The sequence below is a fragment of the Streptomyces sp. NPDC094147 genome, from assembly GCF_044764265.1.
In the GTDB taxonomy this organism is placed as follows: domain Bacteria; phylum Actinomycetota; class Actinomycetes; order Streptomycetales; family Streptomycetaceae; genus Streptomyces.
The window spans coordinates 54,832-170,174 of sequence record NZ_JBIWHT010000010.1 but is presented as its reverse complement, the minus strand read 5'-3'; the positions used below and the strand labels follow the sequence as shown (position 1 = coordinate 170,174).

Here is a 115,343-nt window from a genome sequence, read left to right as displayed (position 1 = left end):
CGCGGAGCTTGGCGAGCTGCTCCTGCCGCTCGCGCTCCAGGCGCTCCTCCTCCGCCTTGCGCGCGGCCTCTTCTTCGGCGCGCTTCCTGGCCTCTTCCTCGGCCTTCTTGCGCGCCTCCTCCTGGGCCCTGACCTCGGACTCGGAGAGCGGCAGCATCTGGTCGAGCCGGTGGCGTACGACCGTGGTGACCGCTTCCGGCTCCTGGCCCGCGTCGACCACCAGGTAACGCGAAGGGTCGGCGGCGGCCAGGGTGAGGAACCCGGACCTGACCCGCCCGTGGAACTCCGGCGGCTCCGACTCCAGCCGGTCCGGCGCCTCGGTGAACCGCTCCCGGGCCGTCTCGGGCGAAACATCGAGCAGAACGGTCAGATTCGGTACGAGTCCGCCAGTTGCCCACCGGTTGATTCGGGCAATTTCGGTCGGGGAGAGATCACGACCGGCACCCTGATAGGCCACCGAGGAGTCGATGTAGCGGTCCGAGATGACGATCGCGCCGCGCTCCAGGGCGGGGCGTACCAAGGAGTCGACGTGCTCGGCACGGTCGGCGGCGTACAGCAGCGCCTCCGCCCGGTTGGACAGACCGGCGGACGACACGTCGAGCAGGATCGACCGCAGCCGCTTGCCCATGGGCGTCGCACCGGGCTCGCGCGTCACCACGACCTCGTGGCCCTTGGCCCTGATCCACTGGGCGAGCGCCTCCGCCTGGGTGGACTTGCCCGCCCCGTCGCCGCCCTCCAGCGCGATGAAGAAGCCGGTCGCGGCAGGCGCCTGCGCCGGATCGGCACCGCGCAGCGCGTCGGCCAGATCGCGCCGCAGCGGAACGCCCTGGCGGTCGTCGGCCTTGGCGAGCACCACGGCGGCCAGGGGCAGCAGCAGCGCGCCCACCAGCATCAAGGTGAATCCGGCGCCGCCGTGCGCGAAGACGAACGCGCCCGACTCGACCCGGTGGCTGCCTATGGCCGCGGCGAGCAGCGGCGCGACGATGGCGCCGAGCCCCATCGAGACCCGTACGACCGCCTGGAGGTGCTCGGCGGTGCGGGCCCTGCGGTACTCCTCAGTCTCCTGGTCGATCAGTACGTGCCCGGTGTTGGCCGCGACACCGGCGGCGACACCCCCGACCAGCGCGATCAGCAGCACGGTCGCCAGGTCGGGCACCAGGCCCATGGCGAGCAGCGCGACGCCGGTGACGGCGATGGCGAGCGAGAGCAGGCGCCGCCGGGAGAGCACCGGAAGGATCTTGGCGGCGGCGCGGATGCCGAGCACCGTGCCGCCGGTCAGCGCGAGGATCAGCAGCGCGAAGGCGGCCGGACCGCCGCCCAGGTCCACGGCGTGCAGCACGGCGACGGCCGCGGCGGTCGCGATCGCCCCGGCGACCGAGGCGCAGGCGAGCACGAGCAGCGGAATCGCGCCGGTACGTCCCTTGTCGGGGCCGTTGCCGGTGCTGGGCCTGCGCAGCCCCTCCAGCGGCGAACGGGCCCGCGGCGTCTGCGTGTGAGGCAGTTCGAGCAGGGCGACCACGGAGATGGAGGCGGCGAAGAGGCCGGCCGCGAGGTACGAGCCGAGCGCGGCCTGGTGCAGCTTGAACCAGTCGACGCCCGTCCCGAGCAGATTGCTGACGAGCGCGGCGACGAGCAGGGCGACGGCGCCCAGCGGGATCGCCACGAAGGTGGTGCGCAGCGAGAGCGTGCGCAGCGCGCCCAGGTGGTCCGGCAACGGCCGCACGGCCGCGCCCTCCAGGGGCGGTGCGGGCAGCAGCGCGGGCGCCGCGCTCTCCTTGGCGACGGTCCAGAACCGTTCGGCGACGCCGGAGAGGAATGCGGTGATCAGGATGAGGAGCAACGCGTTGGCCGGGGTCCAGTCGATCCACAGCGGGGCGACGATCAAGAGCGCGGCCCGTATGCCGTCGGCGCCGACCATCGTCCAGCGCCGGTCGAGCGGGCCGCCCGGCGAGGTGAGCGCGGAGACCGGGCCGAGCAGCGCGGCGCCGAAGAGCACCGTCGCGAACACCCGGGCGCCGAGCACCGCGGCGATCGCGAACGCGGCCCCCCGGTATCCGCCCCCGAAGGACTGCTGCTCCAGCGCGGCCTGCAACGCCAGCAGCAGCGTGACGAGCACGGCGAGCGCGTCGCCGATCCCGCCGACGAGCTGCGCGCTCCACAACCTCCGCAGTGGGGGGATGCGCAGCAGGGCACGCACGGCACGCTCGCGTGAGTCTGCGGCCAGGGCGTCGGAGCTGGGGCTCACGACCGTGGGGGTCCCCCGTGCTCCGTCAGAGCTTGGGTGATGCTCGGCTCCTCGCGTCATCCGCCCAGCCTATCCGGAGCGAACGGGTCCCCGCGGGGGTGCCCGAACATATGGACGGACAGAACCGCCCGCAATCCACCGGGACTCCACCGCGGCGGGGGTCCGCGCGGGGCCGAACTCGCCAGAGCTCCCTTTCCGACCGGGCCCGCACCGAGGGAGCCGATGCGACGGGCCTGGACCGAATCCCGGCCCCAATACGCCTTTGTCGTCGCCGGGCGGCCCAAACACGGACGGGGGCCGAGGGCACAGCCCCCGGCCCCCGTCCGCATACGGGCCTACTCCGAAGCCGCCGTCTTCTTGGCGGCCGTCTTCTTCGCCGGGGCCTTCTTCGCCGCCGTCGTCTTGGACGCCGCGGTCTTCTTCGCCGCCGCCGTCTTCTTGGCGGGCGCCTTCTTCGCGGTGGCGGCCTTCTTGGCGGGCGCCTTCTTGGCAGGGGCCTTCTTCGCCGTCTTCTTGGCCGGGCCCTTCGCCCGCTTCTCGGCGAGCAGCTCGAAGCCCCGCTCCGGCGTGATCTCCTCCACGCTGTCGCCGGTCCTGAGCGTCGCGTTGGTCTCGCCGTCGGTGACGTACGGACCGAAGCGCCCGTCCTTCACCACGACCGGCTTCTCGCTGACCGGGTCGACGCCGAGCTCCTTGAGCGGCGGCTTGGCGGCCGCGCGGCCCCGCTGCTTGGGCTGGGCGTAGATCGCGAGGGCCTCCTCCAGCGTGATGGAGAAGAGCTGGTCCTCGGTCTCCAGGGAGCGCGAGTCCGTGCCCTTCTTCAGGTACGGCCCGTAGCGCCCGTTCTGCGCGGTGATCTCGACGCCCTCGGCGTCCGCGCCGACCACGCGCGGCAGCGACATGAGCTTCAGCGCGTCGTCCAGCGTCACCGTGTCGAGGGACATCGACTTGAAGAGCGAGGCGGTGCGCGGCTTGACCGCGTTCTTGCCGGTCTTCGGCGTGCCCTCGGGCAGGATCTCGGTGACGTACGGCCCGTAGCGCCCGTCCCTGGCGATGATCTGGTTGCCGCTCGCCGGGTCCGCGCCCAGCTCGAAGTCGCCGCTCGGCTTGGCGAGCAGTTCCTCCGCGTACTCGACGGTCAGCTCGTCGGGAGCCAGGTCGTCAGGGACGTCCGCGCGCTGGTGGCTCTCGGAGTCCTTCTCGCCGCGCTCCACATAGGGGCCGTAGCGTCCGACGCGGAGCACGATCCCTTCGCCGACGGGGAACGAGGAGATCTCGCGGGCGTCGATCGCGCCGAGGTCCGTGACGAGCTCCTTGAGCCCGCCCAGGTGGTCCCCGTCGCCGTTTCCGGCGGCCGAGGCGGAGCCGCCCGTCGTGGAGTCGCCCTCACCGAAGTAGAAGCGCTTCAGCCACGGCACCGACTGGGCCTCGCCCCGCGCGATGCGGTCGAGGTCGTCCTCCATCTTGGCGGTGAAGTCGTAGTCGACAAGCCGTCCGAAGTGCTTCTCCAGGAGGTTGACCACGGCGAAGCTCAGGAACGACGGGACGAGCGCCGTGCCCTTCTTGAACACATAGCCGCGGTCCAGGATGGTCCCGATGATCGAGGCGTACGTCGAAGGACGCCCGATCTCGCGCTCTTCCAGCTCCTTGACCAGCGAGGCCTCGGTGTAGCGGGCCGGCGGCTTGGTCGCGTGGCCGTCCACCGAGATCTCCTCGGACGACAGCGCGTCGCCCTCGGCGACCTGCGGCAGCCTGCGCTCGCGGTCGTCGAGCTCGGCGTTCGGGTCGTCCGCGCCCTCGACGTACGCCTTCATGAAGCCGTGGAAGGTGATCGTCTTGCCGGACGCGGTGAACTCGGCCTCCCGGCCGTCGCTCGCCCGCCCCGCGATCTTCACGGTCACCGAGTTGCCGACCGCGTCCTTCATCTGGGAGGCGACGGTCCGCTTCCAGATCAGCTCGTAGAGCCGGAACTGGTCGCCGGTCAGACCGGTCTCGGCCGGGGTGCGGAAACGATCACCCGAAGGGCGGATCGCCTCGTGCGCCTCCTGCGCGTTCTTGACCTTCCCGGCGTACGTACGCGGCTTGTCGGGCAGGTAGTCGGCGCCGTACAGCTGCGTCACCTGGGCCCGCGCGGCCGCGACGGCCGTGTCGGACAGCGTCGTGGAGTCCGTACGCATGTAGGTGATGAAGCCGTTCTCGTACAGCTTCTGGGCGACCTGCATGGTCGCCTTCGCACCGAAGCCCAGCTTGCGCGAGGCCTCCTGCTGGAGCGTCGTCGTACGGAACGGGGCGTACGGCGAGCGGCGGTACGGCTTGGACTCCACCGAGCGCACGGCGAAGGAGGACTCGGCGAGCGCGGCGGCCAGGGCCCGCGCGTTCGCCTCGTCCAGGTGCAGGACGTCACTCTTGAGTTGTCCGTCGGGGCCGAAGTCGCGGCCCTGCGCCACGCGCCGGCCGTCGACCGTGTTGAGCCGTGCCACCAGCGTGGACGGGTCAGAGGCGTCGCCCGCCCGCCCGGTGGAGAACGTCCCGGTCAGGTCCCAGTACTCAGCAGAACGAAACGCGATGCGCTCGCGTTCCCGCTCCACGACGAGCCGGGTGGCGACGGACTGGACGCGCCCGGCGGACAGCCGCGGCATGACCTTCTTCCACAGCACCGGCGAGACCTCGTAGCCGTAGAGGCGGTCGAGGATGCGGCGGGTCTCCTGGGCGTCGACCATGCGCTGGTTGAGCTCGCGCGGGTTGGCGACGGCGTCCCGGATGGCGTCCTTGGTGATCTCGTGGAAGACCATCCGGTGGACCGGGACCTTGGGCTTCAGGACTTCCTGGAGGTGCCACGCGATGGCTTCGCCCTCGCGGTCCTCATCGGTGGCGAGGAAGAGTTCGTCGGACTCGGCAAGGAGCTCCTTGAGCTTCCTGACCTGGGCCTTCTTGTCGGCGTTGACGACGTAGATCGGCTGGAAGTCGTGCTCGACGTCCACACCGAGGCGGCGCACCTCGCCGGTGTACTTCTCGGGCACCTCGGCGGCGCCGTTCGGCAGGTCGCGGATGTGCCCGACGCTCGCCTCGACGACATAACCGGGGCCGAGGTAGCCCTTGATCGTCTTCGCCTTGGCAGGAGACTCGACGATGACGAGTCGGCGGCCGCCCTTTGCGGTCTCGCTGGTCGGGGACAACTTCGCTCTTCTCTCCGGTCGGCACTCGGGTGTCAGTACGTGACGCTGCGGAGTGTGACGGTACAACCCGCCCCCGTGTCAAACAGCAAAAGCCCGCAGCGGCCACTCGAACGGTAACCCGACTTACCGCGATCCTGCCGCCCGGACCGTCCCGGAGCCTTCCGAAAAGCGTTTCGTCCCCTTTCGGGCTAGATCTGGGCGAAGCACCACAGGCCGAGCAGCAGGAACCCGGCGCCGAAGACGCTCGCGAGCACCGCGGAGGCGACCGGTCCGGCCCCGTGCGCGACCGGCGTGCGGCGCCGCACGCAGGACGCCGTCCACAGCAGCAGAGCGCCCCCGAACAGCACGAACACCGCTCCCGCGAAGATGGCCGGCTCCGTCTCGGTCCCACCCATTGCGTTCATGCGCGGGAGTCTGGCCACCGTGGCGCACCCCGGGGCAGAGCCGGGGCCGCATCCCGGGGAACTCCGGGTGAACGGTCACCCGATCATGCACATTTCAGCCAGATCCCCTCCTCTTGCCCCGTGAGCGCGTCCGGCGTCACATCACATCGAGCGTGGCCCGCCGCCTGCTGCCGCGCTCGAACACGGCGAGCAGCCCCACGGCCAGCAGCGCGTACCCCGCGCCGACCGCGAACTCCGCCCCGACCCGGCCCCAGGCGAGGCCGCCGCCGCCCGCGAGCAGACGGGCCGCGTCCGCCGCATGCGTCAGCGGCAGTACGTCACCCGCCGTACGCATCCAGCCGGGCAGCGACGGCCGGGGCACGTTCGCTCCGGTGAGCAGCAGGAGCGCGGAACTCGCCACGTTCGATACGAGGAACACGTCCCGGAAGCGCAGGCCGAGGGCGCCGAGCGCGAGGCCGAAGGCCGAGCAGGCGACGGCGGCCGCGACCAGCACCAGGGCGAGCCCCGGCAGTGCGCCGACGGGCAGGCTCAGACCGAGCACCAGGCACGCGGCGGTGAGCGTGAAGGCGCTGACGACCAGGCCGTTGAGGACGTACGGCAGGGCGCGGCCGAACCAGAGGGGCGCGCGGTGACGCGGCGACAGCAGCACGGCGCCGAGCGTGCCGTACCGCCGTTCGTTCGCGACGGCCATCGTGCCGCCGTACACGCATGCGGTGGAGGATGCGAGGACGGCGTTTCCCACAAGATAGAAACGGTCGTCGGCCACGCCGAGTTCCCGTCCGAGGAAGACGAAGAAGAGGAGTTGGAGGACCGGTCCGACCAGGAGCGTCCCGATGAACATGGGCGGGGTGGTCCAGTTGAACAGGGCCCGGTACGAGATCGCGCCGCCGACGACGACCAGCCGCCCGGCACGGATGAGTTGACGCATGTCGGTGGTCTCCTAGGCGAGTGCGAGCGTGGCGGCGGCGCGGGCGCGGTGTTCGACCCGGCCGAGGACGGCGACCGCGAGCAGCGCGTAGGCCGCGCCGAGGGCGAGCGCGAGCCCCATCGGGGTCAGCACGTCACCGCCGGAGGTGGCGGCGTGCACGGCCCGCGAGCCCCAAGTGGTGGGCAGCGCCCAGGAGATGGGGCGGGTCCACCCAGGCAGGACGGTGACCGGAACCAGCATTCCGGAGAGCAGCCACACCGGCGCGTCCAGCGGATTCGCGAGGGCGTTGGCATTGCGCAGCAGGACGAAGGTGGCCGCGAGCAGCAGCCCCATCATGCCGAGCGCCAGCACGCACACCGGCACGGCGACGAGGAAGAGCACCGGGTGCGCGAAGTCCAGCGGTACCCCGAACAGGAGCCGGCCCCAGAGCACGGTCGCCGCCATCGAGTACGTGCCGACGACCGCGGTGGCCAGGGTGATCGGCAGCAGGACCAGCGGCAGCCGGGTCGGCGAGACGACCAGCATCTCCAGCGTGCCGAGCCAGCGCTGGTTCTGCACCGCGCCACCCGAGCCGAACAGGACCGATGACCAGATGCCCATGAGACCGGCGCCGACCGAGGCCGTGAGCAGCCGGTCCGGGTCGCCGGCCGCGCGAAACAGATAGACGGCGAGCGTGGCGTAGACGAGCGGCACGAGCACCGCGAAGGTGATTTCGAGGGGCGACCGGGACATGTACGTGACATGCGTGCGCACCCCGACCCGGACCAGCCGCAGCGCCCGCCTCATGCGCCGGTCTCCTCGGCGGGCGCGGAAACGGCATCGGAGCCGCTGGCCTCCACGATCGCGACATAGGCGTCCTCCAGGGTCGGTTCGCGGGCGCCGACCCGCCCCACCCGGATGCCGTCGAGCCCGGCGAGCACCTGTCCGTGCAGGTCGGCGCCCCGGTCGGTCTGCACGGTGAGGCTCTGCGCGGCGCCGCGCTCCTCGGCCGCGACCCCGCGCACGCCGGGCAGGCGCCGCAGCCGTTCGAGAGCGGCTTCGTCGGCCCCGTACGCCTCGATTTCGAGGATGTCGCGTTCCTGGACACGGGACTTGAGCTCCTCGGGGGTGCCGAGCGCCCGGATGGTGCCGCCGGCGATGACCGCGATCCGGTCGCACAGTTCGTCGGCCTCGGCCATGTAGTGCGTGGTGAGGACCACGGTCGTGCCGCCGGCCCGCAGGTCGGCGACGGTGCGCCGCAGATCGCGCGCGGCGACCGGGTCGACGCCGATCGACGGCTCGTCGAGGAAGAGCACATCGGGCCTGTGCAGCAGTCCGCGCGCGATGTGCAGCCGCTGGCGCATGCCGCGCGAGTAGCCCTCGACCCGCTCGCGCTCGCGGCCCAAAAGCCCGACCAGTTCGAGGAGTTCGGCGATCCGCGCCTTCTGCTCACGCGGCTCGACGGCGTACAGCTCGGCGAAGTAGCGCAGGTTGTCGAGGGCGGACAGCCGCTCGTACAGGCCCCGGTCGCCGCCGAAGACGTAGCCGATGCGACGGCGTACGGCGACGGGCTCGCGCGCCACGTCGTGGCCGAGGACGCGGGCCGTGCCGGAGGTCGGCAGGAGCAGGGTGTTGAGCATCTTGATGGTGGTGGTCTTGCCCGCGCCGTTGGGCCCGAGCAGCCCGAAGAGCTCTCCCCGCCCGACGTCGAAACCGATCCCGCGCACCGCCTCGGTCACCACCCGGCGGGGCCGCAGCCAGCCGGTCCGCGAGGTGTAGGTGCGGCGCAGTTCCCGTACTTCGATCGCTGTCATGCCCGCGACGCTAGGAGCCCGCGCGGGCCGGGGCCATCGATTCGGGACGCCCCGAATCCTCGGACCGCCCGCCGTTCCCGGCGGTCCGGGGGGCCGGGCTCAGCCGACCGCCCGCAGCACGTCCCGCCCCGACAGCAGCGCCAGGAGCGACCGGCCGGTGTCCGTGAGCTGGTAGTAGACGCTGCGGCCCACCCGGTGCCGGGTCACCACCTCCGCCTCCGCCAGCACCGACAGATGTTCCGAGACGGTGCTCGGGGCGAGCGAGAGCCGGTCCGCGAGCCCGGCCGTGGTCAGCGGGCCGCCCAACTGCCGCAGGACGGCGGCCCGTCCGCGCCCGAGCAGCAGGCCGAGCCGGTCGTCGCCCTCCGCCTTCTCCGGTTTCTCCCGCAGCGCTCCCGCGCCCCTCGCCTGGAAGGAGACGGTGAGCACCTCGGGATGGTCCGTCGAGTACAGCCGGCAGCCCTCGGCGAAGACCAGCGGCACCAGGACCAGCCGCCGCTCGCCCGCCGCGTACTCGGCGTCGATGTGCTTGGTCAGCTCCAGCACCGGCGGCGTCCACTTGGCGCGCGACTCAAGCCCGGCGAACAGCGCGTCCACCCCCGCGGTCGCGAACGTCCGCGCCCTGACCAGGACTTCGTCCTCGACGAGCCGTCGCATCGTCGGCCACAGCTCGGCCAGCGCACCGTCCCAGTAGGCCTGGTAGGCATCCGCGAGCGCAGCGCACGCCGCCCGCGGATCCTCCCGGTAGGGGCGTACGAGCGGATGGTCCTCCAGGCCCGGATAGTGCTCGGCGAGCTGCTGCCGCACGACCTCCGGCGCGGTCTCCCGCACCACGGTCAGCTCCTCCTCGACCGACGTCGTGCCGAAGGGCATCGGCAGGACGAAGTCGGGGAAGTTGAAAGGGCCGTTGAGGAGCCGGCGCAGCGGTTCGACCCGCTCGTCCTGGCTGAGCACCTCGCGGGCCCGCACCGCCCACTCCTGGTACGGCCATGACGGCCTGCGGTGCTCGGCCAGCAGATGCAGGCTGCAGAAGGCGTCCCAGAGGGGGCTGACGGTTATTCGCGTCGACCCCAGCGCCGCCTCGTCCAGCTCGATCCTGATCACTTGTCCCCCTCCCCCGTCTCCCTCACGGGACTACTCCCCCACCGGCTCCAGGAAGCCCTGCTCCACCAGGAGGCGGATGGCCTCCGGGGTGCGGTCCCGCAGCCGGACCGGGTCCTCGTCGATCAGCTGCGCGATGGCGTCCAGGATCCGTCCGGCCGTCAACTGCCCGTCGCAGACGCCCGCGAACCCGGCGCCCACGGTGTCCACCTTCGTGGCCCGGCGCATGCCCCGGTTCTGCCGCAGCACCACGTGCTCCGGGTCCTCGGCGCCCGGCAGCCCCACCTGCTCCTGCACCACCTCGTCGGCGAGGCGGAACCGGTCGGCGAGCAGTGCCGCGTCGTCGTGGCGGCGCAGATAGTCCTGCCGCTCGAAGTGCGCCCGCACGGCGTCGCCCAACGGCTGCTCGACCGGGTGCGGCCACTCCTCGGCCACGATGGACGGCTGCTCGCTGTCCGTGCGCCGCAGGGTGATCCAGCCGAAGCCGACCGCCTTGGTCTTGCGCGCCTCGAACTCGTCCAGCCATGCCTCGTAGCGCTCCGCGTACCGGGCCGGGTCGCCGCGGTGGTCACCGGCGTCGCGCAGCCACAGCTCGGCGTACTGCGTGATGTCCTGGACCTCGCGCTGCACGATCCAGGCGTCACAGCCGCGCGGCACCCAGGAGCGCAGCCTGTCCTGCCACTCCTCGCCCTCGATGTGCTGCCAGTTGGCCAGGAACTGGGCGTATCCGCCGGGGTTGAGCCGCTCCCCCGCCTGCTGAACGAGCGTGCGGCACAGGTCGTCCCCGCCCATCGCGCCGTCCCGGTAGGTCAGCCGGGCGCCGGGCGAGATCACGAACGGCGGGTTGGACACGATCAGGTCGTACGTCTCGGTGCCCACCGGCTCGTACAGCGAGCCCGTCTTCAGCTCGGCCTCGGGCGCGCCGGACAGGGCCAGCGTGAGCCGGGTGAAGTCGAGGGCGCGCGGGTTCAGGTCGGTGGCGGTGACCCGTGTCGCGTGCTGGGCGGCGTGCAGTGCCTGGATGCCGGAGCCGGTGCCGAGGTCGAGGGCCGAGCCGACAGGCGTACGGACCGTGAGGCCGGCCAGGGTCGTGGAGGCGCCGCCGACACCGAGCACCATCGCCTCGTCGCGGCCGCTCGCCCCGCCCGCGCCGCCGACCGCGCAGCCCAGGTCGGAGACGATGAACCAGTCCTGCCCCTCGGGTCCGCCGTAGGGCCGCACGTCCACCGTGGCCCGCACCTCGTCGCCGGAGCGGACCACCCAGCCGTCCGCGAGCGCCTCCTCCAGCGGCAGGGCCGCACGGGCGCTCTCGTACGGAACCGGCTGCTGGAGCAGGAACAGCCGCACCAGCGTGTCGAGCGGCGCCTGCCCGCGGGTGGCGCGCAGTGCGGGGACGGTCTCGCTGCGGGCCAGCGCGGCGTACGCGGGCGCGCCGAGCAGGTCGAGCAGGCCGTCGGCGGTGAAGGCGGCGGCGAGCAGGGCGTCGCGCAGGCGGGCTGCGTGACCGGGCGCGGGAAGACTGGTCGTACTCACCCGGCCATTGTGGCCGCTGCCACTGACATTCACCCCATCACGGCCGCGGCCCGGACCCCGCTCGGGGGTCCGGGCCGCGGTCGCGGGCGCGTACGGGCTACGGCTTGCTGCTCTGCGAGGCCGAGGGCGACGCGGAGCCGGAGGGCGAGGCCGACTGGGACGGCGCGGCCGACTTGGCGGGCGGTGCGCCCGCGCCCGACGCCGAGGGCGCGGGAGCGGACGGCGTCTGCTTCTGGCAGCCGGGCTGCTTCTGCATGGCCTTGCCGACGTCGCCGGACTCAAGCTTCTTCAAGGAGGCGTCTCCCGTCGAGCTGATCTTCCCGAGCTCGGTCGCGATGTCCTCCAGGCCCTTGGCGAAGGCAGCCTGGTCGCCCGCGTTGAGCGCGTCGACCTTCTTCTTGAGGTTCGCGTACGCCACGGAGGAGGAGTTCAGCTCCTTGACGGCCTCCTGCTGGGTGGTGGCGCCGTCCTTGACCGGCGGTGCCCCCGCCTTGTCGACGGCCGCGCCCAGCTCCTTGTAGGCGTCCGAGATCTGCTGGAAGGCGGTCGAGTCGGTCTTCTGCACATCGGCCGGCTTGCTGTCGTCCTTCGTCTGCGCCTGAATGGCGGCGTTGGCGTCAGTGATCTTCTTGAACTGGGGCTGGGCCGTGTTGCAGAAGGTCTTCGCCCAGTCGTCGACCTTCTTGTTGGAGTCGTCGCTGCAGCCCGACAACGTCAGCATCAGTACCGCACCGCCGGACAGTGCGGCTGCAAGCTTCTTGTTCACCGGTTTGGTCCCTTCCAAGGCTCTCGGCCCCGGAACATACACGCCAAGTGGGCGACAAACGCTTGCCGTCCGTGTGATCTGCCCCCTATTGCAGCCATTTGCACCAAGCAGAACGGGCGGACGGTGTGTCAAACCACACCGTCCGCCCGCCCTTTGTGCGACTTCCGGCTACGAAACCACCGCCGGGTCCGGTGACTTCGCGACCCGCTCGTTGCTGCCGTCGTCACCCACGGCCACGCTGCGCCGCTTCGACACGTACACCGCGCCGATGATGACGAGGGCGGCGAGCGCCGCCACGATCCCTCGAACGGCTGGGTTTGCGGCCTCGCCGTAACTGAACTTGACGATGGCCGGTGCGATCAGGAGCGCCACCAGGTTCATCACCTTGAGCAGCGGGTTGATCGCGGGTCCCGCGGTGTCCTTGAAGGGGTCGCCGACGGTGTCGCCGATGACGGTGGCGGCGTGCGCCTCGCTGCCCTTGCCGCCGTAGTGGCCGTCCTCGACCAGCTTCTTGGCGTTGTCCCAGGCGCCGCCCGAGTTGGCGAGGAAGACCGCCATCAGGGTGCCGGTGCCGATCGCGCCCGCCAGGTACGAGCCGAGCGCGCCGACGCCGAGGGTGAAGCCGACCGCGATGGGGGCGAGCACCGCGAGCAGACCGGGGGTGGCCAGCTCGCGCAACGCGTCCTTGGTGCAGATGTCGACGACTCGCCCGTACTCCGGCTGCTCGGTGTAGTCCATGATCCCGGGGTGCTCGCGGAACTGCCGCCGCACCTCGAAGACCACGGATCCGGCCGACCGGGACACCGCGTTGATCGCGAGCCCCGAGAAGAGGAAGACGACCGCCGCGCCCAGCATCAGCCCGACCAGGTTGTTGGGCTGTGAGATGTCCATGCTCAAGGTCAGCTCGCCGGCCTTGGCGTGGACGTCGCTGACGGCCGTGCCGATGGCGTCCTTGAACGAACCGTAGAGCGCCGAGGCCGCCAGCACGGCGGTGGCGATCGCGATGCCCTTGGTGATGGCCTTGGTGGTGTTGCCCACCGCGTCCAGGTCGGTGAGCACCTGGGCGCCGGCGCCCTGGACGTCGCCGGACATCTCCGCGATGCCCTGGGCGTTGTCGGAGACCGGCCCGAAGGTGTCCATGGCGACGATCACGCCGACCGTGGTGAGCAGACCGGTGCCGGCCAGCGCCACCGCGAACAGCGCGAGCATGACCGAGGTGCCGCCGAGCAGGAAGGCCCCGTACACGCCGAGACCGATCAACAGGGCGGTGTAGACGGCCGATTCGAGACCGATGGAGATACCGGCCAGGACGACGGTGGCAGGTCCCGTGAGCGAGGACTTGCCGATGTCCCTGACGGGGCGCCGGGTGGTCTCGGTGAAGTACCCCGTCAACTGCTGGATCAGCGCCGCCAGGACGATGCCGATGGCCACGGCGACGAGCGCCAGGACCCGCGGGTCGCCGTTGTGATTCTTGATCACGTCGTCCGTCACGCCGTTCAACTTGGCGTACGTGGACGGCAGGTAGACGAAGACCGCGATGGCCACCAGGACGAGTGAGATCACCGCGGAGATGAAGAATCCTCGGTTGATCGCCGACATTCCGCTGCGGTCGGCGCGCCGCGGGGCGACCGCGAAGATGCCGATCATCGCGGTGACCACGCCGATCGCCGGGACGATCAGCGGGAAGGCGAGGCCCGAGTCGCCGAACGCCGCCTTGCCGAGGATCAGCGCCGCGACCAGGGTCACGGCGTACGACTCGAACAGGTCGGCCGCCATGCCGGCGCAGTCGCCGACGTTGTCGCCCACGTTGTCCGCGATGGTGGCGGCGTTGCGCGGGTCGTCCTCGGGGATGCCCTGCTCGACCTTGCCGACCAGGTCGGCGCCGACGTCGGCGGCCTTGGTGAAGATGCCGCCGCCGACACGCATGAACATGGCGATCAGCGCGGCGCCGAGGCCGAAGCCCTCCAGCACCTTGGGTGCGTCGGCCGCGTACACGAGCACGACGCAGGAGGCGCCGAGCAGGCCGAGGCCCACCGTGAACATGCCGACCACGCCGCCGGTGCGGAAAGCGATCTTCATGGCCTTGTGGGAAACCGAGGTGAGATCTTTTTCGGGTTCGCCTTCCGCGGGAGTTGCCTCTCGGGCGGCGGCCGCGACGCGCACATTCGCGCGCACGGCGAGACGCATGCCGATGTATCCCGTCGTCGCCGAGAAGGCGGCGCCGATCAGGAAGAACACCGAACGTCCCACGCGCTGCGACCAGTTGTCGGACGGCAGCAGGAACAGCAGGAAGAACACCACGACGGCGAAGATGCCGAGGGTGCGCAACTGCCGGGTCAGATAGGCATTTGCGCCTTCCTGCACGGCGGCCGCGATCTTCTTCATCGAATCGGTGCCCTCGCCGGCCGCGAGGACCTGGCGCACCAGCAGTTGCGCCACGATCAGGGCCGCCAGCGCGACAGCCGCGATGACGATCACGATCAGCCGGTTGCCGTCGGTCAGGACCGCGGCCGCGAGAGATGTGGGGTGGTCGAGTTCCGTTGGGTTGAAGAGCCCCGCCATTCGTCCTCCTTGACGCTCAGAGCTCAAGATGTGGACGGATTGTAGGGAGCGGAACACGATCAAAACAGGGCGCCGCAAATGGAATTGACCTTGACTGGCTCACCAGAGAGAGATCCGGTCACGAAAATGTCCCCGAAAGCGGTAACGGGGCAAAAGCATTGACGCTTGATCAACGATCTACCGACGGGGGCCGGAATCTGGATCTAGGAATGAAAAAAGGCCCTGCTCAGCAGGGCCAGTCCTCGTATCGAAAAGAAGTGGATCAGGGAAGCACCGTGGCCGGTGTGGTCGGCCAGCTCATCCGGATGACACCGCCGGACTCACCGGAGCTGACCTCCACATCGTCCACAAGCCCACTGATGACAGCGAGGCCCATTTCGTCCTCCCCGCCGTCGTCGAGCTCCTCGCCGGGCACCGAGCCGCGCGCACCCGGCACCACCGCGCCGGAACCTCCCGAGCCCGGCACCTCGTCGCCGACCTCGATGGAGAACGACTTCTCCTCCTCGGTCAGCACGACACGCACGGGGGCGTCGACGCCGTGCGAGCGGTGCAGCCCGACAGCGCGGCTGCACGCCTCGCCGACGGCGAGTCTGACCTCGTCGAGCACTGCCTCGTCGACCCCGGCCCGGCGCGCCACGGCGGCGGCCACCAGACGGGCCGTCCTGACATGCTCGGGCTGGGCACTGAAACGGAGTTCAACGGTGGCCATGGCGATCCCCCTCGAACGTACGGGCGTACCTCTCAGGGGCCCCGGGCCAACGTGCCACCCGGTGCCCCTGTCCTTCCTCCGGAGCCGTCCGCGGACGGCCGCCGTCAGTCGGTCGCGTTGACGGCCTCGTCGACCGAGCCGTGGATCGGGAACACCTTGGTGAGCCCAGTGATCCGGAAGATCTTCAAAATTCGCTCCTGATTGCAGACCAGGCGCAGCGAGCCCTCGTGCGCGCGCACGCGCTTGAGCCCGCCCACGAGCACGCCGAGGCCGGTGGAGTCGAGGAAGTCCACGCCCTCCATGTCGACAACCAGGTGGTAGCTGCCGTCGTTCACCAACTCGACCAACTGCTCGCGCAGCTTGGGCGCGGTATACACATCAATCTCGCCACCGACCTCGACGACCGTACGGTCGCCACCAGGGCCGGACACATTGCGAGTCGACAGGGACAGGTCCACGGATCCTCCAGCACCTTGCTATCGAGCGGCCGCCCCCTGAGTCTCCCCGGCGGAGCCAGAGAACGGATCGCCAGCCGCGATGGCATTCAATCACTTACCAGCAGCCATGCACGACGCCTTGGGACCATTGTCCGCTACGCCAGTGACACACTCGGTGCCGATGGCCAGGAATCACCGCCCCAGAACACCCGCCGACAGCACGGGTGAACGACCCGACCCCGGCACGGTCCTCGACCGGCTCGCCGCAGGGGCGGGCCGGGCTGCGCGCATCACTCATACGGAGCACTTGCCCCCGCGCGAGGGCCGTCATGCCGTCTGGCCGCACCTCATCCGCCCGGAAGTGATCAACGCCATTCAGGACGCCGGCGTCGAGCACCCCTGGGCCCACCAGGCCACCGCCGCCGAGCACGCCCTGAACGGCGAGTCGGTGGTGATCGCCACCGGCACCGCGTCCGGCAAGTCGCTGGCCTACCTGGCGCCGGTCCTCAGTACCCTCCTGGACGGCTCCCAGGCCCTGAACGGGCGCGGCGCGACCGCCCTCTACCTCGCCCCGACCAAGGCCCTGGCCGCCGACCAGCGCCGCTCGGTGAAGGCGCTCGCGGCCCCGCTGGGCAACGCGATCCGGCCCGCCGTGTACGACGGCGACACCCCGGTCGAGGAACGCGAGTGGGTGCGCCAGTACGCGAACTACGTCCTCACCAATCCGGACATGCTGCACCTGGGCATACTCCCCGGCCACCCCAGGTGGTCCTCCTTCCTGCGCGCCCTGCGCTATGTCGTCATCGACGAGTGCCACACCTACCGCGGCGTCTTCGGCTCCCACGTCGCCCAGGTGCTGCGCCGCCTGCGCCGCCTGTGCGCCCGCTACGGCGCCGACCCGGTCTTCCTGCTCGCCTCCGCCACCGCGGCCGAGCCGTCGGTCGCGGCGGGCCGCCTGACCGGCCTGCCCGTGGTCGAGGTCGCCGACGACGCCTCCCCGCGCGGCGAGCTGGTCTTCGCCCTGTGGGAGCCCCCGCTCACCGACCTGCCCGGCGAGAAGGGCGCCCCGGTCCGCCGCACCGCCATCGCCGAGACCGCCGACCTCCTCACCGACCTGACCGTGCAGGGGGTCCGCACGGTCGCCTTCGTACGTTCCCGGCGCGGCGCCGAACTCATCTCCGTCATCGCCCAGGAGCGCCTGTACGAGGTCGACCGCGCCCTCGCCCGCCGGGTCGCCGCCTACCGGGGCGGCTATCTGCCGGAGGAGCGCCGCGCCCTGGAACAGGCCCTGCACTCCGGCGAGCTCCTGGGCCTGGCCGCCACCACCGCCCTGGAGCTCGGCATCGACGTCTCGGGCCTGGACGCCGTACTGATCGCGGGCTACCCGGGCACCCGGGCCTCGCTGTGGCAGCAGGCGGGCCGGGCCGGGCGCTCGGGCCAGGGCGCCCTGGCCGTCCTGATCGCCCGCGACGACCCGCTGGACACCTACCTCGTCCACCACCCCGAGGCGCTGTTCCAGCAACCCGTCGAGTCCACCGTGCTCGACCCGGACAACCCGTACGTCCTGGCCCCCCATCTGTGCGCGGCGGCGGCCGAACACCCGCTCACCGAGGCCGACCTCGAACTGTTCGGCCCGGCGAGCCCGGGGCTCATGCCGCAGCTGGAGCAGGCCGGGCTGCTCCGGCGGCGCAGCAACGGATGGTTCTGGACCCGCCGCGAGCGTGCCGCCGACCTCACCGACATCCGGGGCGGTGGCGGCCGCCCGGTCCAGGTCGTCGAGGCCTCGACGGGTCGGCTGCTCGGCACGGTCGACGCGTCCGCCGCCCACACCACCGTCCACGCCGGCGCCGTCCACCTCCACCAGGGCCGTACGTACCTGGTGAAGCACCTGGACCTGGAGGATTCCGCCGCCCTGGTCGAGGAGGCCAGCCCGCCCTATTCGACCGTCGCCAGGGACACCACCTCCATCTCCGTCCTGGAAACCGACACCGAGATCCCCTGGGGAGCCGGGCGCCTGTGCTACGGCTCCGTCGAAGTCACCAACCAGGTCGTCTCCTTCCTGCGTCGCAAACTCATCACCGGCGAGGTGCTCGGCGAGACCAAGCTCGACCTGCCGCCCCGCACCCTGCGCACCCGGGCCGTGTGGTGGACGGTCACCGAGGACCAGCTGGACGCCGCCCGCATCAACCCGGAGATCCTCGGCGGCGCCCTGCACGCCGCCGAGCACGCCTCCATCGGGATGCTCCCGCTCTTCGCGACCTGCGACCGATGGGACATCGGCGGCGTCTCCGTCCCGCTGCACCCGGACACCCTGCTGCCGACGGTCTTCGTGTACGACGGCAACCCGGGCGGCGCCGGATTCGCCGAGCGCGCCTTCCACACCGCCGCGCGGTGGCTGACCGCGACCCGCGAGGCGATCGCGTCCTGCGAGTGCGAGGCCGGCTGCCCGTCCTGCATCCAGTCGCCCAAGTGCGGCAACGGCAACGACCCCCTGCACAAGCGGGGCGCCGTCCGCCTCCTCACGGAACTGCTGCGGGGAGCCCCGGAAGAGCCCGCGACGGCCCCGCCCGCGACCTGACCGAGGGTGCGTACGGGCCGAACCTCGCCCGTACCCGTACATCCGCGATCTCCCCGGCCACCGAACAGCGCACCAGCTCCGCGCCCTGGGCACGGACCACCTCGGCGGCCTTGGCGCAGGCGTCCGGCGCGCCCCACAGGGCCCGGTCGGCCGCCGCGAGCGCGGCCAGGTCGGCGGCCCCGCCGGCCCGGTGCCGGGCGGCCACCGCCTGCCCGAGACCGAGCACGGCGGCGAACACCGCGCACATCGTGGCGGCCGTCAGCGCCACCCACACCGTGGCGGAACCCCGGTCGGCGCCCCGTGAGCCCCTCACGGACGAGTCCACGAGACTTCCGCCCCACCGGTCCACGAGGCCCCTCACGAAGCGGTTGAGGCCCCTCACCCGGTTCACGAGGCCTCCCCCAGCGTGTCCTCCGCCAGCGCCGCCGCCTCGGCACTCAGCCTCAGCGCCAAGTGGTGCGGCCCCGGCGTGGCGGATTCGACCCGGACCCGCCACAGCTCCCCCGCCCGCCGCACCGTGACCGTGGCGCCGTTAGGCGCCGCCGACCGGGCCGCCGCCAGCACCACGGCCTCCGGCTCGGAGCGGGCCGCCGCGCGCGCCCCGGCCCTGGCCGCGTCCACACAGCGGATCTCCGCCGAGGCCGACATCAGGGCCCAGAGCAGCGCCAGCGCGAACCCGACCAGCGCCGGAATCGCCACGGCCGTCTCGGCCGTCACGAAACCCCGGTCACCGCGCCACCGCCGGCCGCGCTCAGAACTGGACATCGAGCGCCCTGGTGATCAGTTTGGTCAGCGCCGACACGACCCCGCCGCTGGTGACGACCTTGTACAGGATCGCCGCGAAGGCGCAGGCCGCGAGTGTGCCCACGGCGTACTCCGAGGTGGACATCCCGGCGTCGCCCCGCATCCGGCGCCGCAGCGCCGGACCCCAGAGCCGCATCCGCCGGTCCACTCCGGCCGCCCACTGATTCATGCCACCGTTCATTTCTTCCAACTCCCTTGAGTGATACGTAAGTTGATGGATGCCTGATGCGACTGAGGCGTAGGTTGATCGATGCGCCTGCTGATCGGTGCGCAGGTTGAGCGACCTGCCGGTGCACTGCCGTCGCGGGATGCGTCTTCGCTGCCCGTGCTCAGCGCTTGAGCAATCCGCCCGCCAGGCCGATCACCACCGGGGCGACGCCCGCCGCGAGGAAGGCGGGCAGGAAGCACAGACCCAGCGGGCCGGTGATCAGCACGCCCGCGCGTCTGGCCCGTGCCGAGGCGTCCCTGGCCCGTTCGGCCCGGCAGCGCTCGGCCACCCGGGCGACCGGCCCCGCCGCCGGAGCCCCCGAGGAGGCGGCCCGCTCCAGGCAGCGGGCCAGCTCGGCCGCGCCCGGTATCGTCCCCAACCTCCCCCAGGTGGCGGCCGGTTCACCGCCCATCCGCAGCTCCGCCGCGACCCGGCCCAGCCGCGCGCCGACCGGCCCCTCAAGGGAGGTCCCGACCGCCCCCGCCGCCTCGCGCGGCCCCGCCCCGGCCGCAAGGCACGCGGCCAACAGATCCGCAGCGAGCGGGAGTTCACGGGCGACCCCGCGCGCGTCTTCTCCGCCGCCTTGCGCTGGGCGCCGGCGGCCCCATTTCCAGGCCCCGTACGCCGCCGCCAAGCCGGCCAGCACTCCCCCGATGCCGCCGAACAGCACGTAGCAGGCGGCCAACGCCCCCAGTGGCGCCGCCCAGTTCTTCGCACGGGCCATCCGCGCGGGCTCCCACCGCCTGCGCGAGGGGCGGGCCGACGCCTCAAGGGCCAGCAGCGCGGCCATCCTGCGCCGCACCCCGCGCTCCTCCCGCCGGTGCGCGATCTCCAGAGCCGTCCACAAGGCGAGGGCGAGCACCCCCGCCACACCCCCCAGCCTGTGGACAACGTCCGGCGCGAACGGACTCATCGCCCCTCCCCGGCCCGTACGATCCGCGCCGCCCAGCACACCCCGGCGGTCTCCAGGACCGCGGCCACCACCAGGCATCCGAACCCGGCCGGGCTGTGCAGCAGCACGCGCAGCGGGCCGGCGCCCATCGCCGTGCCGAGCACCAGCCCCAGGGCCGGCAGCAGCGCCAGCAGGAGCACGGTGGTGCGAGGCCCCGCCAACTCGGCCCGCAATGCGTCCTGTTGCTCCCGGTCGGCGCGCAGCGCGCTCTCCAGGCGCTCAAGGCCCGATGCGAGCCCCGCCCCTCCGTCCACCGCCACCTGCCAGCAGGCGGCCACCCCGGCGAGCCCCTCGGCGCCCGGCTCCCTGGCCGCCTCGCGCAGCGCCGCGGGCACATCGCCGCCGAACTTGGCGGCGGCCACCACCGGAGCCGCCGCCGCGCCCAGTGCCGCCGTGTCCCGGGCGGCCGCGGCCAGCGCCTGGCCGGGCTGGCGGCCCGCCCGCAGCTCTCCGGCCACCGCGGCACACCAGGCGATCACCTCATCGGCCCGCCGCGCCCTGGCCCGCTCGCGCTCCCGGGCCCGCAGCCGCCGCCCCACCAAGGGCACCGCCACCGCCCCGGCGACCAGTGGCAGCACCGACCTGCCCAGTACCGCGAGCCCCAGCGCCACCGGCAGGCACAGCCACTCCAGCCGCCACCGCGCCCGGTCCCGCGTCCCCGCAAGAAAACGTCCGAAAGGCGATGCCCTGAATGACGCCGTGAATGCGGCTCCCACCCCTGTCGCACGGGGAGCTCCACCGGCCGCCTCGGTGCCCGCTGCGACTCCCGCTCCCGCGAACATCAGCCGGGCCCGCCGCATCCCCTGGTCCTGCCCGGCCCACAGCCACGCGGCCACGCCCGCGCACATCGCCGCCCAGGCGGGCAGCCCCATCCGAAGATCTGTCACAACGCACCCCCGATCAGCGCCCGGAGCCGCTCCCAGCCCGAGTCGCACACAAATCCCGCCGCGCCCCACCGCAGCGCGGGCACCGTCACCACCAGTCCCGCCGCATCCCGCTCCAGGACGCGCACCTCCGCGATCCGGCGCCGCCCGGCCCGGTCCCGTACGAGGTGGACCACCACCGACAGCGCGGCCGCCAACTGGCTGTGCAGCGCGGCCCGGTCGAGCCCGGCCGCCGTCCCGAGGGCTTCGAGGCGGGCCGGAACGTCGGCGGCGGAATTGGCGTGAACCGTTCCGCAGCCGCCCTCGTGGCCCGTGTTCAAAGCACCGAGCAGATCGGTCACTTCGGCACCACGCACCTCACCCACGACCAGGCGGTCCGGTCGCATGCGCAGCGCCTGACGCACCAGGTCCCGCAGGGTCACAAGACCGGCGCCCTCCTGGTTGGCGGGCCGGGATTCGAGGCGTACGACATGCGGATGGTCGGGCCTCAACTCGGCCGAATCCTCGGCCAGTACGATCCGTTCGCCCGCCCCGACCAGGCCGAGCAGGGTCGACAGCAAGGTGGTCTTGCCGGTGCCGGTGCCGCCGCTCACCAGGAACGACACCCGGGCCCCGATCAGCGCCCGCAGCAGCTGTTCACCGTCGGGCGGCACCGTCCCCGCCGCGGTGAGCTCGGCCAGCGCGAACGCCCTCGGCCGCACCACCCGCAGCGAGAGGCAGGCCGAGCCGACGGCGACCGGCTCCAGGACTGCATGCATCCGGGTGCCGTCCGGCAGCCGGGCGTCCACCCATGGCCGGGCATCGTCCAGTCGGCGTCCCGCCACCGCGGCCAGCCGTTGGGCGAGGCGGCGCACCGCCGCCGGGTCGGCGAACCGGACCCCGGTCAGTTCGAGCCCGCCGCCCCGGTCCACCCAGACCCGGTCGGGCGCGGAGACCAGCACATCCGTCACCTCCGGATCGGCGAGCAGCGGTTCCAGCGGCCCGGTCCCCACCAGTTCGGACCGCAACTCCTCCGCTCCGCCCAGCACTTCGGCGTCCCCGAGCAGTCGGCCCTGGGCGCGCAGCGCCGCCGCGACCCTGGCCGGTGTGGGCTCGGCCCCGCTCTCCGCCAGACGCTGGCGGACCGCGTCGAGCAGCGGCGGTCCAGCGCCCCGCACCGGTAGCCCCCGAGGCCGCGCCCCACCAACGATCGAGGAAGGCGCGCCGGAGGAGGACGCACCCGAATCCCGCACCGCGGTCATGAGACCGCTCCCCCGGTGAGGCCGCCCGCCAGCGACTGGTCCCAGAAGGCCGCGCAGAATCGGGCCAGCGGCCCCCGGGTCGCCGTGCCCGGCGGTGACCCGCTCTCCTGGGCCTCCAACAGGCCCGGTTCCACCGGGAGTTCTCCCGCCAGGGGCAGACCCAGCGCGCTGGCCACCCACTGCTCGTCAAGGCCGGACGCGTACGGACCCCGTACCACCGCGCGGAGATCGCGCAGCACCATGCCGACCGACGACGCGACCCGGTTGGCCGCCGCGACCGCGCGCAGCTCGGCCGGGACCACCAGCAGACCCAGGTCCAGCTGGGCGAGCGCCTCGACCACGGCGTCGTCGATCCGGCGCGGGAGGTCCACGACGACCACCCCGCCCCGCCTGCGGGCCGCCGCGAGCACCGCGCGCATCGCCTCGCCCGGGACCACCACCGAGTCCCCACGATCCCAGCTCAGTACCCTCAACTGATGAAGCCGCGGCAGCGATTCCTCCAGGGCGCCTCCGGCGACCCGCCCTCGCGAAGCGGCGAAATCCGGCCATCGTCGGCCGTCGGACTGCTCCCCGCCGAGCAGCACATCGAGGCCACCGCCGAGCGGGTCGCCGTCGATCAGCATGGTGCGCTGCCCGGACCGGGCGGCGGTCACGGCGAGGGCGCAGGCCAGTGTCGACGCCCCGGCGCCGCCGCGCCCGCCGATCACGCCGACGGTCAGGGCGGGGCGCCCCACGCCTTCGGCGGCGTCCGCGATGCGATCCACGAGCCACGGTTCCGCGTCGGGCAGCCGCAGCACGTGATCCGCGCCGAGCTCGACCGCGGCCTGCCAGACTCCGGGATCGTCCTGATCCCGGCCCACCAGCAGCACCCCGCGCCTGCGCGCCGAGCCGAGCAGTCTGGGCGCGGCGTCGTCGCCGACCAGGATCAGCGGCGCGCTCTCCCAGCCGCCCCTGCGGTCGGGCACCCCGTGGCACACCTCGGGCTCGGCCCCGGCCGCGGCGCACAGCCGCAGCAGGTCGTCGAGCAGTTCCTCGTCCTCGGTCACGATCAGCGGTCCGCCGCGCCGCCCCTCGGCGCCTGACGGCCGGTCGGATGCCATGACTCCGTCCACGATTTCCGCCCCTCTCACTGCGATTCCCGTGTCCGCGTACTTCGCGAACTGGAATCACGGTGGAGGGAGACTCGAAATAATGTGGATCTTGATCAAAAGCTGTGGACAACTATCCCCGTTGTGAATATCCCGTTCACCTATACCAGTGACTTCCGGAGCGCAGCGCAACCACTACGCACAGTGACGAGTCGCGCCAGCCGGAGGGCACCGCGGGCGGGGCGGGAAGAGGGGGACGACGATCGGATCCAGGGGCCGAAAACGCGTCCGGACATGCGACGACCCCCGCCGGGGGGGAGAGCGGGGGTCGTCCCCACGGCCGACTCGGGGGGGGAGGAGTCGGACCGGGTTAGCACGGTCGCGAACGATCCGTGACTTCCATGGTGTACCCGAGAGCCTTCTCAGGCAAACCCACGCGCCCCAGCTTACGCCGAATGGTGGGCGCCTATGCTCGGGCCCGTGGAAAACCACTCGCTGCCGCGCACCGCCGCCTTCTTCGACTTGGACAAGACAGTCATTGCCAAGTCGTCGACGCTGACCTTCAGCAAGTCCTTCTATCAAGGAGGACTGATCAACCGCCGCGCCGTACTGCGCACCGCGTACGCGCAGTTCGTATTCCTCGCCGGCGGTGCCGACCACGACCAGATGGAGCGGATGCGCGAGTATCTGTCCGCGCTCTGCAAGGGCTGGAACGTCCAGCAGGTCAAGGAGATCGTCGCCGAGACCCTGCACGATCTGATCGACCCGATCATCTACGACGAGGCGGCCTCCCTCATCGAGGAGCACCACGCCGCGGGCCGCGACGTGGTCATCGTGTCGACCTCCGGCGCCGAGGTCGTCGAGCCGATCGGCGAACTGCTCGGCGCCGACCGGGTGGTGGCCACCAGGATGGTCGTCGGCGACGACGGCTGCTTCACGGGCGAGGTCGAGTACTACGCCTACGGGCCGACGAAGGCCGAGGCCGTCAAGGAGCTGGCCGCGTCCGAGGGGTACGACCTGGCGCGCTGCTACGCCTACAGCGACTCGGCGACCGACGTCCCGATGCTGGAGGCGGTCGGACACCCCCACGCCGTCAATCCGGACCGGGCCCTGCGACGCGAGGCGAACGCCAGAAAATGGCCGGTTCTCGTCTTCAGCCGACCGGTCCGCCTCAAGCAACGGCTGCCCGCCATCAAGATGCCGCCGCGCCCGGCACTGGTGGCCGCGGCGGCGGTCGGCGCGGCCGCTGCGACCGCCGGTCTCGTCTGGTACGCCAGTCGCCGCCGCGCCGCCACCTCGGCCTGAGGTGCCGAGGAAACGCCCCGGACGGATACGCCTGAAAACAGACGTCCGGTTTGGCCCTGTTTGAAGCTAAAAGTAAAGAACTGTGGTCAGGGGTTTCGCTTCCCGCCGGACGGGAGTAGAAAGGACTCAACGGCCCGCGAGACCTGGGACATCCGAGAGGATCACCTTCTACGCAATAAAGGCCCCACGGACCGAGCATGAAAATCGAGCACCCACGCGACGTCGACCCGTCGATTACGGGCCAGCCGCACCAGGTGAACGGGCAGAGAATCCCGGCCTGATGGGCAACATTCGAGGACGCTTGGTAACCCGGTGGACATGCCAGCGGCGGTATCGGACATCGATACCGCCGCAACCCTTTCCGGACAGGCAACCGCCATGACCCGCCGAGCGGGAGAAGCGCCTACGCGGCGCCCCGCTGGAGCGCCTCGCACACGGCGGTCGATTCGCGTACGCCCAGCTCAACCGCCTTGCCGCAGTGAGTGATCCAGGCCGCCATGCCCTCGGGCGTCCCCGAGACGTAGCCGTCGAGCGCCGCGGCGTAGGCCGCCCGCCCGAGCTCCGCATGGCCGACCTCGGCCGGGCAGATCGCCTTGGGGTCGAGCCCGCTGCCGATCAGCACGATCCGCTCGGCGGTCCGCGCGACGAGCCCGTTGTACGAGGCGAAGGGCCGCAGCGCGAGCAGCTCGCCGTGCACGATCGCGGCGGTCACCAGGGCGGGCGCGGAGCTGCCCGCGATGATCAGCTGGGAGAGGCCTTCGAGGCGGCCCGCCACCTCGTCCGCGTCCGGCAGCGGGAGCTCGATCAAGGGCTCGTCGACCCCTTCGCCACGCAGCCGCGGCCGGCCCACCGCGTCACCGGCATCCGCGGCCGCGACCAGGTGCAGCCGGGCGAGCACCCGCAGCGGCGACTGCCGCCAGATGGACAGCAGTTGACCCGCCTCGGCGGTCAGCCGCAGGGCGGCGCCGACCGTGCGTGCCTCGGGTTCGCTGCCGAAGTCGGTGCGCCGCCGCACCTCTTCCAGCGCCCAGTCTGCGCCGGACAGCGCGGAACTGCCGCGGGCCCCGCGCAGCGCCGCCTCCGAGGTGATCTCGTTGCTGCGGCGCCGCATCACGCGGTGCCCGTAAACCCGGTCCACGGCCTTGCGCACGGAGTCCACGGCGTCCGGGACGCCCGGCAGCCCGCCGAGGGCGACAAGAGGGTCAGCGGCGTTCGTACTCATAAGTAGGGAGGCTACGCGTCCGCAAGCCGCGCCCCACCTTCGAGTGGTCTTCTTCACTGACGGCGCACACTCAAAGCCACAGTGCGATTACCGTTGGTGAACATGAAGATCGCTTTCGTGGGGAAGGGCGGCAGCGGCAAGACCACGCTGTCCTCGCTCTTCATCCGCCACCTCACCGCCAACGAGGCCGCCGTCGTCGCGGTCGACGCAGACATCAACCAGCACCTCGGTGCCGCGCTCGGGCTCGACGAGGAGGAGGCCGCAGCGCTGCCCGCGATGGGCGCGCACCTCCCGCTCATCAAGGAGTACCTGCGCGGCACCAATCCGCGGATCTCCTCCACCGAGACGATGATCAAGACGACGCCGCCCGGCCAGGGCTCCCGGCTACTGCGGGTGCGCGAGGCGAACCCGGTGTACGAGGCGTGCGCGCGCCGGGTCGTCCTCGACGACGGGGACATCCGGCTGATGGCGACCGGCCCGTTCACCGAGTCCGACCTGGGGGTCGCCTGCTACCACTCCAAGGTCGGCGCGGTCGAGCTCTGCCTGAACCACCTGGTGGACGGTGCGGACGAGTACGTCGTCGTGGACATGACGGCGGGGTCGGACTCGTTCGCCTCGGGCATGTTCACGCGCTTCGACATGACCTTCCTGGTGGCCGAGCCGACCAGGAAGGGCGTCTCGGTGTACCGCCAGTACAAGGAGTACGCCCGGGACTATGGCGTCGCCCTCAAGGTCGTCGGCAACAAGGTGCAGGGCCAGGACGACGTGGACTTCCTGCGCGCGGAGGTCGGCGACGACCTCCTGGTCACGGTGGGCCACTCCGACTGGGTCCGCGCGATGGAGAAGGGCCGCCCGCCCCGCTTCGAGCTCCTGGAGGCCGACAACCGGCTCGCCCTGCAGGCGCTGCAGAACGCCGCGGACGACTCGTACGCCCACCGGGACTGGGCGCGCTACACGCGGCAGATGGTCCACTTCCACCTCAAGAACGCGGAGAGCTGGGGCAACGCGAAGACCGGGGCCGACCTGGCGGCGCAGGTCGACCCCGGGTTCATGCTGAGCGAGCAGCTGGCCGCCGAGGTCAGTGAGCCGCAGCCTGCTTGAGGCCGGGCTGGGGTGCCGCGGGCTTCAGCGGTGCGACCGGCTTGGCCGGGGCCGCGGGCTGGGCGGCCTCCAGGGCTGCCCAGCCCCCCTTCGGGGCCTCGCCCACCTTGAGCATTCCGAACTTGGCGAGCACGGCCGGGTCCTGGGCGTCGAGCCAGTCGGCGAGCTGGCGGAACGAGACGCAGTGGACGTCGCGCTTCCCGCACACCGCCTTGATGGTGTCCTCGATGGCGCGCATATAGGTGCCGCCGTTCCAGGACTCGAAGTGGTTGCCGATGATGAGCGGGGCGCGGTTGCCGTCGTAGGAGCGGTCGAAAGCCTGGATCAGGCCGTCGCGCATCTGGTTGCCCCAGTACTCGTGCTGATCGGCGTCACCGGTCATCGCGTTGGACTGGTTCATGTAGAAGTTGTAGTCCATGGACAGGGTCTGGAAGTCCCGGCCCGGGATGGGCACGAGCTGCATCGACAGGTCCCAGACGCCGTTGGGGTACTTCTTCGGCCACACCTGGTCGTTGACGCCACTGGTGTCATAGCGCCAGCCCAGCTCGCCCGCGGCCTTGACAAAGTTCTTCTGGCCCTCCAGACAGGGAGTGCGGGCGCCCACGAGCTCCTTGTCGTAGTCGAACGGGAGCGGCGCCTCCCCCTTCAGTCCCGAGTTCGTCTTCCAGTTCTTCACAAAGGACCTGGCCTGGGCGATCTCGCTCTTCCACTCGTCCACCGACCAGGTGCCGACGCCGCCGTCGGGACCGCAGTAGTGGCCGTTGAAGTGGGTGCCGATCTCGTTGCCCTCCTCCCACGCGGCACGCAGCTGGGTGACGGTGTCCTTGATTCCCTTGAGGTCGTTGAAACCGATGTCCGAGCGGCCCGGAAGGTGCTTCGGCGCGGTGTACAGGTTCGCCTTGTCCTCCGGGAGCATGTACACGCCGCTCAGGAAGTACGTCATGGTCGCGTTGTTCTCCTTGGCGACCTTCCGGAAGTGGGAGAAGAGCTGCTGGCTGTCCTCGCCGGCGCCGTCCCAGGAGAACACCACGAACTGCGGCGGCTGCTGCCCCGGTTTCAGCTTCGCGGGTTTGAGCAGGTGCGGCTGGAGCCCGGTGTACGCGGTGGAGCCGTCGCCGATGAGGTGTACGGCGCTCTTGGGGGCGGCGGGGCCCTGGCGCCCCGGGGCGCCAGGCTTGGTCTGGGCGGGGTCCGAGGAGCAGCCCGCGGCTCCGACGGCCAGCGCCGTGGCGATGACGCCGACAGCGATCCTCTTCGTGGCGTGCGTGGCGGCGATCATCCGCCCACCTCTTCCTTGCGGTTATGTGCGTTGAATGCCGTCACGGCGCCGCAAAAGTCGCACGCACGCTCAGGACCCGCGGTACGACAAGCCGAACGATAAGCTGATTATTCATCCTTGAGAGTGAATCATTGCCCTATTTGCCCTAAACGCGAAACATCTTCCTTTACTCTGCATTACGATTCATTTACCGAGTGTTGAGAATCCCGCCACTGCACTGCCGTGACCCACGGCCGCGACCCACGTTCCGCGACCGCGCTGCCCCGGAGGAGACGGGAAACATGCCTGCCTGCGTACCCAGTCGCACCCAGCCCCCAGCTCGCACACCCCGCCTTCGGCGACGCGGCACACCTCCCTCGGGAGGCGGCCCGAAGCGTCGCCGCTTCACGGTCCCCGGCGCCGACCTGTCGGCGTCCATCACCGTCTTCCTGCTCGCCGTCCCGATGTCGCTCGGCCTCGCCGTCGCCATCGACGCGCCGCTGGAAGCCGGCCTCATCGCCGCCGGTGTCGGCGGAATCGTCGCCGGGCTGCTCGGCGGCTCGCCCCTGCTCGTCAGCGGTCCGTCCGCCGGACTGACCGTGGTGTCGGCCGAGTTGATCCAGACCTACGGCTGGCGCACCACCTGTGCCATCACCGTGTGCGCGGGCCTGCTCCAAGTCGCCCTGGGTTCCCTGAAGACGGCGCGCTCCGCGCTGGCGGTCAGCCCCGCCATCGTGCACGGCACCCTCGCCGCCATCGGGGCCGCCATCGCCCTCGCCCAGCTGCACATCGTCCTCGGCGGTTCCCCGCAGACCTCCGCCGTCGACAACGCGCTTGCCCTGCCCGGCCAGTTGGCCAGGGTCGGCCCGGCCGCGCCCCTCATCGGCGCGCTGACCATCGCCGTACTACTGCTGTGGCCGCGCATCCCCGGGCGTACCGGAAGAGTGCTGCGCGGGGTCCCCGCCGCGCTCGCCTGTGTGGTGATCGCCACCGGGGCCGCCGCGCTCGCCGCGCCGCACATCGCCCGGGTCGAACTGCCCTCCTGGGACGCACACGTACTGCCCGAACTGCCGCACGGACCCCTGCTCGGGCTCGCCACCGCGGTGCTCACGGTGACGCTGGTCGCCAGCCTGGAGTCGCTGCTCTCCGCGGTCGCCGTGGACAAACTGGCCGCCGAACGGCCGGGGTCGGAGCACCCGCCGCGCGCCGACCTCGACCGTGAGCTGCGCGGTCAGGGCATCGCCAACGCCGTCTCCGGGCTGCTCGGCGGCATGCCCGTATCCGGCGGCGCGGTGCGCGGCAGCGCCAACGTGCGCGCGGACGCCACCGGTCGCGCCTCGACCGTGCTGCACGGCGTGTGGGTGCTGCTCGCCGCCGTGCTGCTCGTCTCCGCGCTGGAGTGGATCCCGCTGGCCGCGCTCGCCGCGCTGGTCATGATGGTCGGCATCCAGATGGTGAACTTCGCGCACATCCGCAACGTCCACAAGAACCGCGAATTCCTGGTTTACGTGGCGACCGTCGCCGGAGTGCTCGTCTTCGGCGTGCTCCAAGGCGTGGTCATCGGAATCGCGGTGGCCGTGGTCGTCGCGCTGCACCGGCTCGCCCGCACCCGGATCACCGCCCAGGAGGAGGCCGACGGCAGGTATCTGCTCCGCGTACGGGGGCAGTTGACGTTCCTCGCCGTGCCCCGGCTGACGCGGGCGCTGGCCCAGATGCCCCAAGGGGCCGAGGTCGTGGTCGAGTTGGACGGGTCGTTCATGGACCACGCCGCCTTCGAAGCGCTGCAGGGCTGGCAGGACGCGCACACCGCGCGCGGCGGCCTGATGCGGATCACCGGGCGGGCGGGGGCCGCTGGTGCCCCCGCGAAGCCGAGAGCTCAGGGGGAAGCCGCCGAGCCCGTCGCCGCGCACTCCTGCTGCCGGCCCTGGACGCCGTGGCGCAACCACCACTGCCAGGAGCAGCCGCCGCGGAGCGCACTCGGCCACCAACTGGCCAGCGGGCTCAGCTCGTTCCAGCGGAACACCGCCCCGCTGGTACGGGCCGAACTGGCGCGGCTCGCGCGCGAGGGCCAGCGTCCGCACCAGCTCTTCATCACCTGCGCGGACTCCCGCCTGGTCACCAGCATGATCACCTCCAGCGGGCCGGGCGATCTGTTCACGGTGCGCAACGTCGGCAACCTGGTGCCCCCGCCGGGTGCCGAGGGCGCGGACGACTCGGTGGCGGCGGCGATCGAGTACGCGGTGGAGGTGCTCCAGGTCGAGTCGATCACCGTCTGCGGGCACTCCGGCTGCGGTGCCATGCAGGCGCTGCTGAACAGCAGTCCGGGCGCGCCGATGACTCCGCTGCGCCGCTGGCTGCGGCACGGGATGCCGAGCCTGGAGCGGATGGCGAGCCGGCGGCACTCCTGGGCGCGGATCGCGGGTCGGCTGCCCGCCGACGCCGTGGAGCAGCTCTGCCTGACCAATGTCGTACAGCAGCTGGAGCATCTGCGGCGGCACGAATCGGTGGCGCGCGCGCTCGCCCAGGACAGCCTCGCCCTGCACGGCATGTACTTCCATGTCGGCGAGGCGCAGGCCTACTTGCTCGTCCCGGACGACGCGGCGGAGGTCTTCGAGGGGGTCGACGGCACCGCCCTGGAGGAATCGCCCGCCTGACCGGACGGCCGCCTCCTTGAGCCGCGTGTCCGAAAACGGCCGCCCGAACCGGCCGCGTCCCCAGCCCGTGAGAACGTATGGCCTCCCCTGCAACAGGGGAGGCCATACGCGCGCCACGCCGATGACCAGGAGTCTCTACAGGTCTAAACCAATTTCCTGGAGACTCTTGTCACCCGGGCCCTGGCCTGATGAGCTATGGCCTGGGACACATAGGCACATAGGACGCCCTGGGAAAGGGAGATGTCGTGAGCAACGAAAGCCTGGCCAACCTGCTCAAGGAGGAGCGGCGGTTCGCGCCGCCCGCCGAGCTGGCCGCGAACGCCAACGTGACGGCGGAGGCGTACGAGCGGGCCGAGGCGGACAGGCTGGGCTTCTGGGCCGAGCAGGCCCGGCGCCTGACCTGGGACACCGAGCCGACCGAGACCCTGGACTGGTCGAACCCGCCCTTCGCGAAGTGGTTCGCCGACGGCAAGCTGAACGTCGCGTACAACTGCGTCGACCGCCACGTCGAGGCCGGTAACGGCGACCGGGTCGCCATCCACTTCGAGGGCGAGCCCGGCGACAGCCGCGCCCTCACCTATGCCGAGCTCAAGGACGAGGTGTCAAGGGCCGCCAACGCCCTTACCGAGCTGGGTGTCCAGGCCGGTGACCGGGTCGCGGTGTATCTGCCGATGATCCCCGAGGCGGCCGTGGCGATGCTCGCCTGCGCCCGGATCGGCGCCGCGCACTCCGTGGTCTTCGGCGGCTTCTCGGCCGACGCCGTCGCCTCCCGCATCCAGGACGCCGACGCCAAACTGGTCATCACCGCCGACGGCGGCTACCGGCGCGGCAAGCCGTCCGCCCTGAAGCCCGCGATCGACGCGGCCGTCGCCAAGTGCCCCCAGGTCGAGCACGTGCTCGTGGTGCGCCGTACGGGCCAGGACACCGCGTTCAACGACACCCGCGATGTCTGGTGGGACGACATCGTCGCCCGGCAGTCGGCGGAGCACACGCCCACCGCCTTCGACGCCGAGCACCCGCTGTTCATCCTCTACACCTCGGGTACGACGGGTAAGCCCAAGGGCATCCTGCACACCTCCGGCGGCTACCTCACCCAGGCCGCGTACACCCACAACGCGGTGTTCGACCTGAAGCCGGAGAGCGACGTCTACTGGTGCACCGCCGACATCGGCTGGGTCACCGGGCACTCGTACATCGTCTACGGGCCGCTGGCCAACGGTGCGACCCAGGTCATGTACGAGGGCACCCCGGACACCCCGCACCAGGGGCGGTTCTGGGAGATCGTGCAGAAGTACGGCGTGACCATCCTCTACACCGCGCCGACCGCGATCCGTACGTTCATGAAGTGGGGCGACGACATCCCCGCCAAGTTCGACCTGTCGTCGCTGCGGGTCCTCGGCTCAGTCGGTGAGCCGATCAACCCCGAGGCGTGGATGTGGTACCGCAAGCACATCGGCGCCGACAAGTGCCCGATCGTGGACACCTGGTGGCAGACCGAGACCGGCGCGATGATGATCTCGCCGCTGCCCGGAGTCACCGAGACCAAGCCCGGTTCCGCCCAGCGCGCGCTGCCCGGAATCTCCGCCACCGTCGTGGACGACGAGGCGAACGAGGTGCCCGACGGCGGGGGCGGCTACTTGGTCCTCACCGAGCCGTGGCCCTCCATGCTGCGCACGATCTGGGGCGACGACCAGCGGTTCATCGACACCTACTGGTCCCGGTTCGAGGGCAAGTACTTCGCCGGCGACGGCGCCAAGAAGGACGACGACGGTGACATCTGGCTGCTCGGCCGGGTGGACGACGTGATGCTGGTGTCCGGCCACAACATCTCCACCACCGAGGTCGAGTCCGCGCTCGTCTCGCACCCGTCGGTCGCCGAGGCCGCCGTGGTCGGTGCGGCCGACGAGACGACCGGGCATGCGATCGTGGCCTTCGTGATCCTGCGCGGGAGCGCCGCCGAGTCCGACGGTCTGGTGGAGGAGCTGCGCGCCCACGTGGGCTCGGCGCTCGGCCCGATCGCCAAGCCGAAGCGGGTGCTGCCGGTGGCGGAGCTGCCCAAGACCCGCTCGGGCAAGATCATGCGCCGACTGCTCCGCGACGTCGCCGAGAACCGTGAACTGGGCGATGTCACGACGCTCACCGACTCCTCGGTGATGACCCTGATCCAGACCCAGCTGCCGACCGCCTCCAGCGAGGACTGAGCAGCGGGAGTACGCCGACGAGGGGCCCGGCCGGGGTTGCGGCCGGGCCCCTTTTCGCGCGCCTTATGTCCGCAATGCCCCTAAAGTGATGATCACCGGATCCACCCCGACGCACACCAGTTCGTAAAGTTAGGTAAAGTAAGGAAAGCGTCAACGATGCGACAAGAAAGTCAGGTGCGCCGGGAAGTCTGGTCGGCAACGTGCTGAGTCATGCCCGCCGAACCGACCGGAGGTCGCCCTCGTGGCCATACCCACCCCCAGCAACCGCAAGTTCCTCGGACGCCTCTCGCTCCCCGAGCGGAACTTCGTCGCGGACGCGCTGCGTGCCGAGACCGTCGGCGGTGTCCTGCTGCTCGTGGCCGCGATCATCGCCCTGATCTGGGCGAACACCTTCGGTTCCAGCTATGAGTCGGTCCGCGGCTTCCATCTGGGAATCAGCTCCCTCGGGCTCGACCTCTCCCTGCAGCACTGGGCGGCCGACGGGCTGCTCGCGATCTTCTTCTTTGTCGCAGGTATCGAGCTCAAACGTGAACTCGTCGCCGGAGAACTGCGCGACCCGAAGGCAGCGGCCCTGCCCGTGATCGCGGCCGTCTGCGGCATGGCCGTGCCCGCGCTCGTCTACACACTGGTGAACGTCGTCGGCAACGGCGCCCTTGACGGCTGGGCCGTACCGACCGCTACGGACATCGCGTTCGCGCTCGCCGTCCTCGCGGTGATCGGCACCTCCCTGCCGTCCGCGCTCCGCGCCTTCCTGCTCACCCTCGCCGTCGTCGACGACCTCTTCGCGATACTGATCATCGCCGTCTTCTTCACCAACAGCATCAACTTCGCCGCCCTCGGCGGAGCCGTCGTCGGCCTCGCCGTCTTCTGGCTGCTGCTCAGGAAGGGCGTGCGGGGCTGGTACGTCTACATCCCGCTCGCGCTCGTCATCTGGGGGCTGATGTACAACAGCGGCGTCCACGCCACCATCGCCGGTGTCGCGATGGGCCTGATGCTCCGCTGCCACCGCGCCGACGGCGAGGAGCACTCCCCCGGCGAGCACATCGAGCACCTGGTGCGCCCGGTGTCGGCCGGGCTCGCGGTGCCGCTGTTCGCGCTGTTCTCGGCCGGCGTCTCCATCAGCGGCGGCGCGATCGCCGATGTCTTCACCCGGCCCGAGACGCTCGGTGTGGTGCTCGGCCTGGTCGTCGGCAAGGCGCTCGGCATATTCGGCGGCACCTGGCTCGCCGCCCGCTTCACCAAGGCCGAGCTCAATGACGACCTGGCCTGGCCCGATGTCTTCGCCGTCGCCTCGCTCGCCGGCATCGGCTTCACGGTCTCGCTGCTCATCGGGGAACTCGCCTTCGCCGGCCAGAACAAGCTGGCCGACGAGGTCAAGGCCGCCGTCCTCATGGGCTCGCTGATAGCCGCCGTGCTGTCCTCCATCCTGCTCAAGATGCGCGTACGCAAGTACAAGGCGCTCGTCGAGGACGAGGAGCGGGACGACGACCAGGACGGCATCCCCGATGTGTACGAGATGGACAAGCCGGACTACCACCTGCGGATGGCCGCGATCTACGAGAACAAGGCGGCCGAGCACCGCAGGCTTGCCCAACTGGCGGGGGCGGGGCGCGACGACGGCGACAGTGCGACATGATCTGACCACGGCCCTGTTGGCCCTGTTGGACCCGTCGGTAACCGAGAAGAGAAGAGGGAGTCAGCGATGAGCGACCCCAGCCACAACGCCGGCAGCGCCGAGCGCAGCCTCGGCCAGCTGGTCGCCTCCGCGACCGCCGAGATGTCCGCGCTGGTGCACGACGAGATCGCGCTGGCCAAGGCCGAGCTGCGGCAGGACGTCAGGCGCGGGGCGATCGGTGGCCTCGCCATCAGTACGGCGGGCGTGTTCGTCCTGTTCTCCCTGCCGGTGCTGAGCTTCGCGGCGGCGTACGGAATCCACAATCTGGGGCTCGGGCTCGCCTGGTCGTTCCTGATCGTCGGCGGGGCGTTCCTGCTGCTCGCGACGGTGCTCGGGCTGCTTGCCGTGGCCAAGTTCAAGAAGGTCAAGCCGCCGGAGAAGTCCATCGCGTCCGCCAAGGCGACGGCCGCCACCCTCCAGGGCGTGAAGCCGCATCCGCGCCCGGCCACCCTCCAGGGGACGGTCACCGACGCCGCCCCCTCTGTGGCACGCTCGTCTGTATGACCGCACCCGATCCCGGAACCGGAAGCCCTGGCGGCACCGGCAGCCCCGTCCGCATCGATGGTCCCTGGACCCATAGGGACGTGGCGGCCAATGGTGCGCGCTTCCACATCGCCGAACTCGGCGACGGGCCACTGGTGTTGCTCCTGCACGGCTTTCCGCAGTTCTGGTGGACCTGGCGCCATCAGCTGACCGCGCTGGCCGACGCCGGGTTCCGTGCGGTCGCGATGGACCTGCGCGGCGTGGGCGGCAGCGACCGCACCCCGCGCGGGTACGACCCGGCCAACCTCGCGCTCGACATCACCGGGGTCGTCCGGTCGCTCGGCGAGCCCGACGCGGCCCTCGTCGGGCACGACCTGGGCGGCTATCTGGCGTGGACGGCGGCCGTGATGCGCCCCAAGCTGGTGCGCCGGCTCGTGGTGTCCTCGATGCCGCACCCCCGGCGCTGGCGCTCGGCGATGCTCGCCGACATGAAGCAGACCTCGGCCGGCTCCTACGTCTGGGGCTTCCAGCGGCCGTGGCTGCCCGAGCGTCAGCTGGTCGCGGACGAGGGCGCGTTGGTCGGCAGGCTCGTACGGGACTGGTCGGGCCCGCGCCAGCCCGAGGACGAGGCCGTGGAGACCTACCGGCGCGCCATGTGCATCCCCTCCACGGCGCACTGCTCGATCGAGCCGTACCGCTGGATGGTGCGGTCGATGGCGCGGCCCGACGGCATCCAGTTCAACCGGCGGATGAAGCGCCCGGTCCGGGTTCCGACGCTGCATCTGCACGGCTCCCTCGACCCGGTGATGCGGACCCGCAGTGCGGCGGGCTCCGGGGAGTACGTCGAAGCCCCCTACCGCTGGCGGCTGTTCGACGGTCTGGGCCACTTCCCGCACGAGGAGGACCCGGTGGCGTTCTCGACCGAGCTCGTCAACTGGCTGAAGGATCCCGAACCGGACCGCTGAGTTCCGGCGACGCCGCGGGAACTCTTGTCCTACGAACAGCCAAATGCCTGGCGCATAGGCCAATTGGCCCCCTCTGACGCGGTTACCGACCTTGGGCCCCGGGCACACGTCGGGGTATGGGCTGGACGCACGACTACGGTGACGCAGCACGCAACCGCCGAACGGCCGCAGGGCCGGTCTCCTACGAGAGGGGCGGCCCGCAGGGGCAGGGGCTGCAACACCCCTCCCCGGACTCCCAGGAGGTGGGCATTCCGCGCATCCTGCGGCGCCGGGCCCGCTGGGTCTCGGCCCGGCTGCGGCATACGCGTACCTAGTCGTACCCGGTGGCGCGTCCCGTGGTGTTTCCGGTCGGCTAGTCGGCTCTGAGGTAGGCGAGGCCGGGGTGCACGGCTCGGTAGCCGTCCAGGAGCCTTCGGGCGACCTGGACGGAGTCGACCAGCGGATGCAGGGCGAAGGCCTTCACCGCCGCCCGCGCCGACCCGCTCTCGACCGCCTCCAGGACACACCGCTCGACCGCCTTCACCGAGCTGACCAGGCCTGACTCATGGCCCGTCAGCTGTGAGACGGGCAGCGGGCGGGGCCCTGTGGCGTCGACGCGGCACGGAATCTCGATGACGGCCCGCTCGTCGAGCACGCGCAGCGAACCGCCGTTGCGCACGTTCAGGATGAGCGTCGCCGCCTCGTTCCTCGCGATCGCCCGCATCAGGGCGAGCGCGACGGTCTCGTACCCGCCGGACTCCAGGTCCTCCGCCGCGCGCTCACCGGCGCCCGCCACGTCCCGGTTCTTCGCCATGTACGTCGCCTCGCGCTCGGCTCTCGTACGGTCCCAGGCGGCCCACACCGAGGCGTCGGGCACCGTCTCCGCCGAGGCGTAGAAGCGTGCCTGCTGGTCCCTGAGGAAGGCGCCGCGGGTCTGCTCGGCCTGCCGGTAGGCGGCCACCGCCTCGCGGTTGAAGTAGTAGTAGTGCAGGTACTCGTTGGGCACGGAACCGAGCGAGCGCAGCCAGTCGGCGCCGAAGAGCTTGCCCTCCTCGAAGGAGGTCAGCAGTTCGTCGCCCTGCTCGAACAGTCGCGGCAGAACGTTCTCCTCGCCGTCGTACAGGCCGTGCAGCCAGCCCAGGTGGTTGAGGCCCACGTAGTCGAGGCGCACGGTCCCGTGGTCGGCGCCGACCACGTGCGCGACCCGGCGGGCCAGGCCCACCGGCGAGTCGCAGATGCCGATGACGCGGTCGCCGAGGTGCTCGGCCATCGCCTCGGTGACCAGGCCCGCCGGGTTGGTGAAGTTGATGACCCAGGCCTCGGGGGCGAGCGCCCGGACCCTGCGGGCGATCTCGACGGCGACCGGCACGGTCCGCAGTCCGTAGGCGATGCCGCCCGCACCGACCGTCTCCTGGCCGAGGACGCCCTCGGCGAGCGCGATCCGCTCGTCGGCGGCCCGGCCCTCCAGACCGCCGACCCGGATCGCGGAGAACACGAAGTCCGCGCCGCGCAGCGCCTCGTCGAGATCGGTGGTGGTACGCACCCGGGGGGCGTCCTCGATTCCGTACCCCTGGTCGGCGAGCACCCGGCCCATGGCGTGCAGCCGGGCCGCGTCCAGGTCGTACAGGACCACCTCGGTGACGCGGCCGGGCGCGTGGTCGCGCAGCAGGGCGCCGTACACCAGCGGGACGCGGAAGCCGCCGCCGCCGAGGATCGTCAGTCGCATCGGAGCCTTCTCGTCACGGAGTCATCAACGGGTCATAGGGCGCACTGCTGGCTGTCGACCTGCTGACTTGCGGTGCGGCCCTGCTGGATGTCGGCCTGGATCTCGCCGGCGGTCAGCGCGTATCCGGTGTCCGGATCGTCAAGCGACTTCGCGAAGACCACTCCGTACACCTTGCCCTCGGGGGTCAGGAGCGGGCCACCGGAGTTGCCGGGGCGGACCGTGGTGAACAGCGAGTAGACATCGCGGCGGACAGTGCCGCGGTGGTAGATGTCCGGGCCGTTGGCGCTGATCCGGCCGCGGATCCGGGCGGAGCGGACGTCGTACGGGTGGTCCTCGGGGAAGCCCGCGACGATCGCGCTGTTGGCGCTGTGGGCTTCGGCGGAGGTGAACTGGAGCGGGGGCGCCTTCAGGTCCGGCACGTCGAGCACCGCGATGTCGCGGCGCCAGTCGTAGAGCACGACCTTGGCGTCGTACGTGCGCCCCTGACCGCCTATCTGGATGGTCGGCTCGTCGACGCCGCCCACCACGTGCGCATTGGTCATGACGCGGCGGTCGGCGAAGACGAAGCCGGTGCCTTCGAGGCGCTTTCCGCAGCTCGGGGCCATGCCGACGACCTTGACGATGGACTTCTTGGCGGCGGCCGCGACCGGGCTGCCCACGAGCTTCGGGTCGGGCGCCTGGACGTCGGTGATCGACTCGTTCGAGAACGGGGTGAAGACCTGCGGGAAGCCGTTCTGCGCGAGCACCGAGGAGAAGTCGCTGAACCAGGTCGACGCCTGCTGGGGCATCACGTTGGAGACGCCGAGCAGGATCTTGGAGTTGCGGACCTCCTTGCCCAGGGTCGGCAGGGCGGTCCCGGCGAGCGCGGAACCGATCAGCCACGCCACGAGCAGCATGGCCACGACGTTCACCAGGGCGCCACCGGTGGCGTCCACGGCTCTCGCGGGCGACCAAGTGATGTACCGGCGCAGCTTGTTGCCCAGATGTGTGGTGAAGGCCTGGCCCACGGAGGCGCAGACGATCACTATGACGACCGCGACGACGGCTGCTGTCGTCGAGACCTGGGACTCATTGGTGATCTGGTCCCAGATGACCGGGAGCAGATACACGGCGATGAGGCCACCGCCGAGGAACCCGATCACCGACAGGATGCCGACGACGAAGCCCTGGCGGTAGCCGACGATCGCGAACCACACGGCGGCGACCAGCAACAGGATGTCCAGCACGTTCACGGGCCCCAGCCTGTCACGCGTGCCAGTCGAGCGGCACCTGCTTGGCTCGGTCCCACGGGCGCTCCCAGCCCGCGTAGTGCATGATCCGGTCGATCACACCGGCCGTAAAACCCCAGACGAGCGCCGATTCGACCAGGAATGCCGGACCTGTGTGGCCGCGCGGGTGGACCGCGGTCGCCCGGTTGGCCGGGTCCGTGAGATCCGCCACGGGCACCGTGAAGACGCGGGCCGTCTCGCCGCTGTCGACCGCCCGCACCGGCGTCGGCTCGCGCCACCAGCCGAGGACGGGCGTCACGACGAAGCCGCTCACCGGGATGTAGAGCCTGGGCAGCACGCCGAAGAGCTGGACGCCGGCCGGATCAAGGCCGGTCTCCTCCTCGGCCTCGCGCAGGGCGGCCCGCAGCGGTCCTGTGGTGCGCGGGTCGCCGTCCTCGGGGTCGAGGGCGCCGCCGGGGAAGGAGGGCTGACCGCCGTGCGAACGGAGCTGGCTCGCCCGCTCCATGAGGAGCAGCTCCGGGCCACGGGGGCCGTCGCCGAAAAGGATGAGCACGGCGGACTGCCGCCCGTCCCCGCTCTCCGGCGGCAGGAACCGGCTCATCTGCTCGGGCGCGACATCCTCGGCGGCCCGAGCGACGGGAGCCAGCCAATCGGGGAGGTCTTCGGTGGTGACGGCGGGGGGTGCTCCTTGGCTGCGGGCGGCGGGGGTGGCTTGGCTCATGGCGGGCGGCCGGGAGGCGCCAGGGGGCTGGGCGGCGCCGATGTGGCCGGGCACCTGGGCGGGGGTGGCTTGACCCGTGCCGGGAGGCTGGGCGGTGCCCGGGGCCTGGCTCGTGCCGGGGCGGCCTGGCACCTGGGCGCCGGCGGTTCGGCCCCTGCCGGGTGGTCGGGCGGCGCCAACCGCTTGGCCCGTGTCGGGGCGGCCAGCGGCTTGGGAGGGGGTCTCTATGCCGTTCGTGCCGTCGCCGGGCCGGGCCGGGCCTCCGGTTCGGCCCGCGCCCGGGGCGTGGCCTGAGCCGCCGACACGGCCGCCCAGGGCGCCGGTGTGGCCGCTCAGGGCGTTATGGCTCCCGGTGTGGCCTCCGGCGGGCTCTGTACGGCTGCTCGGGCCACCGGTGCGGCCCGGCGCGTCGATGCCGCCGAGGTCTCCGTCGTACGTCTCGCTCGCGTGCGTCATATGCACCCCCGTCGTTCATCGTCACAACGCCTGCGGTCGTCGCATTCGTTCCGGCCGGGCCGCAGCGTCCGTCTTCCGGGTGACGTCAGCCTGCTCCCAGTGGAGGCGCGGGCAGACCCGGGTAGTCCGGCGGCGGGCTCAGCCGCTGGCCCGGGAAACCGCCCTTCTCGTACTTCAGGAGCTTCCGCGCCTTCTCCGGGTCGGTCTCGCCCTCGCCGTACGAGGGGCAGAGCGGGGCGATGGGGCAGGCGCCGCAGGCGGGCTTGCGGGCGTGGCAGATGCGGCGGCCGTGGAAGACGACCCGGTGCGAGAGCATCGTCCAGTCGCTCTTGGGGAAGATCGCGCAGATCTCCGCCTCGACCTTCTCCGGGTCCTCCTGCTCGGTCCACTTGAAGCGGCGCACCAGCCTGCCGAAGTGGGTGTCGACAGTGATCCCCGGGACCCCAAAAGCATTACCAAGCACGACATTTGCTGTCTTGCGCCCAACTCCGGGCAACTTGACCAGATCCTCCAGACGACCCGGCACCTCGCCGCCGAACTCGTCCCTGACAGCCACGGCGATCCCCATGATCGACCTGGTCTTGGCCCGGAAGAACCCGGTGGGCCGGATGATCTGCTCGACCTCCTCGGGGTTCGCCGCGGCGAGATCCTCTGGGGTCGGGTACGCGGCGAACAGTGCGGGTGTCGTCTGGTTGACCCTCAGGTCCGTGGTCTGCGCGGACAGGACGGTCGCGAGGAGCAGCTCGAACGGATTGCGGAAGTCCAGTTCGGGATGGGCGTACGGATAGACCTCGGCGAGCTCGCGATTGATGCGGCGAGCCCGGCGGATCATCGCCAGACGGGACTCCGGCTTGGAGCCGGCGGCCTTGCCCTGGGGCCCGCCCTTGCCTTGGGGCCCGCCCGCACCCTGGGCGGTGATGCCCTTTGCCTGGGCGGTAGTGCCGCCCTGGACCTTGGTGCCGCCCTTGGCCCGAGCGCCGGGCGTCTCCTTCAGAGGCACCTCAACAGAGGCAGCGGCCTTCTTGGCGCCGGTCTTCTTGGCAGCAGCCTTCTTCACGACGGCGGTCTTCTTCTCAGCGGGCTTCACCGCGGCAGCCTCCCTGGTCGGCTTCACCGACGTATCGGCCCGTGTCGAGGAGGCGGCCTTCACGGCCCGCGCGGCTCTCTTCGCGGGTTCTTTCGGCTTGGACGCGGGCTGTTCGCCCACAGCGGAATCGTTCTCTGCGGACACTCTTCCAGCCCCCCTGGCCTGCGCTCTCACCGGCGAATTGGACACCCGGCCAGCCTAAAGCCCGGCACCGACATCCGCCCCGGCCACAGCGAATCAACGCCCCAATCGGCCCCCTGGCTCACGGTCCGGCACTCCAGTACGTCATCCTTGTGATTGATCGCACTGTTTAGACCGTCCGGCAAAATGGGGAGCACGCTCCCCTGATACCGGTCGACAAGGAGAGATTCGTGGACGACGTTCTGCGGCGCGCCCCGCTCTTCGCGGCGCTCGATGACGAGCAGGCCGCGGAGCTCCGCGCCTCGATGAGCGAGGTGACGCTCGCCCGCGGCGACGCCCTCTTCCACGAGGGCGACCCCGGCGACCGCCTGTACGTGGTCACCGAGGGCAAGGTAAAGCTGCACCGCACCTCACCCGACGGCCGCGAGAACATGCTGGCGGTCCTCGGCCCCGGCGAGCTCATCGGCGAGCTGTCCCTCTTCGACCCGGGCCCGCGCACCGCCACCGCGACCGCGCTGACCGAGGTCAAGCTGCTCGGCCTCGGCCACGGCGACCTTCAGCCCTGGCTGAACGCCCGCCCCGAGGTGGCCACCGCGCTGCTGCGCGCCGTCGCCCGCCGACTGCGCAAGACCAACGACCAGATGTCCGACCTGGTCTTCTCCGACGTGCCGGGCCGGGTCGCCCGCGCGCTCCTCGACCTGTCGCGCCGCTTCGGCGTGCAGTCCGAGGAGGGCATCCACGTCGTGCACGACCTCACGCAGGAAGAGCTGGCCCAGCTGGTCGGCGCCTCCCGCGAAACGGTCAACAAGGCACTGGCCGACTTCGCCCAGCGCGGCTGGCTGCGCCTGGAGGCCCGAGCGGTGATCCTGCTGGACGTGGAGCGGCTGGCGAAGCGCTCGCGCTGAGCGCCGTCGATCCGCACATCGCACGCCGTACGCCTGAGGGGCTGGTCTCACCCGAGACCAGCCCCTCGCGCGTGGGCGCGGAAGAAGCGGCCGGGAAGTGGCGGGGAACCGGCGGACGGCCGGGCTCTCGTGCGCCACCGCCCGGGGTGTGACGGGCAGTTGAGAAAAATTTCCCGGCCGGTCGGGAACCCCTCGGCGGGCCAGGCCGTTCTCGAAATGTACACCGAAGATCCCGGGCCGTGACCCGCCGCCGAAACACCTCACGGCCCACGGGGCCAAGTCCCAAGCCCCCGCGCCCGTACGAGAGTTGAGAGCCACCTCGCCCAACTCTCCTCTACGGACAGGCCAGTCAGCGCCGCGCCGAATCAAGTCGGCCGCGTCAGGCAAGGTGACAAGGCGTCAGATAAGGCCGTGCTCGCGCAGATACTCGAGCTGCGCTAGCACCGAAAGCTCGGCGGCCGGCCACAGCGACCGGTCAACGTCCGAGTAGACCAGGGCCACCACCTCCGCCGCCGTGATGTGGCCGTTCTCCACCGCCGTCTCCACCTGGGCTAGCCGGTGCGCGCGGTGGGCCAGATAGAACTCGACGGCGCCCTGGGCGTCGTCGAGCACCGGACCGTGCCCCGGCAGCACCGTGTGCACACCGTCGTCAACAGTCAGCGAACGCAGCCTGCGAAGGGAGTCGAGATAGTCGCCCAGGCGGCCGTCGGGATGAGCCACGACGGTCGTGCCGCGCCCGAGGACCGTGTCGCCCGTCAGGACGGCCCGGTCGGCGGGCAGATGGAAGCAGAGTGAGTCCGCGGTGTGGCCGGGGGTGGGCACCACCCTCAGCTCCAGGCCGCCGGTGGTGATGACATCGCCCGCCGCGAGGCCCTCGTCACCCAGGCGCAGGGCCGGATCCAGGGCGCGCACAGGGGTACCGGTCAGCTCGGCGAAGCGGGCCGCGCCCTCGGCGTGGTCGGGGTGCCCGTGGGTGAGCAGGGTGAGCGCGACCCGCTTGCCCGCCTGACCGGCCGTCGCGATGACGTGCTTGAGGTGCACGTCATCGAGCGGCCCCGGGTCGATGACGACGGCCAGGTCGGAATCGGGCTCGGCGACGATCCAGGTGTTGGTGCCGTCCAGGGTCATCGCGGAAGCGTTGGGTGCGAGGACATTGATCGCGCGGTCGGTGGCAGGGCCCGAAAGGACCCCGCCGCGCGGCTGCCCGGGAAGAGCGGAGGCATTACTCATACGGCACCTCCAGGGGTGGCGATGTCGGTGGTCACCGGAGCGGACCACACCGGCGCGGCCAGGGCCACCGGGGCGCGCCCCACAGGACCCGGCGAGGTGGGTCTGGGGCGACGGCGCCTCGCGAAGGCGCCCGTCGCAATGACGCCCCTCGTGAGGTCGCTCGTCGCGAAGTCACCCCACGCGAGGTCGGTCACCGCGAGGTCGGTGACGGTGCCGGCGGGACGGGTCATCAGGCGCCGCCCCCCGCCGGGATGTGTTTGGTGAACTCGTCGTGGCCCGGCCAGCTCAGGACGAGTTCACCGGACTCGGTCAGTCGGGCCCTGGCGAGGACCGGGGTCAGATCACGGTCGGCCGCGGCCGCGAGTGCCTCGGCGGCAGTGGCGTACGGAAGGAGATCACGCAGGGTGGAAACGGTCGGGGGCATCATCAGGAGCTCGCCCTTGTCGTAGCCGGCGGCGGCTTCGGCGGGGCGGATCCAGACGGTGCGGTCGGCCTCGGTCGAGGCGTTCCGGGTGACCTGGCCCACGGGGAGCGCTGCGACGAAGAACCAGGTGTCGTACCGCTTGGGCTCGAATTCGGGGGTGATCCAGCGAGCCCAGGCGCCGAGCAGATCGGAGCGGAGCACAAGGCCACGGCGGTCCAGGAACTCGGCGAAGCTCAGGTCGCGGGCGACCAGAGCCTGGCGGTCGGCCTCCCAGTCGTCGCCGGTGGTGTCGCCGACGACGGTGGCGGGGTCGGGGCCCGCGAGGAGGACGCCCGCCTCCTCGTAGGTCTCGCGGACCGCGGCGCAGACGATGGCCTGGGCGGAGGCGGGGTCCGTGCCGAGGCGTTCGGCCCAGGTCTCGCGGGTCGGGCCTGCCCAGCCGAGCTGGGCGTCCTCGGCATCGCGGGGGTCCACGCCGCCGCCCGGGTACGCGTACGCGCCTCCGGCGAAGGCCATGGAGGCGCGTCTGCGCAGCATGTGCACGGCGGGGCCGTCCGTGCCCGCCCCGTCCCGGAGCAGCATCACGGTGGCGGCCCGCCGCGGTGCCACCGCGGTGAGCTCACCGGCGGCGAGGGCGCGGATGCGGTCCGGCCACTCCGGCGGGTACCACTGACCATTGGGCATGGGCGGATGCTACGGGGTGACGTGTGGATGTTCGAGGGGGTGCGTGTAGGCGACATCTCTTTGTCACCCAGCGCCGGGCGGGCCCCACGAGGGCGGCGCATACTCCACGCCGCCCCCGGCCCCGCCGGGACAAGCCCCGCCGCCCAAGGGCCACAGGCGGACACGAGCCGTCACGAGCCCGCCCCAGGGCAAGGCACCCACCAACAACGCAGCAAACCGCCACGCAACGGGCACGACCCCCGAGTGTCCGGCCCCCGACCGAGTGCCCAGCACCCGCCGAGAGCAGCGAACCGCCACCAAAAGGCCCGCCCGACCAAAGGCCCGAGCCCGGCCGAAGGAACGAGCCCGACCGAGAACCCGGCCCCCGCCAGGAGCGGGCCCGAGCCCGACCGGGGGCCGGATACCCGCCGGCAGCGCAGCGCAGCGCCACCGTCAGCCCATCAACCGACAACCCACCAACCCGTCAGTCCTCGACGAGCTCCACCTGGATTTCGACCTCGACCGGGGCGTCCAGGGGCAGTACCGCGACGCCCACCGCGCTGCGGGCGTGGACGCCCTTGTCGCCGAGGACGGCGCCGAGGAGTTCGCTGGCTCCGTTGATGACGCCCGGCTGGCCGGTGAAGTCGGGGGCGGAGGCCACGAAGCCGACGACCTTCACGACGCGCGCGATGCGGTCCAGGTCGCCCACGACGGACTTGACCGCGGCGAGGGCGTTGAGGGCGCAGGTGGCGGCCAGTTCCTTGGCCTCCTCCGCGGTGACCTCGCCGCCGACCTTGCCGGTGACGGCCAGCTTGCCGTCCACCATCGGGAGCTGGCCGGCGGTGTACACGTACACCCCGGACCGCACGGCGGGCTGGTACGCGGCGAGCGGAGGGACGACCGACGGCAGGGTCAGGCCCAGTTCGGCGAGCTTGGCTTCGACGGCGCTCATGCCTGCTTCTCCCGCTTCAGGTAGGCCACCAGCTGCTCGGGGTTGTTCGGCCCGGGGACGACCTGGACCAGCTCCCAGCCGTCCTCGCCCCAGGTGTCCAGAATCTGCTTGGTCGCGTGCACGAGAAGGGGCACGGTCGCGTATTCCCACTTGGTCATGGGCCCGACTGTAGCCGCTGCCCGCCGCCGCCTCTCGCGGACGCCTTACGCGGACCACATGCGTAGGCCGCGGGCGGACTGGTTAGGCTCGAAGGTGTGAGCAGGCTCCAGGTCGTCAGCGGCAAGGGCGGTACCGGCAAGACCACGGTCGCCGCAGCACTCGCGCTCGCCCTCGCGACCGAGGGCAGGCGCACCCTCCTCGTCGAGGTCGAGGGCAGGCAGGGCATCGCGCAGCTCTTCGAGACGGAGGCCTTTCCGTACGAGGAGCGCAAGATCGCCGTCGCGCCCGGTGGCGGCGAGGTGTACGCGCTGGCCATCGACGCGGAACGCGCGCTGCTCGACTACCTCCAGATGTTCTACAAACTGGGCGGCGCGGGACGGGCGCTGAAGAAGCTCGGCGCCATCGACTTCGCCACCACCATCGCGCCCGGCGTCCGGGACGTACTCCTGACCGGCAAGGCCTGCGAGGCGGTGCGCCGCAAGAGCAAGCAGGGGGCGTACGCGTACGACTACGTCGTGATGGACGCGCCACCCACCGGGCGCATCACCCGTTTCCTGAACGTGAACGACGAGGTGGCCGGTCTCGCGAAGATCGGGCCGATACACAATCAGGCCCAGGCCGTCATGCGGGTCCTCAAGTCACCTGAGACCGCTGTGCACTTGGTGACACTGCTGGAAGAAATGCCCGTGCAGGAGACCGTCGACGGGATCGCCGAGCTGCGCGGCGCCGAGCTGCCGACGGGCAACGTCATCGTGAACATGGTCCGGCCGCACGTCCTTGACGAGGCGGCGGTGCGCGGGGTCACCGGCGACCGGCGCAAGGAGGTCGCCAAGACGCTGACGCGCGCCGGGGTGACCGGTTCGGCGAAGCTGGTGACGCCGCTCCTGGAGCAGGCCGCCGAGCACGCGGAGCGGGTGGAGCTGGAGCGTGAACAGCGGGCGCTGCTCGGTGAGTTGGGGCTGCCGACGTACGAACTGCCGCTGATCGGCGAGGGAATGGATCTGGCCGGGCTCTACCGCCTGGCCACGGAACTGCGCAAGCTCGGGGTGGGTGAGTGACTTTGGACGCGGCCGAGCCGCTGGCGATCGATCCGCTGCTGGACGATCCGGGTACCCGCATCATCGTGTGCTGCGGCTCGGGCGGGGTGGGCAAGACAACTACCGCTGCCGCACTGGGAGTTCGGGCCGCCGAGCGCGGCCGGAAGGTCGTGGTGCTCACCATCGACCCGGCCCGCAGGCTCGCCCAGTCCATGGGCATCGACTCGCTGGACAACACCCCGCGCCGGGTCAAGGGCGTGGAGGGCGCGGGCGAGCTGCACGCCATGATGCTCGACATGAAGCGGACCTTCGACGAGATCGTCGAGGCGCACGCGGATCCCGACCGGGCCAAGGCGATCCTGATGAACCCCTTCTACCAGTCCCTGTCGGCCGGCTTCGCGGGCACGCAGGAGTACATGGCGATGGAGAAGCTGGGGCAGCTGCGGGCCAGGGACGAGTGGGACCTGATCGTGGTCGACACTCCGCCGTCGCGTTCCGCGCTCGATTTCCTGGACGCGCCGAAGCGGCTCGGGTCCTTCCTCGACGGCAAGTTCATCAAGCTGCTCATGGCGCCCGCGAAGATGGGCGGCCGGGCGGGGATGAAGTTCCTCAATGTCGGCATGTCGATGATGACCGGCACCCTGGGCAAGCTGCTCGGCGGGCAACTGCTGCGTGACGTACAGACCTTCGTGGCGGCCATGGACACGATGTTCGGCGGATTCCGGACCCGGGCCGACGCGACCTACCGGCTCCTGCAGGCGCCGGGCACCGCGTTCCTCGTGGTGGCAGCGCCCGAGCGGGACGCGCTGCGCGAGGCCGCGTACTTCGTGGAGCGGCTGGCGGCCGACGACATGCCGCTGGCCGGGCTCGTACTCAACCGCGTGCACGGCAGCGCGGCCGCCCGGCTCTCGGCCGAGCGCGCTCTCGCGGCGGCGGAGAGCCTGGAGGAGCCGCCGGATGCGGCAGAGGCGCCCGATGCCCCGGACTTCATTGACACCCCGGACAGCAGGCTCACAGAAAATCTTGACGAACGTCGCATTGTGGATCAGGAGGCCGGGAAGGCTGGAGGTCGTGGCTCCAGCGATTCCTCTCCCGAAGCTGCCGAGTCACCGGGCGCCGAGGCTCCCGAGGCTGCCAACTCTCCCGGGAACTCCGGGAATTGTGAGGATTCGGTCGAGCGGCTGACCGCCGGACTGCTGCGCCTGCACGCCGAGCGGATGCAGGTGCTCTCCCGCGAACAGCGCACGCGCGACCGTTTCACCGCGCTTCACCCCGAGGTCGCGGTGGCCGAAGTGGCCGCCCTGCCCGGCGATGTGCACGACCTCGCGGGGCTCCGGACCATCGGGGACCGGCTCGCGGCCGGTGGTCATCCGGCCGGAGCTGCCTGAGCATGGTCCCGCGACCTCGTCAGCCCACCGCCGCGTACGCCTCTTCTCCGAAGGAATGCCGGTAGTCGTAGACGGCTTCCTCCTCCGCGCACACGGGCAGGATGCCCGTACTGCGCTCGTACTCGGTGCGCGCGGTCTCCAGGAGACGGCGCCAAGAGGTGACGGTGGGGCGCCTGCGCAGCAACGCGCGCCGCTCCCGCTCCGTCATCCCGCCCCACACGCCGAACTCGACGCGATTGTCGAGCGCGTCCGCCAGGCACTCGGTCCGCACCGGGCAACCGGTGCACACCGCCTTGGCCCTGTTCTGCGCTGCACCCTGTACAAACAGTTCGTCCGGATCGGTAGTGCGGCAGGCTGCCTGCGCACTCCAGTCGGTTACCCAGCCCATACCGGCGCCGTCCTCTCCCGAATCGAGGCTCCCCCACGGCGGCAGCGGCATATTCACCGCTGCCAGTTGAGGACGTTACGGAAGGTGGGCACAGCGCAACACCCCCGGCGTGCCCAATCTTGAATGGTCCGAACGGACTATGCGTACGCGGCAGATCACCCAACGGAGTGAGCCGACGACATACGTGATGAAGCCGAAATACCGGGACGCACCGGTCGAGTCAGAACGGACGCCCGATGACGCATGAGGCGCAATCGGACACCAACAGGGTTGATTCCCACCGGATTCGGGGACGGTGGAACACCTCTGCACACGGCCCAGGCCTTGATACGCAACCGCACAGCTGTGACAGTTGAGGGCAGCTTAGGCCAGAGCCTTGAGTCGTGTCCGGCGATTGAGAACGTAGGCTGCCCCCATGGCAAAGAAGCGTTCGGGCGCAGGCCTGACCGGGACCCAGCAGGCCGCCAAGTTCCTGGGCGTGAGCGTCCTTGCGGGAGCCGTGCTCGCGGGGATCGCCCTGCCGGCGGCCGGTGCGCTGGGGCTCGCGGCCAAGGGCACGGTCAACGGATTCGACGAGATCCCGGCCAATCTGAAGACCCCGCCGCTGAGCCAGCGCACCACGATCCTCGACGACAAGGGCGGCACGATCGCCCAGGTCTACTCGCGCGACCGCACCGTGGTGCCGCTCGCCGACATCTCCCCGTACATGCAGAAGGCGATCGTCGCGATCGAGGACTCGCGCTTCTACGAGCACGGCGCGATCGACCTCAAGGGCGTGCTGCGCGCGGTCAACAAGAACGCCACGAGCGGCGGCGTCGCCCAGGGCGCGTCCACCCTCACCCAGCAGTACGTGAAGAACGTCTTCGTCGAGGAGGCCGGCGACGACCCCGACAAGGTCGCCGAGGCCACCCAGCAGACGATCGGCCGCAAGGTCAAGGAGCTCAAGTACGCGATCCAGGTCGAGCAGGAGCTCGGCAAGAAGAAGATCCTGGAGAACTACCTCAACATCACGTTCTTCGGGCAGCAGGCGTACGGCATCGAGGCCGCCGCCAAGCGCTACTTCTCCAAGCCGGCCAAGGACCTGACGCTCGACGAGTCGGCGATGCTCGCCGGAATCGTGCAGTCGCCCAGCCGGTACGACCCCGTCAATGACGCCCAGGAAGCGAAGAAGCGCCGCAACACGGTGCTCCAGCGGATGGTCGACATGAAGGACATCTCGCAGGCCGAGGCCGATCAGGCCAAGGAAGCGCCGATCAAGCTGGACGTCAGCAAGCCGAAGAACGGCTGCATCACCGCCGTCGAGGGCGCGGGCTTCTTCTGCGACTACGTGCGCGAGGTGTTCCTGTCCGACCCGGTCTTCGGCAAGACGAAGGAGGAGCGGGCCAAGCTCTGGAACCGGGGCGGGCTCACCGTCCAGACGACGCTCGACCCGCAGGCGCAGAAGTCGACGCAGGAGTCGATCAAGAGCCACGTCTACCAGAAGGACAGCGTCGCGACGGCGGTCACGCTGGTCCAGCCCGGCACCGGCAAGGTCCTGGCGATGGGCCAGTCCAAGCCGTACGGCTTCGGGGACAACGAGACGCAGATCAACTTCTCGGTCAACCGGCAGATGGGCGGCTCCAATTACGGCTTCCCGGTCGGCTCGACCTTCAAGCCGTTCCTGGCCGCGGCCGCGATCGAGGGCGGCAAGCCGCCGACCCAGCAGTACCCGTCCCCGTACGACATGGACTACCCGGCGTCCGTCCAGACGTGCAGCGGCAAGCCGTGGGTGAACGACCCGAAGCACCCGGCGCACCTGGAGAACGAGAACGAGAACGAGGTCGGCCCGTTCGCGCTGAAGGACGCGATGGCCAAGTCGGTCAACACGTACTTCGTGCAGATGCTCGGCGACATCGGCATGTGCCCGGTCTCGCAGATGACGGACAAGCTGCACGTCCTCCAGGGCAACGGCGACAAGCTGCCCATGGTGCCCTCGGCGCTGACCCTCGGCTCCACCGGCATGTCGCCGCTGACGATGGCCTCCGCGTACGCCGCCTTCGCCAACCGGGGCACGTACTGCACCCCGATCGCCATCGAGTCCATCAAGAAGGTGGACGGCTCGTCGCTGCCGGTGCCGAAGACCTCCTGCTCGCAGGCGATGTCGCAGAACACCGCGGACAGCGTCAACACGCTGCTGCGCGGAGTGATCGACTCCGGTACCGGTCAGGAGGCCGGGCTCAAGGACCGCGACAACGCGGGCAAGACGGGTACCACCGACGCCCGCAAGAACGCCTGGTTCGTCGGCTACACCTCGAACCTGTCGGCCGCGGTCTGGGTCGGCAGCCCGTCGCAGCGCGTCGAGATGAACAACATCACCATCGGCGGCCAGTTCCAGGAGCAGGTGTACGGCGGCCAGGTCCCCGGACCCATCTGGCGCGACGCGATGACCGGCGCCCTGCAGGGCCAGAGCTCGGCGCCCTTCACCACCGTGAACATCCCCGACACGCAGAAGCCGGGCGGCCCCGGGCCCGGCGCGCCGGGCAACAACACCAACAACGACAAGAGCAAGAACAAGCGCAAGCCGAAGCCGGGCGGCGACAACAAGCCCCCGACCCCCGGCAACTCCCCGTTCCCCGGCATCTCCCTCCCACCGGACCTGATCGGCGGCACGAACGGCGGGTGGCCGCAGTAGCGGGGGCATGGGCCGCGGGCACGTAGGCCGTACCCATACGGGCTGCACCCACGCAGGCCGCAGGCACACGGACTGCACCCATACGGACCGTACCCACATGAAAGGGGCGCCCCGGGATTCGCTTCCCGGGGCGCCCCTCTTGCACAGGGCGTGCTTGTGCGGGGTCAGCCCGCCAGGAGCTTCTTCACGGCGGCGGCGACGCGGCCGCCGTCGGCGAGGCCCGCCACCTTCGGGTTCACGATCTTCATGACGGCGCCCATGGCGCGCGGCCCCTCGGCCCCGGCCGCCTTGGCCTCCTCGACGGCGGCGGCGACGATCGCCGCGAGCTCGTCGTCGGAGAGCTGCTTGGGCAGGTACGCGTCGAGGATCTCGCCCTCGGCCAGCTCGCGCGCCGCGGACTCGGCGCGACCGCCCTTCTCGAAGGCCTCGGCCGCCTCGCGGCGCTTCTTCGCCTCCTTGGCGATCACCTTGAGGACCTCGTCGTCGGAGAGCTCACGCGCGGTCGTGCCGGCGACCTCTTCCTTGGCGACGGCGGTGAGGGTCAGCCGGAGCGTGGACGAGCGCAGTTCGTCGCGCGCCTTCATGGCGGTGGTGAGGTCGTCCTTGAGTCGGGCCTTGAGCGTGGTCATGCGCCCAGTGTGTCAGGTGCACTGTCGTACCCGCCCACTGATTTCCTCCGCCGCCCCGGCGCCGCCGCCGGCACCGTCGCAGTCTGCGACGATGGTCGTATGCGCGCGCGATACGGAATTCCCCTGGGTGTCACGGCGATCGGGGCCGCCGGTCTCGCCTATGCGGCCGGGTTCGAAGCCAGGTCCTTCCGGCTGCGCCGGGTGACGGTGCCCGTTCTGCCGCCGGGGGCGGGCCCGCTGCGCGTGCTCCAGGTGTCGGACATCCACATGGTGAACGGCCAGCGCAAGAAGCGGGCGTGGCTGCAGTCGCTGGCCGGACTGCGTCCGGACTTCGTCGTCAACACCGGCGACAACCTCTCCGACCCGGAGGGCGTCCCCGAGGTGCTCGACGCGCTGGGGCCGCTGATGGAGTTCCCCGGCGTGTACGTCTTCGGCTCGAACGACTACTACGGCCCGAAGCTGCGCAACCCGGCCCGGTACCTGTTCGAGAAGGCCCAGGGCCGGCACGGGCTCAACGGCAACGCGCCGGTCGTCGGAGCCGTGCACAACCCGTGGGAAGAGCTGCGGGACGCGTTCGACTCGGCGGGCTGGGTGAACCTGAACAACACCCGGGGCCACCTGAAGCTGGACGGCATGGAGCTGGCCTTCACCGGCCTGGACGACCCGCACATCAAGCGGGACCGCTACGAGCGGGTGACCGGCGGTCCGGAGGCGGGAGCGGACTTCTCGATCGCCGTGGTGCACGCCCCGTACCTGCGTACGTTGGAGTCCTTCACGGCGGACGGCTACCCGCTGATCCTCGCCGGGCACACGCACGGCGGGCAGCTATGCATCCCGTTCTACGGCGCCCTGGTCACCAACTGCGACCTGGACACCGACCGGGTGAAGGGCCTCTCGACGCACGAGACCGACGGCCACCGCGCCTTCCTGCACGTCTCAGCGGGCTGCGGCACCAACCGCTACACCCCGTTCCGCTTCGCCTGCCCTCCGGAGGCGACACTGCTGACGCTGGTGGCGCGGGAGGGGTAAGCGGGGTCCCCGGGGCGAGCCTCGCGAAGGTTCCCCTGGGGGCGGGACCTCGCGGATCGCCGCTTGGCGGCCGTGCGCGCATGGTCGCGGGCGGCGCATGGGCGTGCTCGGATCGGCGGCGCTCGGATCGGCGGCGCCACCTACCGTGGGGGGGGACGTACGACCGACCTTCAGCCGGTCTGCCCGCTTTCGCCGGCGTCCTCAGCGGCGCACTGCGCATCGGTCTCGCCGTCTACGTCATGGCCCTGACGATCACCGGCCTGGACCGCATCCGCCCCTACCTGCGAGGCCCCGAAAACCGGATTTCGTCTCCGGCCGCCGGTGGGCTAAAGTAAACGACGTCGCCGCGACAAGCGGAGACAATCGGGGTGTAGCGCAGCTTGGCAGCGCGCTTCGTTCGGGACGAAGAGGTCGTGGGTTCAAATCCCGCCACCCCGACTTCGTAAGACCAGGACAGGCCCGGTGCTGAGAGATCAGTACCGGGCCTGATTTGCTTTGCGGCCCCGTTTGGGAGCCAACTGGGTGTGATCTTCGAGATCCGGCTCCCGGTGGCTCCCCGAGAAGCGGTCCTCTGCCTCCTCTCGGCGCGGGCGTACGCTTCACGCCTCGAATGAGTCATTGCACGGCTTGTGCCGAGCGGACCTGAGACGGTACGACGATCGCCATGCACCCTTGGTCTCCGTTAAATGACCGGCAGCTCGCGCTCCTCACCCGCGTCGGGGGCGGAACCGACCCCGTCACGTCGGACAGCCCCGAGCTCGCCGTCCCGGCTCGCGCGCTCAGGGACCGGGGCTTGGTGACCATGCCCAGGAAGAAGGGGAGATGGCAGGCGGAGATCACTGACGCGGGTCGCTTCTACCTGGAGCACGGTCATCACCCCGACCGTCCGGAGCCGGCTCCACGCAAGCCTCGCGCGGCGGCTGAAGCCGGGACGCCGGTTGCCGCTGGTCCGTCGCAGGATGCCGATCCCCCGACCGAGACGAAGCCCGCCCCGAAACAGGCCGTGAAGCCCCCGCGCCCGTCGCCGGCGGCCGTCGAGCCGGCGCTCATCGCGCAGGTGCAGGAGGCCGGACGATTCCTTCGGATCCCGGACCCCAGCAAGGCGGAACGGGCGCAGTATCGCAGGGCGTTCGACGCAGCGCGGCAGTGCGCTCCGGAGGCGTACCACCTGAAGTACAGCGGGCGGGCGAAGGGCGACTTCTTCCTCGGTCTGCTTCGGGTAACCGGTGAGGACGATACCGAGTGGAACCAGATCCGGCTGGCGCGAAGCCGTGTGATCACCGATGTCGAGGACGTGCTCGCCGCGGTCACCAAGGACCACAGCGCCTTCGAAATCTCCGAGGAGGTCCTGCCGAGGGTGCTCGCGCTGATCCGGCTGCTCGCCGAGCAGGCACGTGGGCGGTACAGCGAGATTGCAGTATCCAAGAAGCGCAGGCAGCCGAGGCCGCTGCTCACTGTCCACGGCAGGGCGTACGAGGTCGGCTTCCGTAAGCGGCAGAAGCAGGTCCGTTACGTCCCCAAGCAGCCGGGCCGGCGCACGTACGACTGGCAGCGGGTCACAACGCCCGCAGGGCTATTCCCCTCTGGCGGCATTACCGGCTCACCGGGCTGGTGGGCCCCAGAGCCCTCGCCGCATAACGCGGCTTCGAATCCGCCGCCTCCGTACCCCACGGCGCCCGCAACCAGCCTTTCGAACTGGCTCAGCAAGTCCTGATGGACCTCGGCTTGGTCGGACCTCGGCCACCACACTGCGAGCCATAGCCCGTGGTGAATCGAGCGATGGGCATTGAAGCGATGGGCATTGATCGGCCGCCGAGGCGGCAACGGGTCTGAAGGGCTCGGCTGGTCACGCCATCGTTGTCGGTTCCCGGAGGACGCCGGCCTTCGCTGAGATGTCGCGCAGGAGCGCGTCCCGCAGGGTGTGCAGCGTCGCGATCTTGGCGCCGAGGAGTCGCGCCGCGGCGTGCAGGGGATCGGCCATCGCGTGGAAATCGGTGCGCGTGAACCGGTCTGGCCAGGTGACCTCCAGGCGCTTGAGGGCGCCGGCCGAGATTTCCCGCCCGTTCTGGCCCTGCGCCAGCCGCGCGATGTCGCTGCTCCTGCTCCTGAGTTCGTGGAGCAGCCACCAACCGTCCTCGTCCTCACTAGGTCGTATGGCCACGACGCCTCTGAGCGGTGTTGCTGGTTGGCTCAGCACAACGATATGTGCACCGTCGGAACGGGTGCTCAGCAGCAAGGTGCCGGGAGGATGTGCCTCGCCGTCGTTCGCTGGACTGCTCAGACGGAACCTCTGGACATGGGGCACGGGTAGGTCGTAGAGATCTTTAGGAGCGACTACATCGGTGACGTCGGTGGTGGGTTCTGTGGGCAACGGGGGAAGCGAGCGTTCGGAACCTTTGCCCGTCTTCGACTTTGCGACTTTCGCGAGCGGTCGTGTCTCCCACGGCGGAATCGTCGCCGCCCAGTCGTCATGGAGGGCGTCGACCAGTTCCACCGCCTTGCGGGCGGTCTCCTGGTAGGAGGCGGTCATCTCCTCGATGAGGCCGAAGGCCCGGTGGTACGCATTGATGACGTCTGGCGGAGGCAGTGGAAACAGCATGCGGTGGAGGGTGTCGAGGCTGATGGTGGGCTCGACATGTGCCGTCACGTCCTCGTCGATGCGAGCCTTCGCCGTCGGTGTCTGTAGCCAGATACGCAGCCACCGCACTATGTGCGGCTCAGCGCGGATGATGCCGATTGACCTGGTCGCTGTACATCCCGCGTGCTCGGCGGTGACCAGTGCGGAATCGCCCACCCGTCGGACGAGTACGACGGCCAGGTCGCCCTCCTTGAGGATTGCCCGGCTGGGCCGGGATTCACCAGGCCGACACTCATTGGCCCTGGGCGAGAGGATCCTGCCGTTCTGGACGAACGTCGAGCTGACGACTCCTGCAGTCTGATCGGCAGCCGCGTCGTCGAGGAAACCGGAAGTGGTGTAGATGCGCCCGTGGATCCGCTCATGATTGATGGAGGTCGTCTGCCAATCCGCTTTACCCGAGGCGACCTGGTCGGCATTGGCTTCCATCAGATCTCCTCCAAGGCGTCCAGCAGTTGGAGCTCCAGGGCACGCATCTGCTCGAACTGATCGGTTAGTTCGAGCTTGAGCTGCTCGACGCGGCTCCGTGCGTCCCGCTCTGGTCCAGGAGGCTCCACGGCGTACGAGGTCGGCATCAGGCTGGACTCCCGGTCGGCGATCTCCTTGGTGGAGCAGCTTCGGGACCAGCCGACTGCGTCGTTGTACGGCGAGGCGGCAGCACCGTTCTCGGAGAGGCCACGCCAGGCCGCCAGGGTGGTCAGGACCGATGCCGTGTTCTTCTCGCCCAGCCTCCGCGCTCTCGAATTCGGGACCGGTTCGAAGGCTCGCCGCGCGTTGATGAAAAGCACCTGCTGGCGGCGGTTCTGGACACCCCAGCCGGGGCGCGCGCTCTTGTCCTTGTTGAGCACCCACAGACAGGCGGGGGCTTTGGAGTGACCGAACACGCGAGGTGGCAGAGCGATTACGCACTCGACGAGATCGTCACGCAGGAGGCGTTCGCGGAGCCTTCGGGTGACGGGCTGTCTGCTGTTGGCCACGCTGTCGGCCATCAGGAAGACGGCACGTCCGGCCGGAGCCAGCCCGTGCACGATGTGCTGAATCCACGCGGAGTTGGCGGACCCTCTGGACGGAGGCTCCTCCGGCCACCTGGGATCGACCGGGACCGGGGAAGGCGACCGGCGGACGCCCCGCTCCGTCTTGTCCTCCGGTGCCCAGTCGCGCTGGTTGAAGGGGAGGTTGGCCAGGATGATGTCGTGGGGCTCGGGTTCGGGCTCCGCGAGGCTGTCCCCGGGCGGGAAGACGTAAGCCGCGATCCCACGTACCGCGAAGTTCATGCGGGCCACCTGTGAGGTGTGGGCGTGCTGCTCCTTTCCCTGCAAGAACATGGTCGGGTCCAGCCCGACGCTTTCGCGGACGTAGCGGTGACTCTCGACGAGCAGTCCCCCTGAACCGCAGACCGGGTCCAGCACTCTGTGCCTGTCACGGGGGACGGCCGCACCGACCATGAGACGCGCCATGTCATCCGGCGTGAAGTAGTGGCTGCCCTCAGCCTGGTCCGCCGAGAGGTCACGGAGGCACTGGTCGAGCAGGGGCCCTACCCGCTGGATAGAACCGATGGCCTGAACGAGAGCGTGCAGGTGTCCTTCGGAACCAGAGGGCGGAACGGGCATCAGGCTCCTCGTGCCCGCGTCAGCGCCCTGTTCTTCGGTTGGGGGAAGCCAGTGGCTCAGACACTTGCTCACGGCAGCGCGGATTCCCGAGCCGCGCTCTGCCGGCTGCCCCATCAACCACGACCATGTCGGCACGACGGTGCCGGGCTCGGCGTGCGCCTTCCGGCTCAGGTACAGCAACCCGAGGACGAGGCGGGTCGCATCGTGAGCGTTCATCAGCCGCGAGAGATGCATGCGGTGTCGGCGCACCTTCGCGAGCACCTCGTCGAGCGAGGAGGCACTCTCGGCCTGCACATGTCCTCCAAGGGCACTCATGTCGCTCACGAGCCCACCACCCCCAGGGCCCCCATGACCACCATAAGGAGCGTCAGGGAGCCGGCGAAGGTCAATGCTCCAGTCTTGAAGGCCGCCGTGGGACGCCCTCCCTCGACGACGGTCACGACGCTGCCGACCAGAGCGGCGACAAGCGCCGCGAGGACCGCGATGATCACGTACATCAGCCTCAGCTGCACGACGTGGTTCCTTCCTGAGGTCGGGGGATCTCCCAGCGGACGAGTGAATCGGTGATCCCTGGCTTCAGGAAGGACGGTAGAAGACGTAGGCCACGCATCGCTGAGTGCACGCCGTTTGGGATTTTCTAAGGCGCGCGCCCGAAGCTCAAGCACTTTCATCAAGTGCACGTCGTTTGGGATTTGAGACAGCGAGTCGACGAGAGGGTGCGTCTGGGCCCCCAACTCACGACCCGAACGGGTAGGCGAAAAGCCTTGCCCCGGATCAGTGGACGCTCTGCACAAGGATTGCGCCCAGGGCACCTCGACGATGCCGTCCCATGACCACCACGGCGGCCTGGTGCGTGCTGGATCTCGGCCACCGCCTACGCCGTGTCAGCCTCCGTCGCATCCGTGATCTGAAGCAGCCGGGCCAGCTCTTCCCGCCCGCGCCTGATCAAATCGAACGCAACCCTCGGGTCCGTGTCCGGCGGCAGCGGGGTATCGGTGAAGACATCCGTAAGGGTGTACCGGCCGAGCAGCCACCGCTGCAGCGCCCGCCAGTCGGCACCCCGGTCAGTCGGTAAGCCGTCCACCCATGGCAATGCCTCGTACCGGGTGCCGTCGATGCCGTCGGCGTGGAGTAGCCCGGAGCGGCGCACGAGACACGGAAAGCAGACACCGCAGTTGGCGATGGGAGGGCCGCCGCTTCGGCGGGTTGGCGGCTTGCCGCAGCTCAACGTGGACTCCAGGTCGGATGGAGTGAGGCCCGCATCGCGTCCGGCCTTGCACACCTCGCCTTTCGTGAGCTGGGCCAAAGGGTTGACCACCTGCACCGTGCTCTCCGTGTCGCTCACGGCAGTTACCATGGCGTTCAGACTGGCCAGCGTCCGCGGGTGCACGGAGCGTGTGGAGCAAGCAGCCGAACGCGCCGGTGTCAGAGGCGGATTGATGGCAAGCTGGCCGTTCTCGGGGATGTGGACGGCGCCCACCCCGTGCGCAGTAGCGGCACGGATCGCGCCGGCCGCGTACAGCAGGCCACGCGTGCGGGAGGAGGTCTCCAGCCGTGCCCCCGAGCCGTCGCCCGCCGGGGTCTGGCTCATCGGTAACAGCAGCACTGGCCGTGCTCCGTCCAGTCGCTCGACGGCCTTGTACACCCGCTGCTGGAGACGCAGCAGGCCGATCTCGCGGAACATCACGAGCAGCAGCGGTCGGGAATCGTCGGCGAGCGAACGGGTGGCGGCCCAGCTGAGCGAATCCAGTCCACCGGAGAACAAGGCGACTTCCGAGGCGCGCGGGTCGTCCGGAGAGACCAGTGCCTCCTCGACGTAGTGACCGGTGAGAGGCCGGAAGTCCACATTCCATAGGTCCCCGGTGAGGACTTGGAGCAGCGCGGTGAGGTGGGTACGGACTTCTGCGCTTCCCCATCGCTCGTGTTCCGTTACAGGTACGGCGAGGCTGATACGACGGGTCCACCGGTCCCGTACTCCGGTCCGGCGTACGTACTTGTCGGCGATGAACGCAGCCCTGGCGATGCGGAACAGATCCTCGGCCCAGTCGGGGACGGGACCGGGCAGATGGTGCCGGCCAGTGATGCGGCGCTCCTTTTCCTGGAAGGCTTCCTCGCCGATTTCCGTCCAGCGGTCGCCACGAGGTCGGTCGCCCTGGGAGCCGCGCCACCATAGGAAGTCGTCGGAATCGGTCACGCCGCAGCTCCCTCCTCTCCGGTGATGTCCTCAGTGATCAGGCCAAGCACCTTTCCGACCGCCCGCGGTACCAACAACTCGGCGATCTTGGGCAGTGCAGCCGCCGGATCCTGCACAGCGCCCACCACCGACTGTGCGGTATCCACAGCCTGCGCAAGGTCCGTCGCTTCGGCGGACTCCTCACAGGGATTCGGCACCAGGTCCACCACTTTCTCCGCGACCCAGTCAGCGATCCTGCTTTCCGGATCGGTCGCGATGAGCACCGGGACCGCCAGCTTGACGTGCTCGGCGACAACAGACCTGAGGAACTCCCCCAGCATGTCTGCGAAGAACACCTGATAGAGGTCGCACAGGATGTCCCAGGTGAAGCCACCGCCGGCGGCGCCTCCGCCCATGGCGTCGTCCAGCTCGGGATGTCTGCTCCGGACATCGCGGACCGCCGCGGCCATCCCCCTGCGCACCGCGGCGTCGGCGAGTGTGCCGCCGTCCCCTCCGACCTCCGACACGAGACGTGCAACAAGCGCGTCCTCCGACTCCGCACCCTCTGTAGCCAGCGATCCCAGAGCCCCGGCGAGCCGTTCACCGGCCGCACAGGCCGTGTCATACAACCCGAAGGCCGATCGATCGGCACGGAGCGTCTCGTGCAGGGCGCTCAGGTGGTCCGCCGCGATCTCCTCCAGCCGCTGATCCGCGTTGCGCGAGTCATCCCGCCAGCGCGCCAGCCGCCTCCCAGCGGAGCTCCACCGATCGCCGTTCGGCCCCTTCCATCGCGTGGATGTCCCCACATCGCCCCCAACGATGGTGCTCCAACCTGCACTTCGTCCATGGCATCAGACCGGACGATCCCCAGGTAGGGCGGGACTCGGCCAAGGCCTCACGGACCAGCCAGGTGCTGAAACAGCCGGGGGCATCACTTCCCGTGACACCTACACCTAGAAGCGTGACCAGCCGTAGCGCTGAGTCACAGACATCACGCAGATCCCCGTTCAGGGCAGGTGCCGGGCTGGCAAGATTGCCCCTTGCGTCATATGCCCTGCTGTTCATGCCCTCTGCAGAGGGCTCGCTGACGGCGTATCAAATCAGCAACCTCCGACCGCCCGCACCAGACGACATCAGTCGCCTGAAGGCCGCTAGCGATCCGAGTCCGGTCGCAAGTTGTCATCCACCACACGGGCAGTCGGCATACGGGGCGGCCACGCCAGCATGGATTCCGCGGTCGTGCACAGGAACCCGGCGAGCGGAGGGTGAAGCCCATGGCCAAGCTCACGGAGGAGCAGAAGCGGCAACGAGCCGCCAAGCGTGCTCTGCGCTCGGCCCTCGAAGCCGAAGCGGATGACCGGCGGCGCCGCGAGCGGGATGAGCAGTGGGAGCGAGAAGGTACACGCCTCAGCTGGGCGGAGTACGTGGCTGGTGAGCCCTGCCGCGGATGCGGACTGCCCATGACGGATGAGCTGGGGAGCTGGCCACCCCTCCTGAAGTTGTCCGAGGCGGAGAAGCTCGAATACGAGGAAGCCAACCAGAAGTTCCGGGAGCGGCACGTCGACTGTCGGGACGCCCGGTGGACGGTCAGCGGTTCTCGGGTAACGCACTGCTGTTTCTGCTGCCCGCCACCGCCGATGGGGCCGAAGCAGGTGGAGAAGCTCGCCAGGCTGTTCGCTTCCTGGCCCTCATGGGAGGAACGCAAGAAGGACCTCGATAGTTGGGATCTCACTCTCCGTTGCGACCACGTGGTGCCTTGCATTCAGCATCGCGAGAACACCCGCGTCTCCGCCCGCGTCGTCGACTGCCCAGAGTGCGGAGAGCGTCGCGGCGTAGTGAGCAGTGAGCGGGTAGGGCCCGCGTACCGCCATGACGGGACCATCCGTGAGCGGGCGGCAGCTGATCGAGAGCGGCTCACCCGAGCACTGGCTGCCGCCGAGGCGAAACTGACCAGTCAGCAGAAGAACGCGGCGGCAACCCAACGCCGCATCGCCGAACTCCAGGAAGAGCTCGGCAGTGAGTCTTGATGAGACGAAGCGCAGGCGGCGATGCCAGATCATTTCCCGGCAACGCTTCCCATGGGGTACCGGCCGGGAAGCCTCGTGTATCGAGGCGTCAGGACTTGGCGGTCGAATCGCGGTCAGGCCAGTGCTTCGGCGGGGCGACGGCCGGGTCCGTGATCTGGAGGCGCTTCTGCCGGGTCGGGTCGATCGACGTCAGAGAGACGAGACGCTGGCCGTCAGCTGCTTCGAGTTCGGACAGGGCGTGAGGAAGGGCCGCGCAGACGGTGGCGATCGCCGTGCCCAGGCCCACCAGGCCACCATGCTTGTTGTTCTGGCGGTACTCGATGCGATGCAGGCCCGACTGCGCGATGGCCGCCACTTCGAGTGGCCGGCTGAGCTGCTTGGTGTCGTTGGTGATGACGACCTCGAAGCCGTCGGCCTTGGCCTTGGCGTACAGCTCGATGTCCTTCGTGCCCGTCCAGCCCTTGAGGTCGTGGACGTGGACGACTTCATGTGCCTTCAGCAGGATGCGCACGATCTCGGCCATGGGGCGGGGCACGTTCTCGTCGAGCAGCAGTTTCAAGCGACGACCTGCCGGGGCTCGCTGCTGCCATAGCTGTCGACGTACTCGCTGAAGTCGGCGGCGTCCCGGGCGGCCTCGGCCGTCACGCCTGGATAGAACTCACCGATCTGGTCCGGCGGGATGCCGTCTCTTACGAGGGCGGCGACATCTGACGCCGGGATCCTGGTGCCTTGGATGACCGGTTCTCCGCCGCGGACCGACTCGTCGACCGCGACGTGCTCACGGGGGGTGAGCAGAGCGGGAATGCTACGGCCGTCCTTGTAGAAGGGCGCGAGAACATCCACCATCTGGTGGATGACCACATTGCCCCCCTTGATCAGGTCTACGGCGTGGTCGGGTTCAGCCAGATAGATCGTGTCCGGGCCCGCGACGAGTTTGTACGAGGAGAGGTGCTCCCACTCGCCGAGGTCTTCTCGAAGCGTGTTCAGCGCACGGCGGATCTTCTGCAACGAAGCCTCTTCGCGCAGCTGCACACAGATGCGAAGTGCGACAACGTCGCGGAACGAGTAGAGGATCGGCCTCTCGCTGGAGATCTCGGGCACAAGCACGGCGCCCTTGGGCCCGGAGGCTCGGCGCCAGTGGGACAGCTGGCGCAGCGTCGCGCCGGAAAGAGCCGCGGCGAGTTTGGGTTCGTACGACACCGCGTGCCTCCTTCCGTCTTCCGCCCCCATCGATATCGGCCTGAACGTACCCCATTCTCCCGGAGGCCACTCAGCGCGGAAACCGAAGGGCCCATTCAGGGTGAGCCGGGGACGCCCCCGTACCGCACAGGCCGCTGCCACGGGATTGGCCACAGGCCGGCACACGTCCGTGGCATTTTCGGCCACTCACCGGCGGCGCCCGTATGCGCCGCGTAACCTCACGGGCATGGGGGCATCAGCATCCGGTGCAGGTCAGGACGCCGACGAGGAGGCGCGGCGGCGGCTGAACGCATACACGTACCTCAGCGCGCCCGAGCGGCTGGAGCACGTCGCGATCATGCGGGTCTTCTGCGGGACGCTGCTGGCGGATCTCGCCGTCCCGGACATCATGGCGAAACTGCGTCAGAGCGGTGGTTCCGCCGCGGGGCTCGACGCCGACACCCTCACGGTCCGACTGGAACAGCTGGTCCAGTGGGGAAACCTGCTCCGCAGCAGCCACACGGTGAACGCGTCCAGCATCAGCGAGTACCAGCGTTCCCGCTCGCGCTACCAGCTGTCGAAACTGGGCGAACGTATCCAGCGGGACGCCGACGGAGTCCTGGCCGAAGCCGACGCCGCCCGCGAGGTGAGCAACGAACTGCTGGCACTGGTCGAGCGCGGACTATGGGAGCTGGCCGACCTCGTGACCGCGCCGGGCGGCGTCGAGCCGCAGGACGGACTGGAGCGGATCAGCACACTGTTCGTGCAGTTCACCGAGTTCGCGGACTCCATACGCGACTTCTACGCCTACCTCGGCCAGGTGCTGTCCCGCTACGACCTGGACAGCGCCGAATACCAGGGCTTCAAGGAGCTGCTCCTGGACTACGTCGAGGCGATCACGGAGGACGTGGCGTTCCGCGCGCCCCGGATCTCGGCGGCGTTGGACACCCTGTGGCCGCATGTCCCGGCTCTGCTGGACCGACTGGACTCCCACGCCCACGGGCTCACCGGGCTCGCGGCGCAGGCGCAGGGCGAAAACCGCCCGGACGTCCGGATCCAGCGCAGCCGGGGCCGCGAATTCGCGGACTGGGAGGGCTTGCGCCGCTGGTTCAGCAACACCGACGGCCAGGGCAGCCAGGTCGACCAGCTACGCGACGCCACCCTGCGCGCGTTGCAGTCGCTGCTCGCCAACGCCAAGCGGATGCTGCGGTCGGCCACCGGGGAGATGTCCCGGCGCAAGGATCTGCTGCGGCTGGCCCGCTGGTTCGACGAAGCGGCGCCGCGGGACGCACACGACATCGCCGTCGCCGCGTTCGGGCTGTACGGCGCCCGCCATCTGGGCATACCTCCGGCCACCGACGAGGTGGTGCCCGCCTACACAAGCTGGTGGACCGGTCCGGTGGTCGAGGTGCCGGTTGCCCTGCGTGAAAGAGGCAGCCGAGCCCAGCGGGGCCGGGCCTCGGCAGTGGAGGACCACTCCGCGCAGAAGCAGCTGCTGAGGGAGGCAGCCCGTCAGCGGGCAGCGGCCAGAGCAGCGGCAGCCGACGAACTGCGCAGCGCGTCGGGCCGGTTCGCCGAGGTACGCCTCACGTCAGCGGCGCTCGGCCTGCTCCTGGAGCTGCTGGCCACAGCGCTCGGAAACGCACAGCTCAGCAGGCCCGTCAGCACGGACGGGGAGAGGACGGCGGGGTTCGACCTCGGCTCGGCCAGCAGCGAAGACGCCGAACTGCGTATACGCCTCACTGTGCGCCGGACGGCGGGCACGCGAACGGTACTGTACTCGGCCGACGGCGACCTGCTGCTTGACGACCTGGAGCTGGACGTCGGTCGCACCTCCGCCGCGGTCGACGGCGAAGCGGAGGCGAGCGTGTCATGACCCTCCCCTCGACTCACGACGTAGCCCTGGCAGCCGAGCGCCGCACCGCCGCCCGGTTGCTGCTCGCCCACCCGCTGATCGCGTCGGACGGCCCTCATGCCGACCTCTTCCCGCTGATCCGCAGGCACGCCGACTGGCTGGGCAAACGGTTCCAGCAGGTGCTCGGCTACCGCCTGCTGGTCGACAGCTCCTACGCCCGGCTGTTCAAGGCGGGGCTGGGGGCGGGTTCGGGTCATCGGCTGGAGCGCTCCACCGGCACCCCGTTCACCCCACACACGTACGCCTGCCTCGCGCTGGCGCTGTCCGTACTGGTGACCGCGCCCGAGCAGATGCTGCTGTCACACCTGGTCGCCGATGTCAGGGCTGCCGCAGCCGACGCCGGGATCGAGCTGGAGGAAACGGGCCGGGCGGCCGGGAAGCGGACACTGGTCGCTGCTCTGCGCCAGCTCGTCGACTGGGGCGTGCTCATCGAGACCGAGGGCCATGTGGCCGCGCTTGCGCAGGAGGCGGGCGGAGAAGCCCTGATCACGATAGATCGGGAGCTGGCACGCGTGGTCGTCGCCGGCCCGCTCTCCCAGGCACGGGACGGCGCCGACCTGGTCCGGCGGGCAGCGGACCCGGGCTTCGGCGGACCCCGCACCTACGTGCGCCGGATGCTCGTCGAGACACCCGTCGTCCACCTCGACGAGCTGACCGACGCCGAGCGCGACTGGCTGCGCACCCGCCAGCGCCGGGAGGCCCAGGCTTTCTCCGAACTCCTGGGACTGGAGATGGAGATCCGTGCCGAGGGCGTGGCGCTGGTGGACCCCGAGGAAGAGCTCACAGATCTGCACCTGCCGGGCACGGGGACCGTCGCACAGGCCGCGCTGCTGCTGGCGGAACGGCTCGTCGAACGGCTTCGGCCGCAGGAACCGGGGCATCCGGCGACCGGCGGGACACTCGTCATCGGGGTGGCCGTCCCGGACAGCCTGGTGGATGAGGTGCTGGCCGGGCTGATCGCCGAGTACGGGCAGCGCAGCAACTGGCAACGCGGCTACCTGGAGGACCTTGCCTCCCTGCGAGAGGCCGTACTGGACCTGCTGGTCCGCATGCGGCTGATGGCCCGCGCGGGCCGGCTGCGCGCCGAGGGCGAAGGACTGCCGGAGGGGTACGTCGAAGAGGCGTCGGAAAGACGCACGGTGACCGATGTCCATGGCGCACGGCCCGGCGGCGACGGCTGGGTGCTGCTGGCCGCAGCGGCCCGCTACGCCACCCACGTCACGGTGCGCCCGGCCACCGCGGCCGGCAAAGGCACGGACGTTCAAGAGGAGTTGCCGCTATGACCGCCGACGCGCGTGGCCTCGTTCCGCTGCCGCGTTCCGGCGCTGCAACATCCACCGGCGCGCGCTTCCGGCTGCATCGGGCGGGCATCCAGAACGTCTGGCAGTACGACGAGCAGGAGTTCTCCTTCGGCGACGGACGCCTGCTGCTGCGCGGCAAGAACGGCGCGGGCAAGTCCAAGGCCCTGGAGATGCTGCTCCCGTACCTTCTGGACGGCGACTCCCGGGCACTGGACGCGACAGTCACCGGCCGCACCACGCTCGCCTGGCTGATGCTGGACGGGTTCGAGCAGACCAACCGTCTCGGGTATCTGTGGGTGGAGTTCCGGGGCACGGCGGACGACGGCGGACACCGCCACCTGACGCTCGGTGCCGCCATCCGTGCCTCGAAGTCGACGCAGAAGGCGCTGCCGACGTTCTTCGTCACCTCGCTGCGGATCGGGGAGGACCTGCATCTGGTCGAGGCCGGTAAGCCGCTGCCGGTCGACCGGCTCAAGGAGATCGTCGGCTCCGACAACGCGACCGACCGTGCGGTCGAGCACCGCTCACGCGTGGCCCGGGAACTGTTCGGCATCACCGACGCGACGCGCTACCGCAACCTCACCCAGCTCCTCCACCGGCTGCGGCGCCCGACGGTCGGCGACCGGATCGAACACGGGGGCCTGGTCTCCATGTTGAGCGAGACCCTGCCGGGGCTCGACGAGGACGTGGTCGAGAAGGTGGCGCGCAACCTCCACGACCTCGACGCCGTACGGGACGAACTCGGCCGCCTGGAACGCACCGACGCGGCTTTGCGTACGTTCCTCACCAGTTACCGCGGCTACCTGGCTGGGGTCCTGCGCACCTCCGCCCAGAGAGTGGGCCACGAGCTGGGCATCCTCGCACAGCGGCGCCGGGCGGCCGGAGACGCCGCACAGCGGACGAGCGACCTGAGGACGCAGGAGGAGGAGTCGGAGGGCCGACTGGAGACCCTGTGCGAGGAGGAACAGGACGCCCGGACCGACCTGGCCGCCCTGCACGCCAGTCACGCCTACCGCAGTCTGCGCGAACTGTCGGAACGCCGCGGCACGGTGGAGGCGCTGCACACCGCCGCCGTGGCCGCGTTCACCACCCTGCGAAACGCCCACGACGCGGAGGAGGGCTCGGCGGAACGGCTGGCCGAAGATGTCGAACACCTCGGAAGCCGGCTGGCCGAGCTGGGAACCGAACACCGGGAGCTGCTGACGCAGGCGGAGAAGGCCGGGCTTCCCACCGGCCATCTCGGCGAGGCGGTGGCTCTGCCGCGCACGGTTCTCGCCCAGGCCACAGAGACCGAGCTGACGACTCCGGACGGGGAGACGCGCACCGTACGGCACAGGTCGGCGGTCCGCGTGGACACGGTCACGGCGCAGGAAGGGCTGCGGTCCTGGCAGAACCAGTTGAAGGGCGCCGAAGCGGTCGCGAGAAACCGGGCCCGGATGGTTCAAGAGGTGACCCGCCTCATCTCACGGGCCGACGAGACCCGCGCTGCGGCGGCTCAGGCCGATGCCGAGCGGGAACGGCTGGAGGGCGAGGCGGAAGAGGCCGCCGGCCATCTCGACGGCAGCCGTCAGAAGGTCGTCGAGGAAAGCGGCGCCTACTCCCGTCAAATCGCCGAGTGGGCGGCGCGCACGCGGACTGCGCTTGGTCCCGACTGCCCGTCACTGGACGCCGTCCACGCCACCGTCGGCCACGAGACCTCTACCGACGCGCCGTTCGCGGACCGCACACTGCCGCCCGACATCGACAGCCAGGCGTGGCGAACCGCTCAGGCCGCACTCGAACCGTACGGCGAGGAACTCACCGGACGCCGGGACGCCCTGGCACTCGGCGTCAACCGGCTCGGCGAGGAACTCGACCACCTGGCGGAGCAGAAGCGGGACTGGGAGCAACGTACCGACCCCGAGCCACCGGCCCCGCACCATCGCGCCGCCGCGAGGACGCCGGGCAGTGGAGCCCCTTTCTATCGGCTTGTGGCCTTCGCGGACGACGTGGCTCCGGCCGAACGGGCTGGCCTGGAAGGGGCATTGGAGGCGAGTGGAATCCTGGACGCGTGGGTGAGTGCGGACGGCGTCCTTCTCGATCCGCGCACCCGGGACACCCTTCTCCAGCCGGGTCCCGTGCTGTCCGACGGGCCGACTCTCGACTCGGCCCTGCGCCCAGCCCCTGAACCGGATTGCGGCGTCACCTCCGAACAGGTCAGGGGTCTCCTGGCCACCATCGCACTCGCATCGGCACAGGAGACCTCCGCGCTCAACGCGCTGTTCTACGACGGCAGTTGGCGTCTGGGCGCACTCAGCGGCCGTCACGACAAGGGCGACACCGAGTACGTGGGGGCCGCCGTACGCGCCGAGACTCGGCGACGCATTCTCGCCGAGTTGGAGGAGCGGATCGCGCATACGGAACAGCGACTGGCCGATGTCCGCGAAGAGCTCGCCGTAGCCGATGCCATGCGTCGGGCTCTCACGCTCGCGGAACGGGATTTTCCCAGGGCGCGGAACCTCGCGGACGCATGGAACAGGGCTGAATCAGCCGAGCGGACCCTGCGCGACCTGACCGCCAAGGCGACCCGGGCGGCGCGGCTGGCCGAGGAGACACGCGCTCTCGCGGTTTCGGCACGGACCGAGGCGGATGCCACTGCGACTGCCCACGACCTGCCCGGCGACCCCGCCTCTCTGGACCGTGTGCGCACCGCACTGGCCGGCCTGCTCAGTGGTATCGGGCATCTGCGCAGGGCCGTCAGCGGCACGGGCGAGCGGCTCGGTACGAACCAGGCCGATGCGGACCGGTACGGACGCGCCCGCGAGGATCGCCTGGCCGCGGAAGAGAGCTACCGGGTCCACCTCACCGGCCTGCGCACCGCCGAGCAGGACCTGCGTACCCGCGAGGAGGCGATCGGGTCTTCCGAGGAAGAGATCCTCTCCCGCGAGCAGGAGGCCAAGGAGCGCATCGCGAACGCTGTCCAAGCGCTCCCCGCAGTACAACGGGCTCGCGACGATTTCCACGATCTGCGCGTGCGCGCGGAGGAGGACGAGAAACGCCTGCGCGGGACCCTGGCGGACCAGGAAACGGCGGTCATCGACACCGGGAGCGCACTTCGCGGTGCTCTCGGCCGACCTGAGGTGATGCTCGGTGCCGGCCTCGACCGGGCCTCGCTGCCCGAGTACGTGTCGGACGATCCCGGCGCGGACGTGCGCAGCCGTCTGCGAGCGCTGCGGACCCTCGCCGACGCCGTGGAACAGGCCCTCGGCCGCCCGAAGGGCGAGGTGTCGGACAGCACCCTGCTCAACCGCCACACCGAGCTGCGCGACCAACTGGCCGGCGGATTCGACGCGCAGCTGGAGGAGCACGCCGGGATCAAGGTGTGCCGCCTGGTCGACGACCACGGGTCCCATGACGTCGCGGCCGTGGGCGAGCGGATCGCGGTCCAGGCGGCGGAGGCTCGGGGACGGCTCACCGAGCGCGAACGCGAAGTGTTCCAGCGGTTCCTGACCGGTGAGCTCGGCGACCACCTCTCGGCACAGGTCATCACCGCGGCGCACCTGGTCGCCGCTCTCAACGACACCCTGCGGACCGTGCGCACCTCCCACGGCCTCGGCGTCGAGCTGCTGTGGAAGCTGGACGAGGACGTGGACGCGGATGTGCGCGCGGCCGTCGAGCTGCTGCGCAGTCCGTCGAGCCTCAGGACTCGCGATCAGACCGAGCAGCTGCGCGAGGTGCTGCAACGCCGGATCGAGGACGCCCGCCGTGCCGACCCGTCAGCCGGTTACGCCGCCCATCTGCGGACCGCGCTGGACTACCGCGACTGGTTCCGTTTCCACACCTTCGTGGTCGAGGACGCGGCCCCGGGCCGCCGTCGGAAACTGACCGGCCGGACCGGTCTCAGCCAGGGCGAACAACGCGTGCTCTCCTACCTCGTGCTCTTCGCCGCGGCTGCCGCCCACTTCACCAGCCTCGCCGAGTCGGCACCGCACGCGCCGCGGCTGATCCTCCTGGACGACGCCTTCGCGAAGGTCGACGAACCCACCCATGGCCGACTGGGCCGTATCCTCGTCGACCTCGATCTCGACTTCGTCCTCACGAGCGAGCGGCTCATGGGCAACTGGCCCGAGGTTCCGTCCTTGCATATCTACGAGTGCCTCCGTGATCCCCACGTACGCGGGGTGGCCACCCTGCACTACACGTGGAACGGTCGGCACCGGCGTCTGGTGTCCGTATGAGCGGGCTGCCCGCCGCAACGCGCGAGTGGCTGACGGGGCCTGGACTCACCCGGCTCTGGCAGGGGGTACGTAAGCGCCTGGAGAGCAACGGCGTACAGGCCACGGGTTCGCTCCGGCTGACCGCGATGAACACCCGGGAACGCAACGACCTGTCTCTCCTGCTGGGCAAACCCCTCACAGGTGCCGCCGTGACCGTACGGCTCGACGTCCTCGACGCACGGCTCCGCGCTTCGGCTGTCGGACTCGGCCTCAGACAGACCCTGGAGGAACTCGGCCCGCCACTCACCGACCGCCGTGCCGCCCGCGCGGACGTGGCGGCACGGCGGGAGCAGGTGTGGTCGTCCCTTGCTTCGTCACTGGATGCCTCCCCGCTCGCCGACCAGGAGTGGCCCCGGCAGTGGTACGACCTGCTGCGCCGTGCCGGTGTTCCGAGAGGAGTGACGCCCGAAGCGGCGATATGGACACTCCAGCAGGCGGTCCAGGTCCTCACTGCTCTTCTCGGACCCGAAGGACCTGACCGCAACGGCACAAGCGGCCGAGGAGAACTCGCCGCCATGACGACCGGCTCCGCGCACGGCCTGGACGACGGCACCTGGCTCGCACGCCTCGTCCAACGAGGGGCCGCCCTCGCCCATGGCACCGAGTTCCCCGACGACGCGGCCGGCCGACGCGCTCTGTGGCGGCTGGTGTCCGTCACGCCGGACGAGGTCTCCAGCACGGTGCTCACCTACGGGCTACGACCCGACGGCGAGGGCTGGCGGGAGCGTGCTCTGCGGGAGCGAGCCGACCATCACGCCGAAGTGCACGTCACACCACGCGACCTGCACGACCTCCGGCTGCAGCTCCCCGCCGCAACGCTCATCCACATCTGTGAAAATCCGCGCGTGGTGGAAGCCGCGGCGGACGCGGCCTGTGCCCAGCCCCTGGTGTGCACCTCCGGCAGCGCCGCCACCGTGGTCATCACGCTTCTCGACACCCTCGCCGCCACGGGTTGCCGCTTCGCGTACCACGGCGACTTCGACTGGCCGGGGATCGCTCTGGCCAACCGGGTCATCCGCCGCTACGAAGCCCGGCCGTGGCGCATGGGCACCGCGGACTACGAGCACCTGGCTGCTCGCAGTCAGGCTGAGGGCATCCCTCAACTGGCGCTCGACGGCCAGCCGGTCGACGCGGACTGGGACCCGGATCTCGCCCCTGCCATGACCACCCTCGGCATCGCACTCCACGAGGAGGCCACTCTCGACCTCTTGGTGGCCGACCTGTCACGCCAGGCGTAGAGACGTCGGCACCATGCCGGACTCCGGGAGCCAACCTGCTCGGCAAACCCCCTCCAGACCGCCCAAGAGAACGATAGCGCTCTGCTCTCCGCGCGAGCCGAGCCCTGCTCCGGTGCCTAGGACAACCTGCTCGCCCGCATCTGCTCTGTACCCCGTATGTCCGTAACCGCCTCCACTGTCAGTCCCTTTCGGCATGATTGACGCCCACACCTGGTACACCACCGTGCCCGGGTGGGTCCGATCAGAGGCCAGGGGCGCGGTGTCGGAGATTGGAGTCCGATGACCGCGGCGGAACCACGTACGTCTCTCCCTTTCGATTTCCTGCGTACGGTCATCGCACAGGCATCCGACGACTCCCCGCCCACGCGCATGGCTGTCGAGGCGATACGCACGGCATCCCAGGGCACGGACCGGGACGGCCTGCTCATGACCCTGCTAACGGGGCCGCTCGCGCAGTCGGCGCCCGAGTGGCTGTTGGCTACGGCGGTGGAGAGCGATCTGAATCGTGAACCGCAGCCGTACATGACGACCGACCGCATGGAGTTGACCCGCGTCGCCTTGTCGCATCCCGCCTGCCCGGACGCATACAGGGCCCGGTTTTTGCGGGAGTGCACTGAGGCTCGACTTGGTCTGCTTGGCCGGAGAGAGGGTGGGGCAGCGCTCATCCGCGCCGTCGTTGCTGAGCTCCATCGCCGCTCGGCAACGGGCCTGACCATCTCCCCCGAGCTACTGACGGCTCCGACGCCCGCCCAGCTCGTACTCGGTGAACATGGCCTGCACGAGGACGTGTTCGTCGCAGCGCTCGACTGTCTCCCGTTCGGGCCGGACAAGCATGACGGCGAAGAAGACGTCGAGGCGTGGATGGAGCGCCACCGTGCCGCATCCGACGCTTGGGACAACATGTGGTCCGGCATCCTCCGGGCGCAGACGGAGCATCACCGCCCCCTGCTGGCCTGGTCCGCGCGGCACCCCGCCGCCGATCGCGTGGTGCGCAAGCACCTGCTGGGCTCCTTGCCGTGGCACGTCGAACCGGCCTTGTTGGAGGAAGTCGCCGCACACGACCTGGAGTACTTCGGGCGAGCGGTCCTCCTCACCCGGATCTCCCGGTCCTGCCGGGACGGGCTGACGCCCGCGCAGGCACGGGAGCGCTACGCCGACGAGCTGGCGGCCGCGTCCCAGGAGGAGCGGGACTACGTGGAGCGATTCCTCGACGAGGAGATGCAGTCCGGGTACCTCCAGACCATGGCCTTTCGCTCCGCTGTCGCCTGGGTGGAGCGCGCAGGCAGGCAAACCTGGCGGTTCCTCCTCAACCCCGGCGAGGCCCAGCGTCTCGGACGGCCCCGGGAATGGCTGGCGTCCGAAGAACTCGTCGCCGCCCTCGGCACCCGGTTCGCGACCATCTCCCTTACCGCCTTGAGCCTCTGGGAGCCGGACCCCGATTCACGCTATCCAGTCGTGCGTGATCTCGACTGGTTGCACGCACTCCTCGTACATCTCCCCGAAGTCCCGGACGAGGCGCGGCAGAAAGCACGTCTCGTGGTGCAGGACACCCGGCGGGCCCTGTCCGCCCGGTCCGGTGCGCACGGCTACTCCTCCTCCGGCCATTCCGCGCGGGAGGAGAACCGACGGGCCAAGGAACTGATCGCCACCATCATGCCGCTCGTCACTGATCCCGTCCCCGCCTTGCCGGGCCGACGCACGGCCTCCCTCGGCGACCCGCAAGGCATCGGTTTCAAGAAGCTGGCGGACGCCGACGAGAACGTTCTCGTCGCCTACCTCGACCGGCACACGGGCAACGACACGCTCGTCGAGGAGGCCCTGCTCTCCTTCGCCGCCCGGTCCTACCGGAAGTCCCTCACCTTCGACGACGTACTGGCCCGCCACTCCGCCCCACAGCAGACACTGCTCGATCTCACGCTGCACCTGCGGAGGCGCCTGGGCGGCGGACCAGACCTTCGTGGGAGCTGGGCCGAGATCATGCTGGCCCGGCCCGAGTGCCCTCCGGAGCTGCTCCGGCTGCTGCCTGCCTGGTCAGCGCTGAAGGCCCGCGGCCCGCGCTACGACACCACTCACCCCGCAGTCGCCGCCTACGTCACGGAGGCGCTCGGAGACAATGACGAGGCGTGGCAGCGGTTCGCAGCAAGCCCCATGTCGCACGCCGGCCCGGGCGCCTGGCATCGGCTCGGCGACCTCCTCGACGCGGCAGTCGACGGGACCGCGTGGCCGACGCCTCCGCCGGGACGATGACAGCAGCCATGTCGATCGGTCTCGGCCTCATGGGCATGATCCCCTAGTGCCTCGCCAAGTACATGGAGAACGTCAACGGCGGGGTCCGGACGAGTGGCTCCTCGGGAGCCATCTGGGAGCCGACCCGCTCCCCGAGCCCCTTCGAGGCCACCTGAGACCACGACATCCCGACGCCCTGACCAGCGCAAACGCCATCCACGCTGGCAAGATCAGCAACCGAACCTCATTCGGGACGAAGAGGTCGTGGGTTCAAATCCCGCCACCCCGACAGAGAAGTAGCAGATAGGGACCCATCTACTAGTTACTAGTAGGTGGGTCCCTATCTGCGTGTGTGACTAAACTGCGTGACTGCTGCCTCAGGGCCGGGGGCGTGCCGAGGTTCCTGTCCGTAGCGATGGCTCCGTGCTGGATCACCAGGTGGATCTGTTTCCCGTGGGCCTCCCCCAGCGGGATCCCGCGATCCGGCACAGGGGCGGGACGAAGGACGTCCGCGTCTGTCGAGTCGTCCGCTGGTGAGGATCAATGCCTGGATCGGCACCCGCAAGGCGAAACGGCCCTCCTCAGATCCGCATGTGGCCGAGTTGGCTCCTGACATGGCGCTTCTTGCGCCCGTCGCGACGCCGATCCGCCGGCTGGGGAGCGGCCCTGGGCCGGTTGTGTATCCGGTGGGTATCAGGGGGCGCTCCGTTCGTCATCGGATCGGTGTGCCGGGCCATGGCAGGCGGGGGTCTGCGGGGCGCTGCCATATCGTTTCTTTCGGGGGCGTCGGCTGCACATGAGCGCATACCGGGCCGATGCCTCGCCCGCCCCTTCCGAACAGGAGTGATCCGCCCGTGTCCTCGTCCGCCCCGGCTCCGGCATCCGCGCAGCCCGTTCGCGTGTTGCTGGTGGAGGACGACGACTTGATGCGGCGGTCCTTCGCCGTCGCTCTGGAGCGATACGGCTATGGGGTGGCGGTCGCGGCCGACGGGCTGACGGGGCTTGAGCTCTTTCGCGAGCAGAGCTTCGACCTGCTGATTCTGGATGTGATGCTGCCCGGTCTTGACGGGATCGGTCTGTGCCGACGCGTCCGGGAGACCAGCTTGGTGCCGGTCCTGATGATGTCCGCGCGCGGCGACGGGCTCGACGTCGTCGCCGGGCTGGAGGCCGGAGCGGACGACTACGTCGTCAAACCCGTCGACACCTACGTGCTCGTCGCACGCATCCGCTCCCTGTTGCGACGGGCGACCTACGCGCCCGCCCCAGAACCCGAGCGCGCCGCGGACGAAGGGCCGTCACGGTCCGAGGGGGCGCTGCTGGTTTTCGGGGACCTGGCGATCGACACCGCCGGCCTGGAGGTGTCCGTCTCCGGAAGCCCGGTGGCACTGACCCCGACCGAACTGAAACTGCTGTTGGAGTTCGCCGCGCACCCGGGCGTCGTCCTGGAGCGGCACACCCTGCTGCGCAACGTCTGGGAGTACGGCTGGGACGGCGACAGCCGGGTCGTGGACCTGTGCGTGCAGCGGCTGCGCGGCAAGCTGGGCCGGAACCGGATCGAGACGGTCCGCGGCTTCGGCTACAAGCTCAGGCGCTGAGGCCGGTGCGCCTGCTCCACCGGCTGAGGGCCGTCCGCCCGCTCCACCCGCCTCGGCCCGTACGCCCGCTCCACCCACCGCGTCCGGTGCGCCACCCGCTGCGGCCGGCCCGCGTGTCCCTGCGCTGGAAGATCGCCGCGCTGGCCGCGGCCACGGCTTGCCTGGTCGTGGCGGCGGTGGGCGTACTCGTACACCTCTGGACCGCGCGCGACATCCGCGACCGGGCCGAGGCACGGGCCCTCAACAGCGTGTACTCGGCCATGGAGACCTACCGGCGCACCGGAACGCTGGCGGACGGCGCCAAGCTCGATCCGGCCGCGCTGCCCGCCGCCCTGCGACACCCCGCCGACGGCGACCGCCATGCGGCCTACGACGGGCGCGTCGACGCGAATCTGGGTCCGAGCGTCTGGGCCGCCCAGCGGGTCGACGGCCCGGGGGGCCGGGTGCTGGCCGTCCAGATCAACATGAGCCCCGAGCTCTACGGGCTGCACCGGCTCGACATGAGCATGGCGGCCGCCTCGCTGGTCGCGCTCGCGGCGGCCGTGCCGCTGACGGTGTACGGGGCCGGGCTGCTCGGTCGCCGGCTGCGGCAGGTCTCCGAGACCGCGGGCCGGATCTCCGCCGGGGACCTCGACGCCCGGACCGGGCCCACCAAGGGCCGCGACGAGGTGGCCGACATCGCCGCCACCGTCGACCTCATGGCGGACAGTCTCGGCCGACGGCTGCGCACCGAGCGCCGGTTCACCGCGGACGTGGCACACGAGCTGCGCACCCCCGTCGGCGGTCTGCTGGCCGCCGCCGACCTGCTGCCGCCCGGCGAGACGGAGGATCTGCTCCGGGCCCGGGTGCGCGATCTGCGCGGCCTGGTCGAGGACCTCCTGGAGATCTCCCGCCTCGACGCCGGCGCCGAACAGCCGGTCCGCGCCCATGTGCCGCTCGGCGCCGTCGTCCGCGACGCCGTGGTGCGCACCGGCCTCGACACCGAGGTCAGTGAGGTCAGCGAGGTCAGTGAGGTCACCGGCGCAGAGGGCTCGGCGGCCGTGCCGCAGATCGTGGAGACCGATCCGCGCCGCCTCGAACGGATCGTCAGCAACCTCGTCGTCAACGCCCACCGGCACGGGGACACGCCGGTGCGGGTCACCGTCGAGGGCCGTACGGTCGTCGTGCGCGACCACGGCCCCGGGTTCCCCCCGGACCTGCTGCGGGACGGGCCGCGCCGCTTCCACACGGGCACGAAGGAGCGCGGCTCGGGCCACGGCCTGGGCCTGACCATCGCCCTGGGCCAGGCCCAGGTCCTCGGCGCCGAACTGCGCCTGGACAACGCCCCGGACGGCGGCGCCGTCGCCACGCTGCGGCTGCCGGGCTGATCAGGGCTGATCCGGCTGGATCGGACCTGATCTGGCCAGGTCAGGTCCGATCGAGCCAGGTCGGGTCTGATCCGGCGATCCAAGACGCACGCCCTGACCGCTCCACAAAGCACGCCCCCCCCCACCCCGCCCTACAGAACTGCTACACAGCAGAGCGGACGCCGATACACGGCGGCCCAGGGCCCGATACGTTCCCCGGACACCCTTCGACGTGCACCTTCCGATCCGAAGACCGCACCGAAGAGGAGTCCCCCGTGACCGCCGACCCCCTTGCCCCGCACACGCTGTACGCGACGAACGGGATCGCGGCCGCCACCACCGACCTGTCGAGGGTCTACGGCAGCGGTGACAGCCGTGTCGTCGCGCTGGACCGTGTCAGCATCGCCTTCCGGGAGGGCGAGTTCACCGCGATCATGGGGCCCTCCGGGTGCGGCAAGTCCACCCTGATGCACTGCGCCGCCGGGCTCGACTCGTTCAGCTCCGGCTCCGTCCGCATCGGCACCACCGAGCTCAGTACGCTCAACGACCGGCAGCTCACCCAGCTGCGCCGGGACCGGATCGGCTTCATCTTCCAGGCGTTCAACCTGCTGCCGACGCTGACCGCCCTTGAGAACATCACGCTGCCGCTGACCATCGCCGGACGCCGGCCCGACCAGCAGTGGCTGGACCGGGTCATCGCGATGGTGGGCCTGGCCGACCGGCTCGGCCACCGCCCGGCCCAGCTCTCCGGCGGGCAGCAGCAGCGCGTCGCGGTGGCCCGTGCCCTGGCCTCCCGGCCCGCGATCATCTTCGGCGACGAGCCCACCGGCAACCTCGACTCGCGCTCCGGTGCGGAGGTCCTCGGCTTCCTGCGCGACTCGGTACGCGAGCTGGGGCAGACCGTGGTCATGGTGACCCACGACCCCGTCGCCGCCGCCTACGCCGACCGCGTGGTCTTCCTCTCCGACGGTCGGCTGGTCGACGAGATGAGCCATCCCAGTGCGGACCGGGTGCTGGACCAGATGAAGGCCCTGGGCACCCGCTGACCCCGGGCCACTGGGGCTTGTCCCCCAGGCCCCCCTCTCCCCGGCCCTTGGCCTTCCCGCCTTCCCCGCCTCCCCGCCTTCCTTCACCGGACCCATGCCCCCGCACCCGGCACCGCTGGGGGCTCCGCCCCCAGACCCCCGCTCCTCAAACGCCGGAGGGGCTGGATTTTGCCCCCCTGTTCAGAGCCGGAGGGGCTGGATTCTGCCCCCCCTGTTCAGAGCCGGAGGGGCTGGATTTTCGGCCGTCCTCCCAACGCCGGAGGCGGCTGGATTTCGGCCCCGTCCTGCCGACACCAGTGGCGGCCTGATCTTCGGCCCCTTCCCTCCAACACCAGACGCAGCTGGACTCTCGGCCCCCGAACCTTCGGCCCCAGCGTTCAGAGCCAGAGGGCGGCCGGACTTCCGGTCCCAGCCGCCGAACCCCCGTCAGCGGAATTTTCGCCCCCGCGTTCAGAGGCCGAGGGGCTGAACCTTCGGCCCGTGAATCCTCGCCCCCCCGACTCCTCGCCACCGCCCCCGACCACCCAGGACTGAGACACCCCATGTTCAAAACCGCCCTGCGCAACGTGCTCGCGCACAAGGCGCGGCTGCTGATGACGGTGCTTGCCGTCATGCTCGGCGTCGCCTTCGTGGTCGGCACCCTCGTCTTCGGTGACTCGGCCGCCGCGGCCTACCGCGCCGCCGCGTCGAAGAACTTCGCCGACATCGCGGTCACCGTGGTCCCGAAGGACCCTCCGCCGGGGACCGCCGCGGACCGGCGCACCAGCGTGCTCGACGACGCGCTCGTGCGGAAGCTCGCCGATGTGCCCGGTGTCGGCGCCGTACGGCCGTCGGTCGACGGGTCGGCCGTCCTGAACGGGGCGGACGGCGCTCCGCTGCGGGCCGGCAAGGCGTGGGCGAACCTGGCCGGTGCGTACGTACCGGGCGAGGACGGCAAGGACAGCCGTTATCCGCTGGTCAAGGGCCACGCCCCGAAGAACGGCGACGAAATCGCGGTGGACAGCGGCACCGCCGCCGCCGGCCGCTTCGCCCTCGGCGACACGGTCACCCTGGCCACCGACGGGCCCGTCATGACCAAGCGGCTCGTCGGCATCGTCACCACCGACGACAGCCGGGTGACCGCGGGCGGCACCCTCGCCCTGTTCGACAAGGCGACCGCCCAGGACCTGTTCTCCTCCCCGGGCCACTACACCGGGATCGACGTGTCCGCCGCGCCCGGCACCGACCCGTTCAAGCTCTCCGGCCAGGTCGGCGCCCTGCTCCCGGCCGACCGGGCCGAGGCCGTCAGCGGCACCGCCCAGGCCAATCAGCAGGCCACCCTCGTCGACACCCTGACCCGGGGCTACACCAAGCTGCCGATGATCTTCGCCGGGGTCTCGCTGTTCATCGGCTCGTTCCTCGTCGTCAACACCTTCACCATGCTCGTGACGCGGCGCACCCGGGAGATCGCGCTGCTGCGCGCCATCGGTGCCGATCGCCGCCAAGTGGTCCGCTCCGTCCTCGCCGAAGCCCTCCTGATCGGCCTCGCCGCATCCGCGGCCGGGTTCCTGCTCGGACTCGGCATCGCCTCCGTACTGCCCGACATCCTGAGCACCGGTGCCGACGCGCTGCCCCGCGGCCCCCTGGTGATCGGCGCGCGCCCGGTCGTGGCGGCGCTCGTCGTGGGCGTGGGAGTCACCGTGCTCGCCGCGTGGCTGCCGTCCCGCAGGGCGGCGAGGGTCGCGCCCGTCGAGGCGATGCGCTCGGCCGAGCAGCCGCCGTCCGCCCACCGGTCCCGGATCCGGGGCGCGGTGGGGACGGCCCTGCTCGTCCTCGGCGTGGGATGGCTGGTGTCGGTCACCGGGGCCAAGGACGCCTCCGAGGAGAACCTGCAGAGCGCGATGCTCGGCTGCGGCATCCTCCTCGTCGCCGTGATCGTCCTCGCGCCGCTGCTCGCCGCCCCCGTGATCCGGCTGACCGGCCGTCTGACCGGCCGCTTCGGGATCACCGGCCGGCTCGCCCGGGAGAACGCCCTGCGCGACCCGCGGCGCACCGCGGCCACCGCCGCCACCCTGATCGTCAGCACGGCGATGGTCGCGGGGCTCGCCGTCCTCGGGAACTCCACCGGGCAGGCCCTCGACCACCAGGCCGCGGCCGGCCTCGGCGCCGACTACGTGATCGGCACCCGTACGCCCACGACCGGCATCGACGCGGCCGCCGTCCAGCGGGTGGCCGACACTCCCGGAGTGCGGACCGCGGCCGCCGTCGCGGACTCCAGCCTGTTCACCGGCGGCGGTGTCCGGCAGATCTCCGGGGTCGGCCCCGACACCGTGAACGCCGTCATGAAGCTCGACTTCACCAGCGGTTCCCCGGCGGACCTCGGGCCGGGCCGGATCGCCGTCTCCAGCACCCTCGCCCGGGAGCACGGCCTGAGCGCGGGCGGCAGGCTCAACGCCCGCATGGGCCTCGACCAGGACTTCAAGGAGTACACCGTCGTGGGCGTCTACAAGGACAGCCCCATCGCCCACGACGCGCTGGGCGACCGCGCCGAGGTGCAGCGCAGCGGCTTCAAGCCCGGCTCCGTCCAGCGGATCCTGGTCCGTACCGACGGCGGCGCGGCCTCCAAGAGCGCCGAGGACCGGCTGCGCACCGCCGTGGGCAACAACCCGCTGCTGAAGGTGCAGGACCGCAAGGAGCTCGTGGACGAGGCCGCCGGCACCCTGAGCAGCCTGCTCACGCTGATGTACGGGCTGCTCGCCATCGGCGTCGTGATCGCCTCGCTCGGCATCGTGAACACCCTGGCCATGTCGGTCGCGGAGCGCACCCGCGAGATCGGCGTACTGCGCGCCGTCGGAATGGACCGCGCCGGCATCCGGCGGATGATCCGCCTGGAATCGGTGACCGTCGCCGCGTTCGGCACGCTGCTCGGCCTGGCGGTCGGGCTGTTCGGTGCCTGGGCGGTCGGCGCGCTGGCCAACGGAGCGATGGCCCAGTACTCCCTGGCACTGCCCTGGGGGACGCTGCTCCTGGTGTGCCTGCTGTCCCTCACGATCGGCGCGGTCGCGGCCGCCGTCCCGGCCCGCCGGGCGGCCGCGCTGAGCCCGCTGGAAGCCGTCGCGCAGGCGTGACGCAGGGCTTGCGGCCCACCCCACAGCACTGCGCCCCAGGACCGAAAAGTTCATGTACGCCCGTTTGGTTCGGCACCGGTCCCTCCCCTGTTGGGACCGGTGCCGAACCATACGGTCGGCGTCGATCCGCGCCGTTGCGGCGCGGGTCGACGGGAGGCGGATCCGTGGTGATACGACGGCAGTCCGGTGGGACTGGCGCCACGGATCCCTCAAGCTCACGTGACGAGTCCTCGTCACCGAATCGCGACTCCGCGGACGCTTACCGAGAACATGCGGCATCATGAGCTGTCTCTCCGAGCGCTGAGCCGGCGGCCCTGTCCGGGCGACGCCCGGTTGATGCGCTACTGGGTCGAGATCCTGCCATCTGCGGCTCCCACCGGAGAGGCTCCGGAATCGGACCCAGGACTTAACCGCAGGTCAGCCATATAGGGTGAGTTTTCCGGTCCGGACGTCCAAGTGCGGGTGAGGTGAGGGGTGGAGACCTTGAGTTCCGACTCAGGGGCACGCACGGCCTTCGCGGAGCGTCTCGCGCTGCTGTACAAGGAGGCCGGCGACCCTCCTCTCAAGCGCGTGGCCGAGGCCGTCGTCCGGCTTCAGCGGGTCGACGAACGCGGGCGGCCGGTGCGGGTGTCCGCGCAGCGGATCAGCGACTGGCGACGGGCCAAGAACGTGCCGGCCCAGTTCGCCGCCCTCGCCGTGGTGCTGCACATCCTGATACCCGAGGCGCGCCGCGCGCGGCCCGCGCCCGTGTCCGCGGGTCTGTACGACCTGGTCCAGTGGCAGCGCCTGTGGGAGCGCGCGGTGGCCGATCCGGTCGGCGACCGCCCCGCGGCGGCCGCGGAGGAGAAGGACCGGCCCCCGGCCGAGGCCCCGGCCGTCGCCGGTGGGGTGTGCCCGTACCGGGGCCTGGCCTCCTACCGCCAGCAGGACGCCCGGTGGTTCTTCGGCCGGGAGCGGAGCACGGACGCGCTCGTCGCCCAGCTCCGCGCGGTGGAGGAGACGGGCGGCCTGGTCATGCTCGTGGGCGCCTCGGGGGCGGGAAAGTCCTCCCTCCTGAACGCCGGTCTGGTGCCCACGCTGCAGAACGGCGCGCTGGGCGAGGAGAGCGGCCGCACGAGGGCGGTGCTCCAGCTCGTGCCGGGCGCCGATCCCCTCCTGGAGCTGACCGGCCGGATCCCCGAGCTCGCACCCGTCGTGTCCGCCACGGCGGAACCCGGCACTCCGCGGTTCGGGCACGCCGTGCGGGAAGCCGTCTCGGCGTGGGCGCGGCGCGAGACGTCCTCCCCCGCCCCTGCGGTCGTCATCGTGGACCAGTTCGAGGAGACGTTCTCCCTCTGCTCCGACGAGGCGAGCAGGCGCACCTTCATCCAGGTCCTGCACGCCGCGTGCACGCCCGCCGACCCGCGAGAGCCGGCCCCCGTGCTCGTGGTCCTCGGGATACGCGCCGACTTCTACGAGCAGTGCCTCGCGCATCCGGAACTGGCCGACGCGCTGCAGCACCGGCACATGGTGCTCGGGCCGCTGACCACCGCGGAGCTGCGCGAAGCGGTGACCGGCCCGGCCAAGGCCGTGGGCATGGAACTCGAACCCGGCCTCGCGGAACTGATCGTCCGGGAAGTGAGCGCCGACGGCCCCGGTGGGACGCACAGCGCGGGGGCGCTGCCGCTCCTCTCGCACGCCCTGCTCGCCACCTGGCAGCGCCGGAAGGCGGGACGGCTGACGCTGGCCGGCTACCGCGCGGCGGGCGGCATCCAGGGGGCGGTGGCGGCGACCGCCGAGCGGGCCTGGTCGAGCCTCGACCCGGCGGCCCGCACGGCCGCGCGGCTGCTCCTGCTGAGGCTGGTCAGGCTGGGCGAGGACACCCAGGCCACCCGTCGGCGCGGGACGCGTCGCCAGCTGGCGGAGGAGTCGACGGACTCCGACAAGACGGAGGAATCGCTCGAAGCGCTGGTACGGGCCCGCTTGGTGACGCTCGACGCGGAGACCGTGGAGATCACCCACGAGGCGCTGCTCCACGCCTGGCCGCGCCTGCGCGACTGGATCGACGAGGACCGGACCGGCAACCTGCTGCGCCAGCGGCTCGAAGAGGACGGCAGGGCCTGGGAGGGATCGAACCGCGACACGTCACTGCTCTACCGGGGTTCCCGCCTCGAACAGGCCCACACCTGGGCCCAGTCCGCCGGTGACACCTTCCTGACCCGGGTCGCGGTGGAATTCCTGGCCGCCTCGGTCAAGCTGCGCAGACGCACGGTCTGGATCAGCCGCGCCGCGGTGTCGGCCCTGGTCGTCCTGGCGATGCTCGCCGTCGGCGCGGCGGTGGTCGCCTGGCAGCAGCGGGACGACGCCGTGTTCGAGCAGGTCGTCGCCGAAGCCGATCGCGTCCAGCACACGGACCCCTCGCTGTCCGCCCAACTCGCCCTGGTGGCACACCACTTGAGGCCGGACGACGAGGGCGCGAACAACCGGCTGATCTCGATCGTGAACGCGCCGCTGGCCACGCCGCTCCTCGGCCACACCGGCGCCGTCTACCTCACCTCGTTCAGCCCGAACGGGCGGATCCTGGCCACCGCCAGCTACGACCGGACCGTACGGCTGTGGGACGTGGCGGACCCGGCGCGCCCCAAGCCGCTGGGCGGCCCGCTCACCGGCCACACCAGCTGGGTGAGCACCGCGGTCTTCAGCCCGGACGGCCACACCCTGGCCAGCGCTTCGGACGACGGCACGGTCCGGCTGTGGGACGTACGCGATCCCAGCCGTCCGCAGCCGATCGGCAAGCCCCTGACCGGCGACGGCGGCACGGTCTACCTGGTCGCCTTCAGCCCGGACGGGCACACGCTGGCCACCGCCAACGAGGATCACACCGTCCGCCTGTGGGACGTGGCCGACCCGCACCGGCCGACCCCGCGCGGCGTCCTGACCGGCCACACCGCCGCCGTGCGCTGCGTGGCGTTCAGCCCCGACGGACGGACGCTGGCGGCGGGCGGCGACAACGGCCCCATCAGGCTGTGGGACATGACGGACCCGAACCATCCGGTGGGGATCGACACCGTGCTGACCGGCCACACGAGCACGGTGCACTCCGTGGCCTTCAGCCCCGACGGCCGCACGCTCGCCAGCGGCGGCTCGGACGACACCGTACGGCTCTGGAACGTGGCCGACCCACGGCACGCCGCCCAGCTCGGCTCGCCGCTCACCGGCCACACCGGCCCCATCTGGTCGGTGGCCTTCAACCCCGCCGGGACCATGCTGGCCGCCAGCAGCGCGGACAGCACGGCGATCCTGTGGAACGTCAGCGATCCGGCCTACCCGTCGCAGGTCGGCGAGCCGCTGGCGGGGAGCAGCGGCGAGATGTACGCCCTGGGCTTCAGCCCCGACGGCCGCACCCTCGCCACCGGGAGCGGCGACAGCAAGGTCCGCCTGTGGTCGATACCGACCTCGGACATGACCGGCCGGATCGGGGCGTTCCGCCCGGACGGCCGGGTGCTCGCCACGGCCGCGAGCGACGACCGGGTCCGGCTGTGGAACGTGGACACCCCCGGCCGGCCCGTGTCGCTGGGCGAGCCGTTCGTGCCCGGCGTCGGCGACCTGCGTGAGCTGGTGTTCTCCCCCGACGGCCACACACTCGCCGTGTTCATGGGGAGCCAGACGGTACAGCTGTGGAACGTCACCGATCCGGCCCGGCCCCTCTCGTACGGGGCGCCCGTCCCGCTGCGGACCCGGTTCTCGGGCCCCGACTCGCTGGCCTTCAGCCCGGACGGGCGCACCCTGGCCACCGCCTACGACGACCGCACCATCCAGCTGTGGGACGTCAGCAACCCGTCCCACCACGTTCCGCTGGGCGGGCCGCTCACCGGCCACAAGGGCTACGTCAACTCCCTCGTCTTCAGCCCGGACGGCCGCACGCTCGCCAGCGGCAGCGCGGACGCCACGGTCCGGCTGTGGAACGTGACCGACCCGGGGCACACCACCCAGCTCGGCGCGCCGCTCACCGGGCACCTCGGCCCCGTCAACGCGCTCGCCTACAGCCCGGACGGCCACACCCTGGCCAGCGGCAGCGACGACGACACCGTACGGCTCTGGAACATCACCGATCCCGCGAGGGCGACCCGGCTCGGCTCCCCTCTCACCGGCCACACCGAAGCGGTCGTGTCGCTGACGTTCAGCCAGGACGGCCGCACCCTGGCCAGCGGCGGCAACGACAACACGGTCCGGCTGTGGAACGTCACCGACCCGTCCGACGCCGCGCCCATCGGTCAGTCGATGAGCCCCAACGCCAAGACGGGAAACTTCCTGTCGTTCGGCCCCAGGAGCCACATGCTCGGGGTGTCGAGCGGCAGCGACACCGTCCGGCTCTGGAATCTGGACGCCGCCGAGGCCATCAGCCGCATCTGCTCCACCACCCGGGGTGTCCTGACGCCGGAGATATGGCACGAGAACCTGCCCCGCCTCTCGTACGCGCCTCCTTGCGATCAGTGACCGCCCGACGTGATCTCGATCACAACTCGTCATCACGGCCGAGCAGTTGACTCCCGTCGTACGGGCAGCGTTGTTAGTCTTGTCCACAAGCCCGATCGCTGGTGCATCCCCCGTCGCCAGCGGTCGGGCGCTTCCATGGGAAAGGTGGGACCGCCGTGTCCCGGCGCATCATCGTCCTCACCGCTGTCCACGGCCCTTCGGCCCGGTATCTGCCCGAGGCCTACGAGTCGCTCCGCACGCAGGAACTGCCCTCGGGGTGGGAGTGGCACTGGCTCATCCAGGAGGACGGCTTCACCCACGAGGTCGAGCCGTACGTCCCGGACGACAGGCGGGTGACCTTCCGGCAGGGGCGGCGAGGGGGCCCGGGAGTCGCCCGGACCATCGCGCTCGCGCGGGCCGACGGCGACTACGTGAAGGTCCTGGACGCCGACGACCGGCTCACCCCCGGCTGCCTCGCGCGCGACCTCGCCGCTCTCGAAGCGGACCGCACCATCGGCTGGACCACCTCCCGGGTGCTCGACTTGCTGCCCGACGGCTCCACCGCCGGCTTCGAGGGGGATCCGGAGGCCGGTCCGCTGGAGCGCGGTGCCGTACTCGCCTACTGGAAGGCGCACGATTTCCTCGCCCAGGTGCACCCGGCCACCCTCTTCGTCCGCCGCGACCTGCTCCTCGCGCTCGGCGGCTGGATGGCACTGCCCGCCTCGGAGGACACCGGCCTGCTGCTCGCGCTGAACGCCACCAGCCGCGGCTGGTTCACCGCGGAGCCCGGCCTCCTCTACCGCAAGTGGCCCGGCCAGGCGACCGGCCAGGCCGCCCACACCGACACCGCCGAGCGCGACGCGCGGATGGCCGTCGTGGAGGCGAGGGCGAGGGCGCTGGCCGGGTTCGGGTGGCAGTACCCGGTCAACGCAAAGGACTGACCGGCGCGTTCGAAGGGCTACGGAAGCGTCTCGGCGTCCGTCCGGGAGAACACCAGGTCGCTCTCGCCGACCACCGTAGTACGCATCCGGACGGGAACCTCGGGCGCGCTGCCGTACAAGGCCGCCGGATAGCTCTCCGGGGCGTAGTCGTTCGCCATCCGGTACGCGTGGAACCCGTGCGCCCGCATGGTGGACATCAACTCCTCGGCAGAGTCCCCCAGTTGGGCCATGCGCTCCGGGGTCACCTCGACCGTGATCTCCGCGTCGGGGCGGAGCCGGTCCAGGACCGGGGCCAGGCCCCGGACGACGCTGCCCTCCGCGCCCTCGACGTCGACCTTGATGACGCGGGCCCGGCCGATCTCCGCGGCGCTCAGCAGTTCGGCGAGCGGGCGGGCCTCGACCCGGAAGGTGGATTCCGCCGGACCGGCGTACGGGACGATGCTGTTCGCGCCCATGTTGCGGGAGCTGGCGAGGGTGAACGTCACCGTCTTGCGGGAGTCGGCGACGGCCTCGTTCACCGCGCGGATGTTGGTGCTGCGGTTCAGCCCGGCCTGGCGTACAAGTCGCCGGTGGAACACCGGAGATGCCTCGATGGCCACCACCCGGCCGCCGGCGCCCACGAGTCGCGACGCCAGGAGACTGTAGTAGCCGATGTTCGCTCCGACGTCGATGAAGGTGTCACCCGGCCGCAGCCGCCCCCGGAGCCAGCGGGACATGTGCGGCTCCCACACCCCGAACAGGTAGAGGTACCGCTGGATCAGGTCCTGGGTGTCCACCCCCATCCGCACCCCGGACCGAGTGCGCACGATCCGCCGCCGCGGGTGGTCACGGAGCCCGGGGTTGAGGTACTCGGCCACCAGCGAGGCCTTGCCGATCGCGCCGGGGGCGTGGCGGACGTACCAGCGTCCGAGCGTCATCAGCGCCTGTGACGTGTGGCTGTCCATCCGGCCGCCTCCTCGAAGGATCACAGGGGAACCGTAGCGCCGGGTCGGAGGAGGCCCGGCGCCACCCCCGCGTCAGGCTGCGGAGGTCGGCCTCCGGCCGGCGTCGAAGGGAAGGCCCAGCATGCGGATGGCGTTCCCGCGGAGCAGCTTGTAGACCACCTCGTCGGGCAGCCCCGCCACGTGGTCGGCGGCCACCTGCTTCGTGTGCGGCCAGGTGGAGTCGACATGGGGATAGTCCGTCTCGAAGGTGGCGTTGTCGACTCCCACCGTCTCGATCGCCTCGATGCCGTGCTTGTCGCGGAAGAAGCAGCAGAAGATCTGCCGGTAGTAGTACGTGGACGGCGGCTCGGGGATCAGGTCCTTCACCCCGCCCCAGGCGCGGTGCTCCTCCCACACGTCGTCGGCGCGCTCCAGGGCGTACGGGATCCAGCCCATCTGCCCTTCGCTGTAGGCGAGTTTGAGCCGGGGGAACTTCACCAGGACGCCACTGAACAGGAAGTCCATCATCGAGGCCATGGCGTTGTTGAAGCTCAGCGCCGCCTGGACGGCGGGCGGCGCGTCGGGTGAGGCGGCGGGCATCTGCGAGCTGCTGCCGATGTGCATGTTGACGACGGTGCCGGTCTCCTCGCACGCCGCGAAGAAGGGGTCCCAGTAGCCGGAGTGGATGGACGGCAGCCCGAGGTAGGTGGGGATCTCGGAGAAGGTCACCGCGCGCACCCCGCGGGCGGCGTTGCGCCTGATCTCCGCCACCGCCAACTCGACGTCCCACAGCGGGATCAGGCACAGCGGGATCAGCCGGCCCCCGCTGTCACCGCACCACTCCTCGACCATCCAGTCGTTGTACGCCCGCACGCAGGCGAGGCCCACCTCCTTGTCCTTGGCCTCGGCGAAGGTCTGGCCGCAGAACCGGGGAAAGGTCGGAAAGCAGAGGGAGGCCTCGACGTGGTTGAGGTCCATGTCGGCGAGGCGGGCCTTGGGGTCCCAGCAGCCGCGCCGCATCTGCTCACGGGTGATGCCGTCGAGGGTCATCTCGTCGCGCGAGAAGCCGACGGCGGCGATGATGCGCTTGTAGGGGAAGATCTCGTCCTCGTACCGCCACCAGTCGGTCTGCTGTCCGTCCGGGTCCGTGGTGAACCGGTACTTGCCCCCGATGTACTCCAGGTCACCGATACCCGCCGTGAAGGGCTGCGGGCCCCGGTCCCGGTACTTGCCCGGAAGCCACGTCCTGAAGAGGTGCGCGGGCTCGATCACGTGGTCGTCCACGCTGATCACCTTCGGGATGTCTTGCGAGCCGTCCTGACTGTCGAGCACGTCGTTGCCCCCTGCCGCTGGCTGGCCATCAACCAAATCTGACGATCCATCAGATTGAGCGTATGGGCAAGACCCCAGCGCGGCAAGCGGAGTTGGGCCGCCACCACCCCTTGCCAGACCGCGGACGATGGGCTGAACTGACGACTCGTCAGGTCAACTGCGGCTGCGGAGGCGTGCCATGCAGACACTCTGGCTCAGCGGGGCCGAATGGTTCGCGGTCCTCAGGATCGGCCTCGGTCTGTGGTGGCTGGAGAGCTGGCGCCACAAGGACAAGAAGACGTGGTTCGACGGCGGCGGGATCGCCTGGGCCGCCGGCATCGCGGACAAGCACCGCTGGCCCCTCGTGAAGCACGGCTTCGACCGGTTCGTGAAGCCGCGTCTGCGCCTGCACGCCTACGTCGTCGCCTATGCCGAACTGGCCCTGGGTCTGGGCCTGATCACCGGCTTCCTGACGCCGGTCGCCCTGGTCGGGGGCCTGCTGCTGAACCTGACGTACTTCGTGCTGATGATCCACGACTGGGCCGAGCAGGGGCAGAACCTCATGATGGCCCTGATCTCGGCGGTCGGACTGTTCGCGATGTGCTGGCAGGACTGGTCGCTGGACCACGCCCTGGGCCTGTTCCTCCGGTAGGCCGGGCGTCCGGCGTGAGCGCGACCGGACCGTGATCCGTGGGATCACATCGTGTTCCGTGAGATCGATGGGAGAGATGGATGGCAATGAGCGACTCCGACACGCCCCGGGACGGAACCCCTGAAGTCCCGGACCCGGCAGGGGAAGCCGCCGGCGCGGCGCTCAGGGAGGGGCACGCGGCACGGGCCCGGAGCGCCGCGACGCGAACGGCGGCCACCTGCCAGTACCTCGACGATGCGCGCAGCGGCCTGGTCGACAGGCATGCGGGCGGCACGGCGGCGGGGCCCGTACTGAAGGCCGATCAGGCCGTCCGTACGGCCGCTCAGGCGGTGGCGGCCTTCTCCGGCAGCGCTCCCGACCCCGCGGCGGACTCCCGCAGCGCGCGGAACGCCGCTGCCGCTGCCGCGCTGGCGGCGCAGACTGCCCAGCGCCACGACAACGCCGGCGCGGTCGCAGTCGCCGCGTACCGTGCCGCTCAGCAGGCCTCCCTGGCCGCCGGTGCGGCCTCCGCGATGGGGAACGCGGGGCGCGACGTGGCGTTGAACGCCGCCGCTGACGCGGCCGAGGCGGCCGCCGTCGCCGCCGCGGAGCGGGCGGGGTGGCTGAAGCCGGGCCACGACTACACCCCGTCCCGGTCCGACGACGAGTACACGCCGTCGATCGCCGACGTCATGCACCTGGAACACTGACCGCCCTCCCCCGGCGGGCTCACGCCAGGAGCCGGGTACCCCCTAGGGGGTACCCCCTAGTGCCGTGCTCGGGTCGGGTGGCGGCTGGTCCAGGCTTCCAGGTCGGGGCGGGTGGGGCGGGGGGACCTGGTCCAGCCCCAGGACGCGTACGCCGCCGCGGCCGCCGTGTTCGCCGGGTCGATCAGGGTGGTGATCAGGTCGGCGTCCACCCGTTCCAGGAGTCTCTGCTGGAGCCGGGTGGCGATGTTCGTGCGGCGCCGGGCGGGCAGCACCATCAGTTCCGCGAGCGCGAACACCCGGTCCCCTGACGCGAGTTCCTCGTCGCCGTCGGTCACGGCGCCCCGGTGGCCGTGCCACCACTCACCCTCTCGGCCCGGCGGGTAGCCGTAGACGCAGCCCAGCAGGGCCGGGTCACCCGCGATGATCATGTCGAAGCCGGGGCGCTGTACGTCCTCGGCGAAACGGCGCAGAAATCCCTCGCGGCCACGGGGATCCGCGCCGGGCACTCCTTCGTACGCCGCGACGTACAGGTCCGCCACCGACTCCCGCTGCTGCTCGGCCTGCCAACGCGACAGTCGTCGCATGAAAACCTCTGTCATCGCAACAGCGTGGCAGGTCAGAGCAGTTGACGGAACAGCTGGGGGGTCCCGGGCGCCCGGTCGCGCGGGCGCGGCGATCTTCCGGGGCGGTGCCCGCGCCCCGCACGGGCCCGGCCCGTTGACCTGAGCCGACCGACATCGCAGACTGACCGGTCATGACCGACGACCAGATGGTGACGCTCCGCGGCGAGCGGGAGCTCATCGCGCGGGCCGGACATCTGTTCGCGGGGGCGCGGCAGGAGTTCCTGGTCGCCGCCGCCGACCCGACGACCTGGTCGGCCGGGGTGCAATCCGCCTTCGCCGCCGGGCTGCGGCCCGCGACGGAGCCCGGCGGCCTCATGATGCGCAAGCTCTACACCCCGCACGCCCTCCCCGACGCGCGGGCCGAGCGGCGCCTGGCCAGGATGGCCGCGGGCGGGGCCCACATACGGATCTGCGCCGCGCCGCTCTCCCAGGAGACCATCGTGCTCGACCGGCGCGTCGCGATCCTGGCGGGGCCGCCGGCCGACGGGACGCGTACGTACACGGTGATCCGTTCGCCGGACGTCGTCGCGGGGGTCGGAGCGCTGATCCGCGCGGCCTGGGCGGCCTCGCCCGACCTCGACGACCACCTGCGGCGGCGCCCTCCCGAGCTGGGCGCGGAGGCGCGGCGGATCCTGCGGATGCTCGGCGCCGGGCACACCGACGAGTCGGCCGCACGCCGGCTCGGCATGTCCCTGCGGACGTACCGCAGACGGGTCGCCGAGCTGATGGAGGTGCTGGGTGCGACGTCCCGGTTCCAGGCGGGGGTACGGGCCCGGGAGTTGGAGGGGCATGGCGGTGCGGCCGCGCACATGCCCCTGAACGCCTCGGCGGGGTGATCAGGCCTTCGCGAGCGAGATCTCGGTGGACTTGATCAGCGCGACGACGGAGGCACCGGTGGTGAGCCCGAGGTCGGCGGCGGCGTCCTTGGTGATGGCGGCGGTCAGCGAACCGCCCCGCACGTCGAGCTTCACCCCGGCCATGGCGCCGCCGGTCGCCACCTCGGTGATGGTGCCGGGGATCTGGTTGCGGATGCTGAGCCCGTCGACGGCGCCGGTGGCCAGCGCCACCTCGGTCGACTTGACCAGCGCGCGCACCGCGCTGCCCTCCGTGATCCCCAGGTCCTTGACGGCGTCGAGGGTGATGGCGGCGGTGATCTCCTGGCCGCCGTCCAGACGCACCTTGACCGTGGCCATGACCTCGCCGGAGGCGATGGCCGTGACGGTGCCGGGGAGTTGGTTGCGGATGCTGAGGCTCTGGTTCTGGCCCTGACTCTGGCTCACGGGATGTTTGCTCCTATGGTGGGTGGCGTTTTGGATGGCTTCACGCACTAATGCCGTATTTGCGCTTCGCTTCGGACTGTAACCACCCCGGGGAGTCGGCGTCCGGGCACGCGCCGTGGCCGATCAGGGCTCTATCGGCAGGCCCGTGCAGTTCTCGGCGAGCCCGGCGGCCGCGTGTCGCGAACGGGTGATGCGGTCGAGCCGGGAGAGCTGGAGCCGGCGCCAGCCCGTCGCCTTCAGGCCGAACGTCGTCGGGACGGCGTGCTGGGTCAGGGTGCGGGCGGCCATCAGGGTGGCGCGGTGCCGGGCGGCGAGGGCCGCGAGGGAGTCGGCCGTCGCCGCCAGGTCCGCCGCGATCAGGTCGAGGGTGTCGGCGGCGACCAGCATCAGCGCCGTGTCCAGGATGTCCTGGCTGGTCGCACCCCGGTGCGCGAACTCCTCGTCGCCCGGGGAGGGTTCCGCCACCGCCCGCCTCAGGCCGGCCACCAGGGGGATCACCGGGTTGCCGCCCGCCCCGGCCCGCAGGGCCGGCGCCCGCACGTCGAAGCGCTCCGGACACGCCGCCTGCGTCACGGCCGACGCGGCCCGCTCCGGCGCCGCGCCGACCGCCGCCTCGGCCGCCGGCATCGCCCGCAGCACCGCCCGGTCGCCCGTCGCCGCCTCGGCCGGACTCCCCGCACTCACCGGCGTGAGCAGCCGACGTCCCCTGAACCCTGAGTAGCCTCAGGCGAAGTCAAGGAACACCGTCTCCCGCTCCCCCTGCAAGTGGATGTCGAACCGGAAGCTGCCCTCCCGTTCGGCCTCGCGCCGCGCAAGGAGCGTCTCCCCCCGCTCCCCCGCGACCGCCTTCAACTCGCCCTCCCCGCCCAGCCCTTCGACGTACGCCCGCGTGAAGAGGTGGCGCGTCAGGCCGCGCGCGAACAGGCACACCGCCAGGTAGGGCGCGGCCTGCGGCGGGGGCAGCGTGCGTACCGTCCAGTGGCCGTCCGCGCCCGTCGGGACCCGGCCGAAGCCCGTGAAGCCGATGCCGTCGCGGCCGAGGAAGCCGCCGGTGGCGGGGTCCCGGCGCCATGAGCCGGGGCGGCCCGCCGGCGAGCCGTCGGGCGCGGCCTGCCAGAACTCCAGGAGCGCGTCCGGCACCGGCTCGCCCCTCCCGTCGTACACGTACCCGTGCACCGTGATCGCCTCCGGGTGTCCGGCGGGGGCGATGTCACCGCCGCCGGGGAAGGGGAGGGCGTACCCGTAGAAGGGGCCGACGGTCTGCGAAGGGGTGGGCTCGGGCATCACGCCGTCACCTCCGGGTCGGGCAGCGTCGCGGCCGGGCCGTCGAGGACGATGTCCCAGCGGTAGCCCAACGACCAGTCCTGGACAGACAGTTCAGGGTCGTACGCCGCCACCAGGCGGTCCCGTGCCGCCTGCTCGCCGACCGCGTGCAGGATCGGGTCGTACGGAAGCAGCGGGTCGCCCGGGAAGTACATCTGGGTCACCAGGCGCTGGGTGAAGGCCGTGCCGAAGAGGGAGAAGTGGATGTGCGCCGGGCGCCACGCGTTCTCGTGGTTGCCCCAGGGGTAGGCGCCCGGCCGGACCGTCGTGAACGCGTACCTCCCCTCGGCGTCGGTCAGGCAGCGGCCCGCCCCGGTGAAGTGGGGGTCGAGCGGGGCGGCGTGCTGGTCGCGCCGGTGGGCGTAGCGGCCGGACGCGTTCGCCTGCCAGATCTCGACCAGCTGGCCACGGACCGGCCGCCCGGAGCGGTCCACCACGCGTCCCTCCACGGTGATCCGCTCGCCGTGCGGCGCGCCCGCGTGCTGGCGGGTCAGGTCCGCGTCGAGCGCCGTCACCTCGGTGACGCCGAAGACCGGGCCGTGCAGTTCGACCGCCTCCGGGTCGCCGCCCACGGCCACCGGCGCCCGCAGCGGCTCGCGGAACGCGCCGCTGCGGTACGGGCCGACCCGCTGCCCCGGGGGCGTCTCCTTCAGCACGCCGGTCTGTCGCTGGGCGAGTGTCATCGCTCTGCCACCTCTCCTGCTTGCATACGGATACGGACCGCCCATGCCCTTCACCAGGCGCCCTGGAACAGCCCAGTTGGCGAGGTCGCCGCCCGCCGAGACCTGCATCGCGCCGAGGATCGCGGTGTCGACATGGCCGCCCCGGATCATCCCGAACGACAGCGCGGAATCGAAGAACGCGGCGCCCGGCAGCACGGTCACCGTCTCCTTGCCCGCGTTGACGAGGTCCGGGTCCACCTCCGCCTCCAGGGGGTACGGTCCGACGCCGAGGATGCCGTTCTCCGAGTGGAGCACCACATCCACGCCCGGGGGCAGATGGCCCGGGACCAGGGTCGGCAGTCCGATGCCGAGGTTCGCACAGCTGCCGTCGGCGAGTTCGGCGGCCGCGCGCGCCGCCATCCCGTCCCGCGTCCAGCCCTTCATCGGCCCTCCTCCCGATCGCGTACGGTCCGCTTCTCCACTCCCTTTGCCGCGGCCTGCGGTGGAGTCAAGGGCACCACCCGCTGCACGAACACCCCCGGCACATGCACCGTGTCCGGATCCAACTCACCGGGTTCCACGAGGTGTTCGACCTCGGCGACCGTGATCCGTCCGGCCATCGCGGCCGGCGGATTGAAGTTGCGGGCCGCCCGGCGGAAGAGCAGATTGCCGTGCCGGTCGCCCTTCCAGGCCCGTACGAGCGCGAAGTCCGTGGTGATGCCGTGCTCCAGGACGTGCTCGCGGCCGCCGAACTCCCGCACCTCCTTGGGCGCCGACGCCACGGCCGCCTCGCCGTCGCCGCCGTACCGCAGCGGCAGCCCGCCGTCGGCGACCTGGGTGCCGGTGCCCGCCGGGGTGTAGAACGCGGGGATGCCGCAGCCGCCCGCCCGCAGCCGCTCGGCGAGGGGGCCCTGCGGGACCAGCTCCACCTCCAGTCCACCGCCCAGGTACTGGCGGGCGAACTCCTTGTTGTCGCCGATGTACGAGCCGGTCACGCGGGCGATCCGGCCGGCCGCGAGGAGGATGCCGAGACCGCCGCCGTCCACCCCGCAGTTGTTGGAGACCACGCTCCTCACACCCTGCCTGCCGGGTCTGCGGGGTCTACGGGGTCGCTGTCACGGGACTCGGTGGTGCGGAGCTCGGTGGTGCGGGATCCGCCGTCCTGGGGCTCACTGTTGCGGGGCTCGCCGCTTGTTCGTCAGATGAACTAAGGTTCATAGTTGCCCTCGTCCCGAGTGTGCGTTCAGCCGGTACGCGTGTCAACGCCCTGTGCGTCAACGCTCCGTCCCCGGAGGCCAGATGAGCACCGCCCCCGCCGAAGCCGTCGGCCCGCTGATGCGCGGGGTCGCCGTGCTGCGCGCGCTCAGCGACGCGGAGGGGCGGCTCAGTCTCGGCGAGCTGGTCCGGGCGACCGGGCTCGCCCGCTCCACCGTCGACCGGGTCGCCGCGACCCTGGCCCGCATGGGCTATCTGCGCCTGGACGGACCCACCGCGACGCTCGCCCCGCGCCTCATGGAGCTCGCCAACGCCTACCTGGGCGCCCTGCGGCTGCCCGCACCGCTCGGCCCGTACGCGGTCCAACTGGCCGAGGAACTCGACGAGTCGGTGTCGCTCGCGGTCCCCGACGGCGACGGCATCCGCTTCGTCCACCAGAGCACCCGGCACCGCGCGATGTCCCTCACCTTCCGCATCGGCGACCTGCTCCCCGCCGAACGCACCGCGCCGGGGCCGCTGTTCGCCGCGCACTGGACGTCGCAGCAGTGGCAGGACTGGCGTGATCTGCGCGCAGCCGATCCGGCCGGGGCCTGCTTTCCCGCCGTCCCGCCCGGCGCGGGCGCGGCCGGCGGTTTCGAGCGGCGGGCCGCCGAAGCCCGCGAGGCCGGGTGGGCGGTGGACGACCAGCTCATCGAGCCGGGGCTCATCGCGGTGGCCGTACCGGTGCGCGACCCGGCGGGCGCGGCGGTCTGCGCGGTGAGCGTGGTGAGCCACACCAGCCGGCACAGCGCGGCGTCCCTGCGGGCGACGGTACTGCCCCGGCTGCGCGAGGCCGCCGCCGCGATGGAGGCCGAGCTGCGCCGCGAGCACACCCCGGCGCCCGCGCCGCCCCGGGCGCTCGCGGCCTGGACCTCCGCGTCCAAGCAGGAGCTCGGCGCGGAGTTCGTGGAGTCGCTGGCCCGTGGGCTCACCGTGCTGACCGCGTTCGGCGCGGGCCGGGCCGAGCTCTCGCTCAGCGCCGTCGCCGAGGCCACCGGCCTGGCCCGCGCCACCGCCCGGCGCGCCCTGATCACCCTGGAGCATCTGGGCCTGGTCGCCACCCACGGCCGCGTCTTCCGCCTCACCCCGCGCGTTCTGTCGCTCGGCTGCCCCCCGCTGTCCCGTACGACGCTGTCCGACATCGCGGCGCCGCACCTGGCCGAGCTGGTCCGCACCCTGCACGACTCAGCCTCGCTCGCCGTGCTCGACGGAGACGCCATCCAGTACACGGCCCGGGTCGCCACCACCCGGATCATGAGCGTCAACATCACGCTGGGCACCCGCTTCCCCGCGTACGCCGCGTCGATGGGCCGGGTGCTGCTCGCCGATCTGCCCGCCGGGGAACGCGCGGCCCGGCTCGGCCGCACGGAGCTGCGGGCGCTCACCCCGCGCACGGTCACCTCCCCGGCCGCGCTGGCCGCCGTCCTGGACGGGGTGGCGGCTCAGGGGTACGCCCTGGTGGACGGGGAGTTGGAGGAGGGGCTGCGCTCGATCGCCGTGCCGGTACGGGGCCCTGGCGGGCGGGTGGTGGCTGCGGTGAACGTGGCCATGCATACGACTCGGCGCACGGTGGCGGAGTGCGTCTCCGAGGTGCTGCCCGTGCTGCGGGGTGCGGCTTCGGCCATCGAGGCGGACCTGCATGTCGTGGGCCGGTTCTGCCACACCCCGGTGTCATAACAGGCACCCACCCCGTCGGGGCCCCGTCTGGTCACCCCGGCTCCCCGAATATCCCTCTAATCGGTTAATTAGGGGGTTCACGGACATGTTCATGACTCCGTTCGGGGATACAGGGCTAGTCCACTGCCCTGCCTGTCCCTGACACACCGGAGTACGCCACGTGGAGAACACAGACACCGTGTGGAGCTGCCCTTTCGACTACGCCGAGGCCCTTGAGTTCGACCCGCAGCTCAGCCGGATCCTGGCGGACGAGCCCGTGGCACGGATCCGGATGGCGTACGGCGAGGACGAGGCCTGGCTGGTCACGCGGTACGAGGACGTGCGGACGGTGACCACCGACCGCCGGTTCAGCCGCAGCACCGTCCTCGGCCGGGACTTCCCCCGGATGACCCCCGAGCCCATCGTGCAGCCCGAGTCGATCAACCTCATGGACCCCCCGGCCAGCAGCCGGCTGCGCAGGCTCGTCGCCAAGAGCTTCGCCCCGCGCCACGTGGCGCGGATGCGCGAACGCACCCAGCTGGTGGTGGACGAAATGCTCGGGCAGATGGCCGCACACGGCTCGCCCGCCGACTTCGTGGAGCACGTCGCCGACCCGCTCCCCCTCGTCACGATCTGCGAGGTCCTCGCGATCCCGGCGGACGAGCGGGACTGGCTGCGCAGCCACGCGCTGACCATGACGAACATCGGTGCCGCCGGCCGGGAGGCCGCCGTACAAGCCAAGGCCGAACTGCGCGCCTACTTCACCGACCTCACCGCCGCCCGGCGGCGCGCTCCCGGCGACGACCTCATCTCCACCCTCGCCACCGCCCGGGACGGCGACGAGCTCCTGGACGACCAGGAGCTCGCGGTGATGGCGATGGTCCTGCTCATCACCGGCCAGGACACCACGACCTACGAGCTCGGGAACATCGCGTACACGCTCCTGACCAAGCCGGACGTCCTGGATGCCCTGCGTGCGCACCCCGACCGGTTCCCCTCCGTCCTGGACGAGCTGCTCCGCTTCATCCCGTTCCGCAAGGGCGTCGGCATCCCCCGCGTCGCCACCGAGGACGTCGAGCTGGGCGGGGTGCTCATCAAGGCCGGGGACATCGTCCACGTCTCGTACCTGACCGCCAACCGGGACACCCTCAAGTTCGACCGGCCCCACGAGGTCGATCTGGACCGGGGCGCGGTCGCGCACATGGCGTTCGGCTGGGGCGCCCACCACTGCCTCGGCGCCCCGCTCGCCCAGATGGAACTGGAGGTGGCGTTCACTTCCCTGCTCACCCGCTTCCCCGGACTGCGGCTCGCCGAGGACGCCGCCGAGGTGCCGTGGAACATCCACTCCATCTGGCGCCACCCGCTCGCGCTTCCGGTCGCCTGGTGACCAACCCACCGTCCACGAAGGGAAGTTCGATGGCCACCCTGTGCCGTCCGGCGGTCGCCGTGCCCGACCACGTCATCACCCAGGAGCAGACCCTGGAGCTCGCCCGCGAGACGCACGCCGGGCATCCGCAGCGCGACCTCGTGCTCAGACTGATCGAAAACACCGGCGTGCTGACCCGGCATCTCGTCCAGCCCATCGAAGAGACCCTGAGACACCCCGGCTTCGAGCGCCGCAACCGGGTGTACGAGGCCGAGGCGAAGGCCCGGGTGCCGGACGTGGTGCGCCGGGCGCTCGGGTACGCCGAGGTCGAGCCGGCCGACATCGACCTGATCGTCTACGTGTCGTGCACGGGCTTCATGATGCCCTCGCTCACCGCCTGGCTGATCAACACGATGGGCTTCGACTACGACACCAGACAGCTGCCCATCGCCCAGCTCGGCTGCGCGGCCGGCGGCGCCGCGATCAACCGCGCGCACGACTTCATCACCGCGTATCCGGGCTCGAACGTACTGATCGTGTCGTGCGAGTTCTGCTCGCTGCTCTACCAGCCCACCGACATCGGCGTGGGCTCGCTGCTCTCCAACGGCCTGTTCGGGGACGCCGTTTCGGCCACGGTGGTACGCGGCGAGGGCGGCACCGGCATGCGGATGGAGCGCAACGGCTCGCACCTGGTGCCGGACACCGAGGACTGGATCTCGTACGCCGTGCGCGAGACGGGCTTCCACTTCCAGCTCGACAAACGGGTGCCCGGCACCATGGAAATGCTCGCTCCCGCCCTCAAGTCCCTCGCCGCCGAGCACAATTGGGACGTCGGCCAGCTCGACTTCTACATCGTGCACGCGGGCGGGCCGCGCATCCTGGACGACCTGTGCCAGTTCCTCGGGCTCGGCCCGGAGATGTTCAGCTTCAGCCGCAACACCCTCACCGAACGCGGCAACATCGCGAGTTCGGTGGTGTTCGACGCCCTGTCCAGGCTCTTCGCCGAGGGCGGCATGGCCGACGGCGCGCGCGGCCTGATCGCCGGGTTCGGCCCCGGCATCACCGCGGAGATGGGCCTGGGCCGCTGGAGCGCCGGACTGCCGCTCAGCGCCGCCGCGGCCCGGGTCTGACCCCGTAGCCGGTACGGCTACTCGTTGACCAGCACGGGGATCGAGAGCACCGCGCTGGTCGGCGTGCCGGTCAGGCCCTTGGCCGGGACCGTGAAGTCGATGCCCCCGCCCTCGGCGGCCGGGGTGTGGCCGCCCTTGTGCGCGTCGTGGCCCTCCTCCGCGTACTGGAACGAGCCGGTGCCGAGCAGCTTGCCGTCGGCGTCGTAGTAGGCGGCGCGCAGCTCCAGCGCGATCAGTTCGCTGACGTCCGAGGTGACGGCGAGGTGCCCGGTGACGGCGGTCCCGCCGGTGAGCGCGCCGCCCGTGACCCGCACCCGGTCCGTGAACGGGCCCTGTTCCAGGCGGACTTCGCCCCGCGACAGCTTCTGGTACGCGGCGGGGGCGGCGGCGCGCCCGGGTGCGCCGAAGCTCACCGCGGGGACCGGGCCCGGCGCGTCGTCGGCCCGCTCGGCGCCACTTCCGCAGGCGGTGGCCAGGGCCAGGGCGAGGGCGGCCGGGGCGATGCGTCTCATGGGTGCGTACTCCTGCTCCTGCGTACGGAGGTGAACGGGGCCGGGGCGCTCGGCCCCCGGCCCCGGATCGGCGAGGCGGGTCAGCCGCGCGGGGACCGGCCGAACAGCGAGCCGTACATCTTCCCGTACAGGTCGGTGTTGAGCTGGCTGGCCGCGAAGCGGTCGGCGCCGGGGCCGTAGGCGAAGATCGGGACGTCCGCGCCGGTGTGGTTGCCGGACAGGTACGTCAGCCACAGGCTCGCCTCGGGGCTGCCGTCCTGGACGTTCTTCGGATCGTCCGGAGTGCGGAAGGTCGCCGGGCCGAAGTTCTTCGCGTCGCCCGCGCCCGCGCCGTTCACGATGCCGGTCGAGCGGGCCGGGTCCTTGGCGCCCGAAGTGCCGCGCGAGGGAAGGGAGTTGTTCGCCGGGTTGCCCGCGTCGGTGTTCGCCGGGGGCGCCGCCGCCTCGGCGTTGGTGTGGCCGCCCTTCTCGATGATGTTGAAGCCCGCGCACTCGTGGTCCGCGGTGACGACGACCAGGGTGTGGCCGTCCTTCTTCGCGAAGTCGGTGGCCGCCTCGACCGCGTCGTCGAACGCCTTGACCTCGGCGAGCGTCTGGGCGGCGTCGTTGGCGTGCGAGCGCTTGTCGATCTGGGCGCCCTCGATCTGGAGGAAGAAGCCCTTCCTGGAGCGGCCGTCGAGCAGGTCGATCGACTTCTTCGCCATCTCGGCGAGCGTCGGCTCCTGCTTCTGCGGGGCGTTCGCGGGCAGGCCCGCCTTGGCCTGCTCGACCGTCAGGTTGCCGCGGTTGAACAGGCCGACGACCTTCTTGCCGCGCGCCGCGTCGAGGTCCGCCTTGGTGGCGACCTGCTGCGAACTCGCCGTCTGGGCAGCCAACTTGGGGTCGCCGAACGAGCCGAGCACCTGGTAGCCCTGTGCCTGGAGCGCCTTCTGGTCGTCCGGCTCGAAGCGGGCGAGTCCGCCGCCGAGGATCACGTCGGCGGTGCCGTTGCGGGCGATCTGCTCGGCGATCGGGGTGATCAGCGTCTTGTCGGCGGGCGCCTTCTCGTACGTGCCGTCGGCGTTCTTCGGCAGGCAGGCCGCGTCCGAGTACGTCGGGCCCTGGCAGCCGCGGAGCAGCGCGTGGCTGAACTGGGCGGCGGGCGTGGCGTCGGTGACCTCGGCGGTCGACACGTTGCCGGTGGCGAAGCCGGCCGCCTTGGCCTGCTCCATCAGCGTGGCGCGCTTCTTCTCGTAACTGTCCACGCCGATCGCGGCGTTGTACGTCTTGACGCCCGAGGCCCAGGCGGTCGCGGCGCTCGCCGAGTCCGTCACCAGGGCGGGCCGGTCGCCGCCCTTCTCGACGGCGTACGTGGCGACCGCGCCGGTGTAGGGCAGGCGCTCCATGTTCAGCCTGCCCTGGGCGCCGTAGTAGCGCTCGCGGCCCGCGGTGACGTGGGTGCGGCCCATGCCGTCGCCGAGCAGGTAGATGACGTTGCGTATCTCGCGGCCGCCGTGACCCCCGTGCTGGGGTGCGGAGCCGGCGGTGACGGCCGTGCCCGCGACGACGGCACAGGCCGTCGCGAGCACCGCGAGCGCCTTCGTTGACATGTGTCTCATGGCGGCGAAGCTATGAGTCGGGTGTGAACGGACCGAGAGGTTCAAGCGACGGCAAAACGAACGCCTTTGCCTTTTACTTAACTTCTCCGGCCTTCTTCTTTACCCGACCCCCGCCTCGCTTTACCCGTAGTAGAGGTTCGACTTACCCGTAGGAGAGGTTCGAGCAGATGTTGTCGTCGGCCGAGCGGGCCTTGTCGGCGACCGACGAGGGGACCGCGGCGGGGGCGCTGGGCGCCGCGCTGCCGCCGCTCTGCTCGTACTGCGTACCCACGATGACGCTCAGGCCCGGCGTCTTCGACTTGCGCAGCAGCGCGCCGGGGAAGTGCGTGGCGAGCGTGTTGGCCTTGGCCTCGTCGTTCGCTCCGTACTCGATGACGGAGTGCGTGTAGTCCTGGGTGGCGGCGGTGGTGGCGCCGGTCACCGTGAAGCCCGCGGCCTTCAGCGAGTCGGCGACCTTGCCGGCGAGGCCCTTGGCGATGGTGCCGTTGTAGACGGCGACCGCGATTCCCTTGCCGTCGGCGGGAGTTGCGGCATCGGCCGAAGCGGACGGGCTCGGCGAGGACTTCGCGCCCTTCCCCCCGGCGTCCTGGCCGTCGACCGTGCGGTCCGCCTTCAGCGCGGCGAACAGCGCGTCCGCCTCCGGCTTGACGACCGCGACGCGCGCGCCCTCGTAGCGCCAGGGCATGGTCACGAACTTGGTGTTGTGCAGATCGATGTTCTTCATCGACATCGCGAACGAGATCAGCTTGTCGGCGGAGCCGAGGCCGGGGTCGACGGTCATCGACTTGGTGGCGGCGTTGGCGAGCGGCAGCAGGCTGGTCGGGTCGAGGCCGTTGCCCTTCACCTTCTTGATCAGGCTGCCGACGAAGGCCTGCTGGCGCTGGATGCGGCCTATGTCGGAGCCGTCGCCGATGCCGTGCCGGATGCGCACGTAGTCCAGGGCCTTCTGCCCGGACACCTCCTGCGGGCCCTTGGCGAAGATCATGCTGCCCTTGTGGTGGAGGTTGGGGTTGAGGTCGCCCTGGTAGACGTCGTTGGGGACGCAGACCTGGACGCCGCCGACGGCCTCCGTCATCTTCGCGAAGCCCGCGAAGTCCACGACCACCGTGTGGTCGACGCGCAGCCCGGTCAGCTTCTCGACGGTGTTCTGGGTGCACGCGGGGTTGCCCGCCACCGTCTCGCCCACTTCGAACGCCGAGTTGAACATCACATTGTGCTTGGTCGTGGTCCAGCTGCCGTTGGGCAGCTTGCACGGGGGTATGTCCACCAGGGAGTCGCGGGGTATGGAGACGGCGACGGCATGCTTCTGGTCGCTGTACACGTGCATCACGAACGCGGTGTCCGAGCGGCCGATGTCGCCCGTGCCGTGGCCGTACTGGGCGTTGTCGCCGGAGCGCGTGTCCGAGCCGATGACCAGGACGTTCGAGCCCTTGGTCGAGGCGGCGGGGCGGTCGGCGGAGACGCCGCCGTCGTCGAAGGTCTTGATGTTGCCGTTCAGCTGGAGGTAGATCCAGCCCCCGCCGGCGATGGCGAGAACCACGACCGAGAGCGCCGTGATCCCGACGATACGGGCACGGCTGCGATTGCTGCGGCGCCGTGGAGCGGCGGAGCTGCCGTCCTCACGCTGCCTGCTTGCGGCTCCCGCTTTGTGGCTGCCGGCCATCGGACCCCTCATCCCTCAGAACGCCTCTTCTGTAGAGGAGACGGTGAGTCGCACCCTCTGGTTGTACAGTTGCGCAATGTAGCAAGTCTGTTTTAGAGAGATCAGCCCCAGTCGTACGACGAAAACGGCTGTAGGACGCGAACGAGGGAGGACGGCGGGATGTTCCTGCGCAACGGGCTTGAGCCCTGGCATCTGCTGATCGTGGCCGTAGTACTGATCCTGCTGTTCGGCTCCAAGAAGCTGCCCGACACGGCACGCGCGCTGGGCAAGTCCCTGCGCATCCTGAAGAGCGAGACCAAGGCGATGCGCGAGGACGACTCGGGCACGACGGCCTCGGCCGCCGCCCCGGCCCCTCAGGTGACCCCGGCTGCGGCCCCGGTCCACACGGCGACCCCGACCCCGACGGACGCTCCCCCGCGCCCCGCACAGTAACCGCGGCCGTACGCTCCGGAGGCATGGAGCAGCTGCCGACCTACGACGATGTGGTCCGCGCGCACGAGCGGATCGCCTCGCACGCCCACCGCACCCCGGTCCTGACCTCGCGGCTCACCGACGCCGAGCTCGGTCTGAGCCTCTACTTCAAGTGCGAGAACCTCCAGCGCATGGGGGCGTTCAAATTCCGCGGCGCGTTCAACGCGCTGTCCCTGTTCAGCGCGGAGCAGCGCCGCGCGGGCGTGGTCGCCTACTCCTCCGGCAACCACGCCCAGGCCGTGGCGCTGTCCGCGGCGCTGCTCGGCATCCCGGCGACCATCGTCATGCCCCACGACGCCCCCGCGGCCAAGCTCGCCGCCACCAAGGGGTACGGGGCGAACGTGGTCCCGTACGACCGCTACACCGAGGACCGCGAGGCGATCGGCCGGGCGGTGGCCGAGGAGCGCGGCCTGACGCTGATCCCGCCGTACGACCACCCCCATGTGATGGCGGGCCAGGGCACCGCGGCGAAGGAACTCTTCGAGGAGACCGGCCCCCTCGACGCCCTGTTCGTGCCGCTCGGCGGCGGCGGGCTCCTGTCGGGCAGCCTGCTGTCGGCGGGCGCCCTCGCACCGTCCTGCGAGGTCTACGGGGTGGAACCGGAAGCGGGCGACGACGGCCGCCGGTCCCTGCGTACCGGCGCGATCGTGCACATCGACACCCCGCAGACCATCGCGGACGGAGCCCAGACCCAGCACCTGGGCGCCCACACCTTCCCGGTGATCCGCGACCGCGTCACCGACATCGTGACCGCCACCGACGCCCAACTGGTCGACTGCATGCGGCTGTTCGCGACCCGCATGAAGATCGTCGCCGAGCCGACGGGCTGCCTGGGCCTCGCCGCGGCCCGCGACCTCGCCGACCGCTACCGCGGCAAGCGGGTGGGCGTGATCATCAGCGGCGGCAACGTGGACATGGACCGCTTCGTGGAACTCCTCGCCCGCTGAACCGGACCTTGACCGGCTTCCTCCTGAGTTATCCACAGGCTTGGGAGGAGGCGGACGGATTGTCGGCGGTACGGAGCATGATGGGGGGCATGAACGAGATGCCGGATTGGGAGAAGCGGTTCAGGGCGCCCAGGGTGGGGCTCCCCGACTGGGCGGAGGACGCCCCGGACCGCTCGCTGTTCGTGTCGAACGCGACAGGGACGTACGAGCTGTACGCATGGGACCGCACCACCGGCGCGCAGCGCCGGGCCACCGACCGCCCCAACGGGACGACGGACGGCGTGCTGACGCCGGACGGCGAGTGGATCTGGTGGTTCAGCGACACGGACGGCGACGAGTTCGGCGTGTGGCAGCGCCAGCCCTTCAGGGGCGGCGACGACGAGCCGGCCGTGCCCGGTCTCGGCCCGTCGTACCCGGCGGGCCTGGCGCTCGGCCGGGACGGCACGGCGGTCATCGGCCGCTCCACCGACGAGGACGGCACCACGATCCACGTCGTACGCCCCGCCACCAACCCCGTCGAGATCTACCGCCACCGCGAGTCCGCGGGCGTGGGCGACCTCTCGCACGACGGGACGCTGATCGCCGTCGAGCACACCGAGCACGGCGACGCGATGCACTCCGCGCTGCGCGTGGTGCGCCCGGACGGCTCGCTGGTCGCCGAGCTCGACGACACCAAGGGCGGCACCGAGGAACTCGGCCTGGAAGTGCTCGGGTTCGCGCCGCTGGCGGGCGACGCCCGGCTGCTCGTCGCGCACCAGCGGCGCGGCCGCTGGGAGCCGATGATCTGGGACGTGGCCTCCGGCGAGGAGAGCGACCTCGCCCTCGACCTGCCGGGCGACGTCTCGGCCGAGTGGTACCCGGACGGCTCGGGGCTGCTCGTCGTGCACAGCTTCGAGGCCCGCAGCAGCCTGTTCCGCTTCGACCTGGCGACGCGTGCGCTGACCGGGATCGACACCCCGCCCGGTTCGGTGTCGGGGGCGACGGCCCGCCCGGACGGCACGGTGGAGTACCTGTGGTCGTCGGCGGCCAGCCCCTCCGAGGTCCGCTCCACGACGGGCGAGGTCGTGCTCGACCCGCCAGGATTCAAGGCACCCGAGTCGGTGCCGGTGGAGGACGTCTGGGTCGAGGGCCCCGGCGGCCGCGTCCACGCCCTGATCCAGCGCCCGGCGGGCGCGGGCCCCTTCCCCACGGTCTTCGAGATCCACGGCGGCCCGACCTGGCACGACAGCGACGCGTTCGCCTCGGGCCCGGCGGCCTGGGTCGACCACGGCTATGCGGTGATCCGGGTCAACTACCGGGGCTCGACGGGGTACGGGCGGGAGTGGACCGACGCGCTCAAGCACCGGGTCGGGCTCATCGAGCTCGAAGACATCGCGGCGGTCCGCGACTGGGCTCTGTCCTCGGGCCTTGCCGACCCCGCGCGCCTCGTCCTGGCGGGCGGATCCTGGGGCGGCTACCTCACCCTGCTCGGCCTCGGCACCCAGCCGGACGCGTGGACGCTCGGGCTCGCGGCGGTGCCGGTCGCGGACTACGTCACGGCGTACCACGACGAGATGGAGGCGCTGAAGGCGATGGACCGGACGCTGCTCGGCGGCACACCGGAGGAGGTGCCGGAGCGCTTCGAGGCGTCCTCGCCCCTCACCTACGTCGACGCGGTGAAGGCGCCCGTCTACATCTCGGCGGGGGTCAACGATCCGCGCTGCCCGATCCGGCAGGTGGAGAACTACGTGGACCGCCTGAAGTCCCGGGGCGCGGCGCACGAGGTCTACCGCTATGACGCGGGGCACGGCTCGTTGGTGGTGGAGGAGCGCATCAAGCAGGTGCGGTTGGAGCTCGATTTCGCGGCGCGGCATCTGGGGGGCTGACGCGCCGGACGGGCTGGGGATGCGCGCACTGGACCCCGTCAGGGGCGCGGGGAACTGCGCGACCAGCGACACGGCCGCACCCGAACGACCGCGCGCCCAGCCGCGGCGTCCGGGGGCGGACCCCCCGGCAGCGGTCCGCGGACGAAACGGGGGTTTGGGGGCACCCCCCGGGACCGGGCACCCCGGACCGTTCCGTACCGTGGGGGTGTGTACCGGTTCCTGCTCACACCCCGCTGGTGGGGAATCCACGTCTTCGTCCTGCTCGCCATCCCCGTCTGCGTCTTCATGGGCTCCTGGCAGCTGGGCCGCTTCGAGGACCGCGTGCAGTCCCACAACGCGGCCGAGAAGGCCCCCGACCCGGCCACGCAGAAGGCCGAGCCGCTCGCCTCGCTGCTCCCCGTCGACCAGCGCACCTCCGGCCGCCCCGCCGCGGTGCGCGGCCGGTACGCCGAGCAGTTCGTGGTGCCCGACCGCCAGGTCGACGGCAGGACGGGCAGCTACGTCCTGACCATGCTGCGCACCGACGGCGGCAAGGCGCTGCCCGTCGTGCGGGGCTGGATCCCCCAGGGCGCCAAGGCCCCGGCCCCGCCCACCGGCGAGGTGTCCGTCACCGGCGAACTCCAGGCGTCCGAGAACGCGGGCTCCGACGGCGTGAACGCGGCCGGCGGCCTCCCGCAGGGCCAGGTCGGCATGATCAGCGCGGCCTCCCTGGTCAACCTGGTTCCGTACCAGGTGTACGACGCCTGGGTGACGCTGCCCAGCGCCGATGCCGGGATGACTCCGGTGCCGGCGGCCGCGCCGCAGAACAGCGGGCTCGACCTCAAGGCGTTCCAGAACCTCGGCTACACCGGCGAGTGGTTCGTCTTCGCGGGGTTCGTGGTCTTCATGTGGTTCCGCCTGGTCCGGCGCGAGGCGGAGGCCCTGGAGGACGCCGAGCTCGGCCTCGCGCCCGAGCCGGACGACGCGCCCGCGGCACCGCTCCCCAGCTGACCTACCCCAGAGCCGATCCGCCCCCGGGCCCCCGCTACTGCGCGGCGGCCGCCGGGGTGCCCGCGTCGAGGACGCCCGTCTTGTAGATCGTCCCGGCGCAGGCGTTCGGGATCTTCGCCTCCGCGGTCGGCGCACCCGGCTCGGCGACGTGGCTCACCGCGACCGCGCCGTCCGAGGTCGTGGCCGGGGTGCCGCCGTCCGGGCCGAGCTGCGCGGTCTGGCCGCCACCGGACGGAGTGGTGATCCCGCTGGTGCTGCCGGTGGTGCCGCCCGAGGGGCTCGGATCGGCCGACGGCTGCGTCTTGGGGCAGGTGTCCGAGGGCACCCAGGCGAACCGCACCTCGTACGCCGCCGACGGATTCAGCACCAGGTGGCTGTTCTCCTGCGAGGGGTCGGGGAGCCCGGGGGCCGGGTCGCCCGCCGCGTGCTCCACGACCGTGATCTTCGCCGCGTTGGCCGCGCCCTGCGCCTGCACGTTGAACTTGCCGACCCCGCCGATCGCGCACTGCTTCTTCGAGGCGTTGACGATGCGGAAGGCTCCGTACACCTTGCCGCTGGAGTCGGGCTTGCCGACGCTCGCCGACTTGACGCTCAGCGCGTCCGCCCCGCACGCCGGCGAGTTCACCTGCGCGGGGCCGCTGCCGGCCATGGTGGCGCCGCCCGCGGTGCCGCCGACGGTGCCCTTGCCGGGCACCGGCATCCTGCCCTTGCCGTCGGGCTTCCCCGGCTGGGCGCTCACCCCGGAGGGCCGGTCGTCGTCCCGCACACCGTCCGCCGGGTCCGAATCGGTGCCGGCCGTGCCGTGCGCCTGCTCGCCGTGCCCGGCGATGGTCGGCTGCTCGCCCGCGGTGCCCGAGGTGTTGGCGACATGGATGAACGCCGGTACCGCGGTGGCCACGAGCAGGGCGGCGGCGACCGAGCCGACGACGGCCTGCCGCTTGCGGGCCCGCCGCACGGGCACCGCGTTCCGCAGGTGTTCGAGCGCCCCGTGAGAGGGCGTCAGGTCGCCTACCGCGTCGTGCAGCAGGCTGCGCAGCGCCTGTTCGTCGGGCGAGTACGACCCCGCCGGGGCCGGCGGCAGGCCGAAGGGCGGGGTGCCGGTGCTGTTCTTGTCCGGCATCTTGTCCACGAATCCGTATCCAGTCAGGTCGTTCAGGTCATTCGCGGGCCGCTGGTCCGGCCCGCTCTTCCCGTGCTCCCCGTCGTCCCCCGGCCGCCCGCCGCCGTTCCGCGATGCCCCGGTCATACCGGTGCCTCCATGGCGACGCGCAGGGCGGCGATGCCGCGCGAACCGTACGCCTTCACCGAGCCCAGGGATATGCCGAGCGTCTCGGCGACCTGGGCCTCGGTCATGTCGGCGAAGTACCGCAGCACGAGCACCTCGCGCTGGCGGCGCTGGAGTCCGCGCATCGCCTTGATCAGCGCGTCGCGCTCCAGCTGGTCGTACGCGCCCTCCTCGGCGCTCGCCATGTCGGGCATCGGCTTGGAGAGCAGCTTGAGCCCGAGGATGCGGCGGCGCAGCGCGGAGCGCGACAGGTTCACCACCGTCTGGCGGAGGTAGGCGAGCGTCTTCTCCGGCTCGCGCACCCGGCTGCGGGCCGAGTGGACCCGGATGAACGCCTCCTGCACGACGTCCTCGCAGGACGCGGTGTCGTCCAGGAGCAGGGCCGCGAGACCGAGCAGCGAGCGGTAGTGCGCGCGGTAGGTCTCGGTGAGGTGATCGACAGTGGTGCCGGCCGCCATGACCCCGTCAGCACTCTCGCGCGAGGTCGTCTGGGCGGGGACTCGGGCGGGACGGGTGGCGGGCATGGGCGCGATCACCGGCATGCCACCGGGTGCACCGAGGTGCCGACGCGGACGCACGGCCGTGCCGCCGAGCACCGGAACGGCTCTGAAGTCGAGTACCTCTGCCACGCCTGTTGGACACGTTCCTCCCCGCCAGGGTTGTACGCGTACGACACTGTTTTTGGCGGTGCGACAAATGCCCTCATGCGTACCCGCTCTTCCCCAATGCCCCGATTTTTACGGCACCTTGAAGGGGCGACCGCATAGACGCTCCATGCCGGACTGCGGTTGCAGGGACACGGAAATGAATCGTGTAACAAGGCGTCGGTGCAGTTCAAGTGGTACAGACCAGCGACTTGCTCACAGAGCGTTCACAGATCCTACAAACCTGTAGCCCTCACCGTGCGGTGAATTCCCGGGCCGCCAACTCGGCGATGTGCGCGGCATTCAGGGCGGTGCCCTTGCGCAGATTGTCGCCGCAGACGAAAAGTTCCAGTACGTGCGGATCGTCCGGCGAGCTGCGCACCCGGCCGACCCACGTGGGGTCGGTGCCGACCACGTCCGCGGGCGTGGGGAACTCGCCGACGGCCGGGTTGTCGAAGAGCACCACACCCGGCGCGGTCGCCAGGATCTCGTGCGCCCGCGCCACGTCGACGTCGGTCTCGAAGCGGGCGTGCACGGACACCGAGTGCGTGGTGACGACCGGCACCCGTACGCAGGTGGCGGCCACCGGGAGCCGCGGCAGGTCGAGCAGCTTGCGCAGTTCGTCGCGGAGCCCCAGCTCCTGCGAGGACCAGCCGTCCTCGCCCAGCTCCCCGGCCCAGGGCACCACGTTCAGCGCGACCGGCGCCGCGAACGGGCCGAGCCCGTCGCCGACGGCCCGCCGCACATCGCCGGGACTCGTACCGAGCCCGGTCCCCGCCACCAGCGAGATCTGCCGGCGCAGCGCCTCGACCGCGGCCTGCCCCTCACCGCTGACCGCCTCGTACGTGGAGACGACCAGCTCGCTCAGACCGAACTCGGCGTGCAGCGCACCGACCGCCACGATCATCGCGAGGGTGGTGGGGTGCGGGCTGGCGACGATGCCGCGCGGGCGCATCCGTACCGCGTGGGGATTGAGCTCGGGGACCACGAGCGGCACGTCCGGGTCCATCCGGAAGGCGGCCGAACTGTCCACCACCACCGCGCCCTTGGCGGCCGCGACCGGCGCCCACTGGGCGGCGACCGCGTCGGGCACCAGGAACACGACGACGTCGGCCCCGTCCAGGGCCTCCTCGCTCAGCGCGCGGACCGCGCACTCCTCGCCCCGTACGAGCAGGGTGCGCCCGGCCGAGCGCGCGGACGCGACGAGCCGGACCTCGCCCCACACGTCCGCGTGCTGGGACAGGATCTGGAGCATCACCGCACCGGCGCCCCCGGTCGCTCCGACGACCGCGAGCGCCGGTCTGCGGGTCATCGCCCGGTGCCTCCGTAGACGACGGCCTCGTCGCTGTCGGAGTCGAGACCGAAGGCCGAGTGCACGGCGCGCACGGCCTCGTTCACGTCGTCGGCGCGGGTGACGACCGAGATGCGGATCTCGGAGGTCGAGATGAGCTCGATGTTGACGCCCGCGTCGGAGAGCGCCTCGAAGAAGCCCGCCGTGACGCCCGGGTTGGTCTTCATCCCGGCTCCGACCAGCGAGATCTTGGCGATCTGGTCGTCGTAGCGCAGCGACTGGAACCCGATGGTGGGCCGGGTCCGCTCCAGGGCGTCAATGGCCTTGCGGCCCTCGGCCTTGGGAAGGGTGAAGGAAATGTCCGTCAACCCGGTCGACGCGGCGGAGACGTTCTGCACCACCATGTCGATGTTGATCTCGGCGTCCGCGATCGCGCGGAAGATCGCCGCGGCCTCGCCCGGCTTGTCGGGCACCCCGACGACCGTGACCTTGGCCTCGGAGACGTCGTGGGCGACTCCGGAGATGATGGCGTGCTCCACCTGCTGGTCCCCTCGCGGTTCGTTGCTGACCCAGGTGCCCTGGAGCCCACTGAAGGACGAGCGCACATGGATCGGAATGTTGTAACGGCGGGCGTACTCGACGCACCGGTGCAGCAGCACCTTGGAGCCGGACGCGGCCAGCTCCAGCATGTCCTCGAAGGAGATCCAGTCGATCTTCCGGGCCTTCTTCACCACCCGCGGGTCGGCGGTGAACACACCGTCGACGTCGGTGTAGATCTCGCAGACCTCGGCGTCGAGCGCGGCGGCGAGGGCGACCGCGGTGGTGTCGGAGCCTCCCCTGCCCAGCGTCGTGATGTCCTTCGAGTCCTGGGAGACGCCCTGGAACCCGGCGACGATCGCGATGTTGCCCTCGTCCAGAGCGGTACGAATCCGCCCCGGCGTGACATCGATGATCCGCGCTTTGTTGTGGACCGAGTCGGTGATGACACCGGCCTGGCTGCCCGTGAACGACTGGGCCTTGTGGCCCAGGTTTTTGATCGCCATGGCAAGCAGCGCCATGGAGATCCGCTCTCCGGCGGTCAGCAGCATGTCGAATTCCCGCCCGGCAGGCATCGGTGACACCTGCTCCGCGAGCTCGATCAACTCATCCGTCGTGTCGCCCATCGCGGAAACCACGACGACCACCTGGTGGCCGTTCTTCTTGGCTTCCACGATCCGCTTGGCGACGCGCTTGATGCCTTCGGCATCGGCAACGGAGGAGCCTCCGTACTTCTGCACGACAAGGCCCACGTGCGCTCCTCGCTCAGTTCATTACTGCGGTCGGCTAAGTCTAACGAGCGGGCCGGATTCGCCCGCGCCGTATCACTCCGTGAGATGTCCCGCTCACAAGTTGATCACCGCCCGCTCCCCCGGACCGCTCGCGACATCCGCCTGCCCTTTTCCCCGGGGCGTACGCGGACTGTGGGCGGCGTCACAGGGCCCCCGCCCGCGCCCTGCGCCAGGCCCCGACGTCCGCCACACCCGGCTCGGCCACCCACCCGCCTGCCGCGCGCACGGCGAAGCCGCCCCGCTGGGCGGGGCGGCTTCGGTCCACGGGCGGGCCCGTCGGCTACTGGCCCACGAACTGCTGGTAGTCCATGCCGTTGCAGCTGAAGGAGCGCAGGCCGTAGGCGCCGCTGTCGTCCATGCAGCGACCCGTGTTCTCGTTCTGGAAGGTCAGGGTGCCGTTGCCGTTGTAGTAGATCGCCCAGCGCTGGTAGTCGAGGCCGTTGCAGCCGAAGGAGCGCAGGCCGTAGGCGTAGCTGTCGTCTATGCAGCGGCCGGTGTTGCCGTTCCGCATGACCCAGTTGCCGTTGGACTGGCCGTACAGGCCCCAGTACTGGTAGTTGAGGCCGTTGCAGCCGAAGGCCCGCAGACCGTAGGCGAAGCTGTCGTCCACGCAGCGGCCCGTGTTGAGGTTCCTGAGCGCACCCGAGTCGAGGGCGCGGGCCGGCTGCGCGCCGGGGTGGAGCTGGGTGGAGTGGGCCAACGGGGCCGGGGCCGGGACCGACGGCGTGGCGGCCGAAGCGGCACCGGCGCCCGCGAACGCCAGGGCCGCCGCGGCGGCGAACACCCCCGTGACCCGGGCCGCGCGGAACGAGAAGTGCTGACGGAGGTTCATGGGCTTCTCCTTGTCGGTGGGACGGGCGGATTCGCCGGGCCGTGAGCGGAGCGGCTCCGGTTCGGCGGTCACCACACTGGACCGGCCGGACACCCCCCGTCTTTGTACGGACGCGACAGCATCCGGAGCTAACGGGTCCGTTGCCATGAGAGGTGCGATTGAGCCACCAACTGCCTTGATTGGCGCGGGAGTTCGTTGTGGGGCGGGCGGCGGCGCGCGCACCATCGCGGCGTCCGCACAACGACAGAAAGGCCTTTGAAGGGTCTCCCATGGGCTCACCGCCGCTCCGCTTCAGACTGCCGGTGCCCGGCCTGCGGCCGCACGTCCTCGGCTACTTCGGCTACCACTACCCCCCGCACAGCCCGCAGCGCCGGCTGGTCTTCCCGGACACGGCGTGCACCGTCGTCTTCGGGTTCGACGTGCCGGTGCAGATCGTGGGTCTCGTCGAGCCCGTGCGTACGGTGAGCTGCCGCTCGCGGGCCGATCTCCCCTTCACCACGGCCCTGTTGGGCCATCACGACGGCGGCGTCCGGGGCGTCGCGGTGCGGCTGACACCGATGGGCGCGTACCGGCTGTTCGGCATTCCGATGTACGAGTGGGACGTACCGCACCTGGATCCGGCGCATCTGCTGCCGCCCGCCCTGCGCCACCTTCCGGATCGGCTGGAGGCGGCGCCGGGCTGGCCGGAGCAGTGCCGGCTCCTGGACGAGCACCTCGGCCTGCTGCTCGGCGCCGGCCCGCGCCCGCGCATCGCGCCCGAAGTCTCCTGCGCCTGGCGGGAGTTGGTCCTGAACCGGGGCCGGGTCACGGTGGCCGACCTGGCCGCCACCACGCATTGCAGCGTCCGCCATCTGGAGCGCCGCTTTCGCGAACAGGTGGGGCGCTCACCCGCCGCCATCGCCCGCGTCCTGCGGTTCAGGGCGGCGCTGCGGCTACGGGACAGCGGGCTGCCGCCGTGCCTGGTCGCGCAGCGCTGCGGCTTCCACGACCAGGCCCACTACAACCACGTCTTCAAGGCGACGACGGGGCTCACCCCGACCCAGGTCCTGGCCGTCCCGATGAACTGGTCCACGCGGGCACGGACCAACTCCCCCGCCTGGGAAGCCACTTGACGCGGCTCGGGTACAACCGACCGGCCCGGAAGGCTACTTGGTCTCGCGCAGGCCCAGCGGACCCGCGAGTTCCTGGGCCATGACGCGGCCCGCCTCCTCCTCCAGGGCGTCCTCCGTCAGGTCCTCGTCGGTGTCGAGGCCGTCCAGCGCCTGGAGCGGCTGGTTGAGGCGGACGTGGGCGACCAGGGACTGGAGGGCGCGCAGGGCGGCCGAGGCGGTCGAGCCCCAGTTGGAGAAGTAGGAGAACTGCCACCACCACAGGGCCTCGGTGGTGCGGCCCGCGCGGTAGTGGGCGAGGCCGTGGCGCAGGTCGGTGACGACGTCGGCGAGGTCGTCGGAGATCCGGCACGGCACCGGCGCCTTGCGCGGCTCGTACGGGTCGAAGACCTCGGAGTACACGTCGATGGGTTCGAGGAGGCGGGCGAACCGCTCGCGCAGCTCGTCCACGTCCGCCTCCGGGCCGAGGTCCGGCTCGTACCGCTCGTCGGGGACGATGTCCTCGTGCGCCCCGAGCCGGCCGCCGGCGAGCAGCAGCTGGGAGACCTCCAGGAGGAGGAACGGTACGGCACTGTCGGGCTCGTCGCCCTTGGCCACTTCCGTGACCGCGACGATGAAGGACTCGACCTGGTCGGCGATCTGGACCGCGAAGGAGTCCGGGTCCTGGGTGGTCGCGTGCAGCGTTGCGTCAGACATCGAGTTGACCTTCCTCGTACCCCGCGTGGGCGTCATACATCGAGCAGCCGCCTTCCCTCGAAGGCCCGGCCCAGGGTGACCTCGTCGGCGTATTCGAGGTCGCCGCCCACCGGCAGGCCGCTGGCGAGCCGGGTGACCTTGAGACCCATGGGCTTGATCATGCGGGCGAGGTACGTCGCCGTGGCCTCGCCCTCCAGGTTCGGGTCGGTGGCCAGGATCAGCTCGGTGACCGTGCCGTCCGCGAGGCGGGTGAGCAGCTCGCGGATGCGCAGGTCGTCCGGGCCGACGCCCTCGATCGGGCTGATGGCGCCGCCGAGCACGTGGTAACGCCCGCGGAACTCGCGGGTCCGCTCGATCGCCACCACGTCCTTGGGCTCCTCCACGACGCAGATGACGCTCTCGTCGCGGCGCGGGTCGCGGCAGATGTTGCACCGCTCCTCCTGCGCCACGTTGCCGCACACCGCGCAGAACCGGACCTTGTCCTTCACCTCTAGGAGGGCGTGGGCGAGACGGCGTACGTCGGTCGGATCCGCCTGGAGGATGTGGAAGGCGATCCGCTGCGCGCTCTTGGGACCGACGCCGGGCAGCCTGCCCAGTTCGTCGATGAGGTCCTGAACCACGCCTTCGTACAACGGAACGCCTCTCGTGGGTCGCGCTGGTGCTCTGATGCTTACGGTAGTTGGTGTGCGTCCGCCCCAGTAGGGCAGGCGCACGTGTTGCGTCCGGGCGGGCGTACGCCGGTACGCCCGGCTGCTAGAACGGCAGGCCCGGCATGCCGCCCATGCCCTGCGCCAGCGGGCCCAGCTTCTGCTGCTGGAGCGCCTGGGCGTTCTCGTTGGCTGCCTGCACGGCCGCGACGATGAGGTCGGCGAGGGTCTCGGTGTCCTCCGGGTCGACCGCCTTCGGGTCGATGGCGAGGGCACGCAGCTCGCCCGAGCCGGTCACGGTCGCCTTGACGAGACCGCCGCCGGCCTGGCCGTCGACCTCGGTCGCCGCCAGCTCCTCCTGGGCGCGGGCGAGGTCCTGCTGCATCTTCTGGGCCTGCTGGAGAAGCTGCTGCATATTGGGCTGGCCACCACCAGGGATCACGTTTCACTCCGGGTTTC

General features: G+C 71.0%; 94 protein-coding genes, 1 tRNA gene and 3 pseudogenes (1 of these 98 running past the window's edge). 39 read left to right on the top strand and 59 right to left on the bottom strand.

Annotated features, from left to right (window positions below):
* From tmk to ACIQ8J_RS17815, 12 genes are all read right to left on the bottom strand, one after another.
* A protein-coding gene (gene tmk, locus ACIQ8J_RS17870; protein ID WP_403272458.1) for a dTMP kinase crosses the window boundary here: on the bottom strand, nt 1-2,305 show its 5' portion. It extends 914 nt beyond the left edge of the window; 2,305 of the gene's 3,219 nt are visible here — the first part of the coding sequence; it begins with the start codon at nt 2,303-2,305; its stop codon lies beyond the left edge, outside the window.
* A gap of 275 nt (nt 2,306-2,580) precedes the next feature.
* Complete coding sequence (gene topA, locus ACIQ8J_RS17865; protein ID WP_403272457.1) at nt 2,581-5,421, bottom strand: type I DNA topoisomerase; 2,841 nt, start codon at nt 5,419-5,421, stop codon at nt 2,581-2,583.
* Between the two features lie 188 nt (nt 5,422-5,609).
* Complete coding sequence (locus ACIQ8J_RS17860) at nt 5,610-5,825, bottom strand: hypothetical protein (RefSeq protein WP_403272456.1); 216 nt, start codon at nt 5,823-5,825, stop codon at nt 5,610-5,612.
* A gap of 136 nt (nt 5,826-5,961) precedes the next feature.
* Nucleotides 5,962-6,753, bottom strand: a complete 792-nt coding sequence (locus tag ACIQ8J_RS17855; protein ID WP_403272455.1) for an ABC transporter permease — start codon at nt 6,751-6,753, stop codon at nt 5,962-5,964.
* Between the two features lie 12 nt (nt 6,754-6,765).
* The gene (locus ACIQ8J_RS17850; protein WP_403272454.1) at nt 6,766-7,539 is read right to left on the bottom strand and encodes an ABC transporter permease; all 774 of its coding nucleotides are present in this window, start codon (nt 7,537-7,539) and stop codon (nt 6,766-6,768) included.
* Nucleotides 7,536-8,546: an ATP-binding cassette domain-containing protein gene (locus ACIQ8J_RS17845; protein WP_403272453.1), complete on the bottom strand. Its 1,011-nt coding sequence runs from the start codon at nt 8,544-8,546 to the stop codon at nt 7,536-7,538. The genes ACIQ8J_RS17850 and ACIQ8J_RS17845 overlap by 4 nt, the downstream gene beginning before the upstream one ends.
* A gap of 99 nt (nt 8,547-8,645) precedes the next feature.
* Complete coding sequence (locus ACIQ8J_RS17840) at nt 8,646-9,650, bottom strand: ArsR/SmtB family transcription factor (protein ID WP_403272452.1); 1,005 nt, start codon at nt 9,648-9,650, stop codon at nt 8,646-8,648.
* 30 nt (nt 9,651-9,680) lie between these two features.
* Nucleotides 9,681-11,180 (bottom strand): methyltransferase, encoded by a 1,500-nt coding sequence (locus ACIQ8J_RS17835; RefSeq protein ID WP_403272451.1) that lies wholly within the window; start codon nt 11,178-11,180, stop codon nt 9,681-9,683.
* Nucleotides 11,181-11,277: 97 nt separating this feature from the next.
* Nucleotides 11,278-11,946: a small secreted protein gene (locus tag ACIQ8J_RS17830; protein ID WP_403272450.1), complete on the bottom strand. Its 669-nt coding sequence runs from the start codon at nt 11,944-11,946 to the stop codon at nt 11,278-11,280.
* A gap of 168 nt (nt 11,947-12,114) precedes the next feature.
* Nucleotides 12,115-14,508 (bottom strand): sodium-translocating pyrophosphatase, encoded by a 2,394-nt coding sequence (locus ACIQ8J_RS17825; RefSeq protein ID WP_403272449.1) that lies wholly within the window; start codon nt 14,506-14,508, stop codon nt 12,115-12,117.
* 262 nt (nt 14,509-14,770) lie between these two features.
* Complete coding sequence (locus ACIQ8J_RS17820; protein WP_403272448.1) at nt 14,771-15,217, bottom strand: ATP-binding protein; 447 nt, start codon at nt 15,215-15,217, stop codon at nt 14,771-14,773.
* 104 nt (nt 15,218-15,321) lie between these two features.
* On the bottom strand, nt 15,322-15,675 hold the full coding sequence (locus tag ACIQ8J_RS17815; protein WP_053728100.1) for an STAS domain-containing protein: 354 nt from the start codon (nt 15,673-15,675) through the stop codon (nt 15,322-15,324).
* A gap of 79 nt (nt 15,676-15,754) precedes the next feature.
* Between ACIQ8J_RS17815 and ACIQ8J_RS17810 the strand changes: the two genes are divergently transcribed.
* A complete protein-coding gene (locus ACIQ8J_RS17810; protein ID WP_403272447.1) occupies nt 15,755-18,232 on the top strand; it encodes a DEAD/DEAH box helicase in 2,478 nt (825 codons plus the stop codon).
* On the opposite strand, the gene ACIQ8J_RS17805 is transcribed toward ACIQ8J_RS17810, so the two are convergent.
* The 7 genes from ACIQ8J_RS17805 to ssd form a co-directional block, all read right to left on the bottom strand.
* Entirely contained in the window at nt 18,174-18,545 is a 372-nt protein-coding gene (locus ACIQ8J_RS17805) for an Rv3654c family TadE-like protein (RefSeq protein WP_403272446.1), read from the bottom strand. The two genes, ACIQ8J_RS17810 and ACIQ8J_RS17805, sit on opposite strands and share 59 nt — an antisense overlap.
* 74 nt (nt 18,546-18,619) lie before the next feature.
* Nucleotides 18,620-18,997, bottom strand: a complete 378-nt coding sequence (locus tag ACIQ8J_RS17800; protein ID WP_403272445.1) for a TadE family type IV pilus minor pilin — start codon at nt 18,995-18,997, stop codon at nt 18,620-18,622.
* Nucleotides 18,984-19,172: a DUF4244 domain-containing protein gene (locus tag ACIQ8J_RS17795; protein ID WP_403272564.1), complete on the bottom strand. Its 189-nt coding sequence runs from the start codon at nt 19,170-19,172 to the stop codon at nt 18,984-18,986. The genes ACIQ8J_RS17800 and ACIQ8J_RS17795 overlap by 14 nt, the downstream gene beginning before the upstream one ends.
* Nucleotides 19,173-19,365: 193 nt before the next feature.
* Complete coding sequence (locus tag ACIQ8J_RS17790) at nt 19,366-20,157, bottom strand: type II secretion system F family protein (RefSeq protein ID WP_403272444.1); 792 nt, start codon at nt 20,155-20,157, stop codon at nt 19,366-19,368.
* On the bottom strand, nt 20,154-21,068 hold the full coding sequence (locus tag ACIQ8J_RS17785; protein WP_403272563.1) for a type II secretion system F family protein: 915 nt from the start codon (nt 21,066-21,068) through the stop codon (nt 20,154-20,156). The genes ACIQ8J_RS17790 and ACIQ8J_RS17785 overlap by 4 nt, the downstream gene beginning before the upstream one ends.
* Before the next feature lie 11 nt (nt 21,069-21,079).
* Nucleotides 21,080-22,237 (bottom strand): TadA family conjugal transfer-associated ATPase, encoded by a 1,158-nt coding sequence (locus tag ACIQ8J_RS17780; RefSeq protein ID WP_403272443.1) that lies wholly within the window; start codon nt 22,235-22,237, stop codon nt 21,080-21,082.
* 80 nt (nt 22,238-22,317) lie between these two features.
* Nucleotides 22,318-23,421 (bottom strand): septum site-determining protein Ssd, encoded by a 1,104-nt coding sequence (ssd, locus tag ACIQ8J_RS17775; RefSeq protein WP_403272442.1) that lies wholly within the window; start codon nt 23,419-23,421, stop codon nt 22,318-22,320.
* Nucleotides 23,422-23,877: 456 nt separating this feature from the next.
* Here ssd and ACIQ8J_RS17770 point away from each other — a divergent pair, with 456 nt between their 5' ends.
* Nucleotides 23,878-24,714 (top strand): HAD family hydrolase, encoded by an 837-nt coding sequence (locus ACIQ8J_RS17770; protein ID WP_403272441.1) that lies wholly within the window; start codon nt 23,878-23,880, stop codon nt 24,712-24,714.
* A gap of 403 nt (nt 24,715-25,117) precedes the next feature.
* Here the strand turns inward: ACIQ8J_RS17770 and ACIQ8J_RS17765 are convergent, their stop codons facing one another.
* Complete coding sequence (locus ACIQ8J_RS17765; RefSeq protein ID WP_403272440.1) at nt 25,118-25,936, bottom strand: oxidoreductase; 819 nt, start codon at nt 25,934-25,936, stop codon at nt 25,118-25,120.
* A 102-nt stretch (nt 25,937-26,038) separates the two neighbouring features.
* Between ACIQ8J_RS17765 and ACIQ8J_RS17760 the strand changes: the two genes are divergently transcribed.
* Nucleotides 26,039-27,037 (top strand): ATP-binding protein, encoded by a 999-nt coding sequence (locus ACIQ8J_RS17760; RefSeq protein WP_403272439.1) that lies wholly within the window; start codon nt 26,039-26,041, stop codon nt 27,035-27,037.
* Here ACIQ8J_RS17760 and ACIQ8J_RS17755 read toward each other — a convergent pair.
* Nucleotides 27,015-28,316 (bottom strand): hypothetical protein, encoded by a 1,302-nt coding sequence (locus ACIQ8J_RS17755; RefSeq protein WP_403272438.1) that lies wholly within the window; start codon nt 28,314-28,316, stop codon nt 27,015-27,017. The two genes, ACIQ8J_RS17760 and ACIQ8J_RS17755, sit on opposite strands and share 23 nt — an antisense overlap.
* A gap of 281 nt (nt 28,317-28,597) precedes the next feature.
* On the opposite strand from ACIQ8J_RS17755, the gene ACIQ8J_RS17750 reads away from it, so the two are divergent.
* The 6 genes from ACIQ8J_RS17750 to ACIQ8J_RS17725 all read left to right on the top strand — a co-directional run bounded on the left by ACIQ8J_RS17750 (nt 28,598) and on the right by ACIQ8J_RS17725 (nt 36,587).
* The gene (locus ACIQ8J_RS17750; protein WP_403272437.1) at nt 28,598-30,949 is read left to right on the top strand and encodes a bifunctional SulP family inorganic anion transporter/carbonic anhydrase; all 2,352 of its coding nucleotides are present in this window, start codon (nt 28,598-28,600) and stop codon (nt 30,947-30,949) included.
* A 245-nt stretch (nt 30,950-31,194) separates the two neighbouring features.
* The gene (gene acs / locus ACIQ8J_RS17745) at nt 31,195-33,150 is read left to right on the top strand and encodes an acetate--CoA ligase (RefSeq protein WP_403272436.1); all 1,956 of its coding nucleotides are present in this window, start codon (nt 31,195-31,197) and stop codon (nt 33,148-33,150) included.
* Between the two features lie 241 nt (nt 33,151-33,391).
* Complete coding sequence (gene nhaA / locus ACIQ8J_RS17740) at nt 33,392-34,786, top strand: Na+/H+ antiporter NhaA (protein ID WP_403272435.1); 1,395 nt, start codon at nt 33,392-33,394, stop codon at nt 34,784-34,786.
* Between the two features lie 66 nt (nt 34,787-34,852).
* On the top strand, nt 34,853-35,329 hold the full coding sequence (locus tag ACIQ8J_RS17735) for a phage holin family protein (RefSeq protein ID WP_403272434.1): 477 nt from the start codon (nt 34,853-34,855) through the stop codon (nt 35,327-35,329).
* Nucleotides 35,326-36,273: an alpha/beta fold hydrolase gene (locus tag ACIQ8J_RS17730; RefSeq protein ID WP_403272433.1), complete on the top strand. Its 948-nt coding sequence runs from the start codon at nt 35,326-35,328 to the stop codon at nt 36,271-36,273. Before ACIQ8J_RS17735 ends, ACIQ8J_RS17730 begins: the two co-directional genes overlap by 4 nt.
* A gap of 116 nt (nt 36,274-36,389) precedes the next feature.
* Entirely contained in the window at nt 36,390-36,587 is a 198-nt protein-coding gene (locus tag ACIQ8J_RS17725; protein WP_261714600.1) for a hypothetical protein, read from the top strand.
* A 38-nt stretch (nt 36,588-36,625) separates the two neighbouring features.
* Here ACIQ8J_RS17725 and ACIQ8J_RS17720 read toward each other — a convergent pair whose 3' ends face one another.
* From ACIQ8J_RS17720 to nth, 4 genes are all read right to left on the bottom strand, one after another.
* A complete protein-coding gene (locus ACIQ8J_RS17720; protein ID WP_403272432.1) occupies nt 36,626-37,978 on the bottom strand; it encodes a 6-phospho-beta-glucosidase in 1,353 nt (450 codons plus the stop codon).
* 32 nt (nt 37,979-38,010) lie between these two features.
* Nucleotides 38,011-39,210, bottom strand: a complete 1,200-nt coding sequence (locus tag ACIQ8J_RS17715; RefSeq protein WP_403272431.1) for a MarP family serine protease — start codon at nt 39,208-39,210, stop codon at nt 38,011-38,013.
* 13 nt (nt 39,211-39,223) lie between these two features.
* Entirely contained in the window at nt 39,224-39,928 is a 705-nt protein-coding gene (locus tag ACIQ8J_RS17710) for an NUDIX hydrolase (RefSeq protein ID WP_403272562.1), read from the bottom strand.
* A 541-nt stretch (nt 39,929-40,469) separates the two neighbouring features.
* The gene (nth, locus tag ACIQ8J_RS17705) at nt 40,470-41,471 is read right to left on the bottom strand and encodes an endonuclease III (protein WP_403272430.1); all 1,002 of its coding nucleotides are present in this window, start codon (nt 41,469-41,471) and stop codon (nt 40,470-40,472) included.
* A gap of 371 nt (nt 41,472-41,842) precedes the next feature.
* Between nth and ACIQ8J_RS17700 the strand changes: the two genes are divergently transcribed.
* The gene (locus ACIQ8J_RS17700) at nt 41,843-42,517 is read left to right on the top strand and encodes a Crp/Fnr family transcriptional regulator (protein WP_017947815.1); all 675 of its coding nucleotides are present in this window, start codon (nt 41,843-41,845) and stop codon (nt 42,515-42,517) included.
* Nucleotides 42,518-42,916: 399 nt separating this feature from the next.
* Here the strand turns inward: ACIQ8J_RS17700 and ACIQ8J_RS17695 are convergent, their stop codons facing one another.
* From ACIQ8J_RS17695 to ACIQ8J_RS17675, 5 genes are all read right to left on the bottom strand, one after another.
* Nucleotides 42,917-43,747, bottom strand: coding sequence for an MBL fold metallo-hydrolase (locus ACIQ8J_RS17695; protein WP_403272429.1), 831 nt, complete (start codon nt 43,745-43,747; stop codon nt 42,917-42,919).
* On the bottom strand, nt 43,744-43,977 hold the full coding sequence (locus tag ACIQ8J_RS17690; protein WP_403272428.1) for a hypothetical protein: 234 nt from the start codon (nt 43,975-43,977) through the stop codon (nt 43,744-43,746). Before ACIQ8J_RS17690 ends, ACIQ8J_RS17695 begins: the two co-directional genes overlap by 4 nt.
* Nucleotides 43,977-44,855: an NUDIX hydrolase gene (locus ACIQ8J_RS17685; protein WP_403272427.1), complete on the bottom strand. Its 879-nt coding sequence runs from the start codon at nt 44,853-44,855 to the stop codon at nt 43,977-43,979. The genes ACIQ8J_RS17690 and ACIQ8J_RS17685 overlap by 1 nt, the downstream gene beginning before the upstream one ends.
* Nucleotides 44,856-45,318: 463 nt before the next feature.
* The gene (locus tag ACIQ8J_RS17680; RefSeq protein ID WP_403272426.1) at nt 45,319-45,786 is read right to left on the bottom strand and encodes a RidA family protein; all 468 of its coding nucleotides are present in this window, start codon (nt 45,784-45,786) and stop codon (nt 45,319-45,321) included.
* A complete protein-coding gene (locus ACIQ8J_RS17675) occupies nt 45,783-45,944 on the bottom strand; it encodes a DUF4177 domain-containing protein (protein WP_003975360.1) in 162 nt (53 codons plus the stop codon). The genes ACIQ8J_RS17680 and ACIQ8J_RS17675 overlap by 4 nt, the downstream gene beginning before the upstream one ends.
* A 96-nt stretch (nt 45,945-46,040) precedes the next feature.
* On the opposite strand from ACIQ8J_RS17675, the gene ACIQ8J_RS17670 reads away from it, so the two are divergent.
* Together ACIQ8J_RS17670 and ACIQ8J_RS17665 are read left to right on the top strand one after the other, a co-directional pair.
* The gene (locus ACIQ8J_RS17670; RefSeq protein ID WP_403272425.1) at nt 46,041-47,003 is read left to right on the top strand and encodes an ArsA family ATPase; all 963 of its coding nucleotides are present in this window, start codon (nt 46,041-46,043) and stop codon (nt 47,001-47,003) included.
* Nucleotides 47,000-48,370 carry an ArsA family ATPase gene (locus ACIQ8J_RS17665; RefSeq protein WP_403272424.1) on the top strand — a complete coding sequence of 457 codons (1,371 nt, stop codon included), beginning with the start codon at nt 47,000-47,002 and terminating at the stop codon, nt 48,368-48,370. The genes ACIQ8J_RS17670 and ACIQ8J_RS17665 overlap by 4 nt, the downstream gene beginning before the upstream one ends.
* A gap of 19 nt (nt 48,371-48,389) precedes the next feature.
* Here the strand turns inward: ACIQ8J_RS17665 and ACIQ8J_RS17660 are convergent, their stop codons facing one another.
* Nucleotides 48,390-48,758 carry a WhiB family transcriptional regulator gene (locus ACIQ8J_RS17660; RefSeq protein WP_399054092.1) on the bottom strand — a complete coding sequence of 123 codons (369 nt, stop codon included), beginning with the start codon at nt 48,756-48,758 and terminating at the stop codon, nt 48,390-48,392.
* Nucleotides 48,759-49,173: 415 nt separating this feature from the next.
* Here ACIQ8J_RS17660 and ACIQ8J_RS17655 point away from each other — a divergent pair, with 415 nt between their 5' ends.
* Nucleotides 49,174-51,429, top strand: coding sequence for a transglycosylase domain-containing protein (locus ACIQ8J_RS17655; RefSeq protein WP_403272423.1), 2,256 nt, complete (start codon nt 49,174-49,176; stop codon nt 51,427-51,429).
* Nucleotides 51,430-51,593: 164 nt separating this feature from the next.
* Here ACIQ8J_RS17655 and ACIQ8J_RS17650 read toward each other — a convergent pair whose 3' ends face one another.
* Nucleotides 51,594-52,058, bottom strand: coding sequence for a GatB/YqeY domain-containing protein (locus ACIQ8J_RS17650; RefSeq protein ID WP_403272422.1), 465 nt, complete (start codon nt 52,056-52,058; stop codon nt 51,594-51,596).
* A 99-nt stretch (nt 52,059-52,157) separates the two neighbouring features.
* Between ACIQ8J_RS17650 and ACIQ8J_RS17645 the strand changes: the two genes are divergently transcribed.
* The 3 genes from ACIQ8J_RS17645 to ACIQ8J_RS17635 all read left to right on the top strand — a co-directional run bounded on the left by ACIQ8J_RS17645 (nt 52,158) and on the right by ACIQ8J_RS17635 (nt 54,801).
* Entirely contained in the window at nt 52,158-53,087 is a 930-nt protein-coding gene (locus tag ACIQ8J_RS17645; RefSeq protein ID WP_403272421.1) for a metallophosphoesterase, read from the top strand.
* A gap of 364 nt (nt 53,088-53,451) precedes the next feature.
* Nucleotides 53,452-53,525 (top strand) — tRNA-Pro (locus ACIQ8J_RS17640).
* A gap of 355 nt (nt 53,526-53,880) precedes the next feature.
* On the top strand, nt 53,881-54,801 hold the full coding sequence (locus ACIQ8J_RS17635) for a hypothetical protein (RefSeq protein WP_403272420.1): 921 nt from the start codon (nt 53,881-53,883) through the stop codon (nt 54,799-54,801).
* Nucleotides 54,802-54,933: 132 nt separating this feature from the next.
* Here the strand turns inward: ACIQ8J_RS17635 and ACIQ8J_RS17630 are convergent, their stop codons facing one another.
* The 5 genes from ACIQ8J_RS17630 to ACIQ8J_RS17610 form a co-directional block, all read right to left on the bottom strand.
* Nucleotides 54,934-56,151 (bottom strand): hypothetical protein, encoded by a 1,218-nt coding sequence (locus tag ACIQ8J_RS17630; protein ID WP_403272419.1) that lies wholly within the window; start codon nt 56,149-56,151, stop codon nt 54,934-54,936.
* Complete coding sequence (locus ACIQ8J_RS17625; RefSeq protein ID WP_403272561.1) at nt 56,151-57,647, bottom strand: N-6 DNA methylase; 1,497 nt, start codon at nt 57,645-57,647, stop codon at nt 56,151-56,153. The genes ACIQ8J_RS17630 and ACIQ8J_RS17625 overlap by 1 nt, the downstream gene beginning before the upstream one ends.
* Before the next feature lie 5 nt (nt 57,648-57,652).
* Nucleotides 57,653-57,844, bottom strand: coding sequence for a hypothetical protein (locus tag ACIQ8J_RS17620; RefSeq protein WP_055715131.1), 192 nt, complete (start codon nt 57,842-57,844; stop codon nt 57,653-57,655).
* Between the two features lie 362 nt (nt 57,845-58,206).
* The gene (locus ACIQ8J_RS17615) at nt 58,207-59,526 is read right to left on the bottom strand and encodes a 7-cyano-7-deazaguanine synthase (protein WP_403272418.1); all 1,320 of its coding nucleotides are present in this window, start codon (nt 59,524-59,526) and stop codon (nt 58,207-58,209) included.
* On the bottom strand, nt 59,523-60,311 hold the full coding sequence (locus ACIQ8J_RS17610) for a hypothetical protein (protein WP_403272417.1): 789 nt from the start codon (nt 60,309-60,311) through the stop codon (nt 59,523-59,525). The genes ACIQ8J_RS17615 and ACIQ8J_RS17610 overlap by 4 nt, the downstream gene beginning before the upstream one ends.
* Before the next feature lie 468 nt (nt 60,312-60,779).
* Here ACIQ8J_RS17610 and ACIQ8J_RS17605 point away from each other — a divergent pair, with 468 nt between their 5' ends.
* Nucleotides 60,780-61,532 carry a hypothetical protein gene (locus tag ACIQ8J_RS17605; RefSeq protein WP_403272416.1) on the top strand — a complete coding sequence of 251 codons (753 nt, stop codon included), beginning with the start codon at nt 60,780-60,782 and terminating at the stop codon, nt 61,530-61,532.
* Between the two features lie 88 nt (nt 61,533-61,620).
* Here the strand turns inward: ACIQ8J_RS17605 and ACIQ8J_RS17600 are convergent, their stop codons facing one another.
* Complete coding sequence (locus ACIQ8J_RS17600; protein WP_403272415.1) at nt 61,621-62,091, bottom strand: DUF5615 family PIN-like protein; 471 nt, start codon at nt 62,089-62,091, stop codon at nt 61,621-61,623.
* Nucleotides 62,088-62,732, bottom strand: coding sequence for a DUF433 domain-containing protein (locus ACIQ8J_RS17595; protein ID WP_097251353.1), 645 nt, complete (start codon nt 62,730-62,732; stop codon nt 62,088-62,090). The genes ACIQ8J_RS17600 and ACIQ8J_RS17595 overlap by 4 nt, the downstream gene beginning before the upstream one ends.
* A 226-nt stretch (nt 62,733-62,958) precedes the next feature.
* On the opposite strand from ACIQ8J_RS17595, the gene ACIQ8J_RS17590 reads away from it, so the two are divergent.
* From ACIQ8J_RS17590 to ACIQ8J_RS17540, 11 genes are all read left to right on the top strand, one after another.
* The gene (locus ACIQ8J_RS17590; RefSeq protein WP_403272414.1) at nt 62,959-64,587 is read left to right on the top strand and encodes a TIGR02677 family protein; all 1,629 of its coding nucleotides are present in this window, start codon (nt 62,959-62,961) and stop codon (nt 64,585-64,587) included.
* Nucleotides 64,584-65,909 carry a TIGR02678 family protein gene (locus ACIQ8J_RS17585; RefSeq protein WP_403272413.1) on the top strand — a complete coding sequence of 442 codons (1,326 nt, stop codon included), beginning with the start codon at nt 64,584-64,586 and terminating at the stop codon, nt 65,907-65,909. The genes ACIQ8J_RS17590 and ACIQ8J_RS17585 overlap by 4 nt, the downstream gene beginning before the upstream one ends.
* Nucleotides 65,906-70,144 carry a TIGR02680 family protein gene (locus ACIQ8J_RS17580; RefSeq protein ID WP_403272412.1) on the top strand — a complete coding sequence of 1,413 codons (4,239 nt, stop codon included), beginning with the start codon at nt 65,906-65,908 and terminating at the stop codon, nt 70,142-70,144. The genes ACIQ8J_RS17585 and ACIQ8J_RS17580 overlap by 4 nt, the downstream gene beginning before the upstream one ends.
* Complete coding sequence (locus ACIQ8J_RS17575; RefSeq protein WP_403272411.1) at nt 70,141-71,421, top strand: TIGR02679 family protein; 1,281 nt, start codon at nt 70,141-70,143, stop codon at nt 71,419-71,421. The genes ACIQ8J_RS17580 and ACIQ8J_RS17575 overlap by 4 nt, the downstream gene beginning before the upstream one ends.
* Before the next feature lie 279 nt (nt 71,422-71,700).
* Entirely contained in the window at nt 71,701-73,668 is a 1,968-nt protein-coding gene (locus ACIQ8J_RS17570) for a hypothetical protein (RefSeq protein ID WP_403607854.1), read from the top strand.
* A gap of 878 nt (nt 73,669-74,546) precedes the next feature.
* Entirely contained in the window at nt 74,547-75,242 is a 696-nt protein-coding gene (gene cseB / locus ACIQ8J_RS17565) for a two-component system response regulator CseB (RefSeq protein WP_403272408.1), read from the top strand.
* An 86-nt stretch (nt 75,243-75,328) separates the two neighbouring features.
* Nucleotides 75,329-76,609, top strand: coding sequence for a sensor histidine kinase (locus tag ACIQ8J_RS17560; RefSeq protein ID WP_403272407.1), 1,281 nt, complete (start codon nt 75,329-75,331; stop codon nt 76,607-76,609).
* 284 nt (nt 76,610-76,893) lie between these two features.
* Nucleotides 76,894-77,634 (top strand): ABC transporter ATP-binding protein, encoded by a 741-nt coding sequence (locus tag ACIQ8J_RS17555; RefSeq protein ID WP_403272560.1) that lies wholly within the window; start codon nt 76,894-76,896, stop codon nt 77,632-77,634.
* Between the two features lie 542 nt (nt 77,635-78,176).
* Entirely contained in the window at nt 78,177-80,741 is a 2,565-nt protein-coding gene (locus tag ACIQ8J_RS17550) for an ABC transporter permease (protein ID WP_403272406.1), read from the top strand.
* A gap of 474 nt (nt 80,742-81,215) precedes the next feature.
* Nucleotides 81,216-85,217 (top strand): hypothetical protein, encoded by a 4,002-nt coding sequence (locus tag ACIQ8J_RS17545; protein ID WP_403272405.1) that lies wholly within the window; start codon nt 81,216-81,218, stop codon nt 85,215-85,217.
* Nucleotides 85,218-85,372: 155 nt separating this feature from the next.
* Nucleotides 85,373-86,137, top strand: a complete 765-nt coding sequence (locus ACIQ8J_RS17540) for a glycosyltransferase family 2 protein (RefSeq protein ID WP_403272404.1) — start codon at nt 85,373-85,375, stop codon at nt 86,135-86,137.
* Between the two features lie 17 nt (nt 86,138-86,154).
* On the opposite strand, the gene ACIQ8J_RS17535 is transcribed toward ACIQ8J_RS17540, so the two are convergent.
* Entirely contained in the window at nt 86,155-87,081 is a 927-nt protein-coding gene (locus ACIQ8J_RS17535; protein ID WP_403272403.1) for an FkbM family methyltransferase, read from the bottom strand.
* A gap of 72 nt (nt 87,082-87,153) precedes the next feature.
* A complete protein-coding gene (locus ACIQ8J_RS17530) occupies nt 87,154-88,392 on the bottom strand; it encodes an amidohydrolase family protein (protein ID WP_403272402.1) in 1,239 nt (412 codons plus the stop codon).
* Between the two features lie 178 nt (nt 88,393-88,570).
* Here ACIQ8J_RS17530 and ACIQ8J_RS17525 point away from each other — a divergent pair, with 178 nt between their 5' ends.
* Both ACIQ8J_RS17525 and ACIQ8J_RS17520 read left to right on the top strand, forming a co-directional pair.
* On the top strand, nt 88,571-89,023 hold the full coding sequence (locus ACIQ8J_RS17525; RefSeq protein ID WP_403272401.1) for a DoxX family protein: 453 nt from the start codon (nt 88,571-88,573) through the stop codon (nt 89,021-89,023).
* Nucleotides 89,024-89,109: 86 nt separating this feature from the next.
* The gene (locus tag ACIQ8J_RS17520; RefSeq protein WP_403272400.1) at nt 89,110-89,712 is read left to right on the top strand and encodes a hypothetical protein; all 603 of its coding nucleotides are present in this window, start codon (nt 89,110-89,112) and stop codon (nt 89,710-89,712) included.
* Between the two features lie 56 nt (nt 89,713-89,768).
* Here ACIQ8J_RS17520 and ACIQ8J_RS17515 read toward each other — a convergent pair whose 3' ends face one another.
* The gene (locus ACIQ8J_RS17515) at nt 89,769-90,311 is read right to left on the bottom strand and encodes a GNAT family N-acetyltransferase (RefSeq protein WP_403272399.1); all 543 of its coding nucleotides are present in this window, start codon (nt 90,309-90,311) and stop codon (nt 89,769-89,771) included.
* A gap of 155 nt (nt 90,312-90,466) precedes the next feature.
* Between ACIQ8J_RS17515 and ACIQ8J_RS17510 the strand changes: the two genes are divergently transcribed.
* The gene (locus ACIQ8J_RS17510) at nt 90,467-91,171 is read left to right on the top strand and encodes a DNA-binding response regulator (RefSeq protein WP_403272398.1); all 705 of its coding nucleotides are present in this window, start codon (nt 90,467-90,469) and stop codon (nt 91,169-91,171) included.
* Here the strand turns inward: ACIQ8J_RS17510 and ACIQ8J_RS17505 are convergent, their stop codons facing one another.
* The 6 genes and pseudogenes from ACIQ8J_RS17505 to ACIQ8J_RS17480 all read right to left on the bottom strand — a co-directional run.
* Complete coding sequence (locus ACIQ8J_RS17505) at nt 91,172-91,615, bottom strand: molybdopterin-binding protein (protein ID WP_403272397.1); 444 nt, start codon at nt 91,613-91,615, stop codon at nt 91,172-91,174. It lies immediately after the preceding gene.
* 177 nt (nt 91,616-91,792) lie between these two features.
* Nucleotides 91,793-92,311 (bottom strand): annotated as a pseudogene (locus tag ACIQ8J_RS17500) (lyase family protein); the annotation flags it as partial.
* Between the two features lie 27 nt (nt 92,312-92,338).
* On the bottom strand, nt 92,339-92,899 hold the full coding sequence (pcaG, locus tag ACIQ8J_RS17495; protein WP_403272396.1) for a protocatechuate 3,4-dioxygenase subunit alpha: 561 nt from the start codon (nt 92,897-92,899) through the stop codon (nt 92,339-92,341).
* Entirely contained in the window at nt 92,899-93,621 is a 723-nt protein-coding gene (gene pcaH, locus ACIQ8J_RS17490; protein WP_403272559.1) for a protocatechuate 3,4-dioxygenase subunit beta, read from the bottom strand. The genes pcaG and pcaH overlap by 1 nt, the downstream gene beginning before the upstream one ends.
* Before the next feature lie 36 nt (nt 93,622-93,657).
* Nucleotides 93,658-94,044: pseudogene (locus ACIQ8J_RS17485) on the bottom strand (CoA-transferase); the annotation flags it as partial.
* Nucleotides 94,041-94,670 (bottom strand): annotated as a pseudogene (locus tag ACIQ8J_RS17480) (CoA transferase subunit A); the annotation flags it as partial. The pseudogenes ACIQ8J_RS17485 and ACIQ8J_RS17480, both read right to left, overlap by 4 nt.
* Nucleotides 94,671-94,899: 229 nt before the next feature.
* Here ACIQ8J_RS17480 and ACIQ8J_RS17475 point away from each other — a divergent pair.
* The 3 genes from ACIQ8J_RS17475 (at nt 94,900) to ACIQ8J_RS17465 (ending at nt 99,006) form a co-directional block, all read left to right on the top strand.
* Entirely contained in the window at nt 94,900-96,531 is a 1,632-nt protein-coding gene (locus ACIQ8J_RS17475; protein ID WP_403272395.1) for an IclR family transcriptional regulator C-terminal domain-containing protein, read from the top strand.
* A gap of 160 nt (nt 96,532-96,691) precedes the next feature.
* On the top strand, nt 96,692-97,897 hold the full coding sequence (locus tag ACIQ8J_RS17470; RefSeq protein ID WP_403272394.1) for a cytochrome P450: 1,206 nt from the start codon (nt 96,692-96,694) through the stop codon (nt 97,895-97,897).
* A 29-nt stretch (nt 97,898-97,926) separates the two neighbouring features.
* The gene (locus ACIQ8J_RS17465) at nt 97,927-99,006 is read left to right on the top strand and encodes a type III polyketide synthase (RefSeq protein WP_403272393.1); all 1,080 of its coding nucleotides are present in this window, start codon (nt 97,927-97,929) and stop codon (nt 99,004-99,006) included.
* 17 nt (nt 99,007-99,023) lie between these two features.
* Here the strand turns inward: ACIQ8J_RS17465 and ACIQ8J_RS17460 are convergent, their stop codons facing one another.
* The 3 genes from ACIQ8J_RS17460 to ACIQ8J_RS17450 form a co-directional block, all read right to left on the bottom strand.
* Nucleotides 99,024-99,518, bottom strand: coding sequence for a hypothetical protein (locus ACIQ8J_RS17460; RefSeq protein WP_403272392.1), 495 nt, complete (start codon nt 99,516-99,518; stop codon nt 99,024-99,026).
* 80 nt (nt 99,519-99,598) lie between these two features.
* Nucleotides 99,599-101,116, bottom strand: a complete 1,518-nt coding sequence (locus ACIQ8J_RS17455; RefSeq protein ID WP_403272391.1) for an alkaline phosphatase — start codon at nt 101,114-101,116, stop codon at nt 99,599-99,601.
* A gap of 142 nt (nt 101,117-101,258) precedes the next feature.
* The gene (locus tag ACIQ8J_RS17450) at nt 101,259-102,779 is read right to left on the bottom strand and encodes an LCP family protein (protein ID WP_403272390.1); all 1,521 of its coding nucleotides are present in this window, start codon (nt 102,777-102,779) and stop codon (nt 101,259-101,261) included.
* Between the two features lie 159 nt (nt 102,780-102,938).
* Between ACIQ8J_RS17450 and tatA the strand changes: the two genes are divergently transcribed.
* From tatA to ACIQ8J_RS17430, 4 genes are all read left to right on the top strand, one after another.
* Nucleotides 102,939-103,211 (top strand): Sec-independent protein translocase subunit TatA, encoded by a 273-nt coding sequence (tatA, locus tag ACIQ8J_RS17445; protein WP_403272389.1) that lies wholly within the window; start codon nt 102,939-102,941, stop codon nt 103,209-103,211.
* 23 nt (nt 103,212-103,234) lie between these two features.
* The gene (locus ACIQ8J_RS17440; protein ID WP_403272388.1) at nt 103,235-104,197 is read left to right on the top strand and encodes a threo-3-hydroxy-L-aspartate ammonia-lyase; all 963 of its coding nucleotides are present in this window, start codon (nt 103,235-103,237) and stop codon (nt 104,195-104,197) included.
* A gap of 77 nt (nt 104,198-104,274) precedes the next feature.
* A complete protein-coding gene (locus ACIQ8J_RS17435; protein WP_403272387.1) occupies nt 104,275-106,062 on the top strand; it encodes a S9 family peptidase in 1,788 nt (595 codons plus the stop codon).
* Nucleotides 106,063-106,269: 207 nt separating this feature from the next.
* Nucleotides 106,270-107,052, top strand: a complete 783-nt coding sequence (locus ACIQ8J_RS17430; RefSeq protein ID WP_403272386.1) for an SURF1 family protein — start codon at nt 106,270-106,272, stop codon at nt 107,050-107,052.
* A gap of 34 nt (nt 107,053-107,086) precedes the next feature.
* On the opposite strand, the gene ACIQ8J_RS17425 is transcribed toward ACIQ8J_RS17430, so the two are convergent.
* The 5 genes from ACIQ8J_RS17425 to ACIQ8J_RS17405 form a co-directional block, all read right to left on the bottom strand.
* Complete coding sequence (locus ACIQ8J_RS17425) at nt 107,087-108,298, bottom strand: hypothetical protein (RefSeq protein ID WP_403272385.1); 1,212 nt, start codon at nt 108,296-108,298, stop codon at nt 107,087-107,089.
* Nucleotides 108,295-108,966 (bottom strand): SigE family RNA polymerase sigma factor, encoded by a 672-nt coding sequence (locus ACIQ8J_RS17420; RefSeq protein WP_403272384.1) that lies wholly within the window; start codon nt 108,964-108,966, stop codon nt 108,295-108,297. The genes ACIQ8J_RS17425 and ACIQ8J_RS17420 overlap by 4 nt, the downstream gene beginning before the upstream one ends.
* 268 nt (nt 108,967-109,234) lie before the next feature.
* Nucleotides 109,235-110,293, bottom strand: coding sequence for an aspartate-semialdehyde dehydrogenase (locus ACIQ8J_RS17415; protein WP_403272383.1), 1,059 nt, complete (start codon nt 110,291-110,293; stop codon nt 109,235-109,237).
* Entirely contained in the window at nt 110,290-111,561 is a 1,272-nt protein-coding gene (locus tag ACIQ8J_RS17410) for an aspartate kinase (protein ID WP_403272382.1), read from the bottom strand. Before ACIQ8J_RS17410 ends, ACIQ8J_RS17415 begins: the two co-directional genes overlap by 4 nt.
* A 319-nt stretch (nt 111,562-111,880) precedes the next feature.
* Nucleotides 111,881-112,432 carry an RICIN domain-containing protein gene (locus ACIQ8J_RS17405; protein WP_403272381.1) on the bottom strand — a complete coding sequence of 184 codons (552 nt, stop codon included), beginning with the start codon at nt 112,430-112,432 and terminating at the stop codon, nt 111,881-111,883.
* 269 nt (nt 112,433-112,701) lie between these two features.
* Here ACIQ8J_RS17405 and ACIQ8J_RS17400 point away from each other — a divergent pair, with 269 nt between their 5' ends.
* Nucleotides 112,702-113,544, top strand: coding sequence for a helix-turn-helix transcriptional regulator (locus tag ACIQ8J_RS17400; RefSeq protein WP_403272380.1), 843 nt, complete (start codon nt 112,702-112,704; stop codon nt 113,542-113,544).
* A 33-nt stretch (nt 113,545-113,577) separates the two neighbouring features.
* On the opposite strand, the gene ACIQ8J_RS17395 is transcribed toward ACIQ8J_RS17400, so the two are convergent.
* The 3 genes from ACIQ8J_RS17395 to ACIQ8J_RS17385 form a co-directional block, all read right to left on the bottom strand.
* Complete coding sequence (locus ACIQ8J_RS17395) at nt 113,578-114,237, bottom strand: DUF5063 domain-containing protein (protein WP_403272379.1); 660 nt, start codon at nt 114,235-114,237, stop codon at nt 113,578-113,580.
* Between the two features lie 32 nt (nt 114,238-114,269).
* A complete protein-coding gene (gene recR / locus ACIQ8J_RS17390; protein WP_403272378.1) occupies nt 114,270-114,869 on the bottom strand; it encodes a recombination mediator RecR in 600 nt (199 codons plus the stop codon).
* 121 nt (nt 114,870-114,990) lie between these two features.
* Nucleotides 114,991-115,326: a YbaB/EbfC family nucleoid-associated protein gene (locus ACIQ8J_RS17385; protein WP_399054133.1), complete on the bottom strand. Its 336-nt coding sequence runs from the start codon at nt 115,324-115,326 to the stop codon at nt 114,991-114,993.
* Between the last annotated feature and the right edge of the window lie 17 nt (nt 115,327-115,343).

Excerpts from the sequence above, each read along its gene's own strand:
- ACIQ8J_RS17685 (WP_403272427.1), bottom strand. The coding sequence starts at position 44,855 with ATGCCCAATGGTCAGTGGTACCCGCCGGAGTGGCCGGACCGCATCCGC.
- ACIQ8J_RS17605 (WP_403272416.1), top strand. The coding sequence starts at position 60,780 with ATGGCCAAGCTCACGGAGGAGCAGAAGCGGCAACGAGCCGCCAAGCGT.
- ACIQ8J_RS17790 (WP_403272444.1), bottom strand. The coding sequence starts at position 20,157 with ATGAGTCCGTTCGCGCCGGACGTTGTCCACAGGCTGGGGGGTGTGGCG.
- ACIQ8J_RS17695 (WP_403272429.1), bottom strand. The coding sequence starts at position 43,747 with ATGAGTAATGCCTCCGCTCTTCCCGGGCAGCCGCGCGGCGGGGTCCTT.
- ACIQ8J_RS17475 (WP_403272395.1), top strand. The coding sequence starts at position 94,900 with ATGAGCACCGCCCCCGCCGAAGCCGTCGGCCCGCTGATGCGCGGGGTC.
- ACIQ8J_RS17520 (WP_403272400.1), top strand. The coding sequence starts at position 89,110 with ATGAGCGACTCCGACACGCCCCGGGACGGAACCCCTGAAGTCCCGGAC.
- ACIQ8J_RS17720 (WP_403272432.1), bottom strand. The coding sequence starts at position 37,978 with ATGCGACTGACGATCCTCGGCGGCGGCGGCTTCCGCGTCCCGCTGGTG.
- ACIQ8J_RS17425 (WP_403272385.1), bottom strand. The coding sequence starts at position 108,298 with ATGACCGGGGCATCGCGGAACGGCGGCGGGCGGCCGGGGGACGACGGG.
- ACIQ8J_RS17405 (WP_403272381.1), bottom strand. The coding sequence starts at position 112,432 with ATGAACCTCCGTCAGCACTTCTCGTTCCGCGCGGCCCGGGTCACGGGG.
- tatA (WP_403272389.1), top strand. The coding sequence starts at position 102,939 with ATGTTCCTGCGCAACGGGCTTGAGCCCTGGCATCTGCTGATCGTGGCC.
- ACIQ8J_RS17820 (WP_403272448.1), bottom strand. The coding sequence starts at position 15,217 with ATGGCCACCGTTGAACTCCGTTTCAGTGCCCAGCCCGAGCATGTCAGG.
- ACIQ8J_RS17590 (WP_403272414.1), top strand. The coding sequence starts at position 62,959 with ATGGGGGCATCAGCATCCGGTGCAGGTCAGGACGCCGACGAGGAGGCG.
- ACIQ8J_RS17460 (WP_403272392.1), bottom strand. The coding sequence starts at position 99,518 with ATGAGACGCATCGCCCCGGCCGCCCTCGCCCTGGCCCTGGCCACCGCC.
- ACIQ8J_RS17515 (WP_403272399.1), bottom strand. The coding sequence starts at position 90,311 with ATGACAGAGGTTTTCATGCGACGACTGTCGCGTTGGCAGGCCGAGCAG.
- ACIQ8J_RS17535 (WP_403272403.1), bottom strand. The coding sequence starts at position 87,081 with ATGGACAGCCACACGTCACAGGCGCTGATGACGCTCGGACGCTGGTAC.
- ACIQ8J_RS17525 (WP_403272401.1), top strand. The coding sequence starts at position 88,571 with ATGCAGACACTCTGGCTCAGCGGGGCCGAATGGTTCGCGGTCCTCAGG.
- ACIQ8J_RS17630 (WP_403272419.1), bottom strand. The coding sequence starts at position 56,151 with ATGGAAGCCAATGCCGACCAGGTCGCCTCGGGTAAAGCGGATTGGCAG.
- ACIQ8J_RS17795 (WP_403272564.1), bottom strand. The coding sequence starts at position 19,172 with ATGCGGCTCTGGGGTCCGGCGCTGCGGCGCCGGATGCGGGGCGACGCC.
- ACIQ8J_RS17440 (WP_403272388.1), top strand. The coding sequence starts at position 103,235 with ATGGAGCAGCTGCCGACCTACGACGATGTGGTCCGCGCGCACGAGCGG.
- ssd (WP_403272442.1), bottom strand. The coding sequence starts at position 23,421 with ATGGCATCCGACCGGCCGTCAGGCGCCGAGGGGCGGCGCGGCGGACCG.
- ACIQ8J_RS17625 (WP_403272561.1), bottom strand. The coding sequence starts at position 57,647 with ATGAGTGCCCTTGGAGGACATGTGCAGGCCGAGAGTGCCTCCTCGCTC.
- ACIQ8J_RS17395 (WP_403272379.1), bottom strand. The coding sequence starts at position 114,237 with ATGTCTGACGCAACGCTGCACGCGACCACCCAGGACCCGGACTCCTTC.
- ACIQ8J_RS17860 (WP_403272456.1), bottom strand. The coding sequence starts at position 5,825 with ATGAACGCAATGGGTGGGACCGAGACGGAGCCGGCCATCTTCGCGGGA.
- ACIQ8J_RS17465 (WP_403272393.1), top strand. The coding sequence starts at position 97,927 with ATGGCCACCCTGTGCCGTCCGGCGGTCGCCGTGCCCGACCACGTCATC.
- ACIQ8J_RS17455 (WP_403272391.1), bottom strand. The coding sequence starts at position 101,116 with ATGAGACACATGTCAACGAAGGCGCTCGCGGTGCTCGCGACGGCCTGT.
- ACIQ8J_RS17655 (WP_403272423.1), top strand. The coding sequence starts at position 49,174 with ATGGCAAAGAAGCGTTCGGGCGCAGGCCTGACCGGGACCCAGCAGGCC.
- ACIQ8J_RS17510 (WP_403272398.1), top strand. The coding sequence starts at position 90,467 with ATGACCGACGACCAGATGGTGACGCTCCGCGGCGAGCGGGAGCTCATC.
- ACIQ8J_RS17690 (WP_403272428.1), bottom strand. The coding sequence starts at position 43,977 with ATGACCCGTCCCGCCGGCACCGTCACCGACCTCGCGGTGACCGACCTC.
- pcaG (WP_403272396.1), bottom strand. The coding sequence starts at position 92,899 with ATGCCCGAGCCCACCCCTTCGCAGACCGTCGGCCCCTTCTACGGGTAC.
- ACIQ8J_RS17400 (WP_403272380.1), top strand. The coding sequence starts at position 112,702 with ATGGGCTCACCGCCGCTCCGCTTCAGACTGCCGGTGCCCGGCCTGCGG.
- ACIQ8J_RS17730 (WP_403272433.1), top strand. The coding sequence starts at position 35,326 with ATGACCGCACCCGATCCCGGAACCGGAAGCCCTGGCGGCACCGGCAGC.
- ACIQ8J_RS17585 (WP_403272413.1), top strand. The coding sequence starts at position 64,584 with ATGACCCTCCCCTCGACTCACGACGTAGCCCTGGCAGCCGAGCGCCGC.
- ACIQ8J_RS17570 (WP_403607854.1), top strand. The coding sequence starts at position 71,701 with ATGACCGCGGCGGAACCACGTACGTCTCTCCCTTTCGATTTCCTGCGT.
- ACIQ8J_RS17450 (WP_403272390.1), bottom strand. The coding sequence starts at position 102,779 with ATGGCCGGCAGCCACAAAGCGGGAGCCGCAAGCAGGCAGCGTGAGGAC.
- ACIQ8J_RS17765 (WP_403272440.1), bottom strand. The coding sequence starts at position 25,936 with ATGAGTACGAACGCCGCTGACCCTCTTGTCGCCCTCGGCGGGCTGCCG.
- pcaH (WP_403272559.1), bottom strand. The coding sequence starts at position 93,621 with ATGACACTCGCCCAGCGACAGACCGGCGTGCTGAAGGAGACGCCCCCG.
- ACIQ8J_RS17680 (WP_403272426.1), bottom strand. The coding sequence starts at position 45,786 with ATGAGCGCCGTCGAAGCCAAGCTCGCCGAACTGGGCCTGACCCTGCCG.
- ACIQ8J_RS17850 (WP_403272454.1), bottom strand. The coding sequence starts at position 7,539 with ATGAGGCGGGCGCTGCGGCTGGTCCGGGTCGGGGTGCGCACGCATGTC.
- ACIQ8J_RS17725 (WP_261714600.1), top strand. The coding sequence starts at position 36,390 with ATGGGCTGGACGCACGACTACGGTGACGCAGCACGCAACCGCCGAACG.
- ACIQ8J_RS17660 (WP_399054092.1), bottom strand. The coding sequence starts at position 48,758 with ATGGGCTGGGTAACCGACTGGAGTGCGCAGGCAGCCTGCCGCACTACC.
- ACIQ8J_RS17645 (WP_403272421.1), top strand. The coding sequence starts at position 52,158 with ATGCGCGCGCGATACGGAATTCCCCTGGGTGTCACGGCGATCGGGGCC.
- ACIQ8J_RS17435 (WP_403272387.1), top strand. The coding sequence starts at position 104,275 with ATGATGGGGGGCATGAACGAGATGCCGGATTGGGAGAAGCGGTTCAGG.
- ACIQ8J_RS17650 (WP_403272422.1), bottom strand. The coding sequence starts at position 52,058 with ATGACCACGCTCAAGGCCCGACTCAAGGACGACCTCACCACCGCCATG.
- ACIQ8J_RS17770 (WP_403272441.1), top strand. The coding sequence starts at position 23,878 with ATGCTCGGGCCCGTGGAAAACCACTCGCTGCCGCGCACCGCCGCCTTC.
- ACIQ8J_RS17760 (WP_403272439.1), top strand. The coding sequence starts at position 26,039 with ATGAAGATCGCTTTCGTGGGGAAGGGCGGCAGCGGCAAGACCACGCTG.
- ACIQ8J_RS17415 (WP_403272383.1), bottom strand. The coding sequence starts at position 110,293 with ATGACCCGCAGACCGGCGCTCGCGGTCGTCGGAGCGACCGGGGGCGCC.
- ACIQ8J_RS17800 (WP_403272445.1), bottom strand. The coding sequence starts at position 18,997 with ATGTCCAGTTCTGAGCGCGGCCGGCGGTGGCGCGGTGACCGGGGTTTC.
- ACIQ8J_RS17825 (WP_403272449.1), bottom strand. The coding sequence starts at position 14,508 with ATGGCGGGGCTCTTCAACCCAACGGAACTCGACCACCCCACATCTCTC.
- ACIQ8J_RS17580 (WP_403272412.1), top strand. The coding sequence starts at position 65,906 with ATGACCGCCGACGCGCGTGGCCTCGTTCCGCTGCCGCGTTCCGGCGCT.
- ACIQ8J_RS17810 (WP_403272447.1), top strand. The coding sequence starts at position 15,755 with ATGGCATTCAATCACTTACCAGCAGCCATGCACGACGCCTTGGGACCA.
- ACIQ8J_RS17755 (WP_403272438.1), bottom strand. The coding sequence starts at position 28,316 with ATGATCGCCGCCACGCACGCCACGAAGAGGATCGCTGTCGGCGTCATC.
- ACIQ8J_RS17575 (WP_403272411.1), top strand. The coding sequence starts at position 70,141 with ATGAGCGGGCTGCCCGCCGCAACGCGCGAGTGGCTGACGGGGCCTGGA.
- ACIQ8J_RS17550 (WP_403272406.1), top strand. The coding sequence starts at position 78,177 with ATGTTCAAAACCGCCCTGCGCAACGTGCTCGCGCACAAGGCGCGGCTG.
- ACIQ8J_RS17710 (WP_403272562.1), bottom strand. The coding sequence starts at position 39,928 with ATGAGCCAAGCCACCCCCGCCGCCCGCAGCCAAGGAGCACCCCCCGCC.
- ACIQ8J_RS17735 (WP_403272434.1), top strand. The coding sequence starts at position 34,853 with ATGAGCGACCCCAGCCACAACGCCGGCAGCGCCGAGCGCAGCCTCGGC.
- ACIQ8J_RS17675 (WP_003975360.1), bottom strand. The coding sequence starts at position 45,944 with ATGACCAAGTGGGAATACGCGACCGTGCCCCTTCTCGTGCACGCGACC.
- ACIQ8J_RS17845 (WP_403272453.1), bottom strand. The coding sequence starts at position 8,546 with ATGACAGCGATCGAAGTACGGGAACTGCGCCGCACCTACACCTCGCGG.
- ACIQ8J_RS17785 (WP_403272563.1), bottom strand. The coding sequence starts at position 21,068 with ATGGGGCTGCCCGCCTGGGCGGCGATGTGCGCGGGCGTGGCCGCGTGG.
- ACIQ8J_RS17855 (WP_403272455.1), bottom strand. The coding sequence starts at position 6,753 with ATGCGTCAACTCATCCGTGCCGGGCGGCTGGTCGTCGTCGGCGGCGCG.
- ACIQ8J_RS17750 (WP_403272437.1), top strand. The coding sequence starts at position 28,598 with ATGCCTGCCTGCGTACCCAGTCGCACCCAGCCCCCAGCTCGCACACCC.